At 36.7% G+C, this 115,343-nt stretch carries 113 protein-coding genes and 2 other annotated features (2 of these 115 running past the window's edge); of the genes, 86 read left to right on the plus strand and 27 right to left on the minus strand.

What is annotated here, in order from left to right; all coding sequences use genetic code 11:
• The 3 genes from pta to QQZ16_RS21220 all read left to right on the plus strand — a co-directional run.
• Positions 1-667, plus strand: the 3' portion of a protein-coding gene (gene pta, locus QQZ16_RS21210) for a phosphate acetyltransferase (RefSeq protein ID WP_031540156.1). Its footprint begins 311 nt before the window's first position; the window shows 667 of its 978 coding nt (coding positions 312-978); its start codon lies beyond the left edge, outside the window; the stop codon is at positions 665-667.
• Between the two features lie 232 nt (positions 668-899).
• Positions 900-1,142: a hypothetical protein gene (locus tag QQZ16_RS21215; RefSeq protein ID WP_031540341.1), complete on the plus strand. Its 243-nt coding sequence runs from the start codon at positions 900-902 to the stop codon at positions 1,140-1,142.
• A gap of 474 nt (positions 1,143-1,616) precedes the next feature.
• On the plus strand, positions 1,617-2,462 hold the full coding sequence (locus QQZ16_RS21220) for a lipoate--protein ligase family protein (RefSeq protein ID WP_031540340.1): 846 nt from the start codon (positions 1,617-1,619) through the stop codon (positions 2,460-2,462).
• A 742-nt stretch (positions 2,463-3,204) separates the two neighbouring features.
• Here the strand turns inward: QQZ16_RS21220 and QQZ16_RS21225 are convergent.
• Together QQZ16_RS21225 and QQZ16_RS21230 are read right to left on the minus strand one after the other, a co-directional pair.
• Positions 3,205-4,044 (minus strand): RsfA family transcriptional regulator, encoded by an 840-nt coding sequence (locus QQZ16_RS21225; RefSeq protein WP_235252839.1) that lies wholly within the window; start codon positions 4,042-4,044, stop codon positions 3,205-3,207.
• A 460-nt stretch (positions 4,045-4,504) separates the two neighbouring features.
• Positions 4,505-5,839 (minus strand): MFS transporter, encoded by a 1,335-nt coding sequence (locus QQZ16_RS21230; protein ID WP_235252626.1) that lies wholly within the window; start codon positions 5,837-5,839, stop codon positions 4,505-4,507.
• A gap of 285 nt (positions 5,840-6,124) precedes the next feature.
• On the opposite strand from QQZ16_RS21230, the gene QQZ16_RS21235 reads away from it, so the two are divergent.
• The 3 genes from QQZ16_RS21235 (at position 6,125) to QQZ16_RS21245 (ending at position 8,430) form a co-directional block, all read left to right on the plus strand.
• On the plus strand, positions 6,125-6,349 hold the full coding sequence (locus QQZ16_RS21235) for a DUF1450 domain-containing protein (RefSeq protein WP_031540080.1): 225 nt from the start codon (positions 6,125-6,127) through the stop codon (positions 6,347-6,349).
• A 231-nt stretch (positions 6,350-6,580) separates the two neighbouring features.
• Positions 6,581-7,882, plus strand: coding sequence for an HD domain-containing protein (locus tag QQZ16_RS21240; RefSeq protein WP_031540079.1), 1,302 nt, complete (start codon positions 6,581-6,583; stop codon positions 7,880-7,882).
• A gap of 41 nt (positions 7,883-7,923) precedes the next feature.
• A complete protein-coding gene (locus tag QQZ16_RS21245) occupies positions 7,924-8,430 on the plus strand; it encodes a YwgA family protein (protein WP_235252625.1) in 507 nt (168 codons plus the stop codon).
• 66 nt (positions 8,431-8,496) lie between these two features.
• Here the strand turns inward: QQZ16_RS21245 and QQZ16_RS21250 are convergent, their stop codons facing one another.
• Positions 8,497-8,682, minus strand: a complete 186-nt coding sequence (locus tag QQZ16_RS21250; protein WP_031540077.1) for a 2-hydroxymuconate tautomerase — start codon at positions 8,680-8,682, stop codon at positions 8,497-8,499.
• A gap of 224 nt (positions 8,683-8,906) precedes the next feature.
• On the opposite strand from QQZ16_RS21250, the gene QQZ16_RS21255 reads away from it, so the two are divergent.
• From QQZ16_RS21255 to QQZ16_RS21265, 3 genes are all read left to right on the plus strand, one after another.
• A complete protein-coding gene (locus QQZ16_RS21255; protein ID WP_031540076.1) occupies positions 8,907-9,545 on the plus strand; it encodes a site-2 protease family protein in 639 nt (212 codons plus the stop codon).
• A 113-nt stretch (positions 9,546-9,658) separates the two neighbouring features.
• Positions 9,659-10,168 carry a YwhD family protein gene (locus QQZ16_RS21260; RefSeq protein ID WP_031540075.1) on the plus strand — a complete coding sequence of 170 codons (510 nt, stop codon included), beginning with the start codon at positions 9,659-9,661 and terminating at the stop codon, positions 10,166-10,168.
• 424 nt (positions 10,169-10,592) lie between these two features.
• On the plus strand, positions 10,593-12,521 hold the full coding sequence (locus QQZ16_RS21265) for an endonuclease MutS2 (RefSeq protein WP_235252624.1): 1,929 nt from the start codon (positions 10,593-10,595) through the stop codon (positions 12,519-12,521).
• Positions 12,522-12,827: 306 nt separating this feature from the next.
• On the opposite strand, the gene QQZ16_RS21270 is transcribed toward QQZ16_RS21265, so the two are convergent.
• The gene (locus tag QQZ16_RS21270) at positions 12,828-14,891 is read right to left on the minus strand and encodes a transglycosylase domain-containing protein (RefSeq protein ID WP_284561755.1); all 2,064 of its coding nucleotides are present in this window, start codon (positions 14,889-14,891) and stop codon (positions 12,828-12,830) included.
• Positions 14,892-15,278: 387 nt separating this feature from the next.
• Here QQZ16_RS21270 and speE point away from each other — a divergent pair, with 387 nt between their 5' ends.
• The 5 genes from speE to QQZ16_RS21295 all read left to right on the plus strand — a co-directional run bounded on the left by speE (position 15,279) and on the right by QQZ16_RS21295 (position 19,886).
• On the plus strand, positions 15,279-16,106 hold the full coding sequence (gene speE / locus QQZ16_RS21275) for a spermidine synthase (protein WP_031538968.1): 828 nt from the start codon (positions 15,279-15,281) through the stop codon (positions 16,104-16,106).
• A gap of 55 nt (positions 16,107-16,161) precedes the next feature.
• Positions 16,162-17,034 (plus strand): agmatinase, encoded by an 873-nt coding sequence (gene speB / locus QQZ16_RS21280; RefSeq protein WP_284561756.1) that lies wholly within the window; start codon positions 16,162-16,164, stop codon positions 17,032-17,034.
• A gap of 381 nt (positions 17,035-17,415) precedes the next feature.
• Positions 17,416-17,841 carry a DUF1934 domain-containing protein gene (locus QQZ16_RS21285; protein ID WP_284561757.1) on the plus strand — a complete coding sequence of 142 codons (426 nt, stop codon included), beginning with the start codon at positions 17,416-17,418 and terminating at the stop codon, positions 17,839-17,841.
• Positions 17,838-19,508, plus strand: coding sequence for an arginine--tRNA ligase (gene argS, locus QQZ16_RS21290; protein ID WP_235252160.1), 1,671 nt, complete (start codon positions 17,838-17,840; stop codon positions 19,506-19,508). Before QQZ16_RS21285 ends, argS begins: the two co-directional genes overlap by 4 nt.
• Positions 19,509-19,715: 207 nt before the next feature.
• Positions 19,716-19,886 (plus strand): XapX domain-containing protein, encoded by a 171-nt coding sequence (locus tag QQZ16_RS21295; protein ID WP_035416617.1) that lies wholly within the window; start codon positions 19,716-19,718, stop codon positions 19,884-19,886.
• 85 nt (positions 19,887-19,971) lie between these two features.
• Here the strand turns inward: QQZ16_RS21295 and cls are convergent, their stop codons facing one another.
• Complete coding sequence (cls, locus tag QQZ16_RS21300) at positions 19,972-21,174, minus strand: cardiolipin synthase (protein ID WP_235252159.1); 1,203 nt, start codon at positions 21,172-21,174, stop codon at positions 19,972-19,974.
• Between the two features lie 201 nt (positions 21,175-21,375).
• On the opposite strand from cls, the gene QQZ16_RS21305 reads away from it, so the two are divergent.
• The 3 genes from QQZ16_RS21305 to QQZ16_RS21315 all read left to right on the plus strand — a co-directional run bounded on the left by QQZ16_RS21305 (position 21,376) and on the right by QQZ16_RS21315 (position 24,371).
• Entirely contained in the window at positions 21,376-21,579 is a 204-nt protein-coding gene (locus tag QQZ16_RS21305; protein ID WP_031538958.1) for a hypothetical protein, read from the plus strand.
• Positions 21,580-21,819: 240 nt separating this feature from the next.
• Positions 21,820-22,404 carry a DNA-directed RNA polymerase subunit delta gene (rpoE, locus tag QQZ16_RS21310; protein ID WP_235252158.1) on the plus strand — a complete coding sequence of 195 codons (585 nt, stop codon included), beginning with the start codon at positions 21,820-21,822 and terminating at the stop codon, positions 22,402-22,404.
• Positions 22,405-22,766: 362 nt separating this feature from the next.
• The gene (locus tag QQZ16_RS21315; protein WP_031538955.1) at positions 22,767-24,371 is read left to right on the plus strand and encodes a CTP synthase; all 1,605 of its coding nucleotides are present in this window, start codon (positions 22,767-22,769) and stop codon (positions 24,369-24,371) included.
• Between the two features lie 103 nt (positions 24,372-24,474).
• Here the strand turns inward: QQZ16_RS21315 and QQZ16_RS21320 are convergent, their stop codons facing one another.
• A complete protein-coding gene (locus tag QQZ16_RS21320; RefSeq protein WP_235252157.1) occupies positions 24,475-25,008 on the minus strand; it encodes a DUF2529 domain-containing protein in 534 nt (177 codons plus the stop codon).
• A gap of 186 nt (positions 25,009-25,194) precedes the next feature.
• On the opposite strand from QQZ16_RS21320, the gene QQZ16_RS21325 reads away from it, so the two are divergent.
• A complete protein-coding gene (locus tag QQZ16_RS21325) occupies positions 25,195-25,560 on the plus strand; it encodes a response regulator (RefSeq protein WP_109769197.1) in 366 nt (121 codons plus the stop codon).
• A gap of 11 nt (positions 25,561-25,571) precedes the next feature.
• On the opposite strand, the gene QQZ16_RS21330 is transcribed toward QQZ16_RS21325, so the two are convergent.
• Positions 25,572-25,709: a hypothetical protein gene (locus QQZ16_RS21330; RefSeq protein ID WP_155986774.1), complete on the minus strand. Its 138-nt coding sequence runs from the start codon at positions 25,707-25,709 to the stop codon at positions 25,572-25,574.
• Between the two features lie 231 nt (positions 25,710-25,940).
• On the opposite strand from QQZ16_RS21330, the gene QQZ16_RS21335 reads away from it, so the two are divergent.
• From QQZ16_RS21335 to QQZ16_RS21370, 8 genes are all read left to right on the plus strand, one after another.
• The gene (locus QQZ16_RS21335) at positions 25,941-26,798 is read left to right on the plus strand and encodes a class II fructose-bisphosphate aldolase (protein WP_031538951.1); all 858 of its coding nucleotides are present in this window, start codon (positions 25,941-25,943) and stop codon (positions 26,796-26,798) included.
• A gap of 416 nt (positions 26,799-27,214) precedes the next feature.
• Complete coding sequence (locus QQZ16_RS21340; RefSeq protein WP_031538950.1) at positions 27,215-28,501, plus strand: UDP-N-acetylglucosamine 1-carboxyvinyltransferase; 1,287 nt, start codon at positions 27,215-27,217, stop codon at positions 28,499-28,501.
• A gap of 801 nt (positions 28,502-29,302) precedes the next feature.
• Positions 29,303-30,577, plus strand: coding sequence for a transcription termination factor Rho (gene rho, locus QQZ16_RS21345; protein ID WP_235252156.1), 1,275 nt, complete (start codon positions 29,303-29,305; stop codon positions 30,575-30,577).
• A 194-nt stretch (positions 30,578-30,771) separates the two neighbouring features.
• Complete coding sequence (gene rpmE, locus QQZ16_RS21350; RefSeq protein WP_031538948.1) at positions 30,772-30,972, plus strand: 50S ribosomal protein L31; 201 nt, start codon at positions 30,772-30,774, stop codon at positions 30,970-30,972.
• Between the two features lie 325 nt (positions 30,973-31,297).
• Positions 31,298-31,915, plus strand: coding sequence for a thymidine kinase (locus tag QQZ16_RS21355; RefSeq protein WP_031538947.1), 618 nt, complete (start codon positions 31,298-31,300; stop codon positions 31,913-31,915).
• 251 nt (positions 31,916-32,166) lie between these two features.
• A complete protein-coding gene (locus QQZ16_RS21360) occupies positions 32,167-32,553 on the plus strand; it encodes a MerR family transcriptional regulator (protein ID WP_031538946.1) in 387 nt (128 codons plus the stop codon).
• A gap of 38 nt (positions 32,554-32,591) precedes the next feature.
• Positions 32,592-33,899 (plus strand): hemolysin family protein, encoded by a 1,308-nt coding sequence (locus QQZ16_RS21365; protein ID WP_031538945.1) that lies wholly within the window; start codon positions 32,592-32,594, stop codon positions 33,897-33,899.
• Positions 33,900-33,964: 65 nt separating this feature from the next.
• The gene (locus QQZ16_RS21370) at positions 33,965-35,020 is read left to right on the plus strand and encodes a hemolysin family protein (protein ID WP_251629627.1); all 1,056 of its coding nucleotides are present in this window, start codon (positions 33,965-33,967) and stop codon (positions 35,018-35,020) included.
• A gap of 159 nt (positions 35,021-35,179) precedes the next feature.
• Here the strand turns inward: QQZ16_RS21370 and QQZ16_RS21375 are convergent, their stop codons facing one another.
• The gene (locus QQZ16_RS21375) at positions 35,180-36,058 is read right to left on the minus strand and encodes an STAS domain-containing protein (RefSeq protein WP_048718863.1); all 879 of its coding nucleotides are present in this window, start codon (positions 36,056-36,058) and stop codon (positions 35,180-35,182) included.
• A gap of 327 nt (positions 36,059-36,385) precedes the next feature.
• Here QQZ16_RS21375 and prfA point away from each other — a divergent pair, with 327 nt between their 5' ends.
• The 22 genes from prfA (at position 36,386) to upp (ending at position 56,768) form a co-directional block, all read left to right on the plus strand.
• Positions 36,386-37,459, plus strand: coding sequence for a peptide chain release factor 1 (gene prfA / locus QQZ16_RS21380; protein ID WP_031538940.1), 1,074 nt, complete (start codon positions 36,386-36,388; stop codon positions 37,457-37,459).
• Positions 37,452-38,315, plus strand: a complete 864-nt coding sequence (gene prmC / locus QQZ16_RS21385; RefSeq protein WP_048718865.1) for a peptide chain release factor N(5)-glutamine methyltransferase — start codon at positions 37,452-37,454, stop codon at positions 38,313-38,315. Before prfA ends, prmC begins: the two co-directional genes overlap by 8 nt.
• 68 nt (positions 38,316-38,383) lie before the next feature.
• Positions 38,384-38,572, plus strand: a complete 189-nt coding sequence (locus tag QQZ16_RS21390) for a hypothetical protein (protein ID WP_284561758.1) — start codon at positions 38,384-38,386, stop codon at positions 38,570-38,572.
• Complete coding sequence (locus QQZ16_RS21395; protein WP_284561759.1) at positions 38,514-38,738, plus strand: hypothetical protein; 225 nt, start codon at positions 38,514-38,516, stop codon at positions 38,736-38,738. The genes QQZ16_RS21390 and QQZ16_RS21395 overlap by 59 nt, the downstream gene beginning before the upstream one ends.
• A 44-nt stretch (positions 38,739-38,782) precedes the next feature.
• Entirely contained in the window at positions 38,783-38,986 is a 204-nt protein-coding gene (locus QQZ16_RS21400) for a hypothetical protein (protein WP_284561760.1), read from the plus strand.
• Entirely contained in the window at positions 38,907-39,275 is a 369-nt protein-coding gene (locus QQZ16_RS21405; RefSeq protein WP_284561761.1) for a hypothetical protein, read from the plus strand. The genes QQZ16_RS21400 and QQZ16_RS21405 overlap by 80 nt, the downstream gene beginning before the upstream one ends.
• Positions 39,276-39,369: 94 nt before the next feature.
• Positions 39,370-40,086 carry a stage II sporulation protein R gene (gene spoIIR / locus QQZ16_RS21410; RefSeq protein ID WP_031536734.1) on the plus strand — a complete coding sequence of 239 codons (717 nt, stop codon included), beginning with the start codon at positions 39,370-39,372 and terminating at the stop codon, positions 40,084-40,086.
• Between the two features lie 219 nt (positions 40,087-40,305).
• Positions 40,306-41,235, plus strand: coding sequence for a metal ABC transporter solute-binding protein, Zn/Mn family (locus QQZ16_RS21415; RefSeq protein WP_031536733.1), 930 nt, complete (start codon positions 40,306-40,308; stop codon positions 41,233-41,235).
• A gap of 1 nt (position 41,236) precedes the next feature.
• Complete coding sequence (locus QQZ16_RS21420; RefSeq protein ID WP_031536732.1) at positions 41,237-41,971, plus strand: metal ABC transporter ATP-binding protein; 735 nt, start codon at positions 41,237-41,239, stop codon at positions 41,969-41,971.
• Positions 41,971-42,879 carry a metal ABC transporter permease gene (locus QQZ16_RS21425; protein WP_284561786.1) on the plus strand — a complete coding sequence of 303 codons (909 nt, stop codon included), beginning with the start codon at positions 41,971-41,973 and terminating at the stop codon, positions 42,877-42,879. The genes QQZ16_RS21420 and QQZ16_RS21425 overlap by 1 nt, the downstream gene beginning before the upstream one ends.
• Entirely contained in the window at positions 42,879-43,760 is an 882-nt protein-coding gene (locus QQZ16_RS21430) for a metal ABC transporter permease (RefSeq protein WP_031536730.1), read from the plus strand. The genes QQZ16_RS21425 and QQZ16_RS21430 overlap by 1 nt, the downstream gene beginning before the upstream one ends.
• Positions 43,761-44,041: 281 nt before the next feature.
• Positions 44,042-44,956 carry a proline dehydrogenase family protein gene (locus QQZ16_RS21435; RefSeq protein WP_031536729.1) on the plus strand — a complete coding sequence of 305 codons (915 nt, stop codon included), beginning with the start codon at positions 44,042-44,044 and terminating at the stop codon, positions 44,954-44,956.
• Positions 44,957-45,055: 99 nt separating this feature from the next.
• On the plus strand, positions 45,056-46,630 hold the full coding sequence (gene pruA, locus QQZ16_RS21440; protein WP_031536728.1) for an L-glutamate gamma-semialdehyde dehydrogenase: 1,575 nt from the start codon (positions 45,056-45,058) through the stop codon (positions 46,628-46,630).
• Positions 46,631-46,921: 291 nt separating this feature from the next.
• Positions 46,922-48,595, plus strand: coding sequence for a sigma-54 interaction domain-containing protein (locus QQZ16_RS21445; RefSeq protein ID WP_284561762.1), 1,674 nt, complete (start codon positions 46,922-46,924; stop codon positions 48,593-48,595).
• A gap of 73 nt (positions 48,596-48,668) precedes the next feature.
• A complete protein-coding gene (locus QQZ16_RS21450) occupies positions 48,669-49,124 on the plus strand; it encodes a GNAT family N-acetyltransferase (protein WP_031536726.1) in 456 nt (151 codons plus the stop codon).
• A gap of 173 nt (positions 49,125-49,297) precedes the next feature.
• Positions 49,298-50,338 (plus strand): L-threonylcarbamoyladenylate synthase, encoded by a 1,041-nt coding sequence (locus QQZ16_RS21455; protein WP_031536725.1) that lies wholly within the window; start codon positions 49,298-49,300, stop codon positions 50,336-50,338.
• 104 nt (positions 50,339-50,442) lie between these two features.
• A complete protein-coding gene (locus QQZ16_RS21460) occupies positions 50,443-51,009 on the plus strand; it encodes a manganese efflux pump MntP (protein ID WP_031536724.1) in 567 nt (188 codons plus the stop codon).
• 225 nt (positions 51,010-51,234) lie between these two features.
• Positions 51,235-51,684: a low molecular weight protein arginine phosphatase gene (locus QQZ16_RS21465; protein WP_031536723.1), complete on the plus strand. Its 450-nt coding sequence runs from the start codon at positions 51,235-51,237 to the stop codon at positions 51,682-51,684.
• Positions 51,685-51,714: 30 nt separating this feature from the next.
• Positions 51,715-53,016, plus strand: a complete 1,302-nt coding sequence (locus QQZ16_RS21470) for a methyl-accepting chemotaxis protein (RefSeq protein WP_031536722.1) — start codon at positions 51,715-51,717, stop codon at positions 53,014-53,016.
• Between the two features lie 81 nt (positions 53,017-53,097).
• Positions 53,098-53,670 carry a TIGR01440 family protein gene (locus tag QQZ16_RS21475; RefSeq protein WP_284561763.1) on the plus strand — a complete coding sequence of 191 codons (573 nt, stop codon included), beginning with the start codon at positions 53,098-53,100 and terminating at the stop codon, positions 53,668-53,670.
• Between the two features lie 992 nt (positions 53,671-54,662).
• Complete coding sequence (glyA, locus tag QQZ16_RS21480) at positions 54,663-55,904, plus strand: serine hydroxymethyltransferase (RefSeq protein ID WP_109768640.1); 1,242 nt, start codon at positions 54,663-54,665, stop codon at positions 55,902-55,904.
• Positions 55,905-56,138: 234 nt separating this feature from the next.
• A complete protein-coding gene (gene upp, locus QQZ16_RS21485) occupies positions 56,139-56,768 on the plus strand; it encodes a uracil phosphoribosyltransferase (protein WP_031536719.1) in 630 nt (209 codons plus the stop codon).
• Positions 56,769-57,346: 578 nt separating this feature from the next.
• On the opposite strand, the gene QQZ16_RS21490 is transcribed toward upp, so the two are convergent.
• Positions 57,347-57,742, minus strand: a complete 396-nt coding sequence (locus QQZ16_RS21490; RefSeq protein ID WP_284561764.1) for a hypothetical protein — start codon at positions 57,740-57,742, stop codon at positions 57,347-57,349.
• A 173-nt stretch (positions 57,743-57,915) separates the two neighbouring features.
• Between QQZ16_RS21490 and QQZ16_RS21495 the strand changes: the two genes are divergently transcribed.
• From QQZ16_RS21495 to QQZ16_RS21605, 23 genes are all read left to right on the plus strand, one after another.
• Positions 57,916-60,123 (plus strand): S8 family serine peptidase, encoded by a 2,208-nt coding sequence (locus QQZ16_RS21495; protein ID WP_284561765.1) that lies wholly within the window; start codon positions 57,916-57,918, stop codon positions 60,121-60,123.
• A gap of 323 nt (positions 60,124-60,446) precedes the next feature.
• On the plus strand, positions 60,447-60,842 hold the full coding sequence (locus QQZ16_RS21500) for an ATP synthase subunit I (protein ID WP_031536717.1): 396 nt from the start codon (positions 60,447-60,449) through the stop codon (positions 60,840-60,842).
• 2 nt (positions 60,843-60,844) lie between these two features.
• Positions 60,845-61,558, plus strand: a complete 714-nt coding sequence (gene atpB / locus QQZ16_RS21505; protein ID WP_284561766.1) for a F0F1 ATP synthase subunit A — start codon at positions 60,845-60,847, stop codon at positions 61,556-61,558.
• A 66-nt stretch (positions 61,559-61,624) separates the two neighbouring features.
• Positions 61,625-61,831, plus strand: coding sequence for a F0F1 ATP synthase subunit C (gene atpE, locus QQZ16_RS21510; protein WP_016204791.1), 207 nt, complete (start codon positions 61,625-61,627; stop codon positions 61,829-61,831).
• Between the two features lie 308 nt (positions 61,832-62,139).
• A complete protein-coding gene (gene atpF, locus QQZ16_RS21515; protein WP_235251337.1) occupies positions 62,140-62,658 on the plus strand; it encodes a F0F1 ATP synthase subunit B in 519 nt (172 codons plus the stop codon).
• Positions 62,655-63,191, plus strand: a complete 537-nt coding sequence (locus QQZ16_RS21520) for a F0F1 ATP synthase subunit delta (protein ID WP_031536714.1) — start codon at positions 62,655-62,657, stop codon at positions 63,189-63,191. The genes atpF and QQZ16_RS21520 overlap by 4 nt, the downstream gene beginning before the upstream one ends.
• 26 nt (positions 63,192-63,217) lie before the next feature.
• Positions 63,218-64,726 carry a F0F1 ATP synthase subunit alpha gene (gene atpA / locus QQZ16_RS21525; protein WP_031536713.1) on the plus strand — a complete coding sequence of 503 codons (1,509 nt, stop codon included), beginning with the start codon at positions 63,218-63,220 and terminating at the stop codon, positions 64,724-64,726.
• 33 nt (positions 64,727-64,759) lie between these two features.
• Complete coding sequence (gene atpG / locus QQZ16_RS21530) at positions 64,760-65,620, plus strand: ATP synthase F1 subunit gamma (protein ID WP_031536712.1); 861 nt, start codon at positions 64,760-64,762, stop codon at positions 65,618-65,620.
• Between the two features lie 73 nt (positions 65,621-65,693).
• Complete coding sequence (gene atpD / locus QQZ16_RS21535; protein WP_031536711.1) at positions 65,694-67,109, plus strand: F0F1 ATP synthase subunit beta; 1,416 nt, start codon at positions 65,694-65,696, stop codon at positions 67,107-67,109.
• Positions 67,110-67,129: 20 nt separating this feature from the next.
• Positions 67,130-67,537 (plus strand): F0F1 ATP synthase subunit epsilon, encoded by a 408-nt coding sequence (locus QQZ16_RS21540; RefSeq protein ID WP_031536710.1) that lies wholly within the window; start codon positions 67,130-67,132, stop codon positions 67,535-67,537.
• A 173-nt stretch (positions 67,538-67,710) separates the two neighbouring features.
• Positions 67,711-67,947, plus strand: a complete 237-nt coding sequence (locus QQZ16_RS21545) for a DUF1146 family protein (protein WP_031536709.1) — start codon at positions 67,711-67,713, stop codon at positions 67,945-67,947.
• 203 nt (positions 67,948-68,150) lie between these two features.
• Entirely contained in the window at positions 68,151-68,900 is a 750-nt protein-coding gene (locus QQZ16_RS21550) for a YwmB family TATA-box binding protein (RefSeq protein WP_031536708.1), read from the plus strand.
• Positions 68,901-68,933: 33 nt separating this feature from the next.
• On the plus strand, positions 68,934-70,241 hold the full coding sequence (gene murA / locus QQZ16_RS21555; protein WP_031536707.1) for a UDP-N-acetylglucosamine 1-carboxyvinyltransferase: 1,308 nt from the start codon (positions 68,934-68,936) through the stop codon (positions 70,239-70,241).
• A 355-nt stretch (positions 70,242-70,596) separates the two neighbouring features.
• On the plus strand, positions 70,597-71,610 hold the full coding sequence (gene spoIID, locus QQZ16_RS21560) for a stage II sporulation protein D (protein WP_031536706.1): 1,014 nt from the start codon (positions 70,597-70,599) through the stop codon (positions 71,608-71,610).
• A gap of 292 nt (positions 71,611-71,902) precedes the next feature.
• Positions 71,903-72,742 carry a M23 family metallopeptidase gene (locus QQZ16_RS21565; RefSeq protein WP_031536705.1) on the plus strand — a complete coding sequence of 280 codons (840 nt, stop codon included), beginning with the start codon at positions 71,903-71,905 and terminating at the stop codon, positions 72,740-72,742.
• A gap of 829 nt (positions 72,743-73,571) precedes the next feature.
• The gene (gene spoIIID, locus QQZ16_RS21570) at positions 73,572-73,844 is read left to right on the plus strand and encodes a sporulation transcriptional regulator SpoIIID (protein ID WP_016204804.1); all 273 of its coding nucleotides are present in this window, start codon (positions 73,572-73,574) and stop codon (positions 73,842-73,844) included.
• A gap of 34 nt (positions 73,845-73,878) precedes the next feature.
• Positions 73,879-74,016, plus strand: coding sequence for a hypothetical protein (locus QQZ16_RS21575; protein WP_251628625.1), 138 nt, complete (start codon positions 73,879-73,881; stop codon positions 74,014-74,016).
• Positions 74,017-74,580: 564 nt separating this feature from the next.
• Complete coding sequence (gene mreB / locus QQZ16_RS21580) at positions 74,581-75,582, plus strand: rod shape-determining protein (protein WP_031536704.1); 1,002 nt, start codon at positions 74,581-74,583, stop codon at positions 75,580-75,582.
• A gap of 353 nt (positions 75,583-75,935) precedes the next feature.
• Positions 75,936-76,751 carry a flagellar hook-basal body protein gene (locus tag QQZ16_RS21585; RefSeq protein ID WP_031536703.1) on the plus strand — a complete coding sequence of 272 codons (816 nt, stop codon included), beginning with the start codon at positions 75,936-75,938 and terminating at the stop codon, positions 76,749-76,751.
• A gap of 137 nt (positions 76,752-76,888) precedes the next feature.
• Positions 76,889-77,716: a flagellar hook-basal body protein gene (locus tag QQZ16_RS21590; protein ID WP_031536702.1), complete on the plus strand. Its 828-nt coding sequence runs from the start codon at positions 76,889-76,891 to the stop codon at positions 77,714-77,716.
• 14 nt (positions 77,717-77,730) lie between these two features.
• Entirely contained in the window at positions 77,731-78,015 is a 285-nt protein-coding gene (locus QQZ16_RS21595) for a DNA-directed RNA polymerase subunit beta (RefSeq protein WP_031536701.1), read from the plus strand.
• A 207-nt stretch (positions 78,016-78,222) separates the two neighbouring features.
• Positions 78,223-78,660, plus strand: coding sequence for a 3-hydroxyacyl-ACP dehydratase FabZ (gene fabZ, locus QQZ16_RS21600; RefSeq protein WP_031536700.1), 438 nt, complete (start codon positions 78,223-78,225; stop codon positions 78,658-78,660).
• Between the two features lie 188 nt (positions 78,661-78,848).
• Positions 78,849-79,145 (plus strand): hypothetical protein, encoded by a 297-nt coding sequence (locus tag QQZ16_RS21605; RefSeq protein ID WP_284561767.1) that lies wholly within the window; start codon positions 78,849-78,851, stop codon positions 79,143-79,145.
• A 76-nt stretch (positions 79,146-79,221) separates the two neighbouring features.
• On the opposite strand, the gene ggt is transcribed toward QQZ16_RS21605, so the two are convergent.
• The 6 genes from ggt to QQZ16_RS21630 all read right to left on the minus strand — a co-directional run bounded on the left by ggt (position 79,222) and on the right by QQZ16_RS21630 (position 85,488).
• Positions 79,222-80,802, minus strand: coding sequence for a gamma-glutamyltransferase (ggt, locus tag QQZ16_RS21610; RefSeq protein ID WP_284561768.1), 1,581 nt, complete (start codon positions 80,800-80,802; stop codon positions 79,222-79,224).
• 100 nt (positions 80,803-80,902) lie between these two features.
• Positions 80,903-82,444, minus strand: a complete 1,542-nt coding sequence (locus QQZ16_RS21615; RefSeq protein ID WP_284561769.1) for a tripartite tricarboxylate transporter permease — start codon at positions 82,442-82,444, stop codon at positions 80,903-80,905.
• 15 nt (positions 82,445-82,459) lie between these two features.
• Positions 82,460-82,912: a tripartite tricarboxylate transporter TctB family protein gene (locus QQZ16_RS23345; RefSeq protein ID WP_446715477.1), complete on the minus strand. Its 453-nt coding sequence runs from the start codon at positions 82,910-82,912 to the stop codon at positions 82,460-82,462.
• A gap of 19 nt (positions 82,913-82,931) precedes the next feature.
• On the minus strand, positions 82,932-83,918 hold the full coding sequence (locus QQZ16_RS21620; protein ID WP_284561770.1) for a Bug family tripartite tricarboxylate transporter substrate binding protein: 987 nt from the start codon (positions 83,916-83,918) through the stop codon (positions 82,932-82,934).
• Between the two features lie 102 nt (positions 83,919-84,020).
• The gene (locus QQZ16_RS21625) at positions 84,021-84,671 is read right to left on the minus strand and encodes a GntR family transcriptional regulator (RefSeq protein ID WP_284561771.1); all 651 of its coding nucleotides are present in this window, start codon (positions 84,669-84,671) and stop codon (positions 84,021-84,023) included.
• Positions 84,672-85,053: 382 nt separating this feature from the next.
• Complete coding sequence (locus tag QQZ16_RS21630) at positions 85,054-85,488, minus strand: YwpF family protein (RefSeq protein WP_048717370.1); 435 nt, start codon at positions 85,486-85,488, stop codon at positions 85,054-85,056.
• A gap of 373 nt (positions 85,489-85,861) precedes the next feature.
• Between QQZ16_RS21630 and QQZ16_RS21635 the strand changes: the two genes are divergently transcribed.
• Positions 85,862-89,656, plus strand: coding sequence for a S8 family serine peptidase (locus QQZ16_RS21635; RefSeq protein ID WP_284561772.1), 3,795 nt, complete (start codon positions 85,862-85,864; stop codon positions 89,654-89,656).
• A gap of 25 nt (positions 89,657-89,681) precedes the next feature.
• Here QQZ16_RS21635 and QQZ16_RS21640 read toward each other — a convergent pair whose 3' ends face one another.
• The 5 genes from QQZ16_RS21640 to QQZ16_RS21660 all read right to left on the minus strand — a co-directional run bounded on the left by QQZ16_RS21640 (position 89,682) and on the right by QQZ16_RS21660 (position 97,616).
• Entirely contained in the window at positions 89,682-92,528 is a 2,847-nt protein-coding gene (locus tag QQZ16_RS21640; protein WP_048717366.1) for a DEAD/DEAH box helicase, read from the minus strand.
• Entirely contained in the window at positions 92,515-94,128 is a 1,614-nt protein-coding gene (locus QQZ16_RS21645) for an SWIM zinc finger family protein (RefSeq protein WP_284561773.1), read from the minus strand. Before QQZ16_RS21645 ends, QQZ16_RS21640 begins: the two co-directional genes overlap by 14 nt.
• 401 nt (positions 94,129-94,529) lie before the next feature.
• Positions 94,530-95,633 carry a C40 family peptidase gene (locus tag QQZ16_RS21650; RefSeq protein ID WP_284561774.1) on the minus strand — a complete coding sequence of 368 codons (1,104 nt, stop codon included), beginning with the start codon at positions 95,631-95,633 and terminating at the stop codon, positions 94,530-94,532.
• 295 nt (positions 95,634-95,928) lie between these two features.
• On the minus strand, positions 95,929-96,804 hold the full coding sequence (locus tag QQZ16_RS21655) for a helix-turn-helix domain-containing protein (RefSeq protein ID WP_048717359.1): 876 nt from the start codon (positions 96,802-96,804) through the stop codon (positions 95,929-95,931).
• Between the two features lie 431 nt (positions 96,805-97,235).
• Complete coding sequence (locus QQZ16_RS21660; RefSeq protein WP_048717357.1) at positions 97,236-97,616, minus strand: thiol-disulfide oxidoreductase DCC family protein; 381 nt, start codon at positions 97,614-97,616, stop codon at positions 97,236-97,238.
• 245 nt (positions 97,617-97,861) lie between these two features.
• Here QQZ16_RS21660 and QQZ16_RS21665 point away from each other — a divergent pair, with 245 nt between their 5' ends.
• From QQZ16_RS21665 to QQZ16_RS21675, 3 genes are all read left to right on the plus strand, one after another.
• Positions 97,862-99,862: a penicillin-binding transpeptidase domain-containing protein gene (locus tag QQZ16_RS21665; RefSeq protein WP_284561775.1), complete on the plus strand. Its 2,001-nt coding sequence runs from the start codon at positions 97,862-97,864 to the stop codon at positions 99,860-99,862.
• Positions 99,863-100,271: 409 nt separating this feature from the next.
• Positions 100,272-101,687, plus strand: coding sequence for a SpoVR family protein (locus QQZ16_RS21670; protein ID WP_031536685.1), 1,416 nt, complete (start codon positions 100,272-100,274; stop codon positions 101,685-101,687).
• A gap of 278 nt (positions 101,688-101,965) precedes the next feature.
• The gene (locus QQZ16_RS21675; RefSeq protein WP_342395205.1) at positions 101,966-102,985 is read left to right on the plus strand and encodes a homoserine dehydrogenase; all 1,020 of its coding nucleotides are present in this window, start codon (positions 101,966-101,968) and stop codon (positions 102,983-102,985) included.
• 60 nt (positions 102,986-103,045) lie between these two features.
• Here QQZ16_RS21675 and QQZ16_RS21680 read toward each other — a convergent pair whose 3' ends face one another.
• The gene (locus QQZ16_RS21680) at positions 103,046-103,228 is read right to left on the minus strand and encodes an aspartyl-phosphate phosphatase Spo0E family protein (protein WP_251628637.1); all 183 of its coding nucleotides are present in this window, start codon (positions 103,226-103,228) and stop codon (positions 103,046-103,048) included.
• Between the two features lie 570 nt (positions 103,229-103,798).
• Between QQZ16_RS21680 and QQZ16_RS21685 the strand changes: the two genes are divergently transcribed.
• Complete coding sequence (locus tag QQZ16_RS21685; RefSeq protein WP_235251385.1) at positions 103,799-104,506, plus strand: YwaF family protein; 708 nt, start codon at positions 103,799-103,801, stop codon at positions 104,504-104,506.
• 208 nt (positions 104,507-104,714) lie between these two features.
• On the opposite strand, the gene QQZ16_RS21690 is transcribed toward QQZ16_RS21685, so the two are convergent.
• Positions 104,715-105,686, minus strand: a complete 972-nt coding sequence (locus QQZ16_RS21690) for an exonuclease domain-containing protein (protein ID WP_235251387.1) — start codon at positions 105,684-105,686, stop codon at positions 104,715-104,717.
• Between the two features lie 247 nt (positions 105,687-105,933).
• Between QQZ16_RS21690 and QQZ16_RS21695 the strand changes: the two genes are divergently transcribed.
• The 3 genes from QQZ16_RS21695 to QQZ16_RS21705 all read left to right on the plus strand — a co-directional run bounded on the left by QQZ16_RS21695 (position 105,934) and on the right by QQZ16_RS21705 (position 107,679).
• Positions 105,934-106,374 carry a C40 family peptidase gene (locus tag QQZ16_RS21695; protein WP_031539899.1) on the plus strand — a complete coding sequence of 147 codons (441 nt, stop codon included), beginning with the start codon at positions 105,934-105,936 and terminating at the stop codon, positions 106,372-106,374.
• Positions 106,375-106,595: 221 nt separating this feature from the next.
• Positions 106,596-107,471, plus strand: coding sequence for a DMT family transporter (locus QQZ16_RS21700; protein WP_031539901.1), 876 nt, complete (start codon positions 106,596-106,598; stop codon positions 107,469-107,471).
• Between the two features lies 1 nt (position 107,472).
• On the plus strand, positions 107,473-107,679 hold the full coding sequence (locus QQZ16_RS21705) for a hypothetical protein (protein WP_031539902.1): 207 nt from the start codon (positions 107,473-107,475) through the stop codon (positions 107,677-107,679).
• Between the two features lie 109 nt (positions 107,680-107,788).
• Here the strand turns inward: QQZ16_RS21705 and QQZ16_RS21710 are convergent, their stop codons facing one another.
• Positions 107,789-107,953 carry a hypothetical protein gene (locus tag QQZ16_RS21710; protein WP_192840967.1) on the minus strand — a complete coding sequence of 55 codons (165 nt, stop codon included), beginning with the start codon at positions 107,951-107,953 and terminating at the stop codon, positions 107,789-107,791.
• Between the two features lie 137 nt (positions 107,954-108,090).
• Between QQZ16_RS21710 and QQZ16_RS21715 the strand changes: the two genes are divergently transcribed.
• Complete coding sequence (locus QQZ16_RS21715; RefSeq protein WP_396953884.1) at positions 108,091-109,140, plus strand: SDR family oxidoreductase; 1,050 nt, start codon at positions 108,091-108,093, stop codon at positions 109,138-109,140.
• A 40-nt stretch (positions 109,141-109,180) separates the two neighbouring features.
• Here the strand turns inward: QQZ16_RS21715 and tyrS are convergent, their stop codons facing one another.
• Positions 109,181-110,425: a tyrosine--tRNA ligase gene (tyrS, locus tag QQZ16_RS21720; RefSeq protein ID WP_284561777.1), complete on the minus strand. Its 1,245-nt coding sequence runs from the start codon at positions 110,423-110,425 to the stop codon at positions 109,181-109,183.
• Between the two features lie 57 nt (positions 110,426-110,482).
• Positions 110,483-110,715, minus strand: a binding site (T-box leader).
• A gap of 265 nt (positions 110,716-110,980) precedes the next feature.
• Positions 110,981-111,227, plus strand: a binding site (T-box leader).
• Between the two features lie 57 nt (positions 111,228-111,284).
• Here tyrS and QQZ16_RS21725 point away from each other — a divergent pair.
• From QQZ16_RS21725 to QQZ16_RS21745, 5 genes are all read left to right on the plus strand, one after another.
• Positions 111,285-112,283, plus strand: coding sequence for a tryptophan--tRNA ligase (locus QQZ16_RS21725; RefSeq protein WP_031539906.1), 999 nt, complete (start codon positions 111,285-111,287; stop codon positions 112,281-112,283).
• Between the two features lie 64 nt (positions 112,284-112,347).
• Positions 112,348-112,647 carry a hypothetical protein gene (locus QQZ16_RS21730; RefSeq protein WP_284561778.1) on the plus strand — a complete coding sequence of 100 codons (300 nt, stop codon included), beginning with the start codon at positions 112,348-112,350 and terminating at the stop codon, positions 112,645-112,647.
• Entirely contained in the window at positions 112,644-112,784 is a 141-nt protein-coding gene (locus tag QQZ16_RS21735) for a hypothetical protein (protein ID WP_284561779.1), read from the plus strand. Before QQZ16_RS21730 ends, QQZ16_RS21735 begins: the two co-directional genes overlap by 4 nt.
• A gap of 23 nt (positions 112,785-112,807) precedes the next feature.
• Positions 112,808-113,086 (plus strand): hypothetical protein, encoded by a 279-nt coding sequence (locus tag QQZ16_RS21740; RefSeq protein WP_284561780.1) that lies wholly within the window; start codon positions 112,808-112,810, stop codon positions 113,084-113,086.
• Positions 113,087-113,251: 165 nt separating this feature from the next.
• Positions 113,252-113,800 (plus strand): DUF3231 family protein, encoded by a 549-nt coding sequence (locus tag QQZ16_RS21745; RefSeq protein ID WP_251628658.1) that lies wholly within the window; start codon positions 113,252-113,254, stop codon positions 113,798-113,800.
• Between the two features lie 149 nt (positions 113,801-113,949).
• Here the strand turns inward: QQZ16_RS21745 and QQZ16_RS21750 are convergent, their stop codons facing one another.
• From QQZ16_RS21750 to QQZ16_RS21760, 3 genes are read right to left on the minus strand one after another with little or no spacing between them, the layout of a single operon-like run.
• Positions 113,950-114,234 carry a hypothetical protein gene (locus QQZ16_RS21750; RefSeq protein ID WP_031539956.1) on the minus strand — a complete coding sequence of 95 codons (285 nt, stop codon included), beginning with the start codon at positions 114,232-114,234 and terminating at the stop codon, positions 113,950-113,952.
• 11 nt (positions 114,235-114,245) lie between these two features.
• Positions 114,246-114,629 (minus strand): SHOCT-like domain-containing protein, encoded by a 384-nt coding sequence (locus QQZ16_RS21755; protein ID WP_031539957.1) that lies wholly within the window; start codon positions 114,627-114,629, stop codon positions 114,246-114,248.
• Positions 114,630-114,642: 13 nt separating this feature from the next.
• Positions 114,643-115,026, minus strand: coding sequence for a DUF2089 domain-containing protein (locus QQZ16_RS21760; RefSeq protein ID WP_031539958.1), 384 nt, complete (start codon positions 115,024-115,026; stop codon positions 114,643-114,645).
• A gap of 232 nt (positions 115,027-115,258) precedes the next feature.
• Between QQZ16_RS21760 and QQZ16_RS21765 the strand changes: the two genes are divergently transcribed.
• Positions 115,259-115,343 carry the 5' end (the start) of a DUF2500 domain-containing protein gene (locus QQZ16_RS21765; protein ID WP_251628662.1) on the plus strand. The gene runs 308 nt beyond the window's last position, so the window shows 85 of its 393 coding nt (coding positions 1-85); the start codon lies at positions 115,259-115,261; the stop codon falls past the right edge of the window.

Genomic DNA, 115,343 nt, shown 5'->3' on the forward strand with positions numbered 1-115,343 from the left:
TGAAAACTATTTTGGAACAATGCTTGTATATGCTAACCAAGCAGATGGTTTAGTAAGTGGCGCGATTCATTCAACAGCTGATACTGTTCGTCCAGCTTTACAAATCATTAAAACAAAACAAGGCGTGAAAAAGACTTCTGGTGTATTCATCATGGTTCGCGAAGACGAGAAATACGTATTTGCTGATTGTGCAATCAATATTACTCCAGATAGCCAAGACCTTGCGGAAATTGCTGTGGAAAGTGCAAAGACAGCAAGAATGTTTGACATTGATCCACGTGTTGCGATGTTAAGCTTCTCTACAAAAGGATCTGCAAAATCACCAGAAACAGAAAAAGTAGAAGGTGCTTTAGCGGAGGCTAAATTAAGAGATCCATTATTAGTTATTGATGGTGAATTCCAATTTGATGCTGCATTTGTTCCGTCTGTAGCAAAACAAAAAGCTCCAGATTCTCCAATACAAGGGGATGCAAATGTATTTGTATTCCCAAGCTTAGAAGCTGGAAATATTGGCTATAAAATTGCACAGAGACTAGGTAACTTTGAAGCAGTTGGACCAATTCTTCAAGGACTAAATGCTCCTGTAAACGACCTTTCTCGTGGATGTAACGAAGAAGATGTTTATAAATTAGCTCTAATTACAGCAGGTCAAAGCTTAACGAAGTAATTTTTTAAGAAGGGCGTCTCCTTAAAGTTAGGGAGGCGTCTTTTTTGAGTTTCGCTATTTATCCCTCCCCTTATCCCACTTATGCAGAAGGATCATTATAAAATTTTAAAAAGGAATAATTAATAAAGAGTAGCAACTATGCTTTAAAAAGCTGATATTATTTAAAATAAACATTACCCATAAATAGAGAATCATAAGGAAATTAAGGAAGGGAGTTATAAGATTTATGGAAATAAGATGGAAAAGGGAAGACGTTGTTTTTGAAACATTATGGGAATCAGAAGTGTGGGCAGATTCAATAGCTAATGAGATTTATGGAAGAACTATTGATGGATATATAACTCTTGATTATAAAATAGCTTATGCTCTTTCTTTTTTCTTAGGATCCGTTCCTCATTTTGTTGTACATACCGAAAAAAAGGTATTAGACAATGTTTTTATATACAAAGTTTGGGTAACCCCTGGGCCAAACTAAATGAAAGTCTATCAATTTTTTTACTATTGGAGTGAAGATTTTTCTTCTAGGTTTATTTATAACTGAATTTGTTTATACTGTTTTTTTGAAAATAAACGGAAAAATTCCGTTTAAATGGGGAAATATCCATACTTCCTTAAAAATAAGGGACATTTTTTCGTTTATCGTATCCAAATCTTTGAATTTTGTCTTATTTAGAGCAGTTATTCGGAATATCTCCGCTTATATCTGCTGATTATGCTCGCTCTATATACATTAGCCGGAAATTCTCCGCCTATTTTTTTCATATTACAAGAAAATAAATAATAACAGAGCCTTCTTTTAAAAAAATAATATGAAAATTACCAACAAAAACGAGAAGATATCTTTTGAAATAGCTCTAATTTCGTTATAATAAATCATTGTGAATGAATAATAAGACTATATCTTTAAAAAAGAGAATAGATGGTTGTTTAAACAAAAAGGAGCTAAGTGATGGTCGGCAATACTAGTTTGTTAAAACAGGATAAATGGAGAATCATCGATCAGTCCACAACAGGTTTACATGTATCAGCACTGCATTCATTTGGAATGGATGATACTTTATGTTCTTCTGTTGGAAGCGGGATAGTACCTGCTACAGCAAGAACTTGGGTACATGATCGGACGATTGTATTAGGGATACAGGATACGAGGCTACCTCATTTAAAAGATGCGTTAGCTTTTTTAAAAGAACAGGGCTACCAATATATTGTTCGTAATTCAGGTGGTTTAGCTGTTGTTTTAGATAAAGACGTGCTAAACATATCTCTTATTCTTCCAGAGCAGGAGAAACGAATTGATATTAACAGTGGCTATGAAACGATGTTCGAATTGATTCAATATATGTTTCAGGATTATGGCAAATGCATGGAAGCAAAGGAAATTGTGGGTTCCTATTGTCCAGGAAGCTATGATTTAAGCATAGATGGCAAAAAGTTTGCGGGAATTTCACAGAGACGCTTAAGAAGCGGAGTAGCTGTTCAAATTTATCTTTGCGTAAATGGAAGTGGGCAGGAAAGAGCGGACATCATCAAACAATTCTATTCTTCTGGTCTACAAGGAGAAACGACAAAGTTTGAATATCCAGAAATAAATCCTGAAGTAATGGCATCTTTAGCAGAATTGTTAGGAGTGTCTTTAACAGTCGATCAAGTGATGACTAAATTGCTACTCGCTTTAAAAGATCATGCCGAGTTTTTATTTGCAGATCAATTACAGGAAGAGGAACTACCGCTATTTGAATCCTATTATAATCGAGTTGTGGAAAGAAACGAGAAAATCATGCAGGCATTTCGATAAAATCAAAAAGAGGATAAGGAAGGGAATTTTAGTGAAAATATCCCTTTCCTTATCCTCTATTTATAATCGAGAATTTGTGTTGCCATCTCCTATTTCTCTCTTTTTTACCCAGTCCCATTCCGCTTTATGATCAATCCAGCTCTGGCGCCTATCAGCTAGCAAACTTCAGTCTCCTCCCTACGATAAGTCAACATCGGTTCACTAGCGTTCACCGTGTTTCCTTTATCTCAGGAAATGCTGCTCCACCCCACACGCCGCTAAACGGTCCCATTCCGCTTTATGATCAATCCAGCTCTGGCGCCTATCAGCTAGCAAACTTCAGTCTCCTCCCTACGATAAGTCAACATCGACTCACTAGCGTTCGTCGTGTTTCCTTTATCTCAGTCGAAGCCCTCCAGTTTGAACGCTGATAAGCAAGGCGCCTCCGCTTTTTAATCAATCCAGCTCCAAGGGACCAACGGCTGATGGGCTTCTCACCATTTCCCTACGATAAGTCAACATCGGTTCACTAGCGTTCACCGTGTTTCCTTTATCTCAGGAAATGCTGCTCCACCCCACACGCCGCTAAACGGTCCCATTCCGCTTTATGATCAATCCAGCTCTGGCGCCTATCAGCTAGCAAACTTCAGTCTCCTCCCTACGATAAGTCAACATCGACTCACTAGCGTTCGTCGTGTTTCCTTTATCTCAGTCGAAGCCCTCCAGTTTGAACGCTGATAAGCAAGGCGCCTCCGCTTTTTATTTACTCTGCGACTTTTTCGAGGTTTCCGTTTCTGTCCATTTTAAATTTGGTTGGGCGCTCGTCTTCTTCTAGTACTACTAGTTTTCGGGCTCTGTTCATGATTTTCATGAGTGTTTCGTAATCTTCTTGCATTGTTTCTGAGTTATTTTCGATTTGATGTAGTTTTTCTTCTAATTCTTTGTTCCGGCTTCTAATTGTGTCCATTTCTCTTTTTAAACGCTCATTCTCGCTTTTTAAGATTTCTAGCTGTATAGGGGCATTGCGGAAATTTTGTAAGTAGGAAAGAACAGTGTCAAAATTTAGTGTACCAGCTTGGCTATGGTTTCCTGCTGGATAGGCAGGCGCTTTTTTTGTTTCGTATACTGGAATTTGCTGTACTTCTTCCTCTGTTTCCTCTTCTGATTGATAGTTTACAAGCTCTTCTTCTTGTTGACTAGTAACATTTGTATCTAATGTTTCTGTTGCAAATAATGTATCCATAGCATCCATATCCACGTCCATCGAGCCCATTTCTAAGCTTGTGCTAGCAGTAAGAGCTTCGAGATCATCCACTGTTGGTACTGGTGGTGAATATAATAGTTTCTTCTTTCCACCTTGATCTTTTCCTAAAATTCGTTGTCGTTGCTTACGTTGCTTTTTGGCAAGCTGAAGTGCCTTTTCATATTGATGGCGAACGACTGCGTTCCAGCGGAATCCACATGCTGCTGACGTTCTATTTAATTTATCCCCAACTTCTTCAAAGGCGTTTAGCTGTGTGCTTCCTTCTCTAACATGTCTTAAAACCGTTTCTGCTAATAAAAGATCATTTTCTTCAGACCATGCGTCTTGTCTAACTTTCATTTCTAACCCAACTCCCAACTTAATCACGATAAATAAATATTTCTAGTTTCATCATTTCCAGAAAAGTATTTGTTTATACAAAAGAAATACAAGGATAGTAGATTTTTTTATAGTTTAGGAAAAATACAAATAAAGAGGATAAAAAAACAGTCGGCCATCAAGGAGGGCACTGAAAAAGTCTAGTTCTCCAAATTAAATGAGGTTTTATTTATTTGAAAGCAAATAATAAGTTGGTTTGGAGAGGTGTCCGCTCGACTCCTACGGGAGATGCGAGAAAGTCCGAGACCCTGCAGGAGCGTGAGCTGTGAAGCGGCTCGGCGCTCGCCCCGGTGAGTCGTGCGGTAAGCCTCGGAAAACAAAAGCCTACACTAAGTTAGAATGGTTTGGTAACTACCGATTCACCAGGTAATTCACTTTTTCAGTGGCCAACCCATCAAGCCAATTGTTTTGAATAAAATATTTACGCTCGCTTCTCAACTAAGGCTCCTTCATTTTGAATGAAGAAGGCAGAAATAAAGGCAAATATACTTACAATAAATCCAAAGAGGAAGAGATGGTGAATACCCTCCATAAAGGTGGAGCCACTATTTAATAAGGAGCCCATAATAGTAACACCAATCGCGGTTCCCATGTTTCTGCAGAACATAAAGAAAGAGGTGGAAATTCCTTTTTCATGGTTTCCAACTAATGCTTGAGAGCCGATAACACCAACAGTGCTTAGCAAGCCAAATGCTAGTCCCTGAATAATCATTAAGATAAAAACATACCAGAACCCATTTGACTCATTTAATAATACTAATAAAATTCCTGAAAGCAAAAGCAACGTATTTCCGATTATTAATAGAATGCGATAGCCATATTTTAATATCCATTTACCAGCTGGAACCGACATAGCCATCCATCCAATCGACATACCAAGGAGAGAAACACCGCTCCATAAAACAGAGAGCCCTGCCTGATTTTGCAGGAATAAAGGAATATAGCTTGATGTTCCAAACAAAGCTAATGTTCCTACAAATCCGTTAAGAAAAATCCAGGTGATGGTTTTACTCCTAAAAATGGATAGTGGAACAATTGGTGAAGCTTGTCTTTTTTCGAAAAAATAAAATGTGATTAATAGAAGAATACCAACTATAGCAAAAATAAAAAGATAACTTTCTAGCACGGTAACTAGTAATACACAAGTTATTCCGCTTCCAAATAGTGCTGCGCCAATATAATCTACCTGTGCCTTTTTAGGCTGATAGACTTCTTTATATGGAATCAACGTAAGTAGGGCAATAATACAAACTGGTAAATTAATATAAAAAATCCATCTCCAACTTAAAAATTCTACAAAAAGAGAACCGAGTGTAGGGGCCAATACAGCAGATAATGCCCACATGCCAGTAAACAACGCCTGGATTTTTCCTCTTTTTTCAATAGAAAAAAGATCTCCAGCAATGATTGCAGGAAATGGCATCATGAATCCAGCACCCATTCCTTGCAACGCTCTAAAAATGACTAGCTGAGGCATAGTTGCTGCGATTCCGCATAAGAGAGAACCAATTAAAAAGACAATAATGCCAAAAGCAAACAGCTTCTTTCTCCCAAAAAGATCAGAAAGTCTTCCGGCAATTGGCGAAAGAATGGTACTTGCTATCATATAAGCAGCAAAAGACCAGGCATATAATTCCGTACCGCCAAGCTCCTCTGCAATAATAGGCATGGTTGTGTTCATTATGGTCGTATCAATAGAGGCAATCAGCATAGCAAGAACAATGCTACACATTACTAATATTCTACTTTTATTCATTTCAAAACCTCCCTATATTTCAAGAGAAAATTATAACGTATATTTCCTAAATAATATAGAGAGGGGAAGTGGTTTTAATTTTCGAATAAAAAAATAAGATCTAATAGTCAAGAGATACAAAGCGTAACCGTGCAGTTTTGTTAATAATTCGTCACTTTTTTACAATCTTTTGCATCTTGCATTGCAAGTTCAGAAGGGGTAAAATACCATATAGTAATGAGTGAGAATGTTGTCGATTTGATTGTCGATCACTTTTTTTGAGCATTTATAGAAAGGGTTGTCCAAATGGCAAACGAATTTCGTGTTTGCGACGATTGTCAGGCAGTGAATTTAAAAACGTTAGTACCACGTTTAAAGCAAATAGATCCAGAGGCAAAAATAGATATAGGCTGTCAATCCTATTGCGGACCTGGTCGCAAAAAAACATTTGCTTTTGTCAATAATCGTCCACTAGCTGCATTAACAGAAGAAGAGTTAATGGATAAAATCAATGCGAAGTTAAAAAAATAATAGAAACCTGTCTATTATTTTAACTTTCGATAGCAACAAACTTTACGAACATAGCCTTGTAAAACCAGAGGAGTTTCCACTAGATAGTTATTTTATGGAGAAAAAGATTATTTTTCCCTTTTTAAAATGCTTAAACGGAACCCTCTTTTTCTATCTTTAGAATATGGAGTGTACTCTAAATTACTAGAATAAATAAAAAATAGTCAATAGAACGAAAGAGAGTGAAGAAAGATGCCATATTCGACGGATAAGCTAAACGAAGAAAAAGTATTTAAAGATCCAGTCCATCGCTATATACATGTGCGCGATCGAGTAATATGGGATTTAATAGGAACAAAAGAGTTTCAGCGCCTGCGAAGAATTAAACAGTTGGGCACGACTTATCTTACCTTTCATGGTGCGGAACATAGTAGATTTAACCACTCTCTAGGAGTATATGAAATTGTTAGAAGAATAATCGATGATGTCTTTGAAGGCAGAGAAGAGTGGAATAATAACCAAAGATTGCTTTCTTTATGTGCTGCCCTCTTGCATGATTTAGGACACGGACCTTTTTCTCATTCATTTGAAAAAGTGTTTGATCTTGATCATGAAGAATTTACGCGTAGGATTATTCTTGGCAAGACAGAAGTAAATAAAGTTTTAACAAAAGTGGAAAAGGATTTTCCAAAAAAGGTTGCCGAAGTAATTGCAAAGACCTCGAAAGAAAAACTAGTAGTCAGTTTAATCTCCAGTCAAATTGACGCAGATCGCATGGATTATTTACTAAGGGATGCCTATTTTACAGGGGTTAGCTACGGGAATTTCGATATGGAGCGAATTTTGCGTGTGATGCGTCCCCGTGAAGATCAGGCTGTTATTAAGAAAAGTGGAATGCACGCAGTAGAAGATTATATTATGAGCCGCTATCAAATGTACTGGCAGGTATATTTTCACCCAGTAACAAGAAGTGCGGAAGTAATTCTTACAAAAATTCTACATAGAGCAAAATACTTACACGAGCAGTTCTACCCCTTTAAATATCACCCAATTCATTTTTACTCACTCTTTGAAGAAGAGACATCTTTAGAAGACTATTTGAAATTGGATGAAGCTATTATTCTCTATTATTTCCAAATGTGGCAAGAGGAAGATGATGTCATTTTAAAGGATCTTTGCCGCAGGTTTATGAATCGAAATCTTTTTAAATATGTAGAGTTTGATCCAGCTAAAGAGTATAAAAAACTTCAGGAACTATCTGGTTTATTTCAAAAAGCAGGATTAGATCCAGAGTATTATTTGGTTGTGGATTCCTCTTCCGATCTTCCCTATGACTTTTACAGGCCAGGTGAGGAAGAAGAGCGGTTACCGATCCATCTCTTGATGAAAAATGGAGAAATCAGAGAGCTTTCCAGAGAATCAGAAATAGTCGATAGTATTTCTGGAAAAAGAAGAACAGATCATAAGCTGTATTTTCCAAAGGATATTCTGAAGGATGACAGTTCCAAAGGGAAAGTCAAAAAACAAATCCGTCAATTGTTAGATATTCAATAGATGCGTGTTTTAGGATTAAATGGAGTAGGAGATGACCCAATTTGTTAAAAGATCATGCCAAAGTAATGAAAGCAATTGCTGCATCGGGCGAAATTATTGGAAGAAAAAAGCTACAAAAAATGATATATATTGCGAAAAAGCTTGATTTTCCTTTTCATGAAAAATATCAATTTCACTTTTTCGGTCCTTATTCAGAAGAGCTAACCTTGCGAGTAGAAGAATTATGTAATATGGGATTTTTAAATGAAGTAAAAGAAAAAAAAGGCGGATATTTCCAATATCGCTATACACTCACAGATAATGGTAAAGAATTTCTTACCCTTAATGAAGTAGAGATGCCAAACTTATCTCCTTGTCTAGAAGATATGAATGGCCAAAACTCAAGATTTCTTGAGCTTGTTTCCACTGTTCTATTTTTCGATACTTTATCGAAGGAAGAGGTAAAGGAAAAAGTTTTTACTTTAAAAGCAAAGCAAAAATATACAGAAGAAGAAATTGAGATAGCTTACGCATATATTGACAGTTTAAAAGAAAAAACGATTCAATAAATAAAAAGGCCGTCGAAAGCAAATTATTTCATTGCTTTTTGACGGCCTTTTTTAAGATGATAGTTATTATTGATCACTCAGGCGTTTGCCAGCTACCGCATAATGGTTTGTTGGCATTTCCTCAATAAAGACAACAACTTTTTCTTTTGATGCACCTGTCGTCTCCACTACTGCTTCTGTTACTTTCTCTACTAGATTTCTTTTTTGATCCTCTGTTCTACCTTCTAGCATCTTTACAGTTACATAGGGCATGGTTAAAATCCTCCTTGGTTTTTGATTGTAGTTTTTCATATTTTTTGGAAAAGTGCAAGTCTCTACTTAAAATGGTAGGTAAAATATAGGCTAATTCACTTGATTTTTTCATAGGAGAAAGAATATTTTCCTTTCCAATTTATAATCATGTATAATTTTAAAAGGAAACATAGAGAGAAAAGAGACGTTTTCCATTGAACTCAGTATAGAGGGGAGCTAATCATTTGTTATTTTCACAAAATTTGGCGGATTTGCCTTATATTGTTATTTCTATTGTAATAGGTTTTACCATCCATGAATTTGCACATGCATTTGTAGCCTATAAATTTGGCGATCCAACAGCTCAAAAGCAAGGAAGGCTGACGTTAAATCCCATCGTTCATATTGACCTAATTGGTGCAATTTTTATTTTGCTCGCAGGATTTGGATGGGCGAAACCAGTACCGGTTAATCGTCATTACTTTAAACGACCTAAGCTAGCTGGAGTATTGGTATCATTAGCAGGGCCTTTTAGTAACTTAATACTAGCTTTTCTTGGCTTTATCATTATTGCAATCTTAATAAAGTTAAATGTACCTATAGGAAGCAACTTTGATTTATATCCGTTTTTTCAAATTTTTATTTATATGAATTTATTACTCTTTGCATTTAATTTAATCCCTCTACCACCACTTGATGGTTACCGAATTATTGAAGATTTGGTTTCCTCTCGAGTGAGAGCGCAAATGTCAAAATATGAGGTATATGGTTCTATTTTATTTATTGTATTAATTGTTACAGGATTATCGAGCTATACGATATTCCCATGGATTGAGTTTGTACGAATCTTTTTTCTCAATCTGTTTAATCAATTATTATTTTAATCGCTCTTTTTCACAGAATGAAAAAGAGACGTTTTTTATACACCAGAATTTATTGACCTCAAAAGGAGAACGAAAACATAGCAGCTAATAAATTTGCAGGAGGAGTATGAAAAGTGGAAGGAAAAAAGAAAAAGACAATAGGTTTTAATATTATTAAAAATGACCCGACCGATGGGCATAAAGGCTTTGGAATTGGCAGTCTTAGTTTAGAAAATGTCTCTCCTGTTATTATTGATGTGGAAGAAGGAGAAGCAATCGTCGATATCGGTGCAATGCACGCAAGAAGTGCAGTAGAGCGTGGTATCAAATTTTTGAAAACGAAAGAAGAAGTTCCAAATGGTAAGCCTTATTGGCTAGTGTGGGTAACGATTGACCGCAAGCAAGAAGGACCTTATTATGCTGGGGTGACAGCGTGTGAAATGACAGTAGACCGTTCCATTCGCAGAGGGTATAAGTCACTTCCAGAACATGTGAACAAGATGGATAAAAGTATGAAAAGACATATTATGGTCGATCATATGGATGATAAGTCCAAAAAGGTGCTTGCTGATTTCTTAAAAAAACATGATCAGCAACTATGGGATAATTCTTTAGACCAATTGAAAAAGGATTTAGCAGATTAATTTTTTGAAAATGTTGACAATGGAAAAGAAAAATGGATAAACTAAAAGGGAGTAAAAATAAAAAGCCCTTTTAAGGAGATTGTTTTATGAGTGTGAGTGTTCTTAACTAACCGTTAATTTTATACGGCCTTGAATTTTGTTAAAAAATCGGACTTATACCGGTTTATTTAGCATGCAAATTTCAAGGAAGGTTAAGAATAAGCCTCATAGCAAGCAATAGATGGTATAGGCTATGGCATATTTGTCATAGCTTTTTTACTTTATTGCGAAGGATTTCCTCATGCCGCTTAAAGCGGATAGGTCTACCCCTGAAAAAAGCCAGTGAGCGTTTGTTCATGCTGGCTTTTTTTATTTGGCTGTGGTCGATCGCCAACAAACTTTACGAAAAAAGTCATTTATTTAAAGAAAACAGGAGGTTATAAAAATGAATCAGCAGACATTTGAAGTACTAGGATTTCATAGGATTTTAGAGGAAATAGAAACTTTTGCGAAAACTAATTTAGCGAAAGAAACAATCCAGAAAATTCGCCCAATGCAGGATATAAGAAGAATGGAACAATCGTTAAAAGAAATAGAAGAGGCCATGAAAATATTAGAAATATCAAGCAGTGTGCCCATTCATACACTAGATGAAATGTCCCTTTATCTTAATCAGGCGAAGAAAGGAATCTATATTCGAGCAGATCAATTCCCGTTTATCATTTCCTTTTTAGAGCATTGTACAAAGCTAAAGCAGTTTATGCGTGATAAAGAATATGTCGCGCCGAATGTCTCTCTTTACGTTCAATCCATCCCTGATGTTCGAGAGCTTACAGAAGAAATAGCGAGATGCATTAGACACGGGAATGTCGATGACTATGCCTCCAGTGACTTAGCATATTTAAGAAGACAGCTGTCTATCTTAACAGACAGAGTAAAAGAAAAAGCAAATCAACTTGTGAAATCCAAAAAATATGCAGGCTATCTGCAAGATAAAATAGTATCAGAACGTAGTGGTCATCTAACTCTATCCGTAAAAAGAGAATATCGTACGAAAATCCAAGGTAGTGTATTGGATACCTCAGCATCAGGAGCAACACTTTTTATCGAACCACTCGAATTAGCAGATATGCAAGCAGAAATCGAAACATTGAAACTTTCAGAAGAGTATGAGGTTGAGCGGATTTTATATGAATTAACGGAAAGACTTTTAGGCGAGGAAAAGGCAATTCAATTAGCCATCGAAACAATGCATTATTATGATGTTTTATTTGCGAAAGCAAAATATAGCAGATCCATTGAAGCAAAGTCACCTGTTTTAACAGAAGACTATACGATTCATTTAAAAGAAGCCCGCCATCCAATGCTTGGTGAGAAGGCTGTTCCTTTAACCATCTCATTTGGAGAAGAGCATCGGGCATTAGTAATAACCGGTCCGAATACAGGGGGAAAAACGGTAACATTGAAAACGATTGGTTTATTGACAATGATGGCTCAGTCAGGTTTACTTATTCCTGCAAAAGAAGGCAGTAAAATAGCGGTCTTTCAGCATATATTTGTGGATATTGGCGACGGACAAAGCATTGAACAAAATTTAAGTACGTTTAGTTCCAGACTAGTGAATATTATTGATATTTTAAGAACGACCAATGATCGCTCTCTTGTATTACTTGATGAGCTGGGATCAGGTACAGATCCTGGAGAAGGGATGGCACTGGCGATTGTTATTTTGGAACAGCTTTATCAAAAAGGGGCAACATTATTTGCCACAACTCATTATAGTGAAATGAAAGAATTTGCAGATCAAACAGAAGGTTTTTTAAATGGAACGATGGAATTTGATATCGATACTCTGCGACCGACGTATAAGCTATTATTGGGGCAAAGCGGAAGAAGCCAAGCATTTGAAATTGCAAGCAAACTAGGTTTACACCCTAAACTTATTGAAAAGGCCCATGAAATAACCTATAAAACACATCGGAATTTTCAACAGGAACAACGGTTAGACGATGCGGATTATAAACAGCAAATCGTTGTTAATAAATACGCTCGAAATACATTGGGGAAGAAAACGGTTGATATCCCTCTTTCTCAGGAGCCGATTTTTGAACAAGGAGATAATGTAATTCTTACAGAGACCAAGGAGATGGGAATTGTTTACAAAGGGCCAGATGCACAAGGAAGATATGTAGTACAGGTTCGCCAGGAAAAAAGAACAGTTAACCAAAAACGATTAAAGCTATATATAAAAGGAACAGAGCTCTATCCGGAAGATTATGATTTTGATATTCTTTTTAAATCAAAAGAATATCGAAAAATAAGCAAACAGCAAAAAAGAAAATATGTGGAAGACGTATGGCTGGAGGAGGAATAAGAGGGAGATTGAGTTAAATTGTCTGAAAGGCAGTTTTGGCAAAAAGAAGACTGTAGAGATGATAGAGAAGGTAAGTCTATGCCTGCCGAAGCGAGAAAAGGGAAAACGGGGTAACAGAGGAGCCGTCTCTAAGCCCGCCAAACCTAGAAACAGCAAAGCGAGGTAACAGAGAAGTCACATCTAAGCCCATCAAAGCAAGAAAAATCCCGCAAAGGTAATACTGAGAAGTCTCACTATATTATTAATCTGAACAAAAAAGCATACTCCACCAAAATAGGTGGTAGTATGCTTTTTCAAACTTTCTTCCTACCAAGGCAGAATCCGTTTATACCATGGCACTTTTTCTTTTGTTTTTTCATTGTTTGCTGGTTTATCACTAGAATCGTCTTTTGGTAAATCAGCGCAATATTCTGTTGGAACAGTTTCTTTTGTAAAATACATCATTCTTTTTGTTTCACAGGCATCTGTTGCAAGTTTTCCGCTCTTAGGATCGATGTACACTCCAACAGTACCTTTTGTAGGAATAAAGCCCTTGATTGGTTCCTCTTTTAAGCTTTGTTCCATAAATTGCACCCACACTTTTTTGGCATAGGTTTTATCAGCAGTTAACGTAATTGGTTCCCCTTGATCATAACCAGTCCAAACAGCTGACACTAGTTGTGGGGTATAACCAATCATCCAGCTGTCTGATTCAGTAGAACCAGATTTGCCGGCATAAATTCTTGTTATCTCATTTTTAACAGTACTTCCTGTTACAGATGCATAGCCATTCAGATTAGGATCAAACATGCCTGTCATCATTTGGTTCATCACGAACGTTAAGTCCGTGTCTAAAACCTTTTCCTTCTTCGCCTTCTGTTCATAAAGTATCTGCCCGTCATTTGTCTCGATTTTTGTAATGAAAACTGGAGAAACACTATTTCCTCCGTTTGCAAACATACTATAAGCATTTGTCATATCGATTACGCGAACATTGGATGTTCCAAGAGCGAGAGACGGTACCTCCTGTAAATCGGTTGTAAGTCCGAATTTTTCTCCTGTTTTTACTAATGTATCTTGACCTAAAAATAGATGGGTTTTAACCGCATAAACATTATCGGAAACCGCTAGCGCTTGGGCCATTGTTATATTGCCATCTGCATATTTATTATTAAAATTATGCGGAGTATACGGATCCCTTCCATCATCAAAACGGAAGGTTGTTTTCTCGCTGCTCATCATCGTAACAGGAGTAAAGCCGTGTTCAAGTGCTGCATAATATAATAAAGGCTTTATCGTAGAGCCAGGTTGACGAGTCGCTTGAATGGCTCTATTAAAAGGGCTTTGTTCATAATCTCTGCCACCAACCATTGCTTTAACAAACCCAGTAGATGGATCCATGGCAACAAAGCCTATTTGTATATCGCTATCCTTATCTATCGTGTGGCTAATTGTTTCCTCTGCAATTTTTTGCTGTTCCGTATTCAAGGTTGTATACACCCTTAAGCCACCTAATTCGATCGTTTTGTCATCCAAGTGAAGCTGGTTTTTAAGAATGTTTTTAACGGCATCTTGAAAATAAGGAGCTGTTTCCATACTAGCATTTGGAAACTTTCCTACGAGAGAGAGCTCTTCATTAAAAGCGATTGTTTTATCCTCTACTGTTATATAGTCATTTTCAATTAAAGAATTTAGGATGATACCTTGTCTTTTCTTCGCATTTTCCATTGATGCAAAAGGGGAATAAAGACTTGGTCCCTTTGGTATTCCAGCAAGCATGGTTGCTTCAGCTAACGTAAGCTCTGATGCTTCTTTTCCAAAGTAATATTGACTTGCTGCCTCTGCTCCATAAGCTCCATGGCCATAGTAGATTGTATTTAGATATCCTTCAAGAATTTCATCCTTTGTATAAAATATTTCTAGACGGAGGGTGTAAAAAGCTTCCGCAATTTTTCGCGTCCATGTCTTTTCATGCTCTAAAAATAAGTTTCGGGCGTATTGCTGAGTAATCGTGCTTGCCCCTTGTACCTTTGCCATTGCCTTAATATCAGCTAAAATTGCTCCACCAATCCGTTTATAATCAAAACCATGATGGGAATAAAAATTCTTATCTTCAATAGAAACAGTAGCATCCACTAAATAGGGACTAATATCATCAATGGACACCCAATATCTTTTTTGCCCATTACTGGTTTCTCCAATAATACTGCCGTTATCTGAGTAATAAATGGTAGATTGAGAAACGGCTAGAGGAGGAGGTCCTAATGTACGAGCATATACATATATACCAATAAAAATGATGCTTGCGGTTATCATGAAAAGGAGCCCTAATATGATGAATAAGCGTAAATACTTACCAGAGTTCTTTAATTTATTTACAATGACCTCCAAGTGCATGACACCTCCTTAGGTTGATCTTCCTTCTTTTTTTATCGTTTTCCACGAATCAATAAATAGATAGCACTAGTATGTGGTAAAGATTGGTGTTTTAAACATTTTTATCATGGAATATAAAAAAATTTCTTTGCATTTTTGTAAATATCCACTATACTTTTTTCGTGTTTGTTATTTGTTTGATTGGGAAGTATAAAAAGAAGGTTGTTTTCATAAAAAGTGTTTTTTAAAGGTATGCCTTACTAGTCTTTAGTTGGTTGGAGCAGAGGTTATTGACTCCTGTGAAAAAGCAGTATGGGCCATAATTGGAATGAATCACAAAAGACAATGAATCTTCTAGATTATAAGTACTTTAACCAATCAAATGAATGGAGGATATGAAAAATGGGAATTTGGTTTACGGAGAAGCAGACAGATCATTTTGGTATCACGATGAAAATCAAACGTACATTACATACAGAACAGACACCGTTTCAAAAGCTAGATATGGTAGAAACAGAAGAGTGGGGGAATATGCTGCTATTAGATGATATGGTAATGACATCTGTTAAAGATGAATTTGTTTATCATGAAATGGTAGCCCATATTCCGTTATTTACACATCCAAACCCTGAGAAAGTTCTCGTTGTTGGTGGCGGTGATGGCGGTGTCATTCGAGAAGTTTTAAAACATCCAAGTGTCAAAAAGGCGACGCTTGTTGATATTGATGGTAAAGTAATTGAATATAGTAAGAAGTTTTTACCAGAAATAGCAGGGAAGTTGGATGACCCGCGCGTAGATGTCCAAGTAGGCGATGGATTTATGCATATTGCCAAAAGTGAGAAGGAATATGATGTGATTATGGTCGATTCCACCGAACCAGTAGGGCCAGCTGTTAACCTCTTTACAAAAGGTTTCTATGCAGGGATAGCGAAAGCATTAAAGGATGATGGTCTTTTCGTTGCTCAAAGCGACAACCCATGGTTTAAAGGAGATTTAATTCGTTCTGTACAAAGAGATGTAAAAGAAAATTTTCCAATAACCAGATTATATATCGCCAATATTCCAACATATCCAAGTGGCATGTGGGCGTTCACGATTGGTTCCAAGAAATATGATCCATTACAGGTACCAGAGAGTCGTTTCCATTCTATAGAAACAAAATATTATACAAAAGAACTACACAAAGCAGCCTTCATTTTGCCAAAATTCGTTCAGGATCTTTGTGAGTAGGGGACAGCAGCTTATTGTTCGAGTTGTCTGGGAATAGAAAAAGGAGTGATTACTAATGCGTTTTGATGAATCGTATTCAGGAAATGTATTTATTAAAAGTTATCCAAATTATGAAGAAAGCCAAGTAGTATTATACGGAATGCCAATGGATTGGACTGTTAGCTTCCGTCCAGGTTCACGTTTTGGTCCTGCGAGAATTCGAGAGGTGTCTGTTGGGTTAGAAGAGTACAGCCCCTATTTAGATAGAGAGCTAGATGAAGTAAAATACTTTGACGCAGGTGATATCCCGCTTCCATTCGGAAATCCGCAACGAAGCTTAGATATGATTGAAGAATTTGTGGACAAAGTAATCGGAGATAATAAATTCCCACTTGGAATGGGTGGAGAGCATTTAGTATCTTGGGGTGTATTCCAAGCGATGTATAAAAAATATCCAGATTTAGCAATCATACATATGGATGCTCATACAGATCTTCGCGATGAATATGAAGGAGAGCCACTTTCCCACTCTACACCAATCAAAAAGGTAGCCAATCTAATTGGTCCAAAAAACGTTTATTCCTTTGGTATTCGTTCAGGAATGAAAGAAGAGTTCCAATGGGCAAAAGAAGTAGGAATGCATATTTCGAAGTTTGAAGTATTAGAGCCATTAAAAGAAATCCTGCCAACACTTGCTGGCAGACCAGTATATGTAACGATAGATATTGATGTTTTAGATCCAGCACATGCACCAGGTACTGGGACTGTAGATGCAGGCGGAATCACATCAAAAGAATTATTAGCGTCTATTCATGAAATCGCTCGTTCTAATGTTCAAGTAGTGGGAGCAGATTTAGTAGAAGTGGCGCCAATCTATGATCCATCCGAACAAACTGCAAATACAGCAAGTAAGTTAATCCGTGAAATGATTTTAGGATTTGTAAAATAAGAAATCTTACACAGTAGCCGAACCTAAATCAAGGGAAAGCTAACTGCTTAAAATACAGATGTCTATCAAACAGACATCTGTATTTTTTTACGCTGTCTCCATGCTGTGTGATTTTCTTCCATATTGCCAACAGCTTACAGCAACCTCAAAAGCAAATGTTGTGAAGATGCTTAAATGATTAGACCCTAAAAAAATCACGTGATTATACAATCAACTATCAAATAGCTAAGCAACTATTAAACTGAAAACCGTTAGCAAAGAGAATATCTTTGTTCATTTATCGAACCATCTTGCACTTCACCTATAAAAAATTTATACTTATAAAGTTACACAGTAAATGAAAAGGAAGTGTTGTCGTTGTCTCAACCATCAGCGCAACAGGTGCCTGTGAAATTACAAGTTACAACACATATATATAATGGGAAAAATAAAGAAAGTATTGAGTGGATTGGGTTTGGTCAATACTTAGAAAAAGATACTAATAAGTATATAAAATATGAAGAAATCATAGAAGAAGGCACCATTAAAACAATTATTAAAGTTACCGAAAAGGAAGGGTTAATCCTTCGAAGCGGGGCAGTAAAAATGCGTCTTCCTTTTCTTATTAATAAACAGAAGGTCGGCAGCTATGAAAGTCCGTACGGTGTATTTCAACTAGTTACAGATACAAAGAGGCTTGAGTTGGAAGTACAGGAGCAAACAACAACAGGCACATTAGATATTTTATATGATTTAAAGATGCAGGGTAGCAATAATGGTACCTATCATATGACTATTTCATTTAAGGAGGAGAAAGAGGAAGAATGAATATTGTAGATCAAATAAAGGATAAGTTAAAGGAAGAAATTAAGCAAAGCGTAATAAAAGCTGGTCTAGCAACAGAAGAACAAATTCCAGAGGTAGTACTAGAGTTGCCAAAGGACAAAGCGCATGGTGACTATTCAACGAATATGGCGATGCAATTAGCAAGAGTTGCGAAAAAAGCACCTAGAATGATTGCAGAGACTATTATTGAGAATTTTGATCAAACGAAAGCTTCTATTAAAAAAGTGGAAATCGCAGGACCTGGTTTCATCAATTTTTATATGGATAATAGTTATTTAACAGATTTAATTCCAACTATTCTTAAAGCAGGAGATCAATACGGACAAACTACTGTTGGAAACAAAGAGAAGGTACAAGTAGAGTTTGTTTCTGCAAATCCAACGGGGGATCTTCATTTAGGACATGCACGTGGTGCAGCAGTAGGAGATTCTCTTTCCAATATTTTAGATAAAGCGGGTTACGATGTATCAAGAGAATACTATATTAATGACGCTGGTAACCAAATTAATAACCTAGCATTATCGGTTGAAGCACGCTATTTCCAAGCGTTAGGTATAGAAAAAGAGATGCCTCAAGATGGCTATCATGGTACAGACATTATTGGAATCGGAAAAAAATTAGCAGAGGAATTTGGCGATAAGTATGTTAATGTTTCAGAACAGGAACGTTTTGACTTTTTCCGTGAATACGGCCTGAAGTATGAGATGGCCAAATTAAAGCAAGATTTAGAAGATTTCCGCGTGAAGTTTGATGTGTGGTTCTCTGAAACATCCCTTTATCAAAATGGAAAAATTGATATAGCGTTAAACGCTTTAAAAGAAAATGGCTATATTTTTGAACAAGATGGAGCTACTTGGCTACGTTCCACTGATTTCGGTGATGATAAAGATCGAGTACTCATTAAAAATGATGGTTCTTATACGTATCTATTACCAGACATTGCTTATCACAAAGATAAGTTAGAAAGAGGCTTTGAAAAGCTTATTAACGTTTGGGGCGCAGACCATCATGGTTATATTCCACGTATGAGAGCGGCTATTCAAGCATTAGGCTATAACAAAGATGCATTAGAAGTAGAAATTATTCAGCTTGTTCATCTTTATAAAGATGGCGAAAAAATGAAGATGAGTAAACGTACTGGAAAAGCTGTTACAATGAGAGATTTAGTGGAAGAAGTAGGCTTAGATGCAACACGTTACTTCTTTGCAATGAGAAGTGCAGATACACATTTAGACTTTGATTTAGATCTTGCTGTATCACAATCCAATGAAAACCCAGTATACTATGCTCAATACGCACATGCACGTATTTCAAGTATCCTAAGACAAGGAAAAGAACAAGGAATCGAGCTGGCTGATGAACTAAACGTATCGTTAATTACTGCAGAAAAGGAATTTGACTTATTGAAAAAACTAGGAGAATTCCCACAAGCAGTAGGGGAAGCAGCATTAAAGAGAATGCCGCACCGAATTACAAATTATATTTACGACTTAGCCTCTACTTTCCATAGCTTCTATAATGCAGAAAAAGTATTAGACACAGACAATCTAGAAAGAACAAAAGCACGCCTAGCATTAATCAAAGCGACACAGATAACATTAAGAAACGCCCTAGCCCTAATTGGTGTATCTGCGCCAGAAAAAATGTAATAAAAAAAGGAAGAAGAACCTCTTCCTTTTTTTATTGTCCACTTTTATGTAATTACGCTCTTTGAGAAAAATCTATCGATAAAATCATTCACGGTGAAACTAAAAATCCCTGTTATAAAAAACAGCAAAGCTGATTAAGGAATCATCGGATATTTCGAACTAACTTTTCGAATAATAAAAGCATCTACTTTTGAAGGGAAGATGCTTGTGAAATTAGTGGTATTTGCTTTAATAACTGGATTTTTAACTGGGTTTATTTTTGGTCTTTTGAAACTGCCAATCCCAGCCCCAGGTGCCTTTTCGGGTATCGTTGGTATTTTTGGAATATATGCCGGATACCGTGCGTTTGAATGGATTATTGTCCTTTTTCAAAGATAAGTTCCTCCTGAAACAATGGGTGGATAAACACCTTTGTAAAATAATCAGTGGGAGACATATCCCACTGATTAAAGAAAGGTTCATCCTATAAAAATGGGGCAAAAAGACGGGCAAGCCATTCTTTTACCATACTCCATAAATGTATCCTTTTTAAATCCTCGAGAGATAACTCCTTTGCTTGTTCCAAATCCATCGTAGTAATTTTATTCATTTTTGCAATAAAAACAGGATCATATATGCAACAGTTCAGCTCATGATTCAAAAAGATACTGCGGCGATCGAAATTGGATGAACCGACAATCATAATTTCATCATCGGCATTTATTAATTTACCATGAAAAAAGCCATTCATATATTGATAAACACTTGCCCCGTTCTTTAATAGTTTCCGTAAGTAGGGAAATGCCGCTTCTTTAACAAGCATATGATCCGCTTTATTTGGAATAAGGATGGTGAGACTCACATTTCTATGTAATGCTCTTAATAATTCTTCTGTTACTCGCTTGCTAGGAATGAAGTAAGGTGTAGCAATTAAAAGACTTCTTTTGCTGTTTTTGATCAAATTGCATAGTAGCTCTTCTAAATAAACTCCTTGTGTAGGGATAATTTGATGTCTTGTTTCTCCTTTTGTCTGCGCTGAAAAGTACACTTGGTTTTGTAGTAAGTTTATTTTAGAGGCTTTTAACCAGTCTATTAAAAATTCTCGCTGTAAGTCATCGACCCCTTCTCCTATCAATTGAAGATGGTAGTCACGCCAAGGGCTTAATTTAAAGTTCTCATGAATATAATCCTTTCCGATGTTAAAACCACCCATAAAACCAATTTTCCCATCAATGATAGCGATTTTTCGATGATTCCTTACTTGTAAGGAATAAAAGAGAAAAGGAAACGTTGGGAGCTGGCAAAAAGCAAATTGAACACCAGCTTGCTTTAATTTTCTTCTTATTCTTTTTCTTATATTGATACTGCCTAACCAATCTAAAATAAGGCGTACTTCCACCCCTTCATGTGCTTTGGTTTTTAAAAGGTGTAGAAATTCATTGGAAATACTATCTGTTTTAATCGTATAGAAAAGAATATGGACATGGCTTTTTGCCTCTTTGACTGCTTGAAACAGGGCTGGGAATAGTTCTGTCCCGTCAGAATATATGTGGAAATCAGTATATCTAAAAGGATGGTTTTTTCGGTCTATTCGTTTTTGCTGTGCTCTCTTTCCTAACTGATAGTCCATATAGAGAAGGAAAATAAGTATGGCAATAATGCATAGGATAACCAAGAATATCTTCATTGATAATTCCCTCCTTAAAAGGATAGTATTGCCGATATTCTATTCCTTTCATACCTTTCGTATTAATAGGAGAATTTTAAGAATTCTCAACTATTTGTTTGGAAAATTGCCAATAAATTAATAAGAGACTTGCAGAGCACTTCTAATAATCGTTATTCTAGAAGGAAGGATAAACTTTATTTAAGTTGGGGTGGTTTAGGAGTGCGGAAAATATTGATTACAATAGGAATAGTTTTATATGCAGTTTTGTTTTCGTTCCTTTATAAGCTTCAATTGGGCTCCATCGGCTTTTTTCTCTTATCCCTCCTCTTTTTTAAACTAGCGAAGAAAAAGCAATCAGATCAAAATAAAGTCGAAAAAGAGAAGAAAAACTTCTATTTCAAAGAAAAGTTAAATAAACCTTAACTAGAACTAGCATATTCACCTAAAATTTGTTTATAATGGAGAATATGTATTTTTACTATTTTAGTTAGGTTTCTTTTCTTAACAGACCTTCTAAAATAAATTAGGTTAAATGGATTGATTTTTAAAAGATCAATAAGATGTATAAAAAATAATAAACACCCGAAACGTGAAACTTCCACCTGAATTGGTCCAAGCTTTCAGGAAGGGGATAAGAGTAGATAAGAAAGGAAGTACGAAAAAATGAGTGTTGATAAATACACAAAAGAAGAACTTAAAGAAATGGCACTAATTGATGTAGCGTATGAAATTATGAATGGTGGCAAAACACCTTATGCATTTAATGAACTAATGAATGAAGTAGCAAAATTAGTAGGGTTAAGTGAAGAAGAGGTTAATGAAAGAATTGCACAATTTTATACAGATGTTAATATTGATGGTCGTTTCTTATCATTAGGGGACAACCGTTGGGGACTTCGTTTATGGTATCCTGTAGATAAATCAGAGGAAGATGTAGTAACAGTAACAAAACCGAAGAAGAAAAAGTCGAAAAAAGCTGTAGCGGAAGACTTCGATGATTTTGATAGCTTAGATGAAGACGAAGACGAGTTTGATGACTTTGATGCTGATCTAGATGATGAAGAGCTTCTAGATGAGGATGACGATGATTTGGATGAAGAAGACGATGATTTACTAGACGATGATTTATCGGAAGATGAAGATTTCGATGAAGAAATCGAAGAAGATTATGATGATTTAGATGAAGAAGATGAAGAAGAGGAAGAAGAGGACGACGAATTCGAAGATGAAGAGGATGAAGATAAATAATTCTCCCTAGTCTTGACTTTTACAGTCTTTGCTAGTAAAATCTTTTTTGGGCTCCTTAAAAAGAGGAACGAACTTAAATTCGCTAAATATAGCGCTCCCTTACTTGGAAAAGTAAGAGGAGCGCTTTTTATTTTTTAGTAAAGCTGTTTTCTAAAAGATTGTTGTGGTATTAGTGAGAAAGATGATACCTTGGAGGTTCACTGCTCACACCAGTAGATTCTAGCTGCGGGTAATAGCGACAAACTTTACGAAAACGGCCTTAAGTAAAAACAGCAATCGTTTCATACCCCTCTAAAAAAATTAGTTAATTCGTCTTAAATAAAGAGGAATTGGAGCAAACTTAAATCAAGGGGGATCATATAATGACAAAATATATTTTTGTGACAGGTGGAGTAGTGTCTTCACTAGGAAAAGGGATTACAGCAGCATCTCTTGGACGTTTGCTGAAAAATCGTGGTGTTAGTGTAACCATTCAAAAGTTTGACCCATATATCAATGTGGATCCTGGTACAATGAGTCCTTATCAACATGGGGAAGTATTCGTAACAGATGACGGTGCGGAAACCGATTTAGACTTAGGGCATTATGAGCGTTTTATTGATATCAATTTAACAAAATATAACAATGTTACAACAGGGAAAATCTATTCTACTGTATTAAGAAAAGAACGCAGAGGAGATTATCTTGGAGGGACAGTTCAAGTAATTCCGCATATCACAAATGAAATTAAAGAGCGTGTATTTAGAGCTGGCCGAGAAACAAATGCAGATGTTGTTATTACAGAAATTGGTGGAACGGTTGGGGATATTGAATCATTACCTTTCTTAGAAGCAATTCGTCAAATTAAAAGTGATATCGGCCGCGATAATGTTATGTACATTCACTGTACATTAGTACCTTACATTAAAGCAGCAGGAGAAATGAAAACAAAACCAACACAACATAGTGTAAAAGAATTACGGAGTCTAGGTATACAGCCTAATGTAATTGTAGTTAGAACAGAAAAACCTATTTCTGAAGATATGAAGGACAAAATTGCGTTATTCTGTGATATCGACAATAAATCGGTTATTGAGTGCCGTGACGCGGATACACTTTATACAATTCCTTTAGCATTACAAGAACAAAATCTTGACCAAATTGTATGCGAGCATCTAAAACTAAAATGCCAAGAAGCAGATATGACAGAATGGATTGAATTAGTAGATCGGGTGCGTAATCTTTCTAAAACAACAAAAATTGCTCTTGTTGGTAAATATGTAGAGCTACAAGATGCTTATATTTCTGTTGTGGAAGCATTGAAGCATGCTGGTTATGCATATGATGCTGATATTGATATCGATTGGATTAATGCAGAGCATGTAACAAAAGAAAATGTACAAGAATTGCTACAAGATGCAGATGGAATTCTTGTTCCTGGTGGATTCGGAGATCGTGGAATTGAAGGGAAGATTTTAGCAACACAATATGCACGTGAACAAAAGGTTCCTTTCTTCGGAATATGTCTAGGAATGCAGGTTGCATCTATTGAATTTGCTCGTAATGTTTTAGGTTGGGATGATGCACATTCTTCTGAAATTAACGAAGAGACAACCCATCCAGTAATCGATCTTTTACCTGAACAAAAGGATGTAGAGGATTTAGGCGGAACGCTTCGCTTAGGTTTATATCCATGTAAATTAAAAGAAGAAACAAGAGCATATGAAGCGTATCAAGACGAAGTAATATATGAGAGACATCGTCATCGCTATGAGTTTAACAACCAATATCGTCAAGAGATGGAAAACGCAGGATTTATTTTCTCGGGAACTAGCCCAGATGGTCGTCTAGTAGAAATAGTAGAGCTTAAGGATCATCCTTGGTTTGTTGCTTCTCAATTCCATCCTGAGTTTATTTCAAGACCAACTCGTCCACAGCCATTATTCCGTGAATTTGTTGGTGCGTCCATTCGCTTAGCAGAGAAATAATAAAGATAGATTTGGTTAAAAGCAGTAAAAAAAGAGGTTATTCCTTTTAATGGGAATAACTTCTTTTTGTTAGCTGTTATAACATATAATGTTATGTTTCTTCCTATTTAATATCATATTCCTTTAAAATCTCGTCCGTTGTAAATTTAATGCCATGATAAACAAAAAGGCCAGCAATTAAGGAAGGATAGCCATATCGATTTCCTTCCTCATCAGGTAATAAACCTTTTGTTATTTTTAAATCAATCGCCACATCTGCAAAGTCAATCACAGATTCGATTTCGCTATTAGTAATCGAGCAGACAGAAACAAAAGGAACTTGCGATTCATATAACTTCTTTGCAAAAGTGTTGATTACTTCCTCCTCATTTGTACGAGAGAAAAGAATGAAACGATCATTGGAAGTAATTGATTCAAGGGAGGAGTTTGTCCACTCCTCAGCTCCTGACATCGGCTCCAACCCTTTAGTAGCTTCTTTCATAACACCTTCCATTTCATTTGTTGCATAGAAATAAACTTTTCCATCACTTACGATGGCTTGCGCTAATAATCTAGAACTGTCTTCAATTGCTTCCTCTTCTTTTTCATGCAATCTTTTAAAAAGTCCACTTAGTTGTGTGGAGAACATTTTAAGCACTTGGAAAACCTCCATTGTTATAAAAATTAACAGTAACTCACATTTATAGTAGTTAATTATAAATAAATATGGAGAAAAGGTAAAATTTAAGGGAATTAGCAGGAAATGTTGACCAAATAGTAGAAAGATAACTATGATTAAAAACGAGAGAATACATAAAAAACTCAACTTTGAAGGGAAGGGTCAATGATGAAAGGGAAAATACTGATTGTTGATGATCAATTCGGTATAAGAATCCTTTTGAATGAAGTTTTTCAAAAGGAAGGATATAAAACTTTTCAAGCTGCAAATGGCATTCAAGCGTTAGAAATAGTAACAAGGGAATTTCCAGACTTGGTGCTACTGGATATGAAAATTCCAGGGATGGATGGTATTGAAATATTAAAACGTATGAAAAAGCTGAATCAAGATATTCGCGTCATTATCATGACAGCATATGGAGAATTAGATATGATTCAGGAAGCTAAAGATCTCGGAGCACTCACTCATTTTGCTAAACCGTTTGATATTGATGATCTCAGAGATGCTGTGAAAAAATATATTAATGAGTAATTATTCGAAATCTATACATAAATTCTAAAGGCTGTTGGTCCTAGCAACTTACGGAAAACAGCCATATACAGAGACAAAAAACCACCAAATAGAATGGAAGACATTGGTGGTTCTTCTGTTGCATTGTTTGAGCAAGCAACGATGTCCATACTTAAAGCGTCTTCATTTGTAAAATGATAAACTAAATTGTGACAAAATAGAAAAAAAAGCTTGAACGATAGCATTTCTTGTTTTATTTTGGTATGATTACAATTGAGTTTAAAAGGAATGATTCGTTTTTGATTACTTGAGGTATGATATACATATTCAACTTTCCTTTGGGAAATTTAATAAAGATTCTCTTGTAACAAAGAACGATCATTAAATAAGGAGGAAGAAATATGCCTTTAGTTTCAATGAAAGACATGTTAAACAAAGCAAAAGCAGAAGGCTATGCTGTTGGTCAATTTAACTTAAATAACCTTGAGTTCACTCAAGCAATTCTTCAAGCTGCAGAAGAAGAAAAATCTCCAGTAATTCTTGGGGTTTCTGAAGGTGCAGCCCGTTATATGGGTGGCTTCAAAACTGTTGTGAAAATGGTTGAAGGTTTAATGGAAGACTATAGCATCACTGTTCCAGTTGCTATTCACTTAGATCACGGTTCAAGCTTTGAAAAATGTAAAGACGCAATTGATGCTGGTTTTACATCTGTAATGATTGACGCTTCTCACCATTCATTTGATGAAAACGTTGAAATTACTTCTAAAGTAGTAGAGTATGCACATGCTAAAGGTGTTTCTGTTGAAGCAGAACTTGGTACTGTTGGTGGACAAGAAGACGACGTTGTAGCTGAAGGCGTAATTTATGCTGATGCTAACGAATGTGTGGAACTTGTTAAACGTACTGGTATTGATACATTAGCTCCTGCATTAGGATCTGTTCATGGTCCTTACAAAGGTGAGCCAAACTTAGGTTTCAAAGAAATGGAAGAAATCGGTAACTTAACTGGTTTACCATTAGTATTACACGGTGGTACTGGTATCCCAACAAAAGATATCACAAAAGCAATTTCTTTAGGAACTGCTAAAATCAACGTTAATACAGAAAACCAAATTGCTTCTGCAAAAGCAGTTCGCGAAACATTAGCTGCTAAACCAGAAGAATACGATCCACGTAAATATTTAGGACCAGCTCGTGATGCGATTAAAGCAACAGTAATCGGCAAAATCAAAGAATTCGGTTCTTCAAATAGAGCTTAATTGATAAGAAAAGAAAGAGGATATCTTTAAGGGAAATAGCCTTAAAGATATCCTCTTTTCTATGTCTTTTTTTTCTAGATCCAGGCAAAAGGTTAAATCAAAGAACAGACAACAGCTTCCTACAAATGGTTTGGAAAAAATAGTATAAAATAAATGGTGAAAAATTAGAAAGGGAGAAAACTTACTTTTGAACACTCTCTAACTGATTGAAGTTGTACTTTATAGGTAATACTAAAAATGTTTGTACTTTATCAATAAATAAGAACAAAAGTTCATACATATATACTTTTCCATTAAGTCTTAATATTTGGTATAATAAGTAACAGTAATTCAAACAAGATTCTACATCCAAGCCTCATCTTGATTAACTTATAGCAGAACTTGTACTTTTGCATTGGCTTAGAAGGGAGCTAGAAATGGAAAAACTTATGATTGCAGGTGGATCTCCATTAAAAGGAACAGTAAGGGTAAGTGGTGCGAAAAATAGTGCTGTTGCACTTATACCAGCGACCATATTAGCTGAATCCCCAGTAACGATTGAAGGATTACCTGACATTTCAGATGTTCAAATATTAAAAGAAATTTTGGAAGAACTAGGTGGAACGGTATCTATATCAGACTCTGATATAACAATAGATCCATCTTCCATGATTTCTATGCCTATGCCGAATGGAAAGGTAAAAAAATTGCGTGCCTCCTATTATTTGATGGGAGCAATGTTAGGACGATTCAAAAAAGCAGTTATTGGATTACCTGGTGGTTGTCATCTTGGACCAAGACCTATAGACCAGCATATTAAAGGGTTTGAAGCACTTGGGGCACAGGTTACAAATGAACAAGGTGCCATTTATCTTCGGGCAGATGAGTTAAGAGGAGCAAGAATTTATTTAGATGTAGTAAGTGTCGGAGCAACAATCAATATTATGCTTGCAGCAGTAAGAGCAAAAGGAAAGACAATCATTGAAAACGCAGCGAAAGAGCCGGAAATCATTGATGTGGCAACACTTTTAACCAATATGGGAGCAAAAATTAAAGGTGCAGGAACTGATGTGATTCGAATTGAAGGGGTAGAGCATTTAAATGGTTGTCGTCATACGATTATCCCTGATCGGATTGAAGCTGGTACGTATATTATTATTGGTGCAGCAGTTGGAGATGGAGTCCTTGTCGATAACGTGATTCCACAGCACTTAGAGTCCCTAATCGCAAAATTAAGGGAAATGGGAGTTTCGATTGAGTCAAGTGATGAGCAAGTGTTTGTGAGCTCTAACCGTTCCCTAAAACCAGTAGACATCAAAACATTGGTGTATCCAGGTTTTCCCACAGATCTTCAGCAGCCATTCACGTCTCTATTAACAAAAACAACTGGTACAAGTATGGTTACAGACACAATCTATGGTGCTAGATTTAAACATATAGATGAACTGCGTCGTATGAATGCCACGATCAAAGTGGAGGGGCGTTCTGCGATTATAAATGGACCTGTTCATTTACAAGGGGCGAAAGTAAAAGCAAGCGATTTGCGTGCAGGAGCTTCGCTAGTGATAGCAGGACTTATGGCTGATGGAGTAACGGAAATAACAGGCCTAGAACATATAGATAGAGGGTATAGTCATATTGTCGAGAAGCTTACAGGCTTAGGAGCTACCATATGGCGTGAAAAAATGACTGAAGAAGAATATGAACAAATAAATAATGGATAATGTATGTTGATTATTTATTTGAAAAGGATTATCTGTTCTTGAGCAAAAAGAAAAGTGGGGGATGATGCTCCCCCTGTCATAAGTAGAAATTAACCTCCTAAGCCCTTTTCATAAAGCATACGGGGAAGGTAACAGGAGATCCCTCTTTGCCCAAAGAATAATGCGGAACAAGAAGAGAATTTTAGCTGGAATAGGTATAATTAATCCATACATTCCGATACTTATAAAAAAGTATACTTGCACAATAAAGGATGTCGGGACCATCCTTTTCATTTGCGTTGACGAAAGAATCGATGTTCTCAAAAAACGAGAATATTCACTAAGCATCCTCACCTACCTTCCTTTTCGAGCGATCCTAAAAAAAGAAGGATCATAAGAGTCTTCATCCATATTTTGCTTCCGCTGATGAGTAAACAAGGAGATAGTAAAAAAATTCTTGTTGCACATTTTTCCTAGATGGAGGTAAAATAGAGAGTGCTTTTGATAGATTTCTCGAAAGAAGCATTAGAAACATGAAGGATAAAATAAAAACTCCTCTTAAGATAAATTTTTATTCGTACAATGGCTTATTCTTCTTTATTAATAAACTACTTATGAAGTGAGCCTTAAAAAAACGGAAGTTACGATTTATCGATAGTTGGAGAAGAAGTAGGAATCTTCTTTTCCATCCTTCACATTAATTATTTCTCGCATCAAAATTTCTCTTCACAAAAAGCGTTCGCCTCAAACAGAAGATTAGCCTTCCCACATTTCGATAAAAAATGGTCGGGATAACTGAAAATACAAAAGAGTGGTGTAAAAATGGGATTAAATATATCTAGTTTAGAAAATATGAAATTAAAAGAGTTGTATGAGTTAGCTCGAGAATACAAAGTTGCCTACTATAGCAAGTTGACAAAAAAGGAACTGATTTTCTCGATCCTGAAAGCAAGAGCAGAGCAAGAGGGCTATTTTTTCATGGAAGGTGTTCTTGAGATTATTCAGTCAGAAGGGTTTGGCTTCTTAAGACCGATTAATTATTCTCCAAGCTCACAGGATATTTATATATCTGCATCTCAAATTAGAAGATTTGATTTAAGAAATGGGGATAAAGTTTCTGGAAAAGTTCGTCCACCAAAAGAAAACGAAAGATATTTCGGTTTACTACAGGTAGAAGCGGTAAATGGAGATGATCCGGAGACAGCGAAAGAAAGAGTTCATTTTCCAGCTCTAACTCCTCTGTACCCAAATCGACAAATACATTTAGAAACAACACAGCGAAATGTTTCTACTAGAATTATGGATGTATTAGCACCTGTTGGTTTTGGACAACGTGGGTTAATTGTGGCTCCTCCAAAAGCTGGTAAAACAATGTTGATTAAGGAAATAGCAAATAGTATTACGAATAATCATCCGGAAGCAGAATTAATAGTCTTACTAATTGATGAAAGACCAGAAGAAGTTACCGATATTGAAAGATCAGTAAGTGGAGATGTTGTAAGCTCTACTTTTGATGAGGTTCCAGAAAACCATATTAAAGTTGCTGAATTGGTTCTAGAAAGAGCGATGCGTCTTGTGGAGCATAAGCGTGATGTTATTATTTTGATGGATAGTATTACAAGATTAGCCCGCGCTTATAACCTGGTTATTCCTCCAAGTGGAAGAACATTATCAGGGGGGATCGATCCTGGTGCGTTCCATCGCCCAAAACGATTCTTCGGTGCAGCTCGTAATATAGAAGAGGGAGGTTCCTTAACCATATTGGCAACAGCGTTAGTCGATACTGGTTCACGTATGGATGATGTTATTTATGAAGAGTTTAAAGGTACTGGTAATATGGAACTTCATTTAGACCGCGCACTAGCAGAAAGAAGAATATTCCCAGCTATTGATATTAGACGCTCTGGAACACGTAAAGAAGAACTATTGATTCCGAAAGAACATTTAGACAAGCTATGGGCTATTCGTAAATCAATGTCTGATTCACCAGACTTTGCTGAAAAGTTCCTAAGAAAATTAAGACAAACAAAAAGCAATGAAGACTTCTTTGCCATCCTAGGAGAACAAATGAAAGCTGGCACTGCTAATCGATCGTAAGCGCTGAAGGATACAAGTGGAGGAAATGCTTTAAGTAGTTTTCAATATTTGGTAATTAATGCATTGTTAATAGTGTTGCAAAACAAGAATGTCCTTGATATAATATACTCAATGTGTTTTTGAAATTACAGTGCTTCTGGCATTGTTTTATAACTCTGTTTCGAAAGTTGCAGGGCGGAAGGAGATGAAAAGAAATGAAAGCAGGAATTCATCCAACTTATAACGAAATTACGGTGAAATGTGCTTGTGGTAACGAGTTCACAACTGGTTCAGTTAAAAAAGAAATCAAAGTTGAAACTTGTTCTGAGTGCCATCCGTTCTATACTGGACGTCAAAAATTTGCTGAAGCTGGCGGACGTGTTGATCGCTTCAACAAAAAATACGGCCTTAAGTAATATGGAATATCAAGAACAGGCAAGAAGTTACTTTCTCCTTGCCTGTTTTTTATTTTGACTTATAGTAGGATATTTAATAATGAAAGTAATTATTATCGCTTTTATTCTTAAGTATCTTAATGCATTTATTGATTAGTTATCTATTGGAGATGCTGTTAAAAATGAAGTTTGAGTCGAATATATTATTTCAATCAGCCTTAATAGCTGTTAAAGTAGGTAAGAGAGAATGTTGGATGTATATATTCACACCCTGACGATTGAAATAGAAAAAGTAGAATAGAGTAAGAAAAGAGAGAAGTTGTTTATATTAGGAAGGAGCGGTTTCATGTATGTAATGAAACATCATGGATGGGTTGAAGTTATTTGTGGAAGTATGTTTTCAGGAAAATCAGAAGAACTCATCCGTCGTGTAAGAAGGGCGAAATTTGCTAAGCAGAAGTTTATCGTGTTTAAACCAAGTATTGATAATCGCTATAGTGATGAATCAGTTGTATCACATAATGGAGCAACGACTAATGCGATTCCTATTAGTAAATCAGCCGACATTTTTGAATATGTGACTTCCGATATAGAGATAGTTGCAATAGATGAAGTACAATTTTTTGATGATGAAATTATTGGTGTTATTCAGCATTTGGCAAATAGTGGCCATCGTGTCATTTGTGCAGGTCTGGATCAAGATTTTAGAGGCGAGCCATTCGGAAAAATGCCGGAATTAATGGCAATCGCAGAATTAGTGACAAAGCTTCAAGCTGTTTGTGCAGTCTGCGGATCACCAGCAAGCAGAACACAAAGATTGATTAATGGTTCACCGGCTTGCTACGAAGATCCGGTCATTTTAGTAGGAGCATCTGAGTCTTATGAACCTCGATGCCGCCATCATCATGAAGTGCCTAGAAGTACAGAGAAAGCAAATAAAGATAATACATCAACAGCTTTATAAGAAAAGAGCTCTTGTTAGGAACGGTTTTATCCCTCTTAGCAGGAGCTTTTTTATGTGACAAGGGAGGGAGTTTTGCAGGGGGAAAATGGAAAAGGTGACAGGCCCCCATACCAGCACCATAATCCTGTCCAAGTTAGTATGAAAAACTAAAACCTAAAACTATAACGTTGTACTGTACGGATTTTCCTTTCTATGCTATGATAAAAATATCTTATAAACTAAAAGGGGGTTTTTTCATTGGGAAGGCGTTATTGCGAATTGGCCAAGTGGCGAAATTAAGCGGGTTGTCAACAAGAACGATTGATTATTATACAAGTAACAAATTGCTTCCTGTAACGCGATCTGATTCCAATTATCGCCTTTATTCGGAAGATGTTCTTCATACATTGGAACGAATCAAACTTTTGAAAAAACAACGGATGTCCATTGATGAAATTCGTAAAGTTATTCAATCAAGAGAAGAGGATGAAATAGAGCCAATTATGAATGACGTACAGAATGAAATTGCATGTTTGCATAAAAAGCTGGCATCATTGGAAGAAAGATTGAAAGATGCGCCGCAGGAAGAGAAAAAGAAAGTGTATCATACACTTGAAAAAAAATTATTAGACGTAATGAAATTACTGTCTTTAATGTAACTATTCCTGGAGGTGAATCCCTCAAAAGAGGGAAATAATTGGACATAATAACGATAACAAATTTATTTTTACTGGTACTATTATTAGTACTGACAGCTTTCTTTGTTGGTTCTGAATTTGCTGTAGTTAAAATTCGGATGTCACGAATAGAACAGCTAATTGCAGAAGGAAACAAAAAGGCAATTGTCGCGAAGAAGGTAGCGGGTGATTTAGACTACTATCTATCGGCGTGTCAACTAGGTATTACTGTCACAGCACTGGGCCTTGGTGCCTTAGGGAAACCAGCAATTGAGCAACTATTATATCCAGTATTTAATTTAATGAATGCTTCACCATCTGTCGCATCTGTTGCCTCGTATGCTATTGCTTTTGCATTGGTTACGTTTCTGCATGTTGTAGTTGGAGAAATGGCTCCAAAAACACTTGCCATTCAATTTTCTGAGAAACTAACCTTAATGTTAGCACCGCCATTATATTGGTTTGGAATAGTGATGAAACCATTTATATGGGCATTAAATGGATCTGCACAAGTAGTGCTTCGTTTAATGGGGGTAAAATCTGTTAAGCATGAACAGGCTTATTCGGAAGAAGAATTAAAAATAGTAATGGCACAAAGCTATCAAGGTGGAGAAATTGACCAGACAGAGCTTGCCTATATGGAAAATGTCTTCTCCTTCGATGAAAGGGTAGCAAAGGATATTATGGTTCCAAGAACAGAATTTGTTACGCTAAATAAAGATATGTCATATGACGATATCGTGAAAATCTTGGATGAGCACAATTATACTCGTTATCCAGTAACAGAAGATGGGGATAAGGATCACATCCTAGGTGTTGTTAATGTAAAGAAAATGCTGACACAGATGGCTTGGGGAAGAAATCGAGAATTAACAGAATTTGTTCGTGATCTTCCGGTTGTATTGGAAGTAACAAGCTTGCAGGATGCCCTTCTGAAAATGCAGCAAGAAAGAGTGCATATGCTGTTAGTTATCGATGAATATGGTGGTACGTCTGGTATTCTGGCGATGGAGGATATTTTAGAAGAACTAGTTGGTGAAATCCGTGATGAGTTTGATGCAGATGAAGTAGCGGATATCCGGGAGTCGGGAAATAAGTATTTTATTAACGGCCGTGTATTGCTAGATGAACTGGAAGAACGTTTTGGGATGCCTTTTGAGGAAAGCGAAGAGCTTGATACAATAGCAGGCTGGATTCAATATAAGCTATTGGATACTGCTAAGATTGGAGATCAAGTAGAGCAAGGAGACCGCTTATGGATGGTAACAGACATGGATAACTACCAAATTAAAGAAGTGTGTCTTACTCAAAACGTTGTGAACAACTAGCTAGGATGAAAAAATGCTTTATCTATAATCATGGAGGTGAATCCCTCAAGGCTAGAGGGAAATAATTGGACAGTATTATTCTATTAAATTTGTTTTTAGTAGCAGTATTTATTTTATTGACAGCATTTTTTGTAGGTGCTGAATTTGCGATATTAAAAGTAAGGATGTCAAGACTGGATCAGTTAATTGCAGAAGGCAATAAAAAGGCGGTAGTAGCAAAGAAAGTTGCCCACGAGTTGGATTATTATTTATCTGCCTGTCAGCTGGGAATAACCATTACTGCATTGGTTTTAGGAGCGTTAGGAGAACCGACTGTGGAAAAGATGCTCCATCCTTTGTTTGAAAGGTTTGATGTACCAGGTGCTTTATCAACCGTTCTTTCCTATGCGATAGCTTTATCAGTAGTTTCCTTTTTGCATGTAGTAATTGGAGAACTTGCTCCCAAGACACTAGCAATCCAATATGCTGAAAAAATGACTTTAATGCTAGCTCCTGGATTATATTGGTTTGGAAGAATTACGAAGCCTATTATCCATGCATTAAATGGCTCATCACAAGCAATCCTTGGATGGTTTGGCATAAAACCAATTGGGCATGAAACAGCTCACTCGGAAGAGGAATTAAAGCTTATAGTGAATCAAAGCTATGAAAGTGGCGAAATCAACCAGACTGAATTAGCGTATTTAAAGAATATTTTTGCTTTCGATAATCGAATTTTGAAAGAAATTATGATTCCGCGAGAACAGATTGTGAATGTGGAATTAGAAATGTCTTTTGAAGAGGTTTTGACACTGTTGGATAAACATGAATATACGCGATATCCTGTTACCAAAGATCAAACAAAGCTAGTAGGCTATGTAAATACGAAAGAGATGCTAACAAATGTTGTAGCAGGAAGAGAAACAAAAATGGAAGAGTTTATTCATGAGATGCCTATTTTTCTACAAAGCGCACCTATTAAAACAGCTCTTCTTAAAATGCAGCAGGAAAGAGTGCATATGGGATTAGTAAAGAATGAACGAGGGGTAATTGTTGGTCTTGTCACAATGGAGGATATATTAGAAGAAATTGTTGGCGAGATACGTGATGAGTTTGTTGTAGGGGAAAAATTACTGAATTAATTCGCTTAACCATTTTACTAGTTTAATAGATAAATAATTGTAATAAAAACTCCGATAGTCTCTTATTTCTCTAGTTCCTATTGAGTGAATAAGTAGAAATTATCGGAGTTTTTTTAACGAATTTGTTTTATGTAGATCGATATGGATGACAGAATAATGTTAATCTACCGATATTACTTTTACATTCAAAGCCTTTTGAACGGGCGTCTGTTCAAAAGATAACGCTTGTTTCAGTGTACTATAGGTAGGGACATTTCCTAAACTAATTCCTAGCGTAGTAATCTGCTGGGCCGTGTCAGGACTAAGTCCAGAAATGGTTGCTTCAATGCCAATGAAGGAAAGGATTTTAGTTAGTTTCATTAGTTCATGCACCACCTTTGTATCGATAGAAGAAATACCAGATAAATCAATGAACAGATGATTAATCCCTTCCTCTTTGCATTTAACAGGAACAACTTCAAGAATAAATTTTGCTCGTAAGCTATCGATGTCTCCGACTAATGGGAGGACCCCAATTGATTCTGTAATCGGAATAACAGGGACGCTTAATTGTTGGATTAATTCCTGTTGAGAATGAAGCTTTTGCTTTGTGAAAGCGTGATACATGGTTGTGAATTGATTCGTTAGTCGATCAAAAGTAAAGTGAAATTTTGAACTCCATTGTAATATTAATTCAGTTGGTATATTTTTTTGTTCAAGGATAAACTGTTCAATAGAGTCCCATATAACTTGTCTAGTGATACTTAATGCCTGCAAAACTTCGTGAACTGGTGTGCCTAGTTCTACTCTACTTTTAGCTACCTTATTTGCCCAAAGCTCTAGATTTTCAGCAAAAATGCTCTCATCTTCTAGAAAAGCGCTCATAACAGTTTGGATTGTATACGTATGCTGTTTGGTTAATAGCTCTGCAACAGATGAGGAAGTATTCTTTGAATAAATAGATCCTGCTTCCCCGTCTTTAATGGAAAACCAAGTCTTTGTGATGGATGGAGCTTGCTCCATCACATATTCATAAACGGATTGATTGGTAAGGGACATTCTGTTGTATCCTCTCTTTTTAGTGTTAACTCTATTATAATAGATAAATGGAAAATTGACTCTGTAAAAATTCTTGTGGTTATTGAGCAAAAGGGAGCGTTTATTTTTTCTTGAAAATTCATAGGTCTTATTGTTAGAAGAGGTTATGTTCTTCTGAAACAGGAGACACTCGACTCCTGTGTGAAGGAAGAGGGGCTGTGAAAGCAATGGGCTTTATGAGGAGTGAAAATAAGCCATAAATGCCATTTTTCATAAGAAATTGGTTTTGACGGCGAAAATAGCCTATAATATAATGAATACGTTATGGATAAAAACGAGGTGAATAGTGTGTTTGATCGTCTTCAAGCTGTAGAGGATCGTTATGAAAAGCTTAATGAATTATTAAGTGATCCTGAAATTGTGAATGATACAAAAAAACTGCGTGACTATTCGAAAGAGCAATCGGATATTCAAGAAACAGTAGAAGTTTATCGTGAATATAAAGAAGTAAAAGAACAGCATACGGAAGCTAAAACGATGCTGGAAGAAAAGCTAGATCCAGAAATGCGCGAAATGGTGAAGGAAGAGCTAGATGAAACGGCTGCGCGTATCGAAGAATTAGAAGCGCGTTTAAAAATTTTGTTGATCCCTAAAGATCCGAATGATGATAAAAACGTTATCATGGAAGTAAGGGGAGCAGCTGGCGGAGATGAGGCTGCTTTATTTGCAGGGGATCTTTTCCGGATGTATAGCCGTTTTGCTGAGGCGCAAGGGTGGAAAATGGAAGTCATTGATGCAAGCTCAACAGGTGTTGGTGGCTACAAAGAAATCATCTTTATGATTAACGGAAAAGGGGCATACAGCAAATTGAAATTTGAAAATGGTGCCCACCGTGTACAGCGTGTCCCAGAAACAGAATCTGGCGGTCGTATTCATACATCTACTGCTACAGTAGCGTGCTTGCCTGAAGCAGAAGAAGTAGAAATTGAAATACATGAAAAAGATATTCGGGTTGACACATTTGCATCTAGTGGACCTGGAGGACAAAGTGTTAATACAACGATGTCTGCAGTCCGTTTAACCCATCTTCCAACAGGCACTGTTGTTTCCTGTCAGGATGAAAAATCACAGATTAAAAATAAAGAAAAAGCAATGAAAGTATTACGAGCACGTGTTTATGATAAATTCCAGCAAGAAGCACAAGCGGAATATGATCAACAACGTAAATCAGCGGTGGGAACGGGGGATCGTTCAGAGCGAATTCGGACGTATAACTTCCCGCAAAATCGTGTAACAGACCACCGTATTGGATTGACTATTCAAAAGCTAGATCAAATTCTTCAAGGAAAAATGGACGATATTATTGATGCGCTTATTTTTGAAGAACAATCTAGTCGTTTGGAAAGTGCTTCCGATGTGTAAAGTATTCGAAGCCCTAAAATGGGCTTCTTCTTATTTAAAGGAGCATGACAGGGAAGAATACGCAGCGGAAATCTTACTTAGGCATTCATTGCAAGTAAGTAGATCAGAAATGCTCGTTAAATTTCGTGAAGAGATGGAAGAAGAACAACTGGAAAGCTTTAAAAAGCTGATTTATTTACATGCCCAAGGACGGCCAGTTCAATATATTATTGGACAGGAAGAATTTTATGGACGAGCCTTTACTGTAAATAAAGAAGTACTTATTCCTCGTCCAGAAACTGAGGAGCTTGTTCAATCTGCGCTTGCACGGATAGACAGGCTGTTCGGGAAAAAAGCAGCCTTAAAACTAGTGGATGTCGGAACAGGAAGCGGTGCGATTGCAGTAACAATGAAGCTTGAAAATCCTTCGTTGCAGGTAATAGCTACAGATCTATATGAAGTTTCGTTAGCTGTAGCAAAGCAAAACGCTGAGAATTTAGGCGCGGATTCTATTGAATTCATACAGGGAGATCTTTTGCAGCCATTTATTGCAAAGGGGCAAATGGTTGATGTTGTCCTCTCCAATCCTCCATACATTCCAAAAGGAGACATCGTGACAATGTCTGATGTTGTTACCGAGCATGAGCCACATAGAGCACTATTTGCTGGAGAAGATGGTCTTGTTTTGTATAAAAGACTCTGTGAAGAATTACCTAATGTTCTAAAGGATAAAGCTATTATTGGATTTGAAGTAGGTGCAGGACAAAGCAAATCAGTAGCGCAGCTCTTGCAAGCAGCATTTCCCCAAGCAAAAGTAGAAGTGCAATTTGATATTAATGGCAAAGATCGAATGGTGTTTGCAGAAGTAGGATTTTGATTTTGTTCCATTCTGCTTATTGGTTGACTTTTAGAAAGACATATTCCATACACATGTTAAGGTGTGGGATGTGTCTTATTTTAGTTGGTGGGAGTGTAGGAGTTGTAAGTGAAGTTGCTGGACTCGCAAGTAAAAGTGGGAAAGTCGCAAGAAAAGTTGCCGGACTAGCAAGTAAAAGTGGGAAAGTCGCAAGAAAAGTTGCCGGACTCGCAAGTAAGGTATGGAAGCGCAAGAAAAGTTGCCGGACTCGCAAGTAAAAGTGGGAAAGTCGCAAGAAAAGTTGTCGAACTCGCAAGTAAAAGTGGGAAAGTAGCAAGAAAAGTAGCCGGACTCGCAAGTAAAAGTGGGAAAGTCGCAAGAAAAGTAGCCAAACCTGCAAGCAAGGTATGGAAGCGCAAGAAAAGTAGCCGGACTCGCAAGTAAAAGTGGGAAAGTCGCAAGAAAAGTTGCCGGACTAGCAAGTAAAAGTGGGAAAGTCGCAAGAAAAGTTGCCGGACTCGCAAGTAAGGTATGGAAGCGCAAGAAAAGTAGCCGGACTCGCAAGTAAAAGTGGGAAAGTCGCAAGAAAAGTTGTCGAACTCGCAAGTAAAAGTGGGAAAGTCGCAAGAAAAGTTGCCAAACCTGCAAGTATGGTATGGAAGCGCAAGAAAAGTAGCCGGACTCGCAAGTAAAAGTGGGAAACCTGCAAGAAAAGTAGCCAAACCTGCAAGTAAAAGTGGGAAAGTCGCAAGGAAAGTAGCCGGACTCGCAAGTAAAAGTGGGAAAGTCGCAAGAAAACAAGCCAAACCTGCAAGTAAAAGTGGGAAAGTCGCAAGAAAAGTAGCCAAACCTGCAAGTAAAAGTGGGAAAGTCGCAAGAAAAGTAGCCGAACTCGCAAGTAAAAGTGGGAAAGTCGCAAGAAAACAAGCCAAACCTGCAAGTAAACACGCCAACCTCACAACTAAAATCCAACGTATCTAAATAGAGTATCCCCCAATGCAGAAAAAATTAATTTTACTAGTTTAAGATTCTATTAATCTGTCCACACTGTGTTAGTGAAGGGGCGGTGCTAAAGATGAAAAACAAACCGATGGCAACTATTTATTTATTTGTACTTATTCTAACAACTATTATGAGTTTATATATTCCAAAAACTGAAGTAGCAGCAAATAATGAGGTAATCATTCCGAATGATGCGATTCGTCTTAGAATCTTAGCAAATAGTGATTTAGAAGAAGATCAGGCATTAAAAAGAAAAGTAAGAGATGCTGTAAATGAAGAAATTACAAACTGGGTTTCTGAATTGACTTCCAAGGAAGCTGCTAAAGACTTATTAAAAGCAAAGTTACCAGAGATTCAGCAGATTGCAGAAAGCGTAGTAGCGGAAGAAAATGCTAAGCAAGCAGTGGATGTTACGTTTGATAAAGTAGATTTTCCAACGAAGCTGTATGGTGAGTTCTTATATCCAGCAGGTCAATATGATGCAATTCTTATTACTTTAGGAGAAGGGGAAGGTGCTAATTGGTGGTGTGTTCTTTTCCCGCCATTATGCTTCCTAGATTTTTCTAACGGAGTAGCAGTAAGTGATGGATTTGAGGAAGAAGAAAAAGCAGATAAAGAAAAAAATACCAAAGTAGAGACAGTCGAAGACAAGAAAGCTGAAAAGGAAAAACCAGCAAAGGTAGAAAAGAAAGTGGAAGAGAAAGAAGATCCTGTATTTGTTAAAGAGGAAGAAGAGGAAGTAGAAGTGAAATTTTTCTTAGTAGAATTATGGGAAAAGATTTTTGGATAATAGACAATGAATTGGGAAGATGCTTGTTAGAGAGCATCTTTTTTTGTTGGTTGAAGATATTGCCCAAACAAAAAAGTTAAGTAAATATACCTAATTCATCTTAAACCATTGATATTTTTCAGATAGTTAAGTATTTTGTATATAAACATAAAAGTTTCCCTAAGGAAACAAATTGTCTATAGGTTATGATTTTTGTGATGATGAAAAGGGGGAATAACAATGTGGAAGTTTGTGTTAACAGGATTAGTAATAACATTCTTTTTTTTAACGGGTTGTTCAGCTGAATCAACCGGGTCTAAGGAAGATGGTAAGCTTGCGATTGTTACTACAATTGCACAAATTGCAGAACCAATGTCGGTAATTGGCGGAGATAAAGTAGAGGTGAATAGTCTAATGGGACCTGGTGTAGACCCGCATTTATATACGGCTACCCAAGGAGATATCCAGAAAATGGAGGGTGCGGATATTATCTTTTATAGTGGGTTACATCTAGAAGCGAATATGGTAAAGGTCTTTGAAGAGATTGGGAAAACAAGACCAGTTCTTGCTATTGGAGAAGTTAACCCAGAGGAAAAACTTTTAAAGGAGGAGGAAGGTGCAATTGATCCACATATATGGTTTGATATTGATCTATGGAAGGAATCACTTGATGCAGCAACCAATGAGTTAAAGAAAGCTTTACCGGAAGATAGTGATTATTTTGAAAATAATAAGCAAGCGTATTTTGAAAAATTGGATACATTGAAGGAAGAAGCAAAAGCTCAGTTGAAAACATTGCCAGCAGATAAACGTGTACTAGTTACAGCGCATGATGCATTTGGCTACTTTGGAAGAATGCTAGATATTGAGGTTGTTGGATTACAAGGTTTAAGCACGGAAGCGGAAATTGGATTATCAGATATAGAGGAGACTATTCAATTACTAGTGGAGAATCAAGTTCCTGCTGTATTTATCGAAAGCAGCATTAATCCAGCTTCCATCAATGCAGTCATTGAAGGAGCCAAAAAAGAGGAACTCGATATAGAGCTTGGTGGAGAATTATTCTCTGATGCGATGGGAGATGCGGATACGGAAGAAGGAACTTATATAGGGATGTATGAACATAATGTTTCCACCATCTATGAAGCATTGAGCAGAGGAGTGGAGTAAGATGAAGTCAGTTCTTACTGTGGAGAATGTATCAGCAGCTTATCGGAAAAATGAAGTGTTAACGGATGTTAGCTTTCAAATTAAACAAGGAACCTTAACGAGTATTGTTGGTCCGAATGGTGCTGGAAAATCTACGTTGCTAAAAGTACTGCTAGATCTCATCCCTAGTATTACTGGTAAGGTTACATTTTTTGGCGAAAAGTATAAAACAGCAAAATCGAAAATTGGCTATGTTCCTCAGCGGGGATCTGTTGACTGGGATTTTCCGACAAATGCTTTAGATGTCGTAACAATGGGGCAATACGGAAAAATCGGCTGGTTAAAGTGGCCGCAGAAAGAGCATAAGCAAAAAGCATTGGCAGCGTTAAGAGAAATGAAGATGGAAGGTTTTGCACATCGGCAAATTAGCCAGTTATCAGGTGGGCAACAGCAACGGGTATTTCTCGCCAGAGCTCTTGCCCAAGATGCGGATCTTTATTTCTTAGACGAACCATTGGCAGGTGTTGATGCAACGACAGAAAAAGCAATCATGGAGACTTTAAAAATGTTAAAGGAGAGTGGGAAAACAGTGATGGTTGTCCATCATGACTTGCAAACCGTCGAAGAATATTTTGATCATGTTCTCCTGCTAAATAAAACAGTAATTGCGCATGGACCAACCCATTTAACTTTTACTAGAGAAAACATTAGGAAAGCGTATGGAGGTACATTGCATTGGATGGGAGAGAAGCGATAATGTTTAGTTTTCTCTCTTATAATGCCCAATCGGTTTTATTTAGTACATTCTTATTAGGAATGGCAGCTGGTGCTATTGGCAGCTTCGCTTACTGGAAAAGACAAAGCTTAATGAGTGACGCGCTTTCTCACGCAGCACTTCCAGGAGTAGTACTTGGCTTTATGATAATCGGAGAAAAAAATCTTTTTGTGATGATTATTGGCGCAGCAGTTACTGCTTTATTAGGTGCTTTTTTCATCCAGTGGATAAGAAACTCCAGCCGAGTCAAGGAAGACGCGGCAATGGGAATTGTTTTATCCGTCTTTTTTGGCTTAGGGATTATGCTTTTGACATTTGCTAATCGGATGCCTGGTGGCAATCAAAGTGGTTTAGATAGTTTTATATTTGGGCAAGCGGCCTCCATGGTATCCAAAGATGTTTGGACGATGATGATAGTAGCTCTAATCGTCCTTTTCATAACAGTTCTCTTGTTCAAAGAATGGAAAATATTTTTATTTGATCCTAGCTTTGCTAAAGGCTTAGGCATATCGATTACTAAGATGAATGCACTATATATGGCGATCCTTGTGTTAGTCATTGTTGTTGGGATTCAGGCAGTTGGTGTTATATTAATGGCAGCTTTGCTAATAATTCCGAGTGTGAGTGCGAGATATTGGACGGAATCGTTCAAAGTGATGGTGATTCTTTCCGCTTTGTTTGGCGGAAGTGCGGGAATGGTTGGGACATTGCTTAGTACATTTGGCAAAGGATGGCCGACTGGACCCTTCATTGTAGTTACGGCCTCTTCTGTTTTTCTTGTGTCCTTATTTTTAGGAAGTAAGAAGGGCTTAGCAGTTGTATTTTTTCAACAAAAGAGACAGAGGAAACGTATGGCACTATTAGAAATGACGAAGGAGATAGAACAATAATGAGCTATACTGGTTGGATATTGTTAACTGCCTCATTAGTTGGATTGAGCTGTGGTCTTATTGGTGTCTTGTTAATTTTAAGAAGGATGGCGATGATGGCAGATGCTATAAGCCATACCGTGCTTTTGGGAATTGTATGTGCCTATTTAGTTACTAGGGAATTAACAGGGATCCATATGTTGATTGGAGCGGTTGTTACGGGCTTGATTACGGCAATTGTTATCCAATGGCTCCATACACGAGGTGTACAGCAAGAGGCTTCGATTGGCATTGTCTTTACAACTTTATTTGCGATAGGTGTCATTTTAATTGCAACAAAAGTGGGAAATGCTCATTTGGATGTGAAGCATACCTTGATGGGAGAAATTACGTTTATCCCATGGGAGATAATGGAGATTCCGCTCCTTGGAAGGATACCAGAAGCAGTTGTATTACTAAGCATTGTTTTAATAGTGGTTGTCGTTATTATAATAGCTTTCTATAAGGAATGGAAAATAACTTCATTTGACCCAGCACTTGCAGCAAGTTTGGGCATTCCTGTTATCTTTATGCACTATTTATTTATGTCTTTAGTGTCATTAACAACGGTTGCTGCTTTTGATGCAGTTGGGGCAATTATGGTAGTAGCGATGCTGATTACTCCTGCGGCTGCCGCTTATTTATGGACAGATCGACTATCCATTCTATTTCTATTAAGTAGCAGCTTTGGAATTATGTCCGCATTTATTGGCTATTATCTTGCGGTATGGTTAGATACCTCCATTTCAGGGGCAATGGCCTTTTCTACAGGAATTATTTTTATGATCAGTTTTCTTTGTTCCCCAAAATATGGAGTTTTAGCAAGGGGCTTTATAGGTAGAAAAAAGACGGCGAACATATAATATTAGTTAAAGAGATTGTCTTAGAAGTACTCTCTTAAAAATGGGCTTTAGATAAAGCATTCTTTTTGAGAAGCGTACTTTTAGGATAGTCTCTTTTTGATTGGACGGAATAAGTTTTTTGTAATACGCTTGCAGTATTTTGTTTAATCAAATAATAAAAATTTATCAGAAAATTATAGATTTTAAAGGAAGTCCTATTGTATAATCAAAGCATAAATTAAACACAAATGTACAGTGGGTAAATTTTAAACAAAAGTGTTCAAAAAAAGGGGCGCGTGATAATGGAACTTGCATGGAGAAATATGTTTCAGTCATTAGCAAAGAATAAATCCGCAAATAAACTAGCTCGCAAATATGGTTTACGCTTTGGAGCCAGACGATTCGTTTCTGGTGAATCTATTGTGGAAGCGATTTCGAAGGTCGCAGAATTAAACAAATCCGGCAGAGTAGTTACACTTGACCATCTGGGAGAATTCGTCTACACGAAAGAAGAAGCAAATGAATCAACCAGCATGTCTTTAAAAACGTTAGATGAAATTCATGCATCAGGGGTCCAATCTCATTTATCGGTGAAAATGACATCACTAGGATTAGATATTGATAAAGACCTATGTTTGAACAATATGCGGAAAATTGTTTCCCGTGCAAAGCAATACGGAAATTTTGTTCGTATCGATATGGAAGACTATGCTCATTGCCAAATAACAATCGATATTTATGAAGAGCTCCGTCGAGAATTCGAAAATGTGGGTTTAGTCATTCAAGCTTATTTGTATCGTACGGAAGAAGATATGAAACATTTAAATGAATTAAAGGCAAATTTACGCCTTGTTAAAGGGGCTTATAAAGAGTCGCCAGATGTTGCCTTTCCAGAGAAAAAAGACGTAGATGAAAATTATAAAAAAATCATTGAAATGCATATGCTAAATGGAAATTATGCAGCGGTTGCCAGCCATGATGAAAAAATTATTCAATTCACAAAAGAGCTTGCTAATAAGCATAGAATAGATAAAGACAAGTTTGAATTCCAAATGCTGTATGGCATATGTGAGGATTTGCAAAATAAGCTAGTGAAAGAAGGCTACAAAGTAAGAGTATATGTTCCATACGGAAAAGATTGGTTCGGCTATTTTATGAGAAGATTGGCCGAAAGACCAGCAAATGTATGGTTTGTTCTTAAAAATTTGTTTAAATAAGCAATGCTGTAAAGCGTGCTCCCTTTTATTTTTAAATGTTAATAGATTGAGAGAATGATGGAAGAAGATTAACTCAATAAACGAAAAGGAGAAATGAACATGACAAACATTACGAGTATCCCAGCTTATAAAAATGAGCCATTTACTGATTTTACTAAGATTGAAAACCAACATGCACTAGAAGCGGCAATTCAAAAAGTAAAAGGAGAATTAGGAAAAACATATCCACTTGTAATCGGGAAAGATAAAATTATGACAGAAGAAAAAACAGTCTCGATTAATCCAGCAAATGTCGATGAAGTAATCGGAGAAGTGAGCAAAGGGAATAAAGAATATGCAGAAAAGGCAATGCAAGAGGCATTACATACATTTGAGACATGGAAGAAAGTAAAAGCGCCAGAGCGTGCTGAGTATTTGTTTAAAGCGGCGAAATTAATGAGAGAAAGAAAGCATGAATTTTCCGCTTACTTAATCTTAGAGTCAGGGAAGAATTGGGCAGAAGCAGATGCGGATACAGCAGAAGCAATTGACTTCCTTGAGTTCTATGCAAGAGAAATGATTCGGCTAAGTGAAACATCGAAAAATCAGCCACTATACGCAACAGATGGTGAAGTGGATAATAAAATTACGTATATTCCGCTTGGTGTTGGCATTGTTATTTCTCCATTTAACTTTCCGCTGGCTATTATGGCGGGAACAACAGTTGCTGGTGTAGTTTCAGGAAACACTGTTATCTTAAAGCCTTCCGATAATACGCCTGTTATAGCCGCAAAATTTGTTGAGTTAATGGAAGAGGTAGGATTACCAACGGGAGTCATTAATTACCTTCCAGGAGATAGCTTGGAAGTGGGCGAATATTTAGTAGAGCACCCAAAAACACGATTTATTTCCTTCACTGGTTCCCGAGCAGTAGGATGTCGGATTTATGAACGTGCATCTGTTGTGCAGCCTGGTCAAATTTGGTTAAAACGTATTGTTGCAGAAATGGGCGGAAAAGACGGCATCGTTGTTGATGAAACAGCAGATATTGACGCAGCAGCAGAAGCAATTGTGGCGGCGGCATTCGGTTTCCAAGGGCAGAAATGTTCAGCAGGCTCTAGAGCTATCATTGTTGATTCTGTATACGATCAAGTAGTGGAAAAGGTAGTGGCACGTACAAAGAATTTAACTATTGGTCTTCCAGAGGTAAACGCATCAGTAGGACCAGTTATTGATGAGAAAGCATTAAATAAAATATTAAGCTATATCGAAATTGGCAAAGGGGAAGGGAAATTAGTAGCAGGAGGATCCCGTGCACAAGGAAATGGCTATTTTATTGAACCGACTATTTTTGCTGACGTTCCTGCCGATGCTCGTATTATGAAAGAAGAAATTTTTGGACCAGTATTGGCTATTTGCAAAGTCCCTGATTGGAAAACAGGTATCGATGTATATAATGATACCGATTATGGATTAACAGGCTCTTTCTTTTCATCTAAAGAAGACAGAATCCAATACGCATTAGAAAATCAACATTGCGGCAACCTGTATATTAATAAAAAATGTACAGGAGCACTAGTAGGAGTACATCCATTCGGTGGTTTCAATATGAGTGGAACAGACTCTAAAGCAGGAGGATTCGACTATCTTCTACTCTTCACCCAAGCAAAATTAAGCACGAGAAAAGTAATGTAATAATAACAATCAATTAAATAAGCGCTTAACAAGCTGTCTCCTTTAAAGAGAATCACAAGAATAGTACTAGAAAGAAGTAAAAAAACTTCTGTGTATGAATCATTCACGTGCGACTCCCTTTAGGAGACAGCTTTTTTTGATACATTTCCCTCTTATTGGAAAGGCTGTTTTCTATATAATGGTTGATTTTTCAAAAGGGAAAACAAATTAATTAGGAATACGAAAACAGCCATTGGAAAAAACGATTATTTAATGATAAATTATCAATAATAGGGAAGAAAGGATTAAGCTATGTTTACCGATTCACAACTGGAGATAGAAACTTCGTTTATCATCCTCTCAGATCATGAAAAAACCAGCAGACTAGCAGATGTGCTACTCAATTATTCCTATGCCGTTATCGAAAGTGAGCAGCTATATACGATTGGCAAAGAAGAGCAGTATCTTTTATCAGCAGGGGGTAAAAGTCAAACAATTAAAACATGGCTGCAGGCAAGTGGAATATTGCCATCAGCTGTTATTTCATGCGAGGAGATTAATAAAGAAGAGATTGATTGGATAAGACCCGTTATTATTAAGAAGGAAATGAATTATCAAGGAATTGTGACCGCTACTGCGAGAATTCGGTCATTGCAAAAGGAAAATAGACATGTCACAACTTATTTTGAAACATTGGCAGAAACGGTTAATGATGCAGTAACAGCTGTAGATAGGAACGGAACAGTCTTCTACTGGAATAGTGCGGCAGAGGATACCTATCATATAAAAAAAGAAGCAATTATAGGTAAAAAAATTGGAGAGCATTTTGATTCAGAATCCATTCAATTACATAAGATTCTAAAAGAGGGTAATCCGATTAGAGGAACTTATCATCGGCCAAATGAACATACCCATGTATTAATTAACGCTTCCCCTGTTCTTGTTGAAAATGAAATAATTGGTGGTATTTCAACAGAACGGGATATAACCAAGCTCATTCGTTTAAATCAGGAGTTAGATTCGAATTCATCGTTATATATACAAAAAGAAGAGCCATTTTCCTCCATTCAATCTGAAAGCAAGGAGGTAAAAAGGGCAGTTGAAATTGCTCAAAAAGTAGCTTCGGCAGAGATACCAGTTTTGATTAACGGAGAAGCAGGCACAGGTAAGGAACAGCTCGCACAGGCTATTCATTATGGTGGATCTAAGAGGAGTAAACCGTTTCTATCTTTAAATTGTTCAACAGTTCCGAAGGACTTAATCGAAATGGAGCTGTTTGGCTATCAGAAAATGGCCTTTGATTCGAGAGATACAGAAGAAATGGAAGGAAAGATGGAGCAGGCAGAATCCGGAACATTGTTTATTGAAGAAGTGGATAAAATGCCACCTCCTGTTCAGGAAAAACTTCTATATTATATGACAAATCAATCTTTTGCTAGAGTTGGAGGAGAACAGCAGAAAAAAACGGCAACAAGATTAATCCTATCTTCTACCCAGCCTTTAGGGGAGTTAGTAAGAAAAGGGCTGTTTAATGAAAAGCTCTATTATCAAATTAGTATTATCCATATTGAAATTCCACCACTCCGAAATCGGAAAGAGGATATACCCGTTTTAGTTAGCGATTGCATGAAAAAGTATAGCGAAAAACACAATAAAAAAGTAGACAAAATAAATCACCAAGCATTGCATATTCTATGTGCATATGATTGGCCAGGCAATATAAAAGAACTAAATAATGTGATAGAGCACAGTGTATTGGTAAGTGAAGGCAAAAACGAAATAATGCTGGAACATATCCCTGCTGAAATTGTAGAAAAGTATAAAGTTTCTATTCGAGAAGAAAAAGGGAACAAGGAAGAGGATGAAATGCAGCGCATAGAAGAGGTACTCAAAAAAACGTATGGAAATAAGAGTGCTGCAGCTACATTGTTAGGAATCTCCAGAGGAACGTTATATAACAAAATAAAAGAGTTTGGTTTAAAGTAAGAAAATCTAGCATTTTTTTTGCACCCTTTTCATAGTAATAGAAGAAATACTAGATGAAGAGGTGGCGGGTGAAATGCATATTATTAGACAAGCTGAAACAACAGATGTAGAAAAAATTGCTGATTTTTTAAACAAGGCAGAAGTGAAAGTAGAAGGATTAGAAGAATGGCTTGATTACTTTTTGCTAATGGAAACAGAAGAGGATCAAGCGCTTATTGGAACAATCGGGATAGAGCCGTTTGAAAAAGTAGGTTTGCTTCGTTCAATGATCCTTTCCAAGGGAACGGTAGAAGATATTTTATTTTTAATTCAGCAAGCTCTAAAATTAGCAAAAGAAAAAGAGATGGATGCCATCTATTGCAGTGTTACTAACCAGTATTCTCTTCAATTATTCCAGCTATTAGGGTTTCAGAGGATAGACATGGACGATATTCCACATATATTGAAAGAGTCGAATGGAGTAAAAAGCGTTTTCACTGTTGATAAGTCCCATTTCATGTATATTCCTATGAATATTGTGGATAAATAGCATAAGTTATCCACTTTTTCATACTATTTATTCACAATTTGTGGACAAATCAAATTTTTATCCCCATTTAATGAGGTGCTTGTCCTTTTCAGCAAATGATGGTATTGTCGAAAAATGGGGAATTAAAAGCGATTTTGAAGAAGAAATATAAGAATTGAAAAAGGTGGATAAAAATGAAGACAATTTATTGGTCGGTGGATAAAAATGTGGATAAGGAAGAAAGTTATTCACAAATACAACAAGCTGCTGATCTTTTGAAAAAAAATGAGGTCGTTGCGTTTCCGACAGAAACAGTTTATGGATTAGGCGGAAATGCAAAGGAAGATTCAGCTATTACAAAAATATTTGCTGCTAAAGGAAGACCGTCCGATAATCCGCTTATCATACATATTGCAAAACGAGCGCAATTAAATGAATTAGTAGAAAAGGTGCCGGCAACAGCAGAAAAATTAATGGATGCTTTTTGGCCTGGTCCACTAACTATTATTTTTGAAAAGAAGCAAGGGATGCTTTCAGAGATCGCCACTGCTGGTTTATCCACAGTAGGGATTCGGATGCCTGATCACGCTGTTGCTTTACGAATCATTGAAGAATCTGGTTTGCCAATTGCTGCCCCTAGTGCTAACCGTTCTGGAAAACCAAGTCCAACAAAAGCATCTCATGTAAAAGAGGATTTAGATTCTTATATAGCAGGGATAGTTGATGGCGGTCCAACGGGAGTAGGAGTTGAATCAACGGTTGTCGATTGTACGGAGGAAACGGTCGTTATTCTACGTCCTGGTGGTATTACGAAACAACAGCTGGAAAGTGTTGTGGGAGAAGTAAGAATGGATCAGGCGCTGATTAATAAGGAAATTAAGCCGAAATCTCCTGGAATGAAATATACCCATTATGCACCGAATGCACCATTGTTTTTAGTAGACGGTTCTAAGGAGAAAATTCAATTATTAGTAGAAGAAGAAAAACAAAAAGGACATAAAGTAGGTATTCTTACAACGTTAGAAAATAAAGACTATTATCAAGCTGATTTTATTTATGCTTGTGGAAAACGGGCAGATTTATCCACCGTAGCTACAGAGCTTTATGATGGTTTGCGGAGCTTTGATCATAAGGAAATAGATATCATTTTTGGGGAGATGTTTCCAGCAGAGGGTGTTGGACAAGCGATTATGAATAGACTAATGAAAGCTGCTTCCCATCAAGTAATTAAATAAAGTATCGAAAAAATTTTTTCATCTGTAAATATTGCAGAATCCCACTTCTAAATGAACTTGGACGTGCATAATCTCTAATTAGCAAGTCCAAGGGGGCCAAAAAAATGTCTGCAATTGTGGGAGAACTATTTACACTTATTTTAATGGCATTTGCTTTAGGTATGGATGCATTTTCTGTTGGGCTCGGAATGGGGATGTTTCAACTAAGATTAAAGCAAATCGCAAAAATCGGCTTAGTGATTGGAATCTTTCATGTAATTATGCCACTGCTTGGTATGATTACAGGGAAACTTCTTTCGGAAAACTTTAGTGAAATAGCCGGATATATAGGTGGAGCTTTGCTAGTTTTATTAGGAATTCAAATGATCTGGACTGGATTTAAAGAAGTGGAGACCAGCCGAATTACACCGGTTGGCTTTGGGTTAGTTCTGTTTGCAGTCAGTGTAAGTTTGGACAGCTTCTCTGTTGGTTTAAGTCTAGGAATATACCAGGCAAGAACCGTAGTTGTGCTGCTTTGTTTTGGAATTAGTGCGATGGTGTTGACCTGGCTAGGATTACTAATCGGTAGGAAAGTAAAGGGCTGGTTAGGTTCCTATGGAGAAATGCTTGGAGGGGCAATCCTTCTTGTATTTGGAATTAAGCTATTAATTAGTTTTACAGCTGTATTTTGATAGGGAAAGTGGCTTTCATCAAATGATGGGAGCCGCTTTTTAAATAATTTTTGATGTTATAAACAAACTTTCTGAAAACTACATTTAACTTTCAAAATATTAACAAGAGACAAATGCTAAAAATGTACTAGTTTTCTCCGATAAAAGAACAGTGTTTCACTATAAGTAAATAGAAATTTTAGGTAAATTGGTCTATAATAAAGACATATAAAAGGAGGATAAGTGATGATTCGTGTATTGTTTGTTTGTACAGGTAATACGTGCAGAAGTCCGATGGCTGAGGCTATTTTAAGGCATAAATTCTCTTCTGATGTGGAAGTAAAATCAGCTGGTGTTTATGCAATAGATGGAAATGCTGCTTCTTTGCAAGCACAAGAAGTTTTGACTGAAAAGGGAATCCAGCATAGTCATTCTTCTGCTGTGGTAACAAAAGAGTTAATTGATTGGGCGACATATATTTTTACCATGACGAATGGACATAAAAATATGCTTACGTCTGCATATCCATCCTCTATTGAGAAAACGTTTACGATAAAAGAATTTGCAGAGGATGATCCAAATGGTGATGTTAGTGATCCATTTGGGGGATCTGTTTCCATGTATCGAGAAACCTATCAGGAATTAGAAATGCTGATTGATAAAACAATGGAAAAAATAAGAAATAGTGAGTGGTAAGGTGCTTTTTATTTACAAGGGGGAAAAAGAGTGGGAACCAAGGTGCATTATAAGTTTAGTTTAAGAAAAAAGCTGGCATTATTTATTACAATCTTAGCGATTATTACCTATTCAACAAGTGCTTTTTGTATGTATATCATTTATCCGGCGATTGAAAGTAAAATAGCTATTAGTTCGGCTTTTTTTAACATTGTCACCTTATTATTAGGGGTATTTTGGTCTGGTTTTTTAGGCTTTTTAGCAGCTGGTTTTATTATTAAACCTTTAAAAAGACTCGAACAGGGTGCGTTAAAAGCAGCTCATGGGGATATTAGCCAAGATGTTGAAGTATCAAAATCAGATGACGAAATCAAATCTTTAGGTTTAGCTTTTAATCATATGCTTTTAAATTTACGAGAAATGGTCCAAAGCATTGAAAATAACTTTAATAAAACAAATGAAACCGTAAAAATGATTTCTGCTGAATCTGAAAATGCGCTCGAGCACACACTAGCTATTTCTAGTTCGGTTGGAGAAATTGCTGGCGGTGCTGAAGTATCAGCACAAAGTGTACAAGCTTCAGCGGAGTCTATTGAAGAATCCATGAATATCGCTCTTACAGTAGAAGAAAAAGCGAATATGTCCAAAACGATTTCAGAACAAATGTCAGAAAAATTAGTTCAGACAAATAAGGTCGTTCATTCTTTAGTGGAAGGAATGAAGGATTTGGCAGTGGAGAATACGAATTCCCTAAAGTCAGTGCAAAACTTAGAAATACATTCCAAGGAAATAGAAGAGGTATTGAAGCTTGTTGGAGAAATCGCCTCACAGACAAATTTATTAGCATTAAATGCTTCTATTGAAGCTGCGCGCGCAGGTGAACATGGTGCAGGGTTTAGTGTTGTTGCAGAAGAAGTAAGAAGACTTGCTGATGAAAGTGCTAAAGCAGTAGATGGAATTGCAGACATCATCAGTAATATGCAAGCAGAGGTTAAAAATGTTGTTGAGCAAATTACAAAGCAAGTAGAGGATGCTCAGGAGAAAGCGGAAAATGGAGAGAAGACAAGCCTCATTTTCAGTGAGATGAATGAGACAACAAATAAAATGGTCTACGCTACGGCTAATATTACGGAGTTGATTCATCAGCAGAAAGAGCAGATATATGATACTACACAGCAATCGCAAGAAGTGGCAGCAATTGCAGAAGAAACAGCTGCAGGAGCACAACAGGTAACGAATATTACAGAAAGTCAAACAGCACTTATTCGCAAAGTAGATAGCTTAGCATTAGAATTGCAAGAGCATGCAAAAGAGCTGCAGCAAACAATCTGCCGATTCCAAATTAAAGAATAGATTACTTGTACTCAAAATATCTTTGTGCAATGATGGATATAGTAAAAAGAAATGTAGGTAACTTGAAAAGGAGTGTTTTATATGAATGAGGAAACACTTAAGCTAAAGGAGCAGTTACAAACGATTCTAACCGAATATCAAGAACAGGCACAGCTTGGAGAACATCATTTATTTGTGATTGGGTGCAGTACAAGTGAAGTAATCGGTCAAAAAATTGGAACTGCAGGAACTGTGGATGTTGCTTCACTTATTTTTGAAGAATGTCAGAATTATCAGCAGCAATCTGGAGTCTCCCTTGCTTTTCAATGCTGTGAACATTTAAATCGAGCATTAGTAGTAGAGAGAAAAGTAATGCAGGCAAGAAATCTGCCAGAGGTATCGGTTGTGCCAGTTCGGCATGCAGGTGGAGCAATGGCGACCTTCGCCTTCGGGCACATGGAGGACCCAGTTGTAGTTGAGTTCATTCAGGCTGACGGCGGAATAGATATTGGCGACACATTTATTGGCATGCATGTAAAGCATGTTGCAGTGCCAATACGGACGTCCCTTAAAGACCTTGGCAATGCACATGTTACACTTGCAAAGTCACGGCCGAAATTAATTGGCGGTCCGAGAGCGGTATATGAGAAAACAAAAGAAAATCTTTCTTGTTAATTAGCGTGGAAAAACCAATAAAATTCCTTGTTTGATTGGAGGAATTTTATTGGTTTTTTTATATTAATGGGTTGTCAGCTGAGAGCTTTTAGATTGCTAAAAGCCGTGATGAAAAGGATGTTTGAGCAGGTTTGTTTGTGCTGTTTAGACAGGAATGCTGGGGAGGGGAACAAGGAGTTGTCTCTGAGCCATTTGGGCAGGAAAAGTAGTTAGGAGGAAGGTAACAGAAGAGGCGTCTCTGAGCCGCAAAAGGAAGAAAAGAAGCTAGGAAGGTAACAGAGAAAGCATCTCTGTAACAAAAAAGGAAGAAAAACAGTCAGAAAAGTAACCGAGAAATCCCCCTCTATCAATAAAATAAAACCAAACGAGAAGGAAAGTTCTTTAAAAAAGTTCAACGAAATTGTCGTCCTTATACACCCCCCAGAGGATGACTGGAGGGCACTGAAAAAGTCTAGTTCTCCAAATAAAATGAGGTTTTATTTATTTGAAAGCGAATAATAAGTTGGTTTGGAGAGGTGTCCGCTTGACTCCTATGGGAGCAGCGAGAAAGTCCGAGACCCTGCAGGAGCGTGAGCTGTGAAGCGGCTCGGCGCTCGCCCCAATGAGTCATGTGGTCACCTCGGAAAATAATTTACACATCTAAGTTTAAAAGGCGGTTACGACCAAGCATCAATAGCTATCAGTTTTTCAGTGGTCTCGGATGACTGTGTTATTGTTAAATAATATTTTTTGCGAATAAAATAAGTTCTAGTAACTCAGAAATTTATTTTTTCTACTGGTTCACTTTACTAATATAGTAGATGAATATATGTTTTTCTGTTGTTTTTAATAAATATAAGATAATTCATTTAAAAACAACACTAAAAACCGAACAAAAATAAAAATATTATCGTAATAATTCGTAAATTAACTCTTTCTTTTTAAAATATATACATGATAGAATAGAGGCAGATTTACGGTGGAATAGAGAGAATAGTCGGGAGGATTTACATATGAAGCATTTAGCGGAGCAAGACGAACTTGTTTTTAAAGCAATACAGCAAGAATTAGGTCGCCAAAGAGCGAAAATTGAATTGATTGCGTCAGAAAACTTTGTAAGTGAAGCGGTAATGGAAGCGCAAGGATCTGTATTAACAAATAAATATGCAGAGGGATATCCTGCCAAACGTTATTACGGCGGATGTGAATATGTAGATATTGTGGAAGATATTGCTCGTGACCGTGCGAAAGAAATCTTCGGTGCGGAACATGTGAACGTGCAGCCTCATTCAGGAGCACAAGCAAATATGGCCGTTTATTTTACTATTTTAGAACATGGTGATACTGTGTTGGGAATGAACTTGTCTCATGGTGGACATTTAACACATGGAAGCCCTGTTAACTTTAGCGGTATTCAATATAATTTTATTGAGTATGGAGTAGATAAAGAGACACATTATATTAATTATGAAGATGTTCGAGAAAAAGCATTAGCACATAAGCCTAAATTAATCGTTGCTGGAGCAAGTGCATATCCTCGTGAAATTGATTTTGCGAAATTCCGTGAGATTGCTGATGAAGTTGGAGCATACTTAATGGTGGATATGGCTCATATCGCTGGCTTAGTCGCAGCAGGGCTACATCAAAATCCTGTTCCTTATGCTGACTTTGTAACAACAACTACACATAAAACATTGCGTGGACCTCGTGGTGGAATGATCCTTTGTAAAGAAGAATTTGCGAAGAAAATCGATAAATCAATCTTTCCTGGAATTCAAGGTGGTCCATTAATGCATGTAATCGCAGCGAAAGCAGTTGCTTTTGGAGAAGTGCTTCAAGCGGATTTTAAAGAGTATGCAGAAAATATTATTGCAAATGCAAAACGATTAGCAAGTGGTCTACAAAAAGAGGGATTAAACTTAGTATCAAATGGAACGGATAATCATTTACTATTAGTTGACCTACAATCTTTAGGATTATCTGGAAAAGTGGCGGAGCAAGTATTAGACGAAGTGGGGATCACTGTTAATAAAAATACGATTCCATACGACCCTGCAAGTCCATTTGTAACAAGTGGAATCCGCATTGGAACAGCAGCTGTAACATCTCGTGGCTTTGGTTTAGAAGATATGGATGAAATTGCATCTATTATCGGTTTTACACTTAAAAACCATGAAAATGGTGAGAAGTTAGCGGAGGCAGCTCAAAGAGTAACGACATTAACTAGCAAATTCGAATTGTATAAACAATTATAATTAGAAGAGGACAATCATCAAGGGGGAATACGACCTAATGATTGTCCTCTTTTCTTAAGCTCGGTTTTTTTCTTGGATTTTAGGGAAAACTATCATAAAATTTTTGAATTTAGAAAAGGATTTCAGTTGATTCGCCAAAATTTTTTCTGTAGAATGAATAGAAGTGTGTTAACGAAGTATCCTGTCGAAAAAAGAGGATATTTATACTAATAATGAAGGAACGGAGTGAATGTTGTGGCAAAGGTATATGTATTTGATCACCCACTTATTCAGCATAAACTTACATACATTAGAGAAACCCAAACAGGTACAAAGGAATTTAGAGAGCTAGTAGATGAAGTAGCAACATTAATGGCTTTTGAAATTACTCGTGATATGCCATTAGAGGAAATTGATATCGAAACACCAGTTAGCAAAATGAAATCTAAAGTGCTTTCTGGTAAAAAACTAGGGATTGTTCCTATCTTGCGTGCTGGTATCGGGATGGTGGACGGGGTTTTAAAATTAATCCCTGCTGCTAAAGTTGGACATATTGGATTATACCGTGATCCTAAAACATTAAAACCAGTCGAATACTATGTAAAGTTACCTTCCGATGTAGAAGAAAGAGACTTTATCGTAGTGGATCCAATGCTTGCGACAGGTGGTTCTGCCATTGAAGCAATTCACTCTTTAAAAAACAGAGGCGGAAAAAACATTAAATTTATGTGCTTAATTGCTGCTCCTGAAGGTGTGGAAGCATTAAAAGAAGCTCATCCAGATGTGGATATCTACATTGCTGCACTTGATGAGAAGTTAAATGAAAAAGGTTATATTGTTCCAGGTCTTGGAGACGCTGGTGACAGATTATTTGGGACAAAATAATCGTGCCAAAAAATGCTCGGGCTAAAATAGCAAAGGATTCCGTTTTGAGGTGCTTTTCTTAAAATGTGTAGCGATTTGATAGTAGCTTTGGCATCGTTATTGGTATATAAAATGGGAAACTCGCCATTGGAATTGGCGAGTTTCTTTATTTGGAATATAAAATCCTTATATAAAGCCTCACCACTTACTTTTGGTATGGTTCACCGTAATGCATTAAATGAGAATCTTTTGGACTCACTCCCTTTTTACTAAGATGTTTTGTCCTGAATCGAGTAACCGGCAAAAGGAAAATAAGCGGAATTTTTCCGGATAAATGCATGATAGTGCTTGTTTCGGCGTAAATAAGGGGAGTTTTTCCGATTATGCAAAGCAAAATCTCCCTTTTTCGCATTATTCGAGTCAATAGGCGGAATCTTTCCGTCTATTTAAGCCTTTTTTAATAATAATTACTAAATAAGCGAAATTCTTCCGTCTATTTTTCAACTTAGATGCTTTGCCTTATACCCCAACCGATAAGTTCGGGCCCTCTCGAACACTCGATAAATAAGGGAAAAGACTTGCAAGCTTCTTAGTGGGCTTCAAGGTTTTAAAGTAGATAAAAAGACAAATAAACATAAGAGAAAAGCAATGAATGATAATGGCGTCATGATAAACCTTTCTTTCTTACTTTGAGACAGTAGATTAATTACTGTATTTAAACCAAGGTATAAGGTAATAACACAGACTAATATGTTTGTTGGTAAAAAATGAAAGGTGGTTAACACATTTGTATGTGTTAGAAAAATCAAACTAATAAAAAAGAGAATGATAGCATTTAATATACTCAAAATCCGCAATTTTTTTGGTAGAACCTTATGAGAACCACCCATCACATACTCTCCTAATGGATAACTAACTGAAAGTAATACTTGAAAAATTGCTACGATAATGGCTGATAGATGGACAAACCCCATTTCCATACAGAACTTTTCCATCAAACTTTATAAAAAAGCAGTATTTCCTTTTTTAATTTATATTCATCTTGAAAGAAATTATTAGTATTGGCATTTGTCTGTGTGAGAAAAGTCACACCTGATTTCATTGAATACATAAAATAACAACTTGCGGTCAGAATAAAAAGCATAATGATTTGCAAGGGGTGATTGGCATGATAAAAAGAACACTTGGAATACTCCTCATTTTCCCACTATTCATATCCTATACAACATTAGCTGCATCCTTAAAAACTCCAGACTTACCCTCGCAAAATCCAAACGAATTACAAATTGCCATTGTGCATACGAAGACTAATTATACCGAACAAGAAATAGATGAGCTCCTTAAGGAATACCCTCATTTAGAAAGAAGATTTATATTTACAGAAGTATTCCATGGTTTTTCGGTAGAAGGCCCACTACGGGAACTGGAAAAGTTAAAACAAAGCGAAAGCGTAAATCAGGTATCAAAGGTTCAAACATATATGGCAGAAGCAGATGACCCTGTTGAAATTATAGGAGCAGATGAAATAAGAAATTCCTTAGGAAAATCATTAGAGCATCTAAGTGGCAAAGGAATAAAGGTAGGTGTCATAGATACAGGAATAGACTATCAGCATTCCGATTTACAGAAGAACTATAAGGAAGGCTATGATTTTGTAGATAAGGACCAGGATCCGATGGAAACAAAGGGATTAGGCAGGAGAGATACTTTTCATGGTACACATGTCGCTGGGATTATTGCAGCAGATGGAAAGATGAAAGGTGTAGCTCCTAATGCGACTATTTATGCCTATAGAGCACTAGGTCCGGGGGGCTCTGGAACAACAGAGCAAATATTGGCTGCGATTGATAGAGCTGTAAGAGATAAAGTAGATATTATTAACCTCTCATTAGGCAGTGATGTAAATGGTCCAGATTTGCCGATTAGTCTTGCCTTAAATGAGGTAGTGAAGAAGGGGATTATTGCCGTTGCGGCTGCTGGGAATGCAGGTCCAGCAGAATGGACGGTTGGTTCTCCAGGTACAGCCTCTAAAGCTATTTCAGTTGGAGCCTCCACTCCTAATATATATACACCTTTTATCCTTATAAATGATCATAAAATCCCTTTAACCAATATGGAAAATAGTGAAAAATGGGCAGATACAGGCTCTGTTCACTTAGTAAGTGGTGGAATAGGGAAGAAAAATCAATTAACCGATGTAAAGGGAAAACTTGTATTAATGGAAAGAGGCGAACTAACCTTTACAGAAAAAGTGCAAAACGCATATGAAATGGGAGCGATTGGTGTACTTATATACAACAACATAGAAGGACCTTTTCAAGGGATGCTAGAAAAAGAAGTAGCTATACCAGTGGCAGGAATTACGAAGGCAGAGGGAGAATTTATAAAGGAGTCTATTCGTAAAAAAGAAACATATTTAACAATAGTAAAAAAATGGGAAAAAGATATATTGGCAGATTTTAGCTCTAGAGGCCCTGTTACAAGCACTTGGGAAATTAAACCAGATGTGCTTGCGCCAGGAGTAGTGATAAATAGCACAGTCCCTAATGGTTATATGTCATTACAAGGGACAAGTATGGCAGCGCCCTTTGTTGCGGGAGCTTGTGCATTGTTATTAGAGGCACATCCAGACTGGGGTCCAGAAGAAGTGAAAGCATCTTTAATGAATACAGCAAAGCCGGTCAAAAATAGACAAAATGTGACATATAAAGTATATGAACAAGGGGCAGGTCGAATTCAAGTTGATAAAGCGATAAAAGCTAATGTTCTAATTACGCCTGGAAGTATTCGTTTTGGTAAATACAAATTGGTGAAAGAACAAAACCAATATAAGGCGTACATTACGGTTAAAAATGTCGGTGATAATATGGAGAAAATATCCTTTGATTTTCCAAAAGGAAAAAGGGGGATTAGCTGGCGATTGCCTCTTTCATTTACACTAAAACCGGGTCAGAAGAAAAATGTCCCAATTATAATGAATATTGACAGTAATCTTTTTAATGAAAAACTTCAAGATGGTATAATTAAGGTAAGGGCCGGTGAGCAATTAATAAAACTTCCTTATTTATATGTACTAGAGGAACCCGACTATCCTAGAATTATGGGATTTGATCTCCTTAAAAAGACTGGAGAAAATAGTTATGAATATGAGACGTATTTACCGACAGGCGCTGAAGAATTTGGAATAGCTCTTTTTCGGGAAGATACATTACAATTTATTCAGTTTTTAGATTGGAAAAAAGAAGTGAAAAGAGGACGGTTAAAAGGGGTATTTAGTGTTGGAGATTTGGACGAAACAGGAAACTATCGAATCAAAGTTTTTGCGAAAAAAGCCGGAAAAGAGGACATGCTTGAAAAAATGTTGAAAATAAAATAAGCTATAAGTTAGAGATTGTTAAAAGGTGAGCAATGAATTTTTTTTTTGTATTTAAATGCATTGACATTGACAATACCCTATTGTATGCTTACAAGGGGTATGAATAGGTTTTCACCCGCGGAGTATCAAGATTTTAACACAGAGATAGTGTTAATAGAGTTAACGGGCAAAAGTGAATTTTACTAGTTTGTCTTTGGAAATTGAAGATAAATTATCTGGATTGACACCCGTAAAATGATACAAAAGGAATGTGCTTTTTCTCTGCTTCGCTTTATTTTTCGCGGGTTTAGAGTGATGCCCTGAAAATAAAGGAGGATAGAGATTTGGAACAATTATTTGAGATATACATAAGGGTTAAAAAATATCTTTATTTCTTTTTATCATTTTGTGCATTTGCTTGGGCGCTTACCCCCTATCAATCTGTTTTTCTTGGTCTCTTCGTCGGAACGAGTGCCAGTGTATTCAATCTCACCTTATTGGTTAGAAGAGCAAAGGTATTTGATAAAGCCATTGAAGATGAAGGGAAGGTTTATGGTTTAGGAACTCTTTCTCGAATGGCGACAGCAGTAATTGTTTGCTTAATTGCCGTAGAATATCCACAAAAAGTTCACTTAATAAGTGTTGTAATTGGATTGATGACAGCTTATATTGTCATTATGGCAGATTATTTAGTGCGTTATTTTATTTTACATAAGAATGGTGAGAAAAGAGGTGAGTAATATTGCATCATGAAGCACCGATTCATGAACACTTTGGGTTATATTTTAACTATTCCAATGTTTTAATGATTGTTGTATCAAGTTTAATTGTGTTTTTAATCGCATTTTTCCTTACTCGAAATCTTCAAATGAAGCCAACTGGCAGACAAAATTTGATGGAGTGGATAATGGACTTTGTCCGAAATATTATTAAGAATAACATGGATTGGAAAGATGGTGGAAGATTTCACGTATTAGGGATCACCCTTCTTATGTACATCTTTATTTCCAACATGTTAGGACTGCCTTTCGCTATTACAGTGGATCATACGCTTTGGTGGAAATCCCCAACTGCCGATCCTGGTATAACCTTAACGTTGGCAATTATGGTAGTGGGTTTAACTCATTACTACGGTGTCAAAATGCGTGGTACAAAAGGATACTTTAGGGAGTATGTACAGCCAGTAGGATTTTTACTACCATTAAAAATTGTCGAAGAATTCTCTAATACACTCACACTTGGTCTTCGTTTATACGGAAACATTTTTGCGGGTGAGGTTCTACTAGACTTACTAGTGAATAGCTTAGCTAAGACAAATATTATTGGTACAATAGCTGCCTTCCCATTAACAATGGTATGGCAAGGGTTCTCTATTTTTATCGGAAGTATCCAAGCTTTTATTTTCACTTTATTAACAATGGTTTATATGGCTCATAAAGTAAGTCAAGACCATTAATATATATACCCAGTTCAGAAAATGGACAAACTTTATAATAATTACAATTTAGGGAGGATTTTAATAATGGGTTCATTAGCAGCAGCAATTGCAATTGGTTTAGCAGCACTAGGTGCAGGTTTAGGTAACGGATTAATCGTTTCTCGTACAGTAGAAGGGATTGCTCGTCAACCAGAAGCAAGAGGTATGCTTCAATCAACAATGTTTATCGGGGTTGCGTTCGTAGAGGCGATTCCTATCATGGCGGTTGTTATCGCATTTATGGTTCTTTAATAGATTTAGAATAAATTATTCCTTAGTTATGGCGAAGATCATTCGATAAGAACCTTCGCCATTCCTTTATTTAAAACCAACAATTCATAAAAAAGGGCTGTTTTCTTGAAGATGGTTGTTATTTCAATAGAAATACTAACTATTAGGGAAGACAAAGCAGCCTACAATACCATACTCAATTTGAGTATATTGATAGCCAAAAATTGTTCCTATTATTTTATAAATAAGCATATTCACCTTTTTTCCATAAGCGAATAAAGGTTTCCTGTATGTGATAAAACACATTACCTGAAAGGAGTGAATCAAGCGTGTTCACAAATGGATTAGTATTAGGTGCCGTAATGGAATTCGCGGGCGGCGACGTAGCTGTTCAATTAGGATCTTTCTTATTATTATTGTGGGCAATCAAAAAGTTTGCTTGGGGTCCTTTAATGAAAATAATGAAGGATCGCGAGGAATTCGTTGCAAATGAAATAGATAATGCAGAGAAAAGCAGACTAGAAGCTGCCAAACTATTAGAAGAACAAAGAGCGTTATTGAAAGAAGCGCGTACTGACGCACAAGAATTAATCGATAAAGCTAAACAACAAGCAGATGCTCAAAGAGAAACAATCATTGACGATGCTAGAAAAGATGCAGAACGATTAAAAAATGCTGCTTTAGTAGAAATTGAGCAACAAAAAGAAAAAGCTGTTGCAACAATTCGCGATCAGGTTACTTCTCTTTCTGTTTTAATCGCTTCTAAAGTGATCGAAAAAGAATTAAATGAGCAAGATCAAGAAAAATTAATTCATGATTACATTCAAGAGGTAGGCGAGAAACGATGATGGATACAGGTGTTGCAAAGCGTTATGCTTTAGCCCTTTTCCAAATCTCCAAAGAAAACGGACAGATAGATCAATTGGATGAAGAAGTTCGCGTAGTGAAATCACTTTTAACCTCTTCGCCAGACATTCATACATTTCTACAATCTCCTAATATCTCATTAGAAAAGAAAAAAGAAATGGTGAAAGTAGCATTTGCTTCAGCAAGTGAGTATATACAAAATCTTTTGATGCTACTGATTGATCGCCATCGGGAAGAGATGATTACTAGTATTTGTGATCAATTTATTGCTTTTGTAAATGAAGCAAAAGGGGTTGCAGATGCAAGAGTATATTCCATCAAACCGTTAACTATGGATGAGAAAAGAGCTATTTCAGCTACTTTCGCTGCAAAAGTTGGGAAAATATCGCTAAATATTGAAAATATCATTGATTCTAACCTATTAGGTGGAATTAAAGTAAGAATAGGTAATCAAATATTTGATGGTAGTCTTCAAGGGAAGCTAAACCGTCTACAACGACAATTATTAGGATAGTAATTCTTTAGATAGGGGTGAAACGCATGAGCATCAAAGCGGAAGAAATCAGTGCTCTTATAAAAAAGCAAATTGAAAGTTACCAATCAGAAGTTCAAGTAAGCGAAGTTGGTACGGTAATTAATATTGGTGATGGTATCGCTCGTGTACATGGCCTGGATAACTGTATGGCTGGGGAGCTTGTTGAATTTTCTAATGGAGTAATGGGCTTAGCTCAAAACTTAGAAGAAAGCAATGTAGGTATCATTATTCTTGGTCCTTACACAGATATTCGCGAAGGCGATGAAGTTCGTCGTACAGGAAGAATCATGGAAGTTCCAGTAGGAGATGCGTTAATCGGACGCGTAGTTAATCCTTTAGGACAACCAGTAGATGGACTAGGAGCAATTAATTCAACAAAAACACGTCCAATCGAATTTTTAGCACCTGGCGTTATGGATCGTAAATCTGTAAGCGAGCCGCTTCAAACAGGTATTAAAGCGATTGACGCATTAGTGCCAATCGGTCGTGGACAACGTGAATTAATTATCGGTGACCGTCAAACTGGTAAAACATCTGTTGCGATTGATACCATCCTTAACCAAGCAGACCAAGATATGGTATGTATCTACGTTGCGATTGGACAAAAGGAATCAACTGTACGTAACGCGGTAGAAACACTACGTAAAAATGGTGCATTAGATTACACAATCGTTGTCACAGCTTCTGCTTCTCAACCAGCACCACTACTATACTTAGCTCCATATGCTGGTGTAGCAATGGGTGAAGAATTTATGTATAACGGTAAGCATGTTTTAATCGTATATGATGATTTAACAAAACAAGCATCCGCTTATCGTGAATTGTCCCTATTACTTCGTCGTCCTCCAGGTCGTGAAGCATATCCAGGGGATGTATTCTACTTGCATTCTCGTCTTCTTGAGCGTGCTGCTAAATTAAGCGACGCAAAAGGTGGAGGTTCTATTACGGCTCTTCCATTTATTGAAACACAAGCAGGGGACGTTTCTGCTTATATTCCAACAAACGTAATTTCGATTACAGATGGACAAATTTTCTTACAATCGGATTTATTCTTCTCTGGTGTACGCCCAGCGATAAATGCAGGTTTATCTGTTTCCCGTGTTGGTGGTTCTGCACAAATCAAAGCAATGAAAAAGGTTGCAGGAACATTGCGTCTGGACCTTGCATCATTCCGTGAGCTAGAATCATTTGCTCAATTTGGCTCTGATTTAGATAAAGCGACACAAGATAAATTAAATCGTGGTGCTCGCACAGTAGAAGTATTGAAGCAAGATCTTAATAAACCGTTAAAAGTAGAAAAACAGGTTGCGATTCTATATGCCCTAACACGTGGTCACTTAGATGATATTCCTGTTACTGATATTAGACGTTTCGAAGAAGAATTCTTAAATTGGCTAGATCACAATCATACAAATGTGGTAGAACAGATTGTTTCAACAAAAGATCTTCCATCTGATGATGATATGACAGCAGCAATTAACGATTTCAAAAAAACGTTTGTAGCTTCTGAATAAGAAGGCAAACTTAAAGATTGGTGGTGAGAATCTTTGGCATCTTTACGTGATATAAAAGCTCGTATTGAATCAACTAAAAAGACTAGCCAAATTACGAAAGCCATGCAAATGGTATATTCGGCTAAAATGAATAGAGCAGTTATTAATGTAAAAGCATTTATTCCGTATATGTCTAAAATGGAAGAAGTGACACATTCAGTAGCGCTCGGCAGCTCAGGCGTTAGCCATCCAATGCTTCAAACGCGTCCTGTTAAAAAAACATGCTATCTTGTCATCACTTCCGAACGCGGACTGGCAGGGGCATACAACAGTAACGTACTTAGAAAATTGAATCAAACAATTAATGAGCGACATCAATCAAAAGAGGAGTATGCCATTATTGTCATTGGAAGAATCGGTAGAGATTTCCTATTAAAACAAGGACATAATGTCATCTTGGATGTAGTTGGAATACCAGACCTACCAGATTTCCTAGATATTAAAGATGTAACAAGTAAAGCAGTAGGCATGTTTGATGATGGTACTTTTGATGAGCTCAATGTTTATTACAGTCATTATGTAAGTGCAATTCAACAGGATGTAGTAGAGAAGAAGGTTCTTCCTTTAACGGATATGGATGCTACGAATACTACATTGACATCATATGAATTTGAGCCATCAGCAGAAGAGATTCTTGATGTGCTATTACCGCAGTATGCAGAGAGTCTTCTATACGGTGCTTTACTAGATAGTAAGGCAAGTGAGCATTCTGCACGTATGACTGCGATGAAGAATTCTACTGATAATGCGAAAGAATTAATAGGTGAATTAAGTCTACAGTACAACCGTGCAAGACAAGCTGCGATTACACAAGAGATTACAGAAATCGTTGGTGGAGCTGCAGCGTTAGAATAACGATGATTAATAAGTTCTGCTTGACGTAAGGTTTAGCAGAACCTGCTTTTAAGAAAGTTTAGGAGGGAAAATAATGAGCACAGGACGAATTCTTCAAGTTATGGGACCAGTTGTTGACGTGAAGTTCGATGGAGGAAGTCTGCCTGACATTAACAACGCATTAAGAGTTGTTCCAGGTCCAAATAGTACTTCTAACGTAGAATTAACACTTGAAGTGGCCCTTCATTTAGGTGATAACACAGTTCGAGCTATTGCAATGTCTTCTACTGATGGCGTTACAAGAGGCTCAGAGGTTATAGATACTGGAAAATCTATTTCTGTTCCTGTTGGTGATGTTACGTTAGGTCGTGTATTTAATGTTTTAGGAGAAACCATTGATTTAGATTCCGAAATTCCAGCGAGTGCTAGACGTGATTCTATTCATAGAGAAGCTCCTAAGTTTGAACAATTATCAACACAAGTAGAAATTTTAGAAACAGGTATTAAAGTAGTAGACTTATTAGCACCTTATATTAAAGGTGGTAAAATTGGTCTATTTGGTGGAGCCGGTGTAGGTAAAACCGTTTTAATTCAGGAATTAATTAATAACATCGCTCAAGAGCATGGTGGTATTTCTGTATTCGCAGGTGTTGGAGAACGGACACGTGAAGGAAACGACCTTTACCATGAAATGACAGATTCTGGCGTTATTAAGAAAACAGCAATGGTGTTCGGACAAATGAACGAGCCACCAGGTGCTCGTATGCGTGTTGCCTTAACAGGATTAACAATGGCAGAATATTTCCGTGATGAACAAGGACAAGACGTTCTATTCTTCATTGATAACATCTTCCGCTTTACACAAGCTGGTTCTGAGGTTTCTGCATTGCTTGGCCGTATGCCATCAGCGGTTGGTTATCAGCCGACGTTAGCAACAGAAATGGGTAGATTACAAGAACGTATTACTTCAACAAATGTAGGTTCTGTAACATCTATCCAAGCTATCTATGTACCAGCGGATGACTATACAGATCCAGCGCCAGCTACAACATTTGCTCACTTGGATGCAACAACAAACCTTGAGCGTAAATTAACAGAGATGGGTATTTACCCAGCAGTAGATCCACTTGCTTCTACTTCTCGTGCCCTTTCTCCTGAAATTGTTGGCGAAGAGCACTATAATGTAGCAAGAAGTGTACAATCTACACTACAACGATATAGAGAGCTTCAAGATATCATTAGTATCCTAGGTATGGACGAGCTAAGTGACGAAGATAAATTAATCGTTCACCGTGCAAGAAGAATCCAATTCTTCTTATCTCAAAACTTCCATGTAGCGGAGCAATTTACAGGTCAGAAAGGTTCTTATGTACCTGTAAAAGAAACCGTAAAAGGATTTAAAGATATTCTTGATGGAAAATATGATCATCTTCCAGAGGATGCGTTCCGCTTAGTTGGACGTATCGAAGAAGCAATTGAAAAAGCGAAATCTATGGGTGTGGAAGTATAAACTAATCAGGAGGGGTAGTAATGAAGACGATTAAAGTCAATGTAGTAACTCCTGATGGCCCGGTGCATGAATCAGATGTAGATATGGTGATCGCAAAAGCAGAAAGTGGAGAGCTTGGAATTTTAGCAGGACATATTCCGATGGTTGCTCCACTGAAAATAGGAGCTGTTCATTTGAAAAAAGGTTCAGATTCTGAATATCTAGCGGTGAATGGTGGAATTTTAGAAGTTCGCCCGGATCAGGTGACAGTACTTGCTCAATCTGCTGAATTAGCGGAAGAAATTGATTATGATCGTGCCTTACGTGCTAAGGAGCGCGCAGAACAAAGATTACATGCTCAGAAGTCAGAGCATGTAGACTTTAGACGTGCAGAACTTGCTCTTCAACGTGCAATGAATCGTATATCCATTGTTGAGAAAAAATACTAAAAAGTCCCTAAGGGGGCTTTTTTTAATCTGTGGAGTGCTTTGAAAAAGAGAATATCAAGCTGTGGTTAAACAGACAAAAAATCAAAAAAAATACCTGAATCAAAAGTGAAACCTTTTGATAGGTAAATACGTCAAATAATAGTTGAATCTGAAAGGATAGATTGGAGGAAAAAATGATTGATGCTTTTGGACAACAGGCATTACTAAGTATATTAATACATATCGTGTTTATAGCTCTTTCGTGGTGGGCATTACAGTCACTAAACTTCGAGAAATTTCTTCGTAAAAATCGAGTTTTCCAGGCAAGAGTATTGTATGTATTATTAGCCATTATTATGGGTTCGATTGTCAGTAACTTTTTACTAGACTACTTAAGTTGGTCACAACAATTACCATTAATATTGAATTAATTACCAAAAATAGAAACAATTAATAAGAAAAGATAGGTCTTCATACATGTTTTCATTGCTTCGTTTTTTCAGTAAAATTCATTTTGTGTGCTTAAATAGTTTGTTCCTTGGTTAATGTTTTATTCATGTCAAAAAGTGACGATTAATCACTAGTATGCAATTCTTCTCTCTGGAAACAATGGTAGTATGGGGGAGGAATTGAAATGAAGATAAATAAAACGTTAATTATTATAATAATTATAATTGGTTTGGCTTGCCTAACATTTGGGAATAACATCACTATCGCGAGAACAAAGTCAGATTTAATAACAATAAATGAAATTTTACAAAAACAAGAAAACGTAGCAATAAATGAATGGTCTCTGCATGCAAGAGAAAGGCTGGATAATGTTACAAGTATAGAAGATGCAAAAGCATATCAGTCAAAATTGAAAAAAGTTTTCCCAAATGGTGACTGGGTAGAAATGAAAACACATCAAAACTGGCAAGCAAAAATGATCGTTCCATCCAGTAACCAAACGGAAGAAAGTATTATTATAACCACTTCTTTAACAACTAATACCGTTCAATCATATATTATTTATGAGGTGAGAGGGAAAAAGTTAGAGGATAAAGAAATGAAAAGGTTAGATATGGAAATTAACGAAAAAATTTCTAACATATTTCGTGGGGAACCGACAATTTTCTCTTGTATTAAAGGCGAATTCAGTGATAAGATGAATGGGACTTTGCCTTATAAAGTTAACCAATTGCTAAATGCATTTCAAGCAAAAGAAGTAGAGGCGTTGGAAGAGGATGATTTTATATCCACCTCCGCTTATTCGCCCTTATTTGAAGAACGAATTGATAATAGCGAAAAGGAAATGAACGTACAAATAGGATTGAGAACACAAGATATGGGAGGAAAAACTACGTTCGTAGTTGGCACACCCATCATAACGATTGAATATTAATATAGAGATATTGGACGCGGAGGGGAATAGACTTTGGATAAAATCATCGTCCGCGGCGGAAAAAGGTTAAATGGAACGGTTAAAGTGGAAGGCGCAAAAAATGCCGTTTTGCCTGTGATCGCCGCTACATTATTAGCAAGTGATGGAAAAAGTATAATTAAATCAGTTCCGACTCTTTCAGATGTATATACGATTAATGAAGTATTAAGATATTTGAATGCAGATGTACATTTTGAAAATGGTGAAGTAACCGTTGATGCATCAAGGGACTTAAGTGTGGAAGCACCATTTGAATATGTACGAAAAATGCGTGCATCTGTTTTAGTTATGGGATCATTGTTAGCTAGAAATGGCCATGCAAGAGTAGCATTACCTGGAGGTTGTGCAATTGGCTCAAGACCAATTGATCAGCATCTTAAAGGCTTTGAAGCAATGGGAGCAAAGGTTCAGGTTGGTAATGGATTTATCGAAGCTTCAGTAGAAGGCCGTTTACAAGGAGCAAAAATCTATCTTGATTTTCCAAGTGTAGGTGCTACTGAAAATATTATGATGGCTGCTTCCTTAGCAGAAGGTACAACAATTTTAGAAAATGTAGCAAAAGAACCAGAAATTGTGGATTTAGCAAACTTCCTAAATAAAATGGGAGCAAAAGTAAGAGGTGCAGGTACTGGAACAATTCGTATCGAAGGTGTGGAAGTGCTACATGGTACAGAACATACTATTATTCCTGACAGAATCGAAGCTGGTACATTCTTAATTGCTGCTGCTATCACTGGCGGAAATGTACTTGTACAGGGTGCAGTTCCTGAGCATTTATCTTCTTTAATTGCAAAAATGGAAGAGATGGGTGTTATCTTCAAAGAAGAAGAAGATGGTATTCGTGTTGTTAGTGCTGAGAATTTAAAAGCTGTAGACATTAAAACAATGCCTCATCCTGGATTCCCAACAGATATGCAATCACAAATGATGGCATTACTTCTTCGTGCAAAAGGAACAAGTATGATTACGGAAACAGTTTTCGAAAATCGCTTTATGCATGTAGAAGAATTCAGACGCATGAATGGCGATGTGAAAATTGAAGGTCGTTCAGTTGTAATGAACGGACCAACTAATCTGCAAGGAGCAGAAGTAGCTGCTACAGATTTGCGTGCCGCTGCTGCTCTGATTTTATCTGGACTTGTAGCTGATGGTATCACGCGCGTTACAGAGCTTAAGCATTTAGATCGTGGCTATGTAAATTTCCATCAGAAATTAGCTGCCTTAGGTGCTGATATCGAAAGAATTACGGAAGAAAGTGAATTAACATTAACTGCAAGCTATGTTGCGGATTTAAATGCATAAAACAAAGGGCAAACTTTATTTATCGTTTACGTTCAGATAAATAAAGTTTGTTTTTTTGTGGGCAAAATTATACATAGCATGTAAAAAATATTTTAAAAACAAATCGAAATGGGTATTAGCTTCCTTTAAAAATGGCTAATGGAAAAGGTGTTATGTAATGGGGAAATAACAAGAGGTGCATAAATAACAGGATTGCTAAAATAGTATGCAAAACCGACATATTTAGAACAATTTTTTTAGTGAAAAGCTATCGATTTAAACAGAAAAAGAAGGAATAAAAGCTTGTCCACCTCCATAAGAATGTTTTAGAGACAGTTAGAAGGTCTTATTTCTATTTTATGGAGGCTTTTCATTCATGATTAAAATCAAACCTTTCATCGTACTAGGAGTTATTCTGTTTGCTATCACTTTACTTGTTCCCACAATCCTTGTTTTACCCTCTATTCAGGAAAAAAAGGATGAGCCAAACAGTAATGTAGAATCTGCAGAAGCCAAAGAGCCAGCTATAGAAGTAGCCGTATACAGGCAGAATAAGCAAGAAGTTGAGAAATTAGATTTAGAAGAATATGTAGTTGGGGTTGTTGCTTCTGAAATGCCGGCAAAGTTTGAAATGGAAGCATTGAAAGCACAAGCCTTAACAGCCAGAACATATATTGTAAAAAGAATGATGAATCAAGAAAAATCAGATTTACCAGACGGTGCCCTTGTTGGAGACACAATTGATTATCAAGTATACAACAATCAAGACGAGTTAAAGAAAATTTGGGAAAATGCCGGTTATGATTGGAAAAAGAATATGGAAAAAATCGAAGAAGCTGTAGCTGCTACAAAGGGACAAATTTTAACCTATAAAGGTGATCCGATTGATGCCACTTTCTTCTCCACAAGCAATGGCTACACGGAAAACTCAGATGCAATATGGCCAAATTCTATCTCCTATTTACAAAGCGTAGAAAGCCCGTGGGATGTTAATTCTCCTAAGTTTAATGGGGAAGTAACATTGACTGTAAAGGAGTTTGAGAAGATGCTAGGAGTGTCTTTAGGGACTGGTAGTGAAGTATTAGAAGATGTTAAATATACAAAGGGAAAAAGAATAGCAAGTGCCAAAATCAACGGAAAAGAGATGTCAGGAACAGATATTAGAGAAAAGTTAAATCTTAAATCAACTGACTTTACTATGGAACGAAAAGGAGAGACCGTATATATTGCCACAAAGGGATATGGTCATGGTGTCGGAATGAGCCAATATGGAGCAAACGGAATGGCAGCCAACGGAAAAACATATGATGAAATCGTTAAATACTATTATAAAGGGGTTGAAGTCACTGCCTCAGATGATATGCTGACGAAATATACAGCTCAGAAATAAGGAAATCAGCGAAAGTAGCGAGGGTATTAGCCAAAATAATGATAAATCAGCCAAAGCAAAGAGGAAAAGCCAAACAAAAAATAAATCAGCCAAAGCAACGAGAATATCAGCCAAACCCAAACTAAGCAAGTCTCCATCCCGAGACTTGCTTTTTTCTACGCTACAAATAAAAAATAAATTTACATGTATATAATAAAGAACTTTGTCGAAAAATAAGTCTAAAAAAATTTTTTTGCTAATAGGTATATATTTATCATTATCTGTTCAGAATGATTGCTGAGGTGATGATAAAATGAGAGAGGAAGAAAACAAACGTACTTCTCCAAAAAAGTCAAAAGTAAAAAGCTTTTTTAAAAAGCGTTGGGCATTTCCAGCCGTTTATATCGCAAGTGCTGCTATTATTCTAACAGGTGTTCTTTGGTATCAAAATAGCGCATCAGAAACAGATAAGTATAAATATGATGCTGATATGCCAACAAAGCAAATCGATGAACCTGCAGAACCAGTAGCAAAAGAATTTGAAAACTTTGCATGGCCAGTAGTAGATGAAGAGTCATTTATCACACAAAAAGAATTCTACGATAATACGGCTAGTAAAGAAAAACAAGCTGAATCATTAGTGTTTTATAATAATCAATATCAGCCAAACACAGGTATTGATTTAAAAATGGAAGATGATAGCGAATTCGAAGTGGTAGCTGCCTTAAGCGGAACCGTTACGAAAGTGGCGGAAGATTCTCTATTAGGTAACACGATTGAAATTGATCACGAAAATGGGATTAAAACATATTACCAGTCTGTGAAGGATTTCCAAGTAGAAGTTGGAGATGAAGTGGAAAAAGGTCAACCATTAGCCACTGCTGGAAAAAGTAAGTTAAATCAAGATGCAAGTGTTCATGTTCACTTTGAAGTAAGAAAAGACAATGTTGCGGTAAACCCAATTGATTATTTTGGTAAGCCATTAAGTGCTTTGGAAAGTGATGATACTTCTGGTGCTACATCAGAAGCTGATTCAGAGGTGGAAGAGTCTGAATCTGCTGATGAAGAAATGCCAACAGATAACTCATTAGAAAATGGAATAAATTCTAATCAGGATGAAGATGCAGAAGGAACTACAGATCCGAACGCATAATTGAAAAACTGTGAAAATAGGGGTTGCTATAAATCGGTTTCTTACATGCATGAGATATCATCTTTTGCAAAGTAAGAAGCCCTTTATAGCACTCTTTTTTTATGTCTATATAACTTTCTACGCGAAAAAAATATTTTTAGCATGGGAAATGTCGAAATGAGAAGCCGCGTTTATGTAAACAACTAAGCTTTTAGATAAATTCCTCCTTCCTTTCATGATGGTGCTAGTTCCATTAATTCACCTATTCAAATCTTTATTAGGTAAAAAGTAATAGGTTTATTTCCATGTTTTAAGAAATGTTTGATGGAAGTTGCCAATTAGGTACGGAAACTGACAAATTTCTCGGGAAATAATTGTCCTTAGGAAACAATCAGTTTTGGATAAATAAGCTTATTAAAGGGTAGTAGTATTTCATTCTCAAATAATCGATCCACATTTTAAATTCCTCATGTGCTCTCCATATAAACCTTCTTTAATTCAGCAAAATAAAGAATTTTAGTTAAAAAACTCATTAAAATCAAAGAAATCATAAAAAAAATTAGACAAACCTTGTCCCTATTCATATTTTTCTGCATAAAGTATCATCCAAGCTAATAAAATGTTACAAACCTTACAAAGAGGAAGTTTGGAGTGAGGGGTCGTTTGAAGACAATGGATATGTAGTCGAGGACATGTTTAATCATAATAAGTACAGAAAGCCTTTGACTTTCTGCCGCATGAAGAATCGTATTTTGTTGGAAAGGAAACGTGCGGGATGAAGAATTTCGATGAAGCGAAAAGCGAGTCTCATTTCACACTTCTCACATCCAATTTAGGGAGGGCGAGTGGTGTGCACGATTACATCAAAGAGAGAACTATCAAGATTGGAAAGTATATCGTGGAGACGAGAAAAACGGTTCGCGTAATAGCGAAGGAGTTTGGCGTATCCAAAAGTACAGTCCATAAAGATTTAACAGAAAGACTTCCTGAAATTAACCCAGATTTAGCAAATGAAGTAAAAGAGATACTTGATTATCATAAATCAATTCGACATCTGCGTGGTGGGGAAGCAACTAAAATGAAGTATAAAAAAGAAGAGTTAGAAGGGGAAACTGTACAGTAAAAAGCAAATGGGGCAATTTTGTAGAACTGTTAGCATGGCAAAAAATAAGGATAAAAATGCCCTAGTGATTTTTAAAACAGAAAGGAAAGTTTGTGAAATGCAGCTACAACAGTCTATCGATGGAGGTGACTTCATCGATAGAAAAAAAGATTTGTATAAAAAGAGACGCTGATTGAAATGCTAAGAAAAGGTACATAATAGCTTTAAAGGACTTTGAAATCAATGTCCTTTTTCTTTTGTAAAGAAAACATAACCAGCTTGAAAATGGTGTGGTGGTCGTTTAAGAGCTGCCTAACATAATTATAAATTCTTTTTGTGAAAAAAAACTCATTTTTTTGACAAAAAGTTACTTATTTCTGCATCCTTGTGATAGAATAAAAAATTAGAGTGGTATAAATAGATAGAGAAAAAACATACAAAATTTTAACCAAAAACATACATAATTCGTCTATTGAAAAAGAAAAAATGGTTGATTTAATATAGAGCGATAAGTAAGACATATTTAAGCGATAAAAATAATGGCTGGCATTTTTCGGAAAGCTGTGCGAATAAAACCCATTTTAAACAGGAATAAAGAAAAAATGAATATTTATTGGCCAGTAGTGTCATTTAATGAAACTTAAGTATGAAGATATCGTTACATATAGTGTGAAAGCCAGCTCTTAGTCTCTATAAGGAAAATGAAATGATTAAATCATATAAAAGGATAAGCTAAGACAAAGGAGGAGCGTATTTAATGTTTGCTAGAGATATTGGTATAGATTTAGGAACAGCGAATGTTCTAATTCATGTAAAAGGAAAAGGTATTGTATTAAACGAGCCTTCTGTTGTGGCATTAGATCGCAATACAGGCAAAGTATTAGCAGTAGGAGAAGAAGCACGTCGTATGGTTGGACGTACACCTGGGAATATCGTGGCTATCCGACCATTAAAAGACGGCGTTATTGCTGATTTTGACGTAACGGAAGCGATGTTAAAGCACTTTATCAATAAATTAAATGTAAAAGGATTTCTTTCAAAGCCAAGAATTCTTATTTGCTGTCCGACAAATATTACAAGTGTGGAACAAAAGGCAATTAAAGAAGCAGCAGAGAAAAGCGGAGGAAAGAAAATCTATCTAGAAGAAGAACCAAAAGTTGCAGCAATTGGTGCTGGAATGGATATTTTCCAACCGAGCGGAAATATGGTTGTTGATATTGGTGGCGGTACAACGGATGTAGCTGTACTTTCAATGGGTGATATCGTTACATCTTCCAGTATAAAAATGGCTGGAGATAAATTTGATAATGAAATCCTTCAATATATTAAACGCAGATATAAGCTGTTAATCGGAGAACGTACTGCTGAAAATATAAAAATCAATATCGGAACTGTTTTCCCTGGATCTAGAAAAGAAGAAATGGATATTCGTGGCCGCGATATGGTTTCTGGACTTCCTAGAACGATTACTGTTTATTCAGATGAAATTGAACAAGCATTAAGAGAATCGGTGTCTGTAATTGTTCAAGCTGCGAAAAGTGTCCTAGAAAGAACACCTCCTGAGCTTTCAGCAGATATTATTGATCGTGGGGTTATTTTAACAGGTGGTGGAGCATTGCTTCATGGGATTGATTTACTGTTGGCGGATGAACTTAAAGTTCCTGTATTAGTGGCGGAAAATCCAATGGATTGTGTAGCAATAGGTACTGGGATTATGTTAGATAACATTGATCGTCTCCCAAAAAGAAAATTAAGCTAATAAATATGGGGGGGCATAAACAAGAGCGAAAAGTTCTTGTTTATGCATAGGAAAATGAAATCTAGTTATTTCATACCCGTTGTACGAAACATTAAACCTAAAAAATCGGAAATGAGAAAATTTTTTCTTGTTCCGATTTTTTTGCTTTAAGGAAGGAATTATTGAAAGTGAACGTCCTTTAAAACTCCCCCTATATCTACCAGTAGATTGTTATGATGGAAACCCGATATAATAAATGATGAATACAAACATTTTTAGACTTTTTTCAACAAAATTTAATGTAATATTTCCATATTTTTTTTATAATAGAATATATATGAGAATCGAAAATATTGTATAGATTGGAGACAAGTATGTTTAAAGGATTCTATACAGCAGCCTCTGGTATGCTTGCACAACAGCGTAAGACAGAAATGCTTTCCAATAACATGGCAAATAGTACGACACCAGGTTTTAAAACAGATCAATCGTCTATGAGAGCCTTCCCGGAATTATTACAGCAAAGTGTTAGCAAGAATGCAGTTGGTGTTGTAGACAAAGAAGAAGTAGGCTATTTAGCAACAGGAGTCTATATGCAGGAAGCGACACCAAAATTTACACAGGGAGACCTTAATCAAACGGAACTAAGTACGGATTTGGCATTATTAAATGTCAATGTACCAGGGAATGGTACAAATCCTAGTGGCAGCATATTCTTTACTATCCAAAATGCAAATGGCGAAATAGCATATTCACGGAATGGAAATTTCACTTTAGACGGACAAGGCTATTTAACCACTGCTAGCGGATTACGTGTTTTAAATGAAAATAATGAACCCATTCAACTAACTAGCACAGATTTCTCCGTTACATCTGATGGGGTGATTACTGGGAGTAACGGGGAAGCATATCGTCTTGGAATAAGCTACACAGATACACCAGAACAGCTTTCCAAAGAGGGCGATGGCTTATATCGAGCGCAAGACGGTGCAGAACTTCCGAGTGCATACGCAAATAATGAAGTGAATTTCCAGATAAAACAAGGATTCTTAGAGAATTCCAACGTTGATACAGCCCAAACCATGACAGATATGATGACAGCATATCGTGCTTTTGAAGCAAATCAGAAAATGCTGCAGGCATATGATAAAAGCATGGACCAAGCTGCAAATGAAATTGGAAAAATATAAGATTAGATTATTTTGGAATTTCTCTAAAATAAATGCTTTTTTCAATAGGGGAATATAAACCATTTTGATTGTAAGCTACATGCAAAAGCTTTCCGAAAGCAGCTTTTCGATAGAAAGGGTAGTAAAGGGGAATCGCTATGAATAGAACGATGATAACGGCTAGTAATACATTAACACAGCTACAAAAGCAAATGGATCTCATTAGTAATAATATGGCCAATGTTGATACAACTGGCTATAAAAAACAAAATGGAACCTTTACGGATATGCTTTTTCAGCAATTTAATAACCAAGCTGATGAAACGCAAGAAGTCAATCGTCAAACTCCAAACGGAATCAGACAAGGTGTAGGGGCAAAAATTGCTCAAACACAGTTAGTGATGACACAGGGAACCATAAAAGCATCCGATCGTGTTTTAGATACGGCGTTAACAAAAGAAGGACAATTATACAGAGTGCTAGTGCAAGACGGTGGAGAAACGGAAGTTCGCTATACAAGAGATGGAGCTATGTACTTATCTCCAGTATCTGATAATGAAAATATGCTCGTTACAAAAGATGGCCATGCTATCCTTGATGAGAATAATAACCCAATTTTATTAAATAATAATAGTAAAGAATATTCTTTTTCATCAACAGGAACGCTAACAGTTCAGTTGAATAACGGTGGACAGGAAATGGTGAATCTCGGTATATCCTATGCCAACAATCCGCAAAGTCTTGAAAAAACGGGGGATAATGTATACCGACTTTCTGACTCAGCGGACGAAAACCAAGCAATTTTAGACCTAGACGGTGCTAGAAGAAATGAAATTGGGATGAAGCAAAATGCCTTGGAACAATCGAATGTAGATATAAGCAAAGAAATGGTTAATCTGATTGCTACACAGCGCTCCTATCAATTTCAGTCCAGATCCATCTCTTTAGCAGATCAGATGATGGGATTAGTGAATGGAATACGTTAAAAAGGAGAAAAATGATGGCATTAAATAGCAGTAGTCAGGAAATGGTTAAGACAAGAGAACAGGTAAAAGAATTACGGAAAGAGAAGAAGAATTCAGAAGAGAATGCTTCTCCTAAACGACAAGTTAGAGTTCGTCTGTTTCCTATATGGCTGCGCATAATTGCCATCGTTTTAATAATGGTTGTCAGTGTTCTAGCAGGCGCGCTTGTCGGGTATAGTGTAATGGGAGACGGTAAAGCAAGCGATACCTTTAAAAAGGAAACTTGGACACATATTGTCAATTTAATAAATGAAGAGTAAACAAGCGTGGATTTGTAAAAAATAGCAATTATATCTCCTTTCTTTGATTGTGGCTTACCTAAAATACGCTTTATAACTTTTTAGAGTGACAGGCTATTAACACATTCTCTAAAAAACATCTTTTAAAAAAGGAAGGGATATCCCTTCCTTTTTTATAGGATTATTTAGTACAATAATATATAACCACATATTAGTAGGAGGTCACAAATGTTAGATATCAATCAAATTAAAGAAATTATTCCGCACCGATATCCTTTTTTATTAGTAGATAGAATTTTAGAAGTGGAAGAAGGCAAAAAAGCAGTTGGGATTAAAAATGTTTCTGCCAATGAAGAGTACTTTAATGGACATTTTCCGGAATACCCAGTAATGCCAGGTGTGCTGATTGTAGAGGCGTTAGCGCAGGTTGGGGCAGTTGCTATGTTGATTAAAGAAGAAAACAAAGGGAGACTGGCATTCTTCGCTGGAGTTGATAGCTGTCGCTTTAAAAAACAAGTATATCCAGGAGATCAACTGCGACTTGAGGTAGAAATGACAAGAGTGCGCGGAAACTTCGGAAAGGGAAAATGTGTAGCTACTGTTGATGGTGAAATTGCCTGTGAAGCGGAAATCATGTTTGCCCTTGGGGATAAAAAGGAAGCATAAAAGGAGAAAGAGAAGAAGATTCTGTAAACTAACGGGAGGACTTCTCTTTTTTTTACAAATGATTCTTTACAACTTTGCTTATTATTGGAATTAGGGGATAAGCCGCAATAATTTTCTTTTCTTGGATAACCTAATTATTGACCTATTAAAGGTCATGATGATACTTATCAAGAAAAGGGGTATAACGAATGAATAAATGGATTAAGTTATTAGGTATTTCAGCGTTATCCGCAATGCTTTTAACAGCTTGTGATGACAATGATGATCAAAGTCCAGCACCAGATGATGATACAACAATTGAAGATACCGATTTAGATACGGATGACGTTGTTCCAGATACTGATTTGGATAACGACAACGAAACAGATGTACAAGATGAGAATACAGATGATGATCTAGATCCAACTACAGATGATAATGATCCTGGTGAAGATATGATCGAAGATAAAGATGATGCAAATGACAAAGATGACGTAGACGAGTAATACTTCTGTATCACTAATTCAAGGTATTGTTCTTACCTGAAGCTAACAGTAGGTTCAGGTAAGAATAAACCTCATATTACCGTCCAATTGCAGCTCCATCGCTTCTTGGATCGACTCCACCATGTAAGAAACCTTGGCTATCGATCAGAATGGCATTAGCATGGCCCATGATATCATCGAAGTCTTCTACGCATTTCACTAGATGACCGGACTGTTTTAGTTTATCTCTTACTTCCTTTGAGACACGTCCTTCTATCTTTAACTCTTCTGTTGTATTTCCCCAAGTTCTTCCCCAGACAAATCTTGGCTCATTAATAGCTGTTTGAGGATCCACCCCATAATCGAGCATTCTGGTAATGATGACGGTTTGCGTTTGTGGTTGGCCTTCTCCGCCCTGTGTCCCGTATAAAACAATTGGTTTTCCATCTTTAAAGGACATAGCTGGCATTAATGTATGAAATGTACGCTTTTGTGGTTCTAAACAATTAACATGATCTTGATCAAGAGAAAAGAAAGAACCTCTGTTTTGCAAAATAATTCCAGTGTCTTTTGCTACAATTCCAGACCCAAATTCAAAATAAATGCTCTGAATAAAGGAAACGGCATTTCCTTGGTCGTCAACGACTGCTGCATATGCAGTATCATTGCCTACACTTTGGGTAGTAATGGCATTGGTATGATCCAAACAAATAGTTTCTGCCAACTCCTTTGCGTATGACTTACTTAATAAGCGGTCCATTGGAATTTTATGAAAATCCGGATCAGTTAAATATTTGTTGCGATCCTGGAAGCTTAGTTTTAGTGATTCAATAAGTAAATGATAGTACTGATACGAATGAAGTGGGATAGAAGGTAGTTCAAAGTTTTCAAGAATATTTAATGCCATTAATCCAACAAATCCTTGTGAATTTGGGGGAACTTGATACATAGTGTATTCCCTATAAGTAGAAGAAATAGGCTCCGTCCAGTTACCATGATGATTGGAAAAATCCTCTTTTGTTAATAATCCACCTTTGCTTTGTAAACTGGATACAATTTTTTCTGCTAATGTTCCTTTATAAAATTCATTACGCCCTTTTCGCGCAATTTTTTTTAAGGAATTAGCAAGATCCTTTTGAACAAATTTCTCATTCCTTTTAGGTACTTCATTTCCCTTGAGGAAAATCGATGCAATATCTTCATCTTCTTGTAGAATGTCCAAATTTTTGAACGTATTCTTAATTTGATCGTTTGAGGCGGGAAATCCAAACTCTGCATAATGAATCGCAGGAGCTAAGACTTCGGATAATGTCATTGTTCCGTATCTTTCTAATACAGCAGCCCAGCTATCTACCATCCCTGGAACGGTAAGAATACTTCTTATCCCTCTAAAAGGAATAGCATCTTCACCTGAAAAATGGGCGCGAGTAATGTTAGCTCCTGAGCGGCCACTCCCATTATAGGCATCTAGCTTGTTCTCTTTCGCATGGTACATTAACCAAAAGGAATCACCACCAAGTCCTGTCATATGTGGATAGACAACCGCTAGACAAGCGCTAACAGCTACTGCTGCATCAAAGGCATTTCCTCCTTTTTCTAATATGGAATTTCCTGCAGAAGATGCTAGGTAATGAGGACTTACAACCATGGATTTTGTTCCAACTATTGATTGTTTCATGTCTATTCCCTCCTATGTAGTTTCAAGTCTGTAATTAGTTAGAATGGACGTATTTCGTCTATGGGAATTCAGCCTAATAAGGAAACTCATCCATGATAAATCAAAGATGAGTTTGTGATTCTTCATGATTGGAAGGAGTAGTTTTTGCCTTCCCATTTTTCTTTAATTGAATGATTGTGAAAATAATGGAACCAACAGCAAGAATCAAGAAAACAAGGGAAATCGGTCTTGTGAAAAATGGTAAGATGCTTGGGTCCATTTGGTAAGCTCTAGTCATTTCCTTTTCCAATGTTGGTCCTAAAATTAGCCCCAGAATAATCGGCGATAAAGGAACATCTATTTTATGAAAAATAAAGCCGATTAATCCAAAAATGAATACAAGGATGACATCGAATAGTTGGTTATTAAGGGCAAAAGCGCCTACTGTACTGATAACTAAAATACAAGGGACCATTAACGATTTAGGAATAGCTGTAATTTTTGTAAAGACAGGCAACAGCAATGTTTGGATGAAAAAGATGGAAATGGCACTAAGGATAATAACAACATAGATGGAATTTACTAAAATAGGCTGTTGGGTAAATAATGCCGGTCCAGGATTAATTCCATGCAAAATTAATGCACCAATCATTACTGCCTGTGCGACATCACCAGGTATCCCTAAAGTGATCGTTGGAATAAAGGCTCCGCCAGCAACCGCATTATTACAGCTTTCCGAAGCAACGATTCCACCAGGATGGCCTTTCCCAAATTTCGCTTTGTTTTTTCCAAACTTTTTTGCTTGATCATAACTAATAAAGGTAGCAGATTCTGCTCCAGCAGCAGGAAGGCATCCGATAAAGCAGCCAATGATAGAGGAACGAAGTACATTCCATTTTTCCTGAAAAATATCAACAAACACTTGCCCGTAAGGAATTCGGATTAATTTCTTCATGTTGGAAGTAGCTTGATTTGTTGGAATAGCGCTTTTCAACTCTTCTACATTCATTAGTAACTGGGAGATGGCAAATAAACCAATTAGAACAGGTAAGGTTGAAAATCCTGAGGAAAGTTCAGGGATTCCAAAATCAAATCGAACCGTTCCAGTTGGAGATACACCAACCGTTCCAATTAAAAGGCCAAGACAGCCAGCGATTAACCCTTTTAGCATAGATTTACCACTTAAGCCAGCAATAAGAGTGAGGGCAAAAACAACCAGAGAGAATATTTCCCATGGTCCGAAAAGAAGACTCCCCTTAGCAATGATTGGTCCTAATAGAAATAAAATAATCGCACCAATAATGGTTCCAATAACAGAAGAAACGATGCCTACTCCGAGTGCTCGGGGAGCTTCTCCATTCTTTGTCATTGGATAGCCATCAAAGGTGGTGACGACAGAGGAAGGAGTACCAGGAATTCCTAAAAGTATGGAAGAAATCAACCCTCCGGAAAGTCCGCCAATATAAATGCCGATCATGACGGCTAAACCCTGAATTGGTTCCATTCCAAAGGTGAATGGAAAAGCTAAAATAAGGGCCATTGTAAAGGTGAATCCTGGGATTGCACCAGCTATAATCCCAACCAAAACGCCGATAACAATAGATAAAATCATCATAGGATGTAATACTTCTTGAAAAGCTGCTAAAACCATTGAAATATCCAACTTAATCACGCTCCATTATGGTAGATAAATATGTAATACTTGTTCAAACACAAGAAGTACGATGACAGGAAATGCCACTGACAAAATAATATTTGTTGCCATGTATTTTTTTTGGAAAGGGCGTAAGATAATCGTGGAAATGAATAAAAAAACAATCGAACAAATTAAGAACCCTACTATATTTAAGAAAATGACATAAAGAAGGAATAAGAACAGTATCAACAAAACACGAAAATGTTTTGAAATATAGGTCTTTATAGTTTCTAAAGAGAAGGAATCCTTATCTTTATTTAGGAAACTTTTTATCAGTAAACATAAAGCTAAAACCATCATTAACCCAATGATAACTCTAGGGAAAAACGAGGGGGCAAAAGTCTGCACCCCTGATTTTCCGGAAAATTCATTGGAGTTTATAAAAAAGATACTGCCTACAATTAAAATAAATATGGAGAATAATCGATTAACCAATTTTATTCAGCCCCCTCTATTAAAACTCCATTTTAGGAGCAAGTTTACCCATTTCACTATCTAATTCATTAACATGGTTAGAGTACTCCTCAGAAGTCATATAATGAGGGAAACTTCCTAATTCCTCAATTTTTTTCTGCAATTCTGGATCCTCTAGTGCTTTTTTAAATGCTTCATTAATAACTTTGATTCGTTCAGAATCTGTTCCTTTAGGAGCAAGTATACCTCTGTCCACTGTAACCGAGAAATCAATGCCTTGTTCTTTTAAAGTTGGTACATCTGGCAAGAAAGGATTACGTTCATCGAAAACCATTCCAAGGGGTACAAGGGTTCCATCATCATAATATCCTTTTCCTGATGCATAGTCGGCTATCATCCCATCAGCCTGATTAGCTAGGATTGCAGCATATTGAGGTCCAGTTCCATCATAATGAATATAATTTAATGATTTAGGATCCACACCAGCGGCATCCAGCATAGCAGCGATAGAATAATGGTCCTCAGATGCAACGGTATAAGCCCAATTCACTTTATTGCCCGCTTTTACATATTCAATAAAATCATTCATTGTTTTGATATTGTTTTCTTCACTAAATTTTTTACTAATAGAAGGAATGTGAGGAGTAGAAGTCATTAGTACAATCGGATCAAATGTAGAGAAACCATAATCTACAACTCCTGTATGTTCAGCTGTTGCAACAACTTGGTGTGTACCTAATATCGTATACCCATCTGGTTCAGCATCCTTTACAAAACGGGAACCAACAGTAGAAGTAGCACCAGCCATATTTGTAGGAACAATAGTCTGACCTAAATGCTTCTCCGCATATTGAGCAACTAAACGGAATAATACGTCTGTTCCACCACCTGGAGGATAAGGAATTACTAATTTTACTGGTTTTGTTGGAAAGTCTTCTGATTTAGATGATGAGCTACTAGAAGAACTACAGGCTGATAAACTTAGTATTAAAATTATGGAAATGATGCTAATTAAATATTTTTTCACTTTGTTTCCTCCTATTTTTAAAATTATTGTAATTTTTAATACAAAATTATGATTTTTCTGAAAAATAAATTTAAAAAAATAGCAACAGCAAAGGATATACTGCTATTCTAATTTGGCCATCTCTTCTATAATGGCATCACAAGTTATTTGGATATGCTCCAGAATAAGAGATGTTAAATCATCTAATTGCTCATCTTTGATTAAGTCTAACATTTTATAGTGTTCTGTCTGGGCGGAAGAAAGGTGTTCAGATGAAGAATAAATGTTCATATAGGACTCTACTCTTCCCCATAGCTGGTGTAATAGCTCTAATAGTGGTTTAGAATGTGCGTATGAATATAATTCGAAATGGAATGTTTTGTTTAGTCGTCTCCACTCAAAAGGGGAATGAATATTTTCATCCATTTCTTTAATTATGTTTTCGAGTAATACTAAATCAGGAGGACCAATATTAGGTGTGGCCCATTCAATTGCTTGCTTTTCCAGTAATTTTCTAATGGCAAATATTTCGATTAGTTCTTTGGTAGAAAGTTGATTCACGATGATACTTCTTCTATCAAATTGAACAAAGCCTTCTGATTCAAGCTTAGATAAAGCCTCTCTAACAGGCATTGTACTAACTCCGTATAATTCAGCTAATTTTCTTATGGAAAGCTTTTGGCCAGGCGCGAATTCTCCTCTAATGATCTGGTTGCGAATAGCTTTATACACTTCTTGAGCTACAGTAGGGACGACAATCGCAGAATTCTTCAATCCGATATACACCTCCAAGCGAATGATATTTGTGATCACATATTTGATATCTCATAGCTGCATTCTATCGATTAAAAAAAGCATAAACAAGTAACTTGTCAGATTATATAACATGGTTTATTTTAGACAAAATGCAAGCTAAGAGGGGAAAAAGGCTTGATACCGTGAATGGAAACGCTTGTATTCTTACGTAGAATTTTTTGAAGAATTATCAGATAAACGTTAATTATAAGTACATTCACTTGACTTTCGATTTTAAATCCTATTAAAAGCAACGAACTTTATGAAAACAGCCAATAGAAAAAAGAACTTCACGATTAAAGTTCTTTTTGCCAGGGGAATTTATTTAGTTCTATCGAAATACTAAAAACATCTTTCTCGGCTACAATTTCTTCTCCAAAAAAGTCTGAGGCTTACTTTGCATCAGTTCGGTAAATTTATTCGATAAGTTATTTCCTTCGTACCCTTCCCCAATTAAATATTGGAGCAATAGTTCTGCATAGTCTTTTCTATCTCGTTTTAATGTTCCTTCTAATAAGATACTTGTTTTGTCCCCCAAATTTTGGATCGACAAAATGGTGACTTCAAAAGGAGCGGGATCATTTTCTTTTTTTGTGATTACCGCTTGGACAAGCAAATCTTCCTTCTTTTGAAAGGCTTCATCAAGAAAGTCGATAGAGGACCAATCTGTATAAACTTCAATTAGCCAATGATTATTATCATCTTCCTTATTGATAATCAACCCATCCAATAATTTAATTGGTATCAGCTTTTCCCTCGTCAGAATTTGTAAAGAAATCAACTTAAATGTTTTCACGCTAAATCCTCCTCCGGCAAATGCTTGATTTTCTTTTATTATACCTTACCTTGAACATTTCATATAAATACTTAAGGAAATGAACCTAGCATTTATATTACAAAAACTTTCCCGGCGAACTCGACTGTAAGAATCAATCTTTAATAACATCTTCCTTAAATTATATTGAAAAAAGATTGTTCGCTATTGTTCACTATTTTTTCGTCTGTCCTTGACGAAAAATGAATAATTTTGCGATATTAAATGACTAAATTACTAGCATGAAAAAGAAGATACGGTACTATTTTCACTTAAAAAAAGAAAGAATATTATGATATTTTTATATAGTTCGATATATTCAAAAAATAAAAAAGGTTCAGAGGGGAGTTTTAACGTGAAGCAAAGTAAATTATTTGTTCTAGTCATTATGCTCTTTATGCTATTTTCAAATAGTATTTCAGCAGCAACAGTGCCAGACAAAGTAATCACCACGAAAGGGAAAGAAAATCAGCAAAATGTACAGACCATTAAGGTGGACGAGCTAGAGACCGTTTATAAAGAATCAGATACGGTCCGTGTCGTTGTTGAGATGAATACAGAGCCGACTGTTCAATATGCACAGGCGCAAGCAAAGCAAGTTAAGGAATTGCCGAAAACAACGAAAGAAAAATTAAAGAGTGAAAAATTAGCAGAACAGAAAAAAGTAAAAGATAAAGTGAAAGCAAAAAAAGTGAAATTTAAAGAGTTCGAGAATTTCACTACCATTTTTAATGGTTTTAGTGGAGAAATGAAATATGGAGATATAGAAAAAATCGAAGAACTTCCAGAGGTAGCGAAAGTACATATTGCGACCACCTATGAAAGGCCAGAAGAAGAAACAGACATGATTTATAGTAAAGAGCTTGTCCAAGCACAAGACGCATGGCGTGATTATGGATTTAAAGGGGAAGGAATGGTCGTTGGTGTTATTGATACCGGCATTGATCCAAATCATAAAGATATGATTCTTTCTGATGAAACAGAAGAGGAATTAACAAAAGAAGAAATTGCTCAATTTAAAGAAGAAAATGGACTTCAAGGGAAATTTTATAGTGAAAAGGTTCCTTATGGCTATAACTATATGGATGAAAATGATATTATCCAAGATATTGCAGAAGGTGCAAGCATGCACGGGATGCACGTTGCTGGTACTGTAGGAGCAAATGGAGATGAAGATAATAATGGCATAAAAGGGGTTGCTCCTGAAGCACAGCTTCTAGCATTGAAAGTTTTCGGAAATGACCCTAGTGTCTCTACTACTTGGGGAGATATTTATATTAAAGCAATAGATGATGCGATTGTGTTAGGTGCAGATGTCCTTAACATGAGTTTAGGATCTCCAGCAGGATTCGTGGCCGAAGATGCACCAGAACAGCAGGCAATTGAGCGTGCAGTGGAAAATGGTATCATGATGTCCATTTCCGCAGGGAACTCTGCACATTTAGGTAATGGCTTTGCAAATCCATCTAGCTCTAATCCGGATATCGGTGTTACAGGATCACCTGGTGTCGCATATGACAGCTTACAAGTTGCCTCTGTTGAAAATAGCTTTATAGATATTGATGCCTTTTCCTATCAATATAGCGAGACGACTGGACAGGCTGGGTTCTTATCTGCAAGCAGTGTCCATCCAAATACAGTAGAAGAAAAAACATTCCAGATTGTTTATGCAGGATTAGGAACACCAGAAGAACTAGCAGCAGTTAATGTAGAGGATAACTATGCATTAATTCAAAGAGGCGAAATTGGCTTCGTTGATAAAGCGATCAATGCACAAGAGGCAGGGGCAGCTGGTGTTATTATTTATAATAACACAGATGGATTTGTGAGCATGGCAACAGATACAAGCATTAAAATTCCTCAGCTTTTCTTATTAAAAACGGAGGGGGATAAATTAGCAGAAGTGCTTCAAGATGGAGAAAATATCTCGATTACATTTGAAGGCAAGAAAACAACTTCAGCTAACCCAGAGGCTGGAAAAATGAGTAGTTTTACTTCTTGGGGATTAACCTCAAACTTAGATTTTAAGCCGGAAATTACAGCTCCAGGTGGGCAAATTTACTCGACACTAGAGAATAATCAATATGGAATGAAGAGTGGAACATCAATGGCGGCACCGCATGTTTCTGGCGGTTCAGCACTCGTATTAGAACGGGTAGATAATGAATTCGACGTATCTGGATTTGAGCGAGTAAACATGGCGAAAAATCTATTGATGAACACTGCGAAGCCAGTAACGGATAGTGGTACAGTAAATAGTGCTTTTGATTGGGATGTACCATATTCTCCGCGTCGACAAGGTGCAGGTCTGATGCAACTGCACGCAGCATTACAATCACCAGTGATTGTAACAGAGAAGAAGACACAAGAAGGGAAAGTGGCCTTAAAAGAAGTAGGAAATACTTTCACCTTTACGTTAGAGGCAAAAAACTATAGTGATAAAAAGGTTAAATATGATGTTGCTGCAAATATTCAAACAGACTTTGCTGCTTATGGGGAGCTAGGTTACTCTGCTAATCTATTAGAAGCCCAGAAAATCTTAGATGCAACCATCAAAGTAAATGATAAGGAACAAACAACAATTACTATTCCAGCAAACAAAAGTAAAAAAATCAAAGTTTCTGTTGATTTAACAAATGCAAAAGTAATAGATCCTTCTCTAACAGGCAGTTGGGAAACACCTGTTGCGATTGATCGTGTGTTTGAAAACGGCTATTTCGTTGAAGGGTTTGTAACCTTAACAGATCCTGCGGAAACGAATGCAACATTAACCGTTCCTTATGTAGGATTTAAAGGGGATTGGAATAAAGCGCCGATTCTAGATGGCATGAAATATGATGAAACATCTTTTTATGGCATGGCTGGAACGGTGACAAAAGAAGGCGAAGATTTCCTATACCTAGGTTATGATCCGATAAAAAATGCATTCACAAAAGAGGGGATTGCTATTTCACCAAATAGTGATGGGATACAGGAAGAAATTATTCCGATTCTGTCCTTCTTAAGAAATGCAAAAACCGTTCAGTATTCTATTGTGGACAGTAATGGAAAAACAGTTAGAACACTACTGACACAAGAGGAAATCAGAAAAAATTACTATGATAGTGGTAAAGGAACAAGCTATTTGCTTGATTCAAAATGGGCGTGGGATGGAAAAGTAAATGGAAAATTAGCAGAGGGGCAATATTATTATCGTATTAGTGCTACCCTGGATTATCCAGGTGCAAAACCACAAGTTGTAGATATACCAGTAATCGTTGATACAGTGAGTCCATCTGTTGAAGTAGCCTTAGTAGAGGATAATAAAGCATTGGAATTTGCTGCATCAGATAATAAAAATGGCTCAGGTGTTTCTTATTTAGATATTTTAGTAGATGGGAAGTCTGTTCTAGGTACGCCATTAAGTGGAGATACAACAGAATTTACATTACCGAATGAAGTAGAGCCAGGCACAGCTGTAACAGTAGTTGCCTATGACTATGCAGGCAATAAGCAAGAAACAAGTGTGACAGCAGAAGAAGGGAAGAAGGATACAACAATTCCAGTAGTCACTTTACAGACACCTGAAGCTTTAGAGGTGTACGGAGCAAAGGAAGTAGCATTTAGTGGAACAATAAAGGACGAGTCAGGCATAAAAGAGTTTACGATTGATGGACAAAAAGTGGACGTCTTCTATGATGAAGAAAAGGAAGTATACACCTTTAATACATCGATTTCCTATGATAATGGTGTTCATTCTGTTGAAATAAAAGCTACAGATGATGCTGATAATACAGCAGTATTTAAGCGCAGCTTCATTGTTGACGCAGAAGCTCCTAGTATTTCATTCAACGGTCTTTCTGGAAATCGCATTGTAAACAGCAATGGAAAAAATCCATCTGTTCATGTAACGGTAAAGGGTAACTTTGATGAAATACAGCTAGCGTTAAATGGAAGTGAATTGTATTATCAAACCTTTAAACAGCCTTATGCAATGAGAAGTCTAGAAAAAACAGTGAAAAAAGTGGAATTAAATTTAGAAGAAGGCTTAAATGAGTTTGCGTTTACAGCAACAGATTTAGCTGGCCATAAAACAACCAAAACTGTTTACTTCTATAAAATGAGTAAAGAAGAAAAACGAAAAGATATTAAGATTCCTGGGGATAAATAAGCAAAGAAAAAATCCGGTCGAGCTTTTAAAGCACGGCCGGATTTTCATTTAATGATACTAAATCCTTCAATTCATCTGTTGTTAATTCTGTCATCCAATTTTCATTTTGGATGATTTGATCGTTTAATGATTGCTTCTTCTCAAGCATCGCATCGATTTTTTCTTCGAGTGTTCCCGTGCAAATAAGCTTATGGACATGCACAAAACGAGTCTGGCCAATACGATATGCACGGTCAGTAGCCTGATTTTCAACAGCTGGATTCCACCAGCGGTCATAATGGATAACATGGTTGGCTGCTGTTAAATTTAATCCCGTTCCTCCTGCCTTTAAAGAAAGAAGGAATATCGGGAATTCGCCATCCTGAAACTGTTCAATAAGGCGATCACGCTGCTGTTTGGACATGCTGCCATTTAGGAATGGCACATCCACTTTGAATTTTTTCTTCATCATTTGTTGAATCATATGTCCCATTTCAATATATTGGGTGAAAATAAGGCAGCTTTCTCCTCTTTCCAAAATTGTATCTGTCAGCTCAGCTAATTTCTCCATTTTCACAGACCTATCTAGTAAGCTGGTCGGTGTCGGTTCCTTTAAATAAAGAGCAGGGTGATTGCATAGCTGTTTTAACTTACTTAACATTTGCAAGACAAGCCCTTTTCGCTCAAAACCAGATAGCTGCTCAATTTGCACAAATGTATCGGTTACTAATTGTTCATATAAGGCAGCTTGCTCTGGTGTTAGTGGACAATATTCCTTCTGCTCCAGCTTATCAGGCAGATTTAATGCAACATCTTCGTCCTTTTTCGTTCTTCTCAGTAAAAATGGGCGGATAAGCGTCTGCAATTGCTGAATCTGTTCCGGTTTATTTTCTTTTTCAATTGGAATCACAAAGCGTTTTTGGAATTGACCAAGACTTCCTAAATAACCGTGATTGGTAAAATCAAAAATAGACCAGAGCTCATTCAGGCGATTTTCCATCGGCGTTCCAGAAAGGGCAATATAATGGGTGCCATTTAGTTTTCTAACGGCTCTTGATTGCTTTGTCTGCGCATTTTTGATGTTTTGCGCTTCATCAATCGCGATGGTGCTCCATGTAAGCTCTTCAAAGTTTTGTAAATCAATATGAGTCAAGCCATAGGAGGTTAAGACAACATCTGATTCATTTGCTTTTTTGATAAAAGCATCATCCTTTAAACGACTCGCTCCATAATGGAGATAGATATTTAAATCAGGTGCAAACCGTTCTAATTCCTTTTGCCAGTTGCCAAGTACAGAGGTTGGGCAAATGATAAGAGCAGGAGTCTTCTGCTCCTTTTCTGTTTCTTTCACTTTTAATAAATAAGAGATGAGTTGGACCGTTTTTCCAAGCCCCATATCATCTGCTAAAATTGCTCCAAATCCATACTTTCTTAAAAAAAGGAGCCAGCTCATACCAAGTACCTGGTAGGCGCGTAAATCTCCCAAGAAGCTTTGTGGAACTTCCTCCAATGGAAGATTTTTAATCTCTTTTAATTGATGAATCATTGTTCGCCATTGTCTATTTAGCTCAATTTGGATTTTAGCAAATGTCTTTGGATTTTCAAGCTCATCATTTTGTTGTTCCTCTGCTTGCATTAATTCCTGTTCGATAATATCACGGACATGCAGACCTTCTTTTTCTGCCTTTTTCATTAAATCCTGAATTTGACGAATAAAGGCAGGGTCTAATTTTATCCAACGCCCTTTAATAAAGACTAGGCGACGTTTTTCTTCTACAAGCTTATTGAATTCATCTTCCGAAAGAGTAACGCCATTCATAGAAAAGCGCCAATTATAGTCAAGCATCGCCTGAAGTCCTACGAAGGATGGACGATGACTTGCGTTCGATACCTTGGCTTTTACTTTCAGATTTGCCGATTTCATTGCTTGCCACCAGGAAGGAAGAAGTATGTCCACACCAAGTGCCAGAAATGTTTCACTTGCTTCTGATAAGAAAAGCCATGCTTCTTCCTCTGTTAATTGGTTGGTTATGCCTTTCTTCCCTTTTAGCCATGGAAAAAGAAGGAGCCAGCGCTGTTGTTCTTCCTCTATATAAGAGGAGTAATCAAGCCATTTCTTTGGCATGTTGCCCTCATCATGAATATCTACGACAAGCTCTGGATTATCCTTGGATTTTAAGAATAAATCCAAATCCCATGGTGTATCGATTTCTGTTGGCTCATCTAAACGAATCCCTAATGTAAAAGGACAATCATTTTCTTTTAGCCCCATCCATTCCTGCCATTTATCTTCCGTAAAATAAGCGGAAAGCTGTTCAGAAGGAATATTTGCGTTTTTTAATGTGTCGATTCTTTCATGGAAGCTTTGTTTTGTTTCTTCACGGTCTTCTAAATAGTGATTAAGAGACTGTTGGAACCATTTATGAATAAGATCTTTGTTCGTTTGTCCTTCTAATTCCTCGCGAAGCCCCATGTCCCAGAAACTTGGATCAAACTCATCAATCACTCGATGTGGAAGGGACCATTGGAAATTCCCTGTTTCCCATTGACTGAAATCTGGAATCCACTCCTTATGCTTGATAGCTTCGAGTATACTTGGAGCTGCAGCTAAGCAAACTTGTGCCGTATCGTTCCAATCCCATTCGATATAGCGATTAAATCCTTCCGTAGCAAGTAAGGTAACAAGCTGCCAGCCGCTGACTAGTACTCCTTCTACCCCATCTATCTTGACGGTATCTAAAATAGTGCCATAATAGCTTTCTTGGTGCTGCTGAAAAAGAAGCTTTTTCCAATAGTTTGGATAAAGGTAGTACTCCTCTACTTCACCTGTTAAAAAAAATCCGCTATTTTCATAATAATGAACATTTATTTTCAAATAATTAGTTTTCAACATGGATTAGTTTTCCCTTTCTACATTCTTCATGAAAGGCTCTTAATCGTTTTGTGCGCTCTAAGATAACCAGTAAGAATTGCTCGAATTCGGCTTGCTTCTTCATTTTTTTATAAAGGGTGCGCAACTTCTTTAATTGACGGACAGCGATTCGATAATGCTCTCTATTTTTCCCGTCAATATGATCTTGAATAGAACGGTGATATAAAGAAAGCAGTAAAGAATGATCATACTCCTGCAATAGTTTTATTTGCTCTTTATAGAGATTATCTAGCCCATATCCCATCATTGTAAATAAATCGATCCATTTATCAAACTGTTTTTTTTCATACAGAAAATCCTCGTATTTGCGATAGCTGTATGGGAGTGTATGAATATAAGCCTTTTCCAATAAATCCTCTTTGTTTAATGCTGTGCAGTAAGGGAGAATCGCTCGCAATGCCATTTGCGTAAATTCATAGCAAAACTCGTCATCCTCATCTGCAGATAGGTAATTTTTCAATTCTTGTATAAACGCAGGAACGTATAATTCCATTCGCTTCCACGATTTCCGGCTCGACAAATAATCGATCCAATAAAGCATATAGGTTGTAATCTGAGAATCAAGAGACTGAATCACTTTAAGGGCATCTACATCTTTTTCGAGCAGAATTTCCAGATGGATAATCGCGACATTTTCAGAGAATGCCGGATTCTTATTAGCTAAGAGCTGTTCCAATTCATCTTGTCTCCAGCTCTTAGTAGCAAAAAGATTTGTCCACATAAGTCGATAAAGCTGTATACACTCAAATGTTAAAATTGGTTGAATTGTAAGGACTGCACGCAAGTCGTCCTTTAAACGAATTAAAAAGTTATCAAACGCAAAGGGAAAGGTGAAGTTTGATAGCTTATAAAGGTTATCCTCAATGCTGTTCATTAAATCTTGAAAAAGATGACGATAATAGCGATTAATTGTTTGGGAATTATGATCAAGGTTTTTGCTGAGTGTTAATAATTGTTTAAAAGTGAATACTTGGGCGATGACTAAATAAAGGAGCTTCCACTCTGTTTGAAGAGGGGCGGCAGCTTTTATCTTTCGCATATAAATGTAATACGTTTCTGCAATCATATATGGTTTGTTTTCATTCGTTTTGATAAGCGATTGGAAACTCTTTTCAAAGGTTTCAATCCAGTCTTCGTAATTTGGCTCTTTATCCTCTGTTTCTTTCAATAAGTCACTTGCTCGCATAATGCCGAGATTCTTTAACGTTTCCGCCTTTTGAATTGGTTTTCGCCAAGCTTCTAGCCAAGTGGATACTTTCCCAACTTGAGCAAGTAAATAGAAAAAAAGGGCAAGCTGATGGCGGCAAAAGCCTTCTGCCTGACAAGTACAAGAGCTGTATTGAATATAATCCAAATCCAATGTTGCCTTTACCGGTGTAACGTCTTGAATCATTCCGGTAACAAGTTCATTGGAAAATTTCACTTGATAGACAAAGCTTTGTCTGTACAAGAGAAGTCCCTTTTCTACAATGTTTTTCATTCGGGGATCATTTGCATCCAATATATTCATTAAGTTTTCTGCACAAAAATTCAATGGCTCTAAATATTTTTCTAGAAGCATAATGTACCCCTCCCATATTCGTAAGAACATTTATTGGTATTAGTAATTTCTTTGTTGTCTTTTTGTGTTTTCTTATATGACGCACGAAAAAAGTCCATTCATTAATTATAACGCTTTTTGTGAGGAGATGGTAGGGGACATAAGAAAGAGGAGGTTCCATCCGTTTGGAGTGAGATAGAAGAGGAATAAGTTTATAGGAAGCAGAAATGGGGAACAAAATAAGGAGAATTTAGCTCGCTTGTAAAGATGATGGGAGGAATAGGAGGATAGGAGTTGGAAAGAGAAATAAATGCTCGAATGGGGTGAGGATATGATCCCAACCACTAACCCCTCAATCTGCCCCACCCTTCCCAACAAAAAAGGCTGTCCATTTAGACAGCCCCAATTAATCACATAATCTACTAATATAAACGTTTAAAACTATCAAAATGCTCTTTGTAATAAGAGTTATCTAAGCTTGTCACTCGAACACCGCTTGAATCAGCATGGATAAATTCATTATTGCCAATGTAAATTCCTAAATGAGAGATACCTTCTTTATAAGTGTTTTTAAAGTAGACAATATCTCCAATGGATGGCACATCTACATAATAACTGCGATCAAAGTAGCCTTCTGCAGAATAACGAGCGATCGATTTCCCACTTTGGTTTAATACATAGTAAACAAATCCGCTACAGTCAAAGCCGGCAGTTGTAGAACCGCCCCAAACATATGGAAGGCCAATAAGACTTTTAGAAACAGAAACTACCTTTGAAGCATAGGATTGTTCATTATCGCCATTATTAATAAAGGTTGGAGTACTAGAAGAGGAGTCAGTATTCCCTGTATTCGTAACCTTTTCAGAGGCTGTAACCTTTAGTTTTTGTCCTGGGAAAATCAAATCAGATTTAAGATTATTTAATTGCTTAAGCTGACTAACAGACATTTTATAAGAAGACGCAATTTTACTTAATGTATCCCCGCTTTTAATTGTATAGGTGCCTGTAGAAGTAGTTGTATTTTCTTTAACAGTTGTATTGCTGTTGCTGCTAGAATTTCCAGATGAATTAGGTGTAGAAGTATTGGAAGAAGAAGTTCCCGGCTTAGAAACATATAGAACATCCCCTGGATAAATAAGTGTGGATGTTAGCTTATTCCATTGCTTTAATTCGGCTAAAGAAATAGAGTGCTTATTTGCTATTTTAATAAGGGAATCCCCAGAAACAACTTTATATGTTTTTGCAGCAGAGCTGGTCTTTGTGGAAGATTGGCTCGTTGTAGTAGTCGTTTTACTGCTGTTAGTAGACTTTGAACTATCTGCAATTGTTAATTTTTGATTAATTAATATTAAGTCTGATGAAAGTTTATTAATCGACTTTAACTCATTAACAGTCGTATTGTAGGTCTTCGCAATCTGTCTTAATGTGTCCCCTTTTTTTACTACATAAGTACTAGCTGAGGCGTTCGCTGCAAAAGTGGTTGACAGAATCGCGGTAGTGGCCAATACTGTGACTTTCTTCTTCATTTTTTATCACTCACTCCTAATGAATATACTATAGTATACCTATATTACCATATCCTATCAGACTATTGACCTTTAATTTTGCGAAAAAAGATAGAGTTTTAGGAAAATAGGTAAATTATCATAGATAATTAAGGATGGGACGTAAGTTATCGTTGGAAAGAACTGTTTCGAGGTATTGATAGAAATGGACCGGGTATATTGGGGTGAGTGAGAGGAATTGAAAAAGGATTGCTCCCGGACATCCTTTATTCACAAGTGATGTGTGTAAAAGATGAATGAGACAATCCTTGTAGAACTATAACTTTTGCCAGTTATTTATTTTGTTTTGAATATATTCTGTATACCTGTTATCTTTCACTAGTTGAAAAATCATTAGAGCATCTTTCATATATTGAGTAGCTAGTTCAAAATCCTTTTGTAATTCGTAATTATATCCGATATGATAATGAAAGTGAGCCAACAGATAAAGGTTATCCTGCTGGACAGCCCAATCGATCGCTTCCTTGCAATAAGTAATGGAGGCATCATATCGTGACTGATCTGTTAATGATTTAGCAATATTAAAATATAATCTACTTTTAATCGTATTATCTTGTAAATAGGGAAGCTGATTGATTGCTTTAAACGCTTGTTCATAAATGGTTAAGGAATCATCGATGAAGCCTTCCTCATAGTAAAAAATCCCTTTGCTAATGTAGATTTCTAACTCTCTTTCGGTATAAACCGTATCAAAGGTAAGGTCAATTGCTTCATTAATAATTTTTAAGGCTCGATTAAAATCTCGTTCGATTTCATATGTATAAATGGCCTTATGCCAAAGTAGCATTTGATAGTTTTTCTTATGGTGGGTAAATAAAGGATTTTTTTCTTCTGCTTTTACAATTTGTTTAAGCGTATGGTAATCAGTATTTCTTCGTGCCGCCTTTAATTGACGAAGGGTTTCATCCACATAATCTAGTCTTGGTGTCGTGCCAATATCAAAGAAATAATTCACATCTACTCCCAATCGTTTAGAAATGAGATAAAGAGTAGAAGACAATGGAAGAACTTCTCCTTTTTCAATCTTACTTATCTGGGCCTGTGTACATATATTATGAGAAAGCTCCTTTTGTGATAATCCCATTTGCTTTCGTAATTCCTTGATTTTTTCTCCAACCGCTGAAAAATCCAATTGATTCACTCCTACTTAGAAAAGCATATCTTTTTTTTATGAATATTCCTAAAGTTATATTTTGTTGTGATTTTTAGGGAAAAATGGTGTGAAATGCCGCAAAATGACGAAATATCCTTAAAAATAAAGAATTCATCTATCTATATAATATGATTTAATTAATTTTACCGCAATATATTAAGAATATTTTTGCTATTTTAGATGTGCCCACCTACGCCTTCTAATTATTAGCATCATTTGAACTTAATTGAGCATGTTTAATAGAAATCGTCATTTCTATTAAACCCCAATATCTGTTTTACGAGTAGTCCTTTTATCTCCAATTTTCTGCCGTTTTCTGTGTGAAAGCGGTCTTTTTTTATTTCCGGCAATCTCTATAATAAGAAATATCAGCCAAAAAGAATGCATCTAATAATACGTAATAATGGTTCTTATAAAAATCGCTTTTTCATATCTTCTGTCGGAAGCATGCAAGATTCTTGTTTGCCAAACCATTTATAACGATTTCTAGCAATATAGCGATAAAGAGGATTTCTTATGAAGGAAGGGATTATTTTTAAAATAGTTAGAAGTCTCCATCCATCTGAAAGATGCCGGCATATTTCTAATGCTGCATCAGATTCTACATAGCTTTTCCCCTGTTTAATAAGGACAACACTATTCACATCAGAAAGATGATGTTTTTCAAGCAAGCTTTTTCCAACATCGCTTTGCAAGGAAGCAAAGGAAAATTGGCTATTTAGATCTCTTTTAATAATAAATTGCACACTCCAATTGCATAAATTACAAACTCCGTCAAATAAGATAATCACATTATTCCTCCTACAAAAAGGTGGCTATCATTAGCATGTATTGTAGCAAATAAGGATGAAAAAGTATCTATAAAATGTGAAACTTTCCCTACTTCTTTTCGTAATAGAGTTATTATTTTTTTGGGAGGATAATAATATACAGGTAGTAGACAGAGAATAAAAAAATAAACTTTTCAGGTAATTCTTTTTCCGTTTTTATGAAAAAATGGTACGCTAGTAGTAGTAGATTAGAAGGGGAGATAGGAATGAAAAAGAGATGGATGCTTTTACTGATATTAATACTGGTAGCAGTGGCAACAGGATGCAATAAAAATGAGCCTACCCCAGATGAGCGGCTATCACAATATATAAAGCTTTGGAATGATCAGAAATTTAAGGAGATGTATGCTTTTCTTTCCACAAAGGCGAAAGAAAACATCTCAGAAGACGATTTTGTTTCCAGATACGAAAAAATCTACAAGGATTTAGACATCAATGATTTAGAGATAACCTATACAAAACCATCGGAAGACGAGAAGTTTGATAAAGCAGTACAAGCAGAAATTCCGTTTTCAGTAAAAATGAATAGCATGGCAGGCGAAATCAGCTTCGATAATGATGCTTCATTGGTGAAAGAAGAAAGAGAGAAAGACGAGAACTGGTATATAAATTGGGACACTACTTATATTTTTTCAGAATTAGGTCCTGACGATAAAATCTCTGTTAACACGATTCAAGCAGAGCGCGGCAGTATTGTCGATACCAATGAAAATCCGCTTGCGATGAATGGGGTCATCTATGAAATTGGACTTGTTCCAGAGCAAATGGGAGATAATCCAGATACAGTTATCAATGAACTAGCAAAACTCCTAGACATAAAAAAAGAAACCATACAAAAGGCATTAGATGCAGACTGGGTCCAACCGAGCTTTTTTGTTCCAATTAAAAAGGTTGCCACAGGAGATAGTGCTTATTTAGAAAAACTATTTGCATTACCTGGTGTTCAAAAACAAGATACAAAAGGCAGAATTTATCCATTTGGAGAAAGTGCTGCCCATTTGATTGGCTATATTGGCAGTATTACAGCAGAAGAGCTAGAGGAAAAGGAAGGAAAAGGCTATTCAAGCACAGATGTAATTGGAAAAAGAGGCTTAGAGCAAGTACTAGAAGATCGATTAAAGGGATCTAATGGCGAACAAATTTTAATTCAAAAGGCAGACGGTAGTACAGTTACATTAGCGGAAAAAGAAGTGCAAAATGGCGAAAACATCAAATTGACGATTAATGCAGATTTACAAAAAGAAATATATGAAAAAATGGATGGAGAAGCAGGTGCTGCAGCTGCAATTAATCCATCAACAGGAGAAACACTTGCGCTAGTTAGCAGCCCAGCATTTGATCCAAATAAGATGATTGTTGGCCTTACAACGTCAGAGAAGGAAGCATATGACAATAATAAGCTAGACCCTTTTACTAATCGTTTTAAAAATAACTATGCACCTGGTTCTGTCCTGAAGCCTCTTGTTGCTGCAGCTGCTTTAACAGAAGGTGTAATTACTCCAGAACTGGAAAGAAAGATTACCACAAAACAGTGGCAAAAGGATAAATCATGGGGCGGCTATTATATAACAAGAGTGCATAGCAGTTCAGCACCCGTAAACCTAGCAGATGCTCTTCTTTACAGTGATAATATTTACTTTGCCCAAACGGCACTCGATTTAGGGAAAGAAAAATTTGCGAATGAACTAAAGAAATTTGGCTTTGAAGAGACATTTCCTTATGCATATCCAATTGAAACATCTACTTTTGGAACATTAGATACGGAACAGCTATTAGCAGACTCAGGCTATGGTCAGGGCCATGTGGAAATGAGTGTCATTCATCTTGCTACAGCGTATACTCCGTTTGTTACAGGTGGAAACCTCATGACCCCTGTATTATTGGATAGCGAGGAGAAGAGCAAAGTCTGGAAAGAAAAGATCATGGACGAATCTGTTGCTAAGACGATTTCTGATGATCTCCAGCAAGTAATTGAAAATCCCAATGGTACGGCACGCGCTGGAAAAATAAGTGGAAAAACATTTGCTGGAAAAACAGGTACAGCCGAATTAAAAGAGAAACAAGGCGAAAAAGGAACAGAAAATGGCTGGTATGTTACCTATGATAAAGACAATAAGGACCTTTTAATTGCAATGATGATGGAAGGCGTCCAAGACAAAGGAAGTTCCGGATACGTCGTCAAAAAAGTGAAAGAGATAATCGAATAAGGGGAAAAGGAGTGTTCGAATGGAATGCTCCTTTTTTATTTTTGAGGAAAGTTGGAACTTAAGTGAGATAAAACCCGAAAAGTTTAGGAGTAAGGGGAAATGTGGTGTTTATAAAGGGGGCTGAAAACCAAAATCCGCTGGACAGGTAGGGAAAGTGGTGTTCAACAAGCAAGTGAACGCCGAAACGAAAGCAAAAGTAAAACAAAAAAACACCGCAACACTAGGATATCCCAAAATAGACTAAAATCCACGAAAAGCAAAACCTCCTAAAAATATCCATCTCGCTAATGCCTAATCTCCGTCTATCCGATTAATAAAAACCAACCTCTAGCGCAATTTCTATCTAATTTACTCATGATTCACTTCTTCCTTTCATACATTAGTTTAAACGGTGAAAGGAGAGAGCGGAATGAATGAGGTAGAACAAAAGGAATTAGAATATGCCATTGACGAAATTACTGAGATTGCTTCTGGATTTGGACTAGACTTTTATCCAATGAGATATGAAATTTGTCCTGCGGATATCATTTATACATTCGGTGCGTACGGAATGCCTACTCGATTTTCCCATTGGAGTTTTGGAAAACAATTTCATAAGATGAAGCTACATTATGATTTAGGTTTATCAAAGATATATGAATTAGTCATTAACTCAAATCCGTGCTATGCCTTTTTGCTTGATAGTAACTCGTTAATCAATAATAAACTAATCGTTGCCCACGTTTTGGCGCATTGTGATTTCTTTAAAAATAATGTTCGTTTTCAAAATACGAAGCGTGAAATGGTCGAAAGCATGGCGGCAACGGCTGATCGGATTCGCCAGTACGAAATCAAATATGGAAAGCATGAAGTAGAAACCTTTTTGGATGCGGTATTAGCGATTGATGAACATATTGATCCAAGCTTGATGCGGCCAAAATTAGCATGGTCGATGGATGATGTGGAATTTGTGGAGGAAGAGGAAATAACCAGTACTCCTTATGATGAACTATGGGGATTAGATGATCGAAACAAGCCAAAAAAGCAAAAGAAAAAGGTCGCAAAGAAATTTCCGCCACAGCCAGAAAAGGATTTACTGCTATTTATCGAAAACTTTAGTAGAGAGCTCTCTGATTGGCAAAGGGATATTTTAACGATGATGCGAGAAGAAATGCTCTATTTCTGGCCACAGTTAGAAACAAAGATTATGAACGAAGGCTGGGCATCTTATTGGCATCAGCGAATTGTAAGGGAATTAGATTTAACAAGTGCAGAAGCAATTGAATTTGCCAAGCTAAATGCAGGAGTAGTACAGCCGTCTAAAACAGGCATTAACCCCTATTATCTAGGATTAAAGATATTTGAAGATATTGAGGATCGTTATAATAATCCAACAGAAGAAATGAAGAAACGGGGAGTTAAACCAGGATCAGGGCGGGAAAAAATGTTTGAAGTACGTGAAATAGAATCAGATATTTCCTTTTTAAGAAACTATTTAACAAAGGATCTTGTGATGAGAGAAGATATGTATCTTTTCCAAAAACAGGGCAGAGATTATAAAATTGTTGATAAAGCTTGGGAACAGGTGCGGGATCAATTGGTAAGCATGCGGGTAAATGGAGGCTTCCCATATATTACAGTCAATGATGGAGATTATAACAAAAATGGGGAGTTATACTTAAAGCATGGTTATGAAGGGATTGAACTAGACTTAAAATACTTAGAAAAGGTGCTTCCATATATTCATCAATTATGGGGAAGAGGCGTTCATATCGAAACAATAGTAGAAGATAAAAAACTTCTTTATACCTATGATGGCAAAGCAATGCACCGGAAATATTTGTAGGAGGGACAGACCCATAGTGCTTGAACGCGCTAGGGTCTCTTCTTTTAATTATCCAAATTAAATGATGATTTATTAAACCATTTACATATCTAAGTTTAAGGGCGGTTACCACTACCCATCAATAGCTAACAGTTTTCAGTGCCTCTCTAATAACACGGTTAAGTCTACGAAAAGTTACAGCAAATTAACGGAAATGAAAATATTTAATCCAAAATAAAGGAAATACCTTCAAAAAGAAAGAAATCAATAGGAAGAAAAGGAAAGAAAGGAATAAAGCTGTGATGAAGCAAAGAAAAATAGCCATTACCGGGTATGGAACGGTTGCCAAAGAATTTGTCGAGTTATTGGATCAAAAAAAAGAAGAACTTGTAGAAAAATATCATACGGAATTTAAAGTAGTTGGAGTCATCGGATCTATCGGGATGATTTATGAACCGGACGGCTTAAATCTTTCTGTATTGCATCAGTTGCCAAAAGGGTCTCTAGGAATTTCGCAATATGCTAGTAGGAAAGATTTATCGATTGAATCCCCATTGCTAAAAGGGGATATTCTACTAGAATGTACACCTACCAATCTAGAAACAGGCGGTCCGGCCCTTTCTTACATGAAACAAGCCCTTGAGGCAAAGATGGATATTGTTTCTGTGAGCAAAGGAGCACTTGTCCATTCCTTGCCAGAATTACTAGAGAGAGCAACTGCAAATGGACGTCAAATTAAATATAGTGGGGCAACAGCAGCTGCACTACCAACATTAGACATTGGTGAATTTAGCTTGGCTGGAAGCAATATTTTATCGATAAAAGGGATTCTGAATGGAACATCCAATTTTATTTTAACAAGTATGTCAGAGGGGAATATAACCTTTGGAGAGGCACTACATCAAGCACAAGAGAAGGGGATTGCAGAGAAGAACCCTGATTTAGATATTAAAGGACTTGATAGTGCCTGCAAAATTTTACTGTTGGCAAATGGATTATTTCATACGAAGTTAACATTAAAAGATATGGCAATAGAGGGAATTGAGAAGATTACAAAAGCGGATATGCAGCGGGCAAAAATAAATGGGTGTGAGTGGAAGCTTATTGCAGCAGCAAAAAAACAAGGAGACAGGCTTATTTTGCAGGTCAAACCAGAAATTCTTGCTCCTGAAAATCCTTTGATTCATGTAAAAGGGACAAATAAAGGAATATTGTTTGAAACAGAGGAGATGGGAACAATTTGCTGTGTGGGCGGTGCCTCTCATCCTAAAGGAGCAGCGGCGGCAGCCTTAAAAGATATGATTAATCTCATTCGCTAAGTTAGAGAGTGGAATCGAATCGGTTTAGTAGGAGTCTGAACGAGGTGTATGCATACTTATCTATTTTTGGGCTATCTTTTTTTGATACATGACAATATATGTATCTAGCAGCTCGCTTATTCGTATGGTATTGGGATCATTTAAGCCTTTTTCAATCCCGTATTTAAGCAATTTGATTTTTAAAAGATCGATTGTGTCCAATAATTCACAAACATTTTCGACGTTTATTCTGGAAAGTGCCATTTTATGATGCTCCTACCTTTTATAGATTGCTTATACTATTCTATCAAATAAAATTGGAAATATTAAGCTCTTTTTGAATAAAATTTACAAAAATGTGGGGAGATGGCTTTATATAGGCTTGGAGCTTACATGGACGAAAAAACAGCGGAATACAAAGAAAGTTTGGAGGATACGATGATTTTCGTAAAAGTGTTTTCTATCAAATCAGTGTGGCCTTTGTTAATCTTCATAGGTTAATGGGCATTTGACACATCTCCTCTTTAAAAGGGAAATGTCAAATGCCCATATTATTAGGGATAAATTAACGTATTCTTCAATTTATTTTTCCGAAACAATGCTAAATAAATATTCAAGGTAGGATTCTAATTCAAATTTATCTTTCTCAATAAAGTCAGTCACCGCAGAATTTGTTTGTATTTTCATTGTAATCCTCTCCTTTTGAAATTGATTTTCTTATCAGTAGTATTTGTCTATAATATTCCCAAACTATTAAACTTTTATACCTAGTTTGCAAAAATAATTTGGAAAAAATACTTTTTTGGAAAATACCAGAAAGGAGAATTTGCTTAAATGAATGGATGGTACGGGCATCTGTATGAGGATTTCCCCTTTGAATTATTTTCTATATCTCATCTAGCTATGATAGGCATCCTTTTCATTGGGGGAGTTTTGCTTACTATTTTTCGAACTTACATCCAAATACGAAGCAGTTTATTTCGGTCTGTGTTTTTCGTATTATTATTCGGTCTAGAGGCGATGTACCATTATTGGATGTATAAGGATGGGTTATGGGATGTTGCTTTTATGCTGCCGTTCCATCTTTGTTCCATCAGTTTAATCCTTTGTTTATTGCTTCTGCTAACTAAATGGGAGCTTGTATTTCAAGTAGTTTATTTTATTGGTATTATTGGCGCATCAATGGCAATCTTCACGCCAGAATTATTTTTAGGTTATCCCCATTTCCGCTATTTCCACTTTTTTGTCACGCACATTCTTATTATATGGACTTGTCTGTACTTTGTGCTTGTCCATCAGTATAAACCGACAAAAAAAGGACTAGTTTTGTCTTTTCTTTTTTTAAATAGCAGTGCAGCGCTAACCTGGATAGTCAATCGTTTAACAGGGGGCAATTATATGTTTTTAGCATACAAGCCTGCAAACAGTTCCTTATTAGATTATTTAGGGCCATATCCATATTACTTGTTGGTTCTTGAAGTAGTAGCACTTGCATTGTTTTTTCTCTTGCTTCTGCCTTTTCAACTTAGAAGGAAAAGGTAAAGAGGCTGTTTTTTAGAAGATGTTTATTTTTCAATAGGAAAAATAACTTAATTAGTGACACTGAGCAGCCTGAATACATGTAGACTCCTATGGGATTAGCGAGAAAGGTGAGACCCCGCAGGCGTGCCGAGGAGGCTCACCGCTCGCCCCATGGAAAGCGGAGTGTATTCAGGCTGCGGGTCATAGCAACAAACTTCACGAAATATCCTTAATGATTAACTCGCTCTTTTTTCAAAAGCGCTAAAAATTGTTGTTCGTTAATAATTTCAATTGGTTTTCCTTTTGCTTGTAAATCATAGGCTTTTTTCTCTTTTGAACTAATGCCTTCAGAGCCAACAAGTTTTTGATCCTGTACACCTACAACCAAATAATCGGTTTTGCTGCTTACACCACTTTTAATGACGCCACCAACGTCTACAACTTGTTGCATCGCGTCTTTCCTATCAAGGGAATGCAAGTCTCCAGTAAAAACTAGATTTTTTTGATAGAGTGGATGATTTTCATCAAATGAGTCAGTTGTAGGCGAAATTTCTGATATAGAAACGGAATTGAATTGTTTAACAGGCTTTCTTTTTGCAAAAGTTGTTGCTCTTCCAAAAGTAGTTTGTGGCTTTAATTCTGAAAACAGTTTAATGGGAAGTGTAGGATAAGAAGCACAGTAATTAGTTAATGAATCCTTTTTTCTTGATTCAATACAAGCAATCACGAGCTCCGCACATGCTCTAGCATCTGAACCTGCATGGTGATGTTCTTCCATCGCGATGCCAAAGTATGAGGTGCGATCCTTTAAAGATTGCCCAATCTTTGCTCCTCTTGTTGCCCGATTACTAATAGGAATACTGCAAATATAGGCAAAATCAGGCTTATCCAATTGATATTTTTCCAGACAACAATAGAGCACACTCATATCAAACTGTGCATTATGTGCGATGATTGTATGGCTGGAAATGTCCTCTTTTATCATTTCCCATACTTCCGGAAAGCTTTTCGCATCTTCCACATCTTTTTCTGTTATCCCATGAACGGCAATAAACTTTGGATGGAATGATAGACTTGGGGGTTTTATTAAAAAATATTGTTCTTTTACAATGGCGTTATTTTCCACATAAGCTAATCCAATCGAACAAGCACTAGCCATATCAGCATTTGCTATTTCAAAATCGATAGCAATAAAATCCACTGTTTACACGCTCCCTCTATTTTTCTACTAGTATATCATGTTACGACTTTTTCTTCGTAAAATAAGAATAGCTAAGCAAGATGAATATTATGGAACAGGAGGAATATTATTCTTATATAATAATGTAATAGACTTGTAATCTAATTTGCATATAGATGTAACCTAATTATCTGAATAATATGAGAAGATAAATTGGTTGATAGAAGGAAGCCTTGGAAACTAATCTTTACGTAAATGAGGTCACTAGATGAAAAAGATTATTGTTTTGTCACTCCTGTCATTTGGATTATTTTTTAGTGGGGTATTTAGTACACAGGAAGCAAGTGCTGCTTCAAAAAAATCAGTTGTTACTGTTGCAAAAAACTATATTGGTACCCCTTATAAATATGGAGGAACTACTCCAAAAGGATTTGATTGCTCCGGTTTTGTTGTCTATAGCTATAAAAAAGTAGGCAAGTCGTTGCCAAGAACAGCTGCGAGTATGTATAAAAAGGGGAAGAAAGTAAAAAAAGCGAACTTAAAAAAGGGAGATTTAATCTTCTTTGAAACATATAAAAAAGGTGCATCCCATGTCGGTATATACATAGGAAGTAATAAGTTTATTCATAGCTCTTCTTCAGGAGTAAAAGTGGACAAGCTATCCAACTCCTATTGGAAAACAAAATATTATGGCGCAAAAAGAATTTAACCCTTTCCTTTGGATAGGGTTTTTATTTGTTTTTAGAGAGTTGCGAGGGTTGGACAATAAATCAGGATTTAGGATCATATCACTGTTGTTACTTTTTAATAGAATTTACTAAATAAGGGAAAAAGAGCGTGCTATCGTATTTATTAACACTACACTTTTCTATATGATAGAGTAATAAGCAAAAAATACTAGCAGTGTGAAAACAGCAGTGGGGGAAGAGTATGAACGCAACAGTGAAATTTGCATTATCGATGGCGATATTTGGTTCGATTGGCTATTTTTCCGCGAAAGCGAATTTGCCATCTATTGAATTGGTTTTTATTCGGTGTATTTGTGCATGTGTGGTGCTAAGTATTGTCTATCTTTTTTCAAAGAGAAAAAAGGAAGAGATAGAGAAAAAGGAGATTGGCTATAGTGTGCTTTGTGGCGTATTTCTTGTCGTGAACTGGGTATTTTTCTTCCGTTCCTTTGAACATATGTCTGTAACAGTTGCCGTTTCGATTTATCATTTGGCACCAGTACTTGTCGTTTTATTAGGAAGCTTTCTTTATCGAGAAAGGATTACGTTTAAATTAATGCTAACGGTTATTATTTGCTTTATCGGAACGTTATTGGTCGGGGGAATGCAGGATTATCTGTCTATTGATGAGCTGATGTCTGCTGGATTGCCATGGGCTTTTGGGGCTGCGCTATTCTATGCGTTAACGACATTGACAGGGAAGAAAATTGCTAAGCTAAACCCCGTTATAACAACCATTATTCAAACAAGTGTCGGCATCATTATGCTCCTTCCCTTTGTAAAATGGGATTATTTTCTTCATCTAACAGGGGAAAACTGGTTTTATATTTTATTAACAGGAATTATCCATACTGGCTTCGTGTATTATTTATTTTTCAGCAGCTTGCCGAAACTATCTTCTGGATCTATTGCTGTTCTCGTGTTTATCGATCCAGCAGTTGCGATTTTTATGGACATTGTATTAACAGCGTATCGTCCGGATATTTTCCAAGTTATCGGCATTGTGCTTATTTTTTGGGGGCAAACGAGGGCTGCTTTTAAACGCAAAATAAGTGAAGTAAAAGAGGAGGTTTTCTGACTTGGAGAAAAAATATGGGGAACATACAATCAATCAAAAATTAGATGCTGTAGAAGTTTATAAGGATCCTAGAATGGTCTTAAGAATAAAAAAGAGTAAAGAGGAAGCGAGTGGGGTGACAATTGAATTACATAATACCCTTAATGGCCGTTTAAGCTATGATTTACCAGTAGATTTATTAAAGAAGATAATATCTGAGATAGAATGAAAAGTTTTGATTGCATTTCAAGAGACTCCAGTCAACGAACATTCTCCAATAAAAAATTATTCCCAATCTTTTTTATTGGAGAATGGTTGATTAGTAAGTTTGGATACCTTCAAAGCTTCGGAAAATGCATTTCATAAATCGGCTTTTTATAATAAGGTGGTCTCATCGTTGTTTTTGGCATCGGCCATTTATGATTGATATACGTCATGTTAACCGTATCTTTTGATTGTTTCATGAGCAATAATTTTAGTTTTGGATTAAATTCATATCTCATTCAATACCCCTCCTTCCTTTAACGTATTCAGACTTCCTAAAAAGAGAGCTTTTCCCTTTTTTGCATAGTAAATAATTAGGCACCAAAATAGCAGCGTAACATAGGATAATTTACTACTAATAAATGGAGGGGTCTGTATGTCCTTTTATGTGAATGATCCGAGAGATTCGATGTATCAAGTTCCGGAAGCATATTATGAATTATTAGAAAAACGAAATCATCAATCGGAAAAGCATATCCAGCTTACCGAAATCCAAGAACTTTTTGAAGCAAATAAGCAAACCAATCCATATCCGCTCTATCCGAATTACGGAAAAGTAACAAAGTATGAAGAAATTCCGATTAATTTTCCTGAGAATAGACAGCTCCGTCAGCCAGGGTTAGAAAGCTATATGGTTCCCAAACCGATTATCGAAAATGACCACTACATAGGAAGTGGAAAGCTAAAAGGGAAAGTGGCGTTAATTACAGGGGGAGACAGTGGAATTGGTGCAGCTGCTGCGATTGCCTTTGCAAAAGAAGGGGCAGATGTGGCGATTGCTTATTTAGATGAGCACGAGGATGCAAATCGTACGAAAAGAAGAATCGAAGAATTAGGGCAGCAATGTCTCTTATTGCCAGGAGATTTACGGAAAAAGAAGCAATGCATTGACATTGTGGAGAAAACGGTAAGAACGTTTGGAAAGTTGGATATTCTTTGTAACCATGTCGGTATTCAATTTCAACAGGCGAAATTAACAGATATCACAGATGAACAATTTGATAATACATTCAAGGTTAATATTTACTCCCACTTTTATACAACAAGAGCAGCACTTCCTCATTTAAAGCCGGGAAGCAGCATTATTAATACGGCTTCTGTTGTTGCATATGCAGGGGAACCACTGTTAATTGATTATGTTGCTACAAAAGCAGCAAATGTCGGTTTCACTCGTGCCCTTGCGAGAAGCGTTATTAAAGATGGAATACGAGTAAATGCAGTAGCACCAGGACGAATTTGGACACCGTTAATTCCAGCTAGCTTTTCTTCTGACCAAGTTGCCGTTTTCGGTACTGATAACCCAATGCAAAGAGCAGCACAGCCATTTGAATTAGCTCCAACGTTTGTCTACTTAGCTTCCGATGATTCTCGTTTTGTAACAGGGCAAGTCCTCCATGTAAATGGGGGCGAAACAGTAAGCTCGTAATTAGTGGAAATGGGCTAGTTGCTAGCCCATTTCCTGTATATTATCTAAGCAACTTTACAAATTTTCTTTTTCCAACTTGGATAATTATTTCATTAGGGATTGTGACCTCAAGTTCCGTATCCTCAACCTTTTCTCCATTAATCCGAACTCCTCCATTTTGAATCATCCTCTTTGCTTCACTTTTGGAAGTTAATAGATTTAAGTCAACTAGAAGCTGGATGAGCGATTCAGGATTTTTTCCAGTCCAATGGATGGTCGGAATGTCATCTGGTAAGGAGCCTTTTTGAAAAATAGTGATGAATTGCTGCTCTGCTTTTTCGGCGGCTTCTTCTCCATGGTACATCCGGACAATCGTTCTTGCCAACAGCATTTTAGCGTCTCTAGGATGAAGAGAACCAGCATGTAAATCCTTCTTGATTTGCGTTATTTCAGCAAGCTCAATATCTGTAATAAGCTCAAAGTATTTGCTCATTAATGGATCAGGGATAGACATTGATTTTCCATACATTTCAGATGGGCTTTCATCGATGCCGATATAGTTTTTCTTCGATTTCGACATTTTTTCAACACCATCTAACCCTTCTAGAAGGGGCATTAATATCGCAATCTGCTTTTCTTTCCCAAACTTCTCTTGGTAGTGGCGTCCCATAAGAATATTAAAATGCTGATCAGTTCCGCCAAGCTCAATATCTGCCTCTAACATCACTGAATCATAGCCTTGCATTAACGGGTAAAAAAATTCATGCAAGGAAATCGATTTTCCATATGCTAACCGCTCTTCAAAATCATCTCGTTCTAGTAAACGAGCAACTGTTATTTTTCCGGCCAGTCCAATGACATCTTCGAAGGAAAGGGAAGAGAGCCATTTAGAGTTATAATGAAGTTCGACCTTTTCCATGTCCAATACTTTGCCAAATTGTTCAAAATACGTTTTCGCATTCTCCTTCACTTCTTCATCTGTTAGCTGTTTTCTTACGGATGACTTGCCAGTTGGGTCGCCGATTTTTCCAGTGAAATCACCGATTATTAGTTGAATCGTATGCCCGTTGTCTTGAAATTGACGGAGCTTATTCAGGACAACTGTATGGCCAAGGTGAACATCTGGTGCAGACGGATCAAGACCGAGCTTTACCTTTAAAGGTGTATTTGTGACAAGGGACTTAGCGATTTTTTCTGCGAGTTCTTCTGTTGGGATTATATCTTGCACGCCTTGACGATAGACATCTAGTTGCCTCTGCATTTCTTTTTTCTGGTCAACTGTTAACTGTTCAATAAATGGACTCATCTTTCTTACTCCTTTCGTTAAATTAATGATAAAAAAACAAAAAAACACGCCCCTAAAAAAAGGGACGTGGTTGCTTTTATGCACGTGGTACCACCCTAATTGAAGAATATTGACTATTCCTCCACTCATTATGGGTAACGGCTCATCCGTTCTTCGCTAATGGAATAAAATTCTTTCACAAAGAATGCTCCTGGAGGTAATTCGCGTCTATTTTTGTGTCAATTTACACCAACCATTGACTCTCTAATAACAGGGAAATAGGCACTACTGATTCCAATCAAAGCATATATATAAAGACATTATAAACAAATTTATAAAGTTAGTACTAACTTTATAAAGATACTAACAGATACAATTCGGAAATTCAAGAGGCAATTTTATATTCCTTTGAAAAAATTTTGTTCCCATATCAAGTAAAAAAAAGTGATTTTTTGTACGTTTTTAAGCCATTGGCTCCGCTTCGTGCCATCTGGAATTGGCAATCCATAAAATCATTTAACAAGAGTGAAATACTCTTGACCTTTTTTCCCATATAATTTACTATATAGCTAATATAAAAGAGCGATGAGGAAGAAGAGTAAGCAATGGAAATGTGTAAAGAGAGCTGATGGTTGGTGCGAATCAGTACGGATTGATTGCTGAATGGGCTTCGGAGCTACAAAGCTGAACAAATAGTAGGCTGCGCGGAATGTCTTACCGTTAAAAAAGACAAAGTATAAGAAACGGCTTTGTTTCTGTACGGATAAGTGCGTTTATTTTTATAAACGAATAAAGGTGGCACCACGGGTTACTCGTCCTTATTTACAGGATGGGTAGCCCTTTTTGTGTTGCTTTAAAAATATAAGAGGAGGATCAGAAAATGAAAAACATCGTCTTAACTGGAATTAAGCCAACGGGCCAGATTCATTTAGGTAATTATATAGGTGCCATTAAGCCAGCTTTAAAGCTAGCGGAAAATGACGAGGATCAGGCGGCTTATTTTATCGCAGATTATCATGGATTAACGAAAATTCATGATCGAGAAACATTTCGAACATTGACATATGGAGTTGCGGCAACATGGTTAGCGCTTGGATTAGATCCGAAAAAAGTGATTTTTTATCGCCAATCCAATGTTCCCGAAATCTTTGAGTTGAACTGGATTTTAGCTTGTTTTACTCCAAAAGGGCTGATGAACCGGGCCCATGCTTATAAAGGAATTGTCGACAGTAATAAACTAGCAGGAAAAGATATAGATGATGGTGTAAACATGGGGCTGTTTACGTACCCAATTTTAATGGCTGCTGATATTCTTGCATTCCAGGCAAATATGGTGCCTGTCGGCAAAGACCAAATTCAGCATGTGGAAATTGCACGAGATATTGCCGAAAGCTTTAATCATCAATACGGCGAAACCTTTGTATTGCCAGAATATATTGTGGATGATGACACGAGCATCTTACCAGGGTTAGATGGCCGAAAAATGAGCAAAAGCTATCATAATACGATCCCGCTTTTTGAAGAGCCAACAAAATTGCAGAAGCTTATCAATAAAATCAAGACAGATTCCTTGCCTCCAGAAGCGCCAAAAGAAACAGAAACGTCTATTCTGTTTACTTTGTATAAAGAGTTTGCAAGCGTGGAAGAAACAGAAGAGATGCGTAAAAGATACGAAAATGGCGTCGGATGGGGAGAAGTCAAAAAGGAATTGTTTTATGTCATGAATCGCTTTTTAGAAGAACCCCGCAAAAAATATAATGAATTAATGGCAAACCCGGAGCAAATAGATGCCATTCTTGCAAAAGGAGCAGAAAAAGCGCGCGCCAGAACCTTGCCAACTTTGGAAGAGGTGAGAAAGCAGCTTGGGGTTTCGCGGTGAGTGGGGAAGTTTTAAGAAAGAGTGGTGAGAGGTGTAAGGAAGAGAGTGGAAGTTCTAAGAAAGAGTGCCAAAGTCGCAAGTAAAAGAGTGGAAGTCGCAAGTAAAAGAGTGGAAGTCGCAAGCAAGAGTGCCAAAGTCGCAAGTAAAAGAGTGGAAGTCGCAAGAAAGAGTGCCAAAGTCGCAAGTAAAAGAGTGGAAGTCGCAAGTAAAAGTGCTAAAGTCGCAAGCAAGTATGAAAGCCGCAAGTAAAAGAGTGGAAGTCGCAAGTAAGAGTGCCAAAGTCGCAAGTAAAAGAGTGCCAAAGCCGCAAGTAAAAGAGTGGAAGTCGCAAGCAAAAGTGCAAAAGGCGCAAGTAAAAGAGTGAAAGCCGCAAGCAAGAGTGTCAAAGTCGCAAGCAAGAGTATGAAAGTCGCAAGTAAAAGAGTGGAAGTCGCAAGTAAAAGAGTGGAAATCGCAAGTAAGAGTGCCGAATTCGCAAGTAAGAGTGAAAGTCGCAAGTAAAAGAGTGAAAGGCGCAAGTAAAAGTGCCGAATTCGCAAGTAAGAGTGAAAGTCGCAAGTAAAAGAGTGGAAATCGCAAGCAAAAGAGTGAAAGCCGCAAGCAAGAGTGCCAAAGCCGCAAGTAAAAGAGTGGAAATCGCAAGTAAGAGTGCCAAAGCCGCAAGCAAAAGTACAAAAGTCGCAAGCAAAAGAGTGAAAGTCGCAAGCAAAAGTGCCAAAGCCGCAAGCAAAAGTACCAAATCCACAAAAAAATCACCAAAATTCAAAGGGAAAGACACGCCGTTAATTACAATAATCCTATAAAGCTCAAATAAGGATAAATAAGTGAATGAACAAAGGCTGCTTTCCCTTTTTTTCCACTAGGAATTCTATATCTTTACTATTCAAGAAGGAATAATTCTATATTCTTTGAATAAAATCCCATTTAGAAGTAAACATTATAGGTAAAAATGCTAAGAGGTGTACAGTATGGCACATAAAATAGAAGCGCTTCTCGATTATATTAAAACAAGATTTGACTCAGAACCGAAATCGCAACTGCATATTGGAGAGGCAATGGGCTTATGGACATATCAGGCTGCAATTGCGGATGAAATTCCTGTATTGGAAATGGCGCTTAATACGACAACAGATGATGTGTTAATGGAATTAATTAATGAGGCTAAAGAATTAGCAACCGAGCAACGTAAGATTTTAGAGGAATTTATGTTAAAAGAAGGAGTCCCACTTTCCAATTCCGCTGAATCGAAGCCCAAGTCGGACCCAAATGCTATTCCTTTGGGCGCTAAATCGACGGATATGGAAATAGCGAACTTACTAGCAGCGAAAGTGACGAGTAATATTGTCATGTGCGCTACAAATATCACACAAAGTGTCCGCAGTGATGTTGGGTTAATGTGGATTCGCTTCCATACAGAGAAGAGTATTTATGGGATGGATTTGAAAACGAAAATGAGAGAGCATGGATGGATCAAAATGCCGCCAAGCTTCTATCCGCCAGGAGCACCCCATCAGTAATTCACAATTTTCCTGTCCTATGCTATAGTGATAAAAGAATGCCTCTCCCAATCTAACGAGTGCAGGAAAGGCAATCTATCTAATTTAAAATGAAGTTTCACACAATCTAGTGTTGCGAGCACTAGATTTTTTTTGAAAAAAATCATGCTTCATGTAATAGCCACCTTCACGTAAGTTCCATCCTTCAAATGAATATCAACAAGTGGTTCAGCAAGTGACACAGCTTTAAGCTCTTTACTTAAAGTCTTCAATAAAAACTTTATTTCCGTTATATTCGTATAGATCGCATCAACTGTATTATTTTTTCCTTTGTGGTGAGTAAATTTCCATAACTGTTTCGATAAGGCAATATCAAGGAATGGACTCAACAGAAAAAGAGGGAGAACAAGGGAAAAACGTTTATGTTTATCGGTTTGGACAATTACCTTTACCATGTCTTCCACCACTATTCCACATAAATATTGATACTGTCGCCATTTGCTAATTTAGCATTTACAATTTCGCCGACTAATTCGCTATCAATCGCAGCAAGTAATAATTCTACATCGATATTTTCTGTATAGGTTTGGGATTGAGGAATTTTGGATGCTATTCCAATTCCCGTTTGAAGCAGTACTTTCACAAGTCTAATCGGAACATTTATATTTATATTGTCATTTGTTTCTGAATGGACACGTACTTTAAGTAAGCGGTTTAGATAAGGGCTATCTTCAAGCAGTGGCTTTTTTTCTATTTTTTCCTCGAATGAATTGATTAGTACAGCTGCTTGGTCTGATGTTAATTTGCCGTTTTCCACCATTGTTAAAATTCGTCTTATTTCGTCATTCATGTTTCATTCCTCCTTAAAGATCCTTCATTAATCGGATAGCCTCGTCCGCTGTTATTTCATTCATCTCTAGCTTTTCTAAAATATCTGCTTTTCTTTGTCCCTCTTTGGTGCTTACTTTTTCTTCTTTTGCTTCTTCACCTGTCATAATCTCAATAATATCATCCAGTTTTCCTCGGACAGTTGGATAAGAAATACCTAGCTTTTTTTCGACTTCTTTAATGCTTCCTCTTGAAAGAATAAAGGTTTCAATAAAATGCATTTGCTCCTCTGAAAAAGAGTGCCATTTGGACAGATGAAATCGATTTTCAATCGTCGTATGACAATTAGTGCATTCAAGTTTTGTTACATGGAGTTCATGATGACAGACAGGACAATCATTTATAACTGGATAATTCATACTAAATATCAACCTCCTTTCTATGATAGATTAATTAATTTTCTTAAATAAGTCAATTATATGATTGATAAAATTAATGTAATTATATCTATTTGTTAATATTGTTTATTTTATATGCGGGATTTTTTCGAAGTGAGTATGGTTTTCGATGAAACTTTTTGACTAAGTGATGCGTAAGGAATGATATAGTGTAATAAAGGAAAAAATTTCTTCATTAGAGGAGATGAGAGATATGGGGAATTTCTTTGCGTTTGAGGATTTTATTGCTACAGGGAATATCCTGTTCGCTATCGTACCGACTATATTTGCAATCATCC

The sequence above is a fragment of the Bacillus sp. T2.9-1 genome, from assembly GCF_950097965.1.
Lineage (GTDB): Bacteria > Bacillota > Bacilli > Bacillales > Cytobacillaceae > Niallia > Niallia hominis.

Bases quoted from the DNA above. Each gene is read 5' to 3' on its own strand.
- QQZ16_RS21420 (WP_031536732.1), top strand. From the start codon at position 41,237: ATGAAGTCAGTTCTTACTGTGGAGAATGTATCAGCAGCTTATCGGAAA.
- pruA (WP_031536728.1), top strand. From the start codon at position 45,056: ATGACAAACATTACGAGTATCCCAGCTTATAAAAATGAGCCATTTACT.
- QQZ16_RS21430 (WP_031536730.1), top strand. From the start codon at position 42,879: ATGAGCTATACTGGTTGGATATTGTTAACTGCCTCATTAGTTGGATTG.
- QQZ16_RS21540 (WP_031536710.1), top strand. From the start codon at position 67,130: ATGAAGACGATTAAAGTCAATGTAGTAACTCCTGATGGCCCGGTGCAT.
- QQZ16_RS21450 (WP_031536726.1), top strand. From the start codon at position 48,669: ATGCATATTATTAGACAAGCTGAAACAACAGATGTAGAAAAAATTGCT.
- QQZ16_RS21745 (WP_251628658.1), top strand. From the start codon at position 113,252: ATGGCACATAAAATAGAAGCGCTTCTCGATTATATTAAAACAAGATTT.
- QQZ16_RS21455 (WP_031536725.1), top strand. From the start codon at position 49,298: ATGAAGACAATTTATTGGTCGGTGGATAAAAATGTGGATAAGGAAGAA.
- QQZ16_RS21340 (WP_031538950.1), top strand. From the start codon at position 27,215: ATGGAAAAACTTATGATTGCAGGTGGATCTCCATTAAAAGGAACAGTA.
- rpmE (WP_031538948.1), top strand. From the start codon at position 30,772: ATGAAAGCAGGAATTCATCCAACTTATAACGAAATTACGGTGAAATGT.
- atpA (WP_031536713.1), top strand. From the start codon at position 63,218: ATGAGCATCAAAGCGGAAGAAATCAGTGCTCTTATAAAAAAGCAAATT.
- fabZ (WP_031536700.1), top strand. From the start codon at position 78,223: ATGTTAGATATCAATCAAATTAAAGAAATTATTCCGCACCGATATCCT.
- QQZ16_RS21375 (WP_048718863.1), bottom strand. From the start codon at position 36,058: ATGTCCCTTACCAATCAATCCGTTTATGAATATGTGATGGAGCAAGCT.
- QQZ16_RS21465 (WP_031536723.1), top strand. From the start codon at position 51,235: ATGATTCGTGTATTGTTTGTTTGTACAGGTAATACGTGCAGAAGTCCG.
- speB (WP_284561756.1), top strand. From the start codon at position 16,162: ATGCGTTTTGATGAATCGTATTCAGGAAATGTATTTATTAAAAGTTAT.
- argS (WP_235252160.1), top strand. From the start codon at position 17,838: ATGAATATTGTAGATCAAATAAAGGATAAGTTAAAGGAAGAAATTAAG.
- QQZ16_RS21585 (WP_031536703.1), top strand. From the start codon at position 75,936: ATGTTTAAAGGATTCTATACAGCAGCCTCTGGTATGCTTGCACAACAG.
- QQZ16_RS21695 (WP_031539899.1), top strand. From the start codon at position 105,934: ATGAAAAAGATTATTGTTTTGTCACTCCTGTCATTTGGATTATTTTTT.
- atpD (WP_031536711.1), top strand. From the start codon at position 65,694: ATGAGCACAGGACGAATTCTTCAAGTTATGGGACCAGTTGTTGACGTG.
- QQZ16_RS21415 (WP_031536733.1), top strand. From the start codon at position 40,306: ATGTGGAAGTTTGTGTTAACAGGATTAGTAATAACATTCTTTTTTTTA.
- QQZ16_RS21520 (WP_031536714.1), top strand. From the start codon at position 62,655: ATGATGGATACAGGTGTTGCAAAGCGTTATGCTTTAGCCCTTTTCCAA.
- QQZ16_RS21590 (WP_031536702.1), top strand. From the start codon at position 76,889: ATGAATAGAACGATGATAACGGCTAGTAATACATTAACACAGCTACAA.
- QQZ16_RS21700 (WP_031539901.1), top strand. From the start codon at position 106,596: ATGAACGCAACAGTGAAATTTGCATTATCGATGGCGATATTTGGTTCG.
- QQZ16_RS21565 (WP_031536705.1), top strand. From the start codon at position 71,903: ATGAGAGAGGAAGAAAACAAACGTACTTCTCCAAAAAAGTCAAAAGTA.
- QQZ16_RS21650 (WP_284561774.1), bottom strand. From the start codon at position 95,633: ATGAAGAAGAAAGTCACAGTATTGGCCACTACCGCGATTCTGTCAACC.
- QQZ16_RS21325 (WP_109769197.1), top strand. From the start codon at position 25,195: ATGATGAAAGGGAAAATACTGATTGTTGATGATCAATTCGGTATAAGA.
- QQZ16_RS21490 (WP_284561764.1), bottom strand. From the start codon at position 57,742: ATGGAAAAGTTCTGTATGGAAATGGGGTTTGTCCATCTATCAGCCATT.
- QQZ16_RS21680 (WP_251628637.1), bottom strand. From the start codon at position 103,228: ATGGCACTTTCCAGAATAAACGTCGAAAATGTTTGTGAATTATTGGAC.
- atpE (WP_016204791.1), top strand. From the start codon at position 61,625: ATGGGTTCATTAGCAGCAGCAATTGCAATTGGTTTAGCAGCACTAGGT.
- QQZ16_RS21265 (WP_235252624.1), top strand. From the start codon at position 10,593: ATGAATCAGCAGACATTTGAAGTACTAGGATTTCATAGGATTTTAGAG.
- rho (WP_235252156.1), top strand. From the start codon at position 29,303: ATGGGATTAAATATATCTAGTTTAGAAAATATGAAATTAAAAGAGTTG.
- QQZ16_RS21240 (WP_031540079.1), top strand. From the start codon at position 6,581: ATGCCATATTCGACGGATAAGCTAAACGAAGAAAAAGTATTTAAAGAT.
- QQZ16_RS21715 (WP_396953884.1), top strand. From the start codon at position 108,091: ATGTCCTTTTATGTGAATGATCCGAGAGATTCGATGTATCAAGTTCCG.
- QQZ16_RS21390 (WP_284561758.1), top strand. From the start codon at position 38,384: ATGTGTCTTATTTTAGTTGGTGGGAGTGTAGGAGTTGTAAGTGAAGTT.
- tyrS (WP_284561777.1), bottom strand. From the start codon at position 110,425: ATGAGTCCATTTATTGAACAGTTAACAGTTGACCAGAAAAAAGAAATG.
- QQZ16_RS21575 (WP_251628625.1), top strand. From the start codon at position 73,879: ATGGCAAAAAATAAGGATAAAAATGCCCTAGTGATTTTTAAAACAGAA.
- spoIID (WP_031536706.1), top strand. From the start codon at position 70,597: ATGATTAAAATCAAACCTTTCATCGTACTAGGAGTTATTCTGTTTGCT.
- QQZ16_RS21335 (WP_031538951.1), top strand. From the start codon at position 25,941: ATGCCTTTAGTTTCAATGAAAGACATGTTAAACAAAGCAAAAGCAGAA.
- QQZ16_RS21760 (WP_031539958.1), bottom strand. From the start codon at position 115,026: ATGAATTATCCAGTTATAAATGATTGTCCTGTCTGTCATCATGAACTC.
- QQZ16_RS21750 (WP_031539956.1), bottom strand. From the start codon at position 114,234: ATGGTAAAGGTAATTGTCCAAACCGATAAACATAAACGTTTTTCCCTT.
- prmC (WP_048718865.1), top strand. From the start codon at position 37,452: ATGTGTAAAGTATTCGAAGCCCTAAAATGGGCTTCTTCTTATTTAAAG.
- QQZ16_RS21330 (WP_155986774.1), bottom strand. From the start codon at position 25,709: ATGGACATCGTTGCTTGCTCAAACAATGCAACAGAAGAACCACCAATG.
- QQZ16_RS21710 (WP_192840967.1), bottom strand. From the start codon at position 107,953: ATGAGATATGAATTTAATCCAAAACTAAAATTATTGCTCATGAAACAA.
- speE (WP_031538968.1), top strand. From the start codon at position 15,279: ATGGGAATTTGGTTTACGGAGAAGCAGACAGATCATTTTGGTATCACG.
- QQZ16_RS21460 (WP_031536724.1), top strand. From the start codon at position 50,443: ATGTCTGCAATTGTGGGAGAACTATTTACACTTATTTTAATGGCATTT.
- QQZ16_RS21545 (WP_031536709.1), top strand. From the start codon at position 67,711: ATGATTGATGCTTTTGGACAACAGGCATTACTAAGTATATTAATACAT.
- QQZ16_RS21445 (WP_284561762.1), top strand. From the start codon at position 46,922: ATGTTTACCGATTCACAACTGGAGATAGAAACTTCGTTTATCATCCTC.
- ggt (WP_284561768.1), bottom strand. From the start codon at position 80,802: ATGAAACAATCAATAGTTGGAACAAAATCCATGGTTGTAAGTCCTCAT.
- QQZ16_RS21425 (WP_284561786.1), top strand. From the start codon at position 41,971: ATGTTTAGTTTTCTCTCTTATAATGCCCAATCGGTTTTATTTAGTACA.
- QQZ16_RS21435 (WP_031536729.1), top strand. From the start codon at position 44,042: ATGGAACTTGCATGGAGAAATATGTTTCAGTCATTAGCAAAGAATAAA.
- QQZ16_RS21230 (WP_235252626.1), bottom strand. From the start codon at position 5,839: ATGAATAAAAGTAGAATATTAGTAATGTGTAGCATTGTTCTTGCTATG.
- QQZ16_RS21665 (WP_284561775.1), top strand. From the start codon at position 97,862: ATGAAAAAGAGATGGATGCTTTTACTGATATTAATACTGGTAGCAGTG.
- QQZ16_RS21670 (WP_031536685.1), top strand. From the start codon at position 100,272: ATGAATGAGGTAGAACAAAAGGAATTAGAATATGCCATTGACGAAATT.
- QQZ16_RS21685 (WP_235251385.1), top strand. From the start codon at position 103,799: ATGAATGGATGGTACGGGCATCTGTATGAGGATTTCCCCTTTGAATTA.
- QQZ16_RS21755 (WP_031539957.1), bottom strand. From the start codon at position 114,629: ATGAATGACGAAATAAGACGAATTTTAACAATGGTGGAAAACGGCAAA.
- QQZ16_RS21315 (WP_031538955.1), top strand. From the start codon at position 22,767: ATGACAAAATATATTTTTGTGACAGGTGGAGTAGTGTCTTCACTAGGA.
- QQZ16_RS21640 (WP_048717366.1), bottom strand. From the start codon at position 92,528: ATGTTGAAAACTAATTATTTGAAAATAAATGTTCATTATTATGAAAAT.
- QQZ16_RS21225 (WP_235252839.1), bottom strand. From the start codon at position 4,044: ATGAAAGTTAGACAAGACGCATGGTCTGAAGAAAATGATCTTTTATTA.
- QQZ16_RS21475 (WP_284561763.1), top strand. From the start codon at position 53,098: ATGAATGAGGAAACACTTAAGCTAAAGGAGCAGTTACAAACGATTCTA.
- QQZ16_RS21595 (WP_031536701.1), top strand. From the start codon at position 77,731: ATGGCATTAAATAGCAGTAGTCAGGAAATGGTTAAGACAAGAGAACAG.
- rpoE (WP_235252158.1), top strand. From the start codon at position 21,820: ATGAGTGTTGATAAATACACAAAAGAAGAACTTAAAGAAATGGCACTA.
- QQZ16_RS21235 (WP_031540080.1), top strand. From the start codon at position 6,125: ATGGCAAACGAATTTCGTGTTTGCGACGATTGTCAGGCAGTGAATTTA.
- QQZ16_RS21250 (WP_031540077.1), bottom strand. From the start codon at position 8,682: ATGCCCTATGTAACTGTAAAGATGCTAGAAGGTAGAACAGAGGATCAA.
- QQZ16_RS21725 (WP_031539906.1), top strand. From the start codon at position 111,285: ATGAAAAACATCGTCTTAACTGGAATTAAGCCAACGGGCCAGATTCAT.
- QQZ16_RS21220 (WP_031540340.1), top strand. From the start codon at position 1,617: ATGGTCGGCAATACTAGTTTGTTAAAACAGGATAAATGGAGAATCATC.
- QQZ16_RS21355 (WP_031538947.1), top strand. From the start codon at position 31,298: ATGTATGTAATGAAACATCATGGATGGGTTGAAGTTATTTGTGGAAGT.
- QQZ16_RS21495 (WP_284561765.1), top strand. From the start codon at position 57,916: ATGATAAAAAGAACACTTGGAATACTCCTCATTTTCCCACTATTCATA.
- mreB (WP_031536704.1), top strand. From the start codon at position 74,581: ATGTTTGCTAGAGATATTGGTATAGATTTAGGAACAGCGAATGTTCTA.
- QQZ16_RS21605 (WP_284561767.1), top strand. From the start codon at position 78,849: ATGAATAAATGGATTAAGTTATTAGGTATTTCAGCGTTATCCGCAATG.
- glyA (WP_109768640.1), top strand. From the start codon at position 54,663: ATGAAGCATTTAGCGGAGCAAGACGAACTTGTTTTTAAAGCAATACAG.
- spoIIR (WP_031536734.1), top strand. From the start codon at position 39,370: ATGAAAAACAAACCGATGGCAACTATTTATTTATTTGTACTTATTCTA.
- cls (WP_235252159.1), bottom strand. From the start codon at position 21,174: ATGAAGATATTCTTGGTTATCCTATGCATTATTGCCATACTTATTTTC.
- QQZ16_RS21645 (WP_284561773.1), bottom strand. From the start codon at position 94,128: ATGCTTCTAGAAAAATATTTAGAGCCATTGAATTTTTGTGCAGAAAAC.
- QQZ16_RS21550 (WP_031536708.1), top strand. From the start codon at position 68,151: ATGAAGATAAATAAAACGTTAATTATTATAATAATTATAATTGGTTTG.